The organism is Streptomyces winkii (assembly GCF_032248595.1).
GTDB lineage: Bacteria > Actinomycetota > Actinomycetes > Streptomycetales > Streptomycetaceae > Streptomyces > Streptomyces winkii.
Genome location: NZ_JASTTH010000001.1, coordinates 283,624 through 398,966, shown reverse-complemented (window position 1 = coordinate 398,966; position 115,343 = coordinate 283,624). Strand labels below are relative to the sequence as shown.

Here is a 115,343-nt window from a genome sequence, read left to right as displayed (position 1 = left end):
GTGCCTCGAAAGGTGCCCGCAATCGTGATCCTGCCGACGCCGATTCGGCGGAGACATGTGGCCGATATGCGGAACCTCTTATTCTACGCACGACTAATTCTGCAGCCATTAGGATAACGTCGGCGCTCCGCCAACACTCGGCGGAGCATGACGGTTTGAACGCACCCAGTGCTTGATCCTTCAATCAATTCTTCGACCAGGAATGAGTGGTTCCGAATGCTCCGAAAGCTCGGCGCCGTTGCGGCGGCATGCGTTGCGGTTGCTGCGACAGCCAGCACAGCAGTCGCTATACCCGCAGACGCAGACGCATCACGTGCAGTAGCTGGCCCCCCACCTTCATCTCCGTGTTCAACCGCCTCTGGCGTATTGGTCTGCTTCCAGAAGAAGGGCGACAAGCTCTGGGTGAAGGACACCAAGAAAGACGGTCGTATCGCCGTGGGATATTGGGGCTACATCGGAAAGGGCTGGGCCGACCACACCTGCTCAAACGAACTTGGTTCAGGGCAGTGGGGAATCTGCAACTACAACATGAAGGAGGGAAAGAGCCTCTCGTTCAAATCGGGAGTCGCGAAGAAGGGGTCGCCGAAGAATCCCTACTACATGGGTGGTACTCAGTACGCGAAGGCTTAAGAGCCCGGCCGATGAGCCTTGCACGTGATCGATCGTACGATCTCAGCGAGAGAGTGAGCAGTCGCATGTTCCGCAAGTCCGTTAGCTCAGCTGTGATTTCGGCGGCTTCGCTCGCCGTTGTGGGCGGTATGGCCTTTGCTACGCCCGCATATGCGGCGGGCCCCCCTCCGTATTCGCCATGTTCCATCGGCAAGGGAGGCAAGGCATGCTTCCAGGCCAAGGGAGACAAGATATGGCTCCTGGACAAGAAGAAGGATGGGAACTACGTAAGGGCATTCGTCCGTGGCCAATGGGGAAACCCCAAAGACTGCAAAAGCCACAAGGGGAAGGGCCACTGGAAGGTCTGCAACTACAACTGGCCTGAAAGCGCAACAGTCGGGTTCTCTGTCGCCGCAATAAAGCCCAACGGTTCGCCTCAGTCTGGCGCCTCTGGCCCCGAGCAGACAGCTCCAGTGGGCGGATAGAGTTTCGCTAAAACGACCCTCCGAGTGTGCTCGGTGGGCCGTTCCGGCTGGCCTGGCGTCGATGCACGACGAATGGGTTCGGGAACTCGCGGTGTCCCGAACCCATTCGTCAATGATGCATTGCTACTCGCACACGAGCATTACTTCTTCTTCGGGATCCACTTCTGCCACGTGGACTTGTTCGCCTTGATCCACTTCTCGGCGGCGTCCTCCGGCTTCATCTTCTTGCCAGCGATGTCACCCGCGACCGTGTTCTGGTCCTTGGTGGTCCACCGGAAGTTCTTGATGAACTTGGCTGCGTCGCTGTTCTCCTTCGCGAAGTCCGCGTTGAGGAACTTCTCCAGCTGGTTGGTCTCGTAGCCGCACTTCGCCTTCGACGGCGGGGTCTCACAGCCCGGCGTGTACTTCGGCAGCTGGATCTCGGTCATGTCGATCTTGTTGTTCATCCACTGCGGCTCCCACCAGTAGGTGAGGAACGGCTTCTTGGCGTCGTACAGCCGCTGGATCTCCTTCAGCTGTGCCGCCTCGGCACCGCTGGGGATGTGCTTGTAGTCGAGCTTGAGGTTCTTGATCAGTTCCTTGTCGTGCTGCGAGTACGACGGGGCGGCACCGATGAAGTGGCCCTTGTCGCCACTCTCGGACGTACGGAAGTCCTTGGCGTACTTGTTGAGGTTCTTCCAGTTCTTGATGTCCGGGTGCTTGTCCGCGTAGTACTTCGGCACGAACCAGCCGATGTGCCCGACGACACCGAGGTCGCCGCCGGAGACCACCGTCTTCTTCTCGTCGACGTACTTCTTCTGCTTCTTCGGTACGCCGTGCCAGTCCTCGAGGATGGCGCTGGCCTTGCCGCTGTCGAGCGCGTCGAAGGCGACGGGCTCGTCCATCTGCTTGGCCTCGACCTTGACGTCGAGCTCGTCCTCGAGGAGCTTCTTCACGACGGCGGCGTTCGCCTGCGCGCCGACCCAGGACGGTTCGGCGAGGACGACTTTGTCGCCGCTGCCTCCCCCGCCGCTCGTGTCGGCCTTGCCGCACCCGGCGGTGAGGGTGAGCGCGCCGAGGATGCCGATTCCGGCGATGACCGTGTTGCGTATCTGCTTGTTCTGCATGGTTGCGACCTGTTTTCTCTTCTCGGGGTAGGGAGTTCCGTCAGGGGTGGGGGTGGCGTTCTGTGGGCGCCTACTCACGGGGGCGCTCTCCGGCCGGCTGGGAGATCCGGTCGAGCATGATGCCCAGGCAGACGATGGCGATGCCGGCGGGCAGCCCTTGAGAGAGGTTGCCCTTGGACAGGCCCTGCACGACGTTGTAGCCGAGCGCGCCGCCGCCGATGAGGCCCGCGATGACGACCATCGACAGCACCAGCACGACGCCCTGATTGATGCCGACCAGCAGCGACTTGCGGGCCAACGGCAGCTGCACGCCGAGGAGTTGCTGCCTGCTGGTCGCACCGAGCGAGCGCGACGCTTCCATCGCAGCCGGGTCGACGTAGCGCAGGCCCTGTGCCGTGATGCGGATCACGGCGGGGCACGCGTAGATGACGGCCGCGATGATGCCCGCGCTGCGGCTGAGGCCGACGAGGGCGATGACCGGGATCAAGTACACGAACTGCGGCATCGTCTGCATCGTGTCGAGCACGGGGCGCAGCATCCGCTCCACCCGCTCGATCCGCGCGGTGAGGATGCCGAGCACGACGCCGATGGCCACGGTCACCACCAGACCGGCGATCACCTGCGAGAACGTGTCCATCGACAGCTCCCAAAGGTCCATCACGCCGACCAGGCCCAGGCAGATGACCGCGGTCATCGCGGCCCGCCAGGTCCCGACGATCCAGCCGACGACGGCGACCAGCAGCACCAGCGCCCACCACGGGGTGGTCTCCAGGCCGGAGCGGAGCGGATTGAGCACGTAGACCGTGAAGCCCTTCGCCCAGACCTCCGTTCCGCCCAGTAGCGGGACGCCGTGGCCGATCGTGGCGGTGAGCCAGTCGACGGCGTCCTGCAGGGGACGAGTGACGTCCACTGTCCAGGCGTCCGGCCACTCACGCTCGCCGAGTGAGGAGCCGATCGCGGAGAAGACGCCGATCAGGACGACAATCAGCCCCCACACCGCCATCCGCACCCGCCTCATCAGCCGGGTCGCGCCGACCGTCACGGTGGCGTCCAGTCGCTCGCCCGCCGCAGCCGTCGTACGGTCCAGCAGCACGGCGATCAGGACGACCGCAGAGCCAGCGGTGAGCGCAGTGCCGACGTCGAGGCTGCCGAGCGCCTTGTAGACATCGGCACCCAATCCATCCGAGCCGATGAGGGAGGCCAGCACAACCATGGACAGACACATCATGATCGTCTGATTGAGCCCCAACATCATCTGCCTACGTGCCAGCGGCAACCGGGCGGTGCGGAACTGCTGGTTGGCGCTGGCGCCCAACGAGGCGGAGGCCTCCATCGCGGCCGGATCGGCCTGACGCAGGCCAAGCGAGGTCAGCCGGGCCATCGGCGGAGCCGCGTAAATCACCGTCGCTATGAGCGCGGAGGGAACACCGACATCGAACAGCAGCAGCAACGGCAGCAAGTACGCAAACGCCGGCAAGACCTGCATCGTGTCGAAGACAGGGCGCAGCATCTTCTCGAACCGGTCAGAAAGGCCGGCGGCCACTCCCAACAGGAACCCGACCATGGTGGAGAGGATGACGGCGACCACCATCAGTGAGAGCGTCTCCATCGTCGACTCCCACATGCGCAGCACGCCGCAGACAGCGAAGACGGCGAGACCGGTCGCACCTGTGCGCAGTGCACGGCGGGACAGATCCGCGCCGCCGGCCGACCATGCGATCAGCGTCCCCACAACCGTGACACCGACGTAGCCCATCGAATCGAAAAGGCTGAGCAACGCGTCGTACGACCCCTGGGCGAAGTTGCTGATGTGCAGCAGGAAGTAGAGGAAGATCCAGTGTGTATCGCGGTTGTCGACGAGCCAGTCGTCCAGGTCGTTCAGCGGCGTCTTGATGTCGACGACCCAGCCCGAGGGCCAGACGCCGGAGCCGGAGACCGCGGCGCTGACGATGACGACGAGGACGGCGAAGGCGAGCGCCAGCACCTTGGGGTCGCGCGCGAGCACCGCGAGTCCGCCCGGGGCCTGCTGCTCCTCGGGCCGCCCGTTCAGCTGCTGCGGCGGCGGACCGGGCGCCTTCTCGTCCTGCTCGGAGATGGTGGGGGTGCTCATGCCGGCCTCACCGTCCCGGTCTCGTCCCCGAAGCGGCACCGCCGTGCGGCGGGCGCTGCGAAGCGGATGCTCATACGGCGGCCACCTCCTTGTCCTTGCCCGCGTCGCCCTCGCCGTTCTCGCCGTTCTCGCCGTCGATGCCGGCGACGACGTTGAGCAGGCAGGCGTGGTCGATGACGCCTATGGTCCGCCCGTCGTCGACGACGCGGAGGTTCTCGCCGCTGCGGGCGACGGCCTCTATCGCGTCGGAGACCAGCGTGTCCGGGGAGAGTTCGGCGCCGCTGTCCGCCTCCGCCTTCTCGGCGGGGCGCATCGCGAGCCGCACAGATATGACCTGCTCGCGGGGGACGTCGCGGACGAAGTCGCGGACGTAGTCGTCGGCGGGGTTGGCGACGATCTCCTCGGGAGTGCCGAGCTGCACGATCTCGCCGTCCCGCATCAGCAGAATCCGGTCGCCCAGCCGCAGCGCCTCGGACAGGTCGTGCGTGATGAAGATCATCGTCCGGCCCTCCTCGCGGTGCAGGCGGATGACCTCCTCCTGCATGTCCCGGCGGATCAGCGGGTCGAGGGCGCTGAACGGCTCGTCGAACAGCAGGACTTCGGGGTCGACGGCGAGTGCGCGCGCCAGCCCGACGCGCTGCTGCTGACCGCCGGAGAGCTGTACGGGACGGCGGTCGCCGAGGCCCTGGAGCCCGACCTTCTCCACCATCTCCAGGCCCTTGGCGCGGCGCTCCTGCTTGGACATCCCCTGGATCTCCAGGCCGTAGGCGACGTTGTCGGTCACCGTGCGGTGCGGCAGCAGGCCGAAGTTCTGGAAGACCATGGCGGTGCGGTGGCGGCGCAGCTCGCGCAGCCGGTGCTTGTCCATGGCGCGTACGTCCTCACCGTCCATCTCCAGCACGCCGGCGGTCGGTTCGATGAGGCGGGTGAGGCAGCGTACGAGCGTGGACTTGCCGGAGCCCGAGAGGCCCATGACGACGAAGACCTCGCCCTTCTGTACGTCGAACGAGACGTCGCGCACGGCGGCGGTGCAGCCGGTGCGCTGGGTCAGTTCGGCGGCGGAGAGCCCGGCGAGTTCCTCGTCGCCGGGCACCCGATGCGCCTTGGGGCCGAAGACCTTCCACAGATTGCGTACGGAGAACACCGGGTTGACCGGGGCGGACTCGTGGGTCTCGGACATCACGCAACACCTCCCGGTGCCGTAGTCGTCGTGGTCGTCGTTGTCGTAGGGGTCGCAGTGGTCTTGCTCTTGGTCGAGCTGGTCGAGTTGGTCGAGTTGGTCGACGGGGACGCGGCGGCGGCCGTGGTCGCAGCGGACCGGCCGGGCCGGACGAGGTCGGCGGCCTTCTCTCCGACCATCAGCACGCCGATCATCGGGTTCACCGAGGGCATCGTCGGGAAGACGGAGGCGTCCGCGATGCGGATGCCCTCCAGGCCGCGGATCCGCAACTGGGGGTCGACGACGGCGAGGGCGTCGTCCGCGCCGCCCATCCGGCAGGTCCCGGCCGGGTGGTAGACGGTGTGCGCGACCTTGCGCGCGTACTCGCTGATGTCCTCGTCGGACGTGATGTCGGGCCCGGGGCAGACCTCGCGCTTGAGCCAGCGGGCGAAGGGCTCGGTGCGCGCGACCTGCCGGGCGGCCTTGACGCCGTCGACGAGGGTGCGGCCGTCGTAGTCCTCATCGTCCGTGAAGTACCGGAAGTCCAGGGCCGGTTTGACGGACGGGTCGGACGAGGTGAGGTAAAGGCGCCCGCGGCTGCGGGGCTTGGGGATGTTGGGCGTCAACGACACGCCGTGCGGGGGCCGTTCGTAGCCCAGCCGCTCCGGATTGTCGGTGAAGGGGATCTGGTAGAAGTGGAACATCAGGTCGGGCCCGGCCGACTCCGGGTCGCGCCGCAGGAAGAGCCCGGCGTCGGAGTCCATCGCGGAGTTGTCGGGGATGGGCCCGTCCGTCTCCCAGACGATCACCGACTCGGGGTGGTCGAGCAGGTTCTCGCCGACGCCCGGCAGGTCGTGTGCGACGGGCAGTCCCAGCGCCTCCAGGTCCTCCCCCGGGCCGATGCCGGAGTGCATCAGCAGCCTCGGGGTGTCCACGGCGCCCGCGCAGACCAGCACTTCGTGGTCCGCGGCGATCAGCCGCTCGGCGCCGTCCTTGCCGCGCACGTGAACGCCGGTCGCCCTGTCGTCCTCCAGCTGGAGGCGGTAGGCCCAGGTCTCCAGCAGGATGTCGAGGTTCGGGCGGTCGCCTGCCTCGATGTGCGGGTGGAGGTAGGCGACGGAAGCAGAGGAGCGCTTGTTCGTCTCCGGGTGGTAGGAGAGGTCGAAGAAGCCGACGCCCTCGTGGAACGGCTGCTCGTTGAAGCCGTCGATCTCGGGGACGCCGAGGGCGTCCTTGGCCGCGGCGATGAAGTCGCGCGCGATGGCGTTACGGTCCTGCTCGCCGACCGGCACGATGTTGTTCCGCAGCCTGCCGAAGTACGGGTCCATCGCGGCGGCGCCCCAGCCCTCGGCGCCGGCCGCCTCCCACTCGTCCCAGTCGGACGGCAGCGGCTTGAACGAGATCAGTGTGTTGTGCGACGAGCAGCCGCCGAGCACCTTCGCGCGGCTGTGCCGGATGTGGGAGTTGCCACGGGGCTGTTCGGTCGTGGGGTAGTCGTAGTCGAGCTCACCGCCGAGCAGACCGAGCCAGCGGCGCAGGGTGAGGACCTCGGGGCGGTCGATGTCCGAGGGGCCGCCCTCGATGAGGGCGACGGTGACGTCCGGGTCCTCGGTGAGCCGTGAGGCGATCACCGACCCTGCCGTACCGCCGCCGACTATGACGTAGTCGTAGGTGGATATGTCATGGCTGGACATTTCCGTGGTGTGCTCCTTGGGGTTCACGTGTTCGCGCGAAGAAGGCGACGAGGGCATGATGCGCTTCCTCCGTCAGCCAGAGAACCAGCGGACCGGTGCGGGACGCAGGTTCTCGTACACGTGCTTGGTCTCGCGGTACTCGGCCAGCCCGTGCGGACCCAGCTCACGGCCCACTCCCGACTTGCCGAAACCACCCCACTCGGCCTGTGGCAGATAGGGGTGGAAGTCGTTGATCCACACGGTGCCGTGCCGCAGACGCGCCGCGACGCGGCGGGCGCGGGCCGTGTCCGCGGAGAAGACCCCGCCGGCGAGACCGTACTCGGTGTCGTTCGCCAGAGACACCGCTTCGTCCTCGGTCCGGAAGGTTTCGACGGTGAGGATGGGCCCGAAGGTCTCCTCCCGGATCACCTTCATGCGCCGGAGACAGTTGTCGAGGACTGTCGGCGAGTAGAAGTAGCCGTCGGCGGGCCGCACGTCGGAGGGCTCGGGACGCTCCCCGCCGCTGCGCAGCACCGCGCCCTCAGCCAGCGCGGACGCGACGTACGCCTCGGTCTTGGCCAGCTGCTGCGCGGAGACCAGCGGCCCGCACTCGACGCCGTCCTCGGTGCCGCGGCCGAGCCGGATGCGCTGGGCGCGGGCGGCCACCTCGGCGACGAAGCGCTCACGCACGGACTCCTCGACGATGAGGCGGGCGCCGGCGGAGCAGACCTGGCCGCTGTGGATGAAGGCGGCGTTGAGGGCCTGGTCGACGGCCGTGTCGAAGCCCTCCTCGGTGGCGCAGGCGTCGGCGAAGACGACGTTGGGGTTCTTGCCGCCCAGCTCCAGGGCGACCTTCTTCACGCCGGGGGCGGCGGCCTGGGCGACCTTCGTACCGGAGACCAGGCCGCCGGTGAAGGAGACCAGATCCACGCCGGGGTGCTCGGACAGGCGCGCGCCCACGGGGTCGCCGGCACCGGTCACCAGGTTCGCGACGCCGGCGGGGAGGCCGGCCTCGGCGAGCAGCTTGATCAGGTGGAGCGTGGTCATGGGAGTGATCTCGCTGGGCTTGATCACGAAGGTGTTACCCGCCGCCAGCGCCGGGGCGATCTTCCAACTCGCCTGGAGGAGCGGGTAGTTCCACGGCGTGATCATCGCGCAGACGCCCACGGGCTCGTGCACGACGACGCTGTGCACGTCCGGGTCGCCCGCGTCCACGACCCGGCCGCCGGACTCCCCGGCGACGAGGTCGGCGAAGTAGCGGAAGGCGGCGGTGACGTCGTCGACGTCCACCCGGCCCTCCTCCCATGTCTTGCCCGCGTCCCGCGACTCGATGAGGCCTATCTCCTCGCGGTCGCGCTGAAGCAGGTCCGCGACCCTGCGCAGGAGCGCGGCGCGCTCGGCGACAGGTGTACGGGGCCACTCGCCCTCGTCGAAGGCGCGACGGGCGGCGGTGACGGCGGCGTCGGCGTCCGGGGCGCCGCCCTCAGCGACGACGGCGAGCGTGGTGGCGTCAGCGGGGTCGAGGATCTCCCGCGTCCCGCCGGCCTGCGCAGCGCGCCAGTCGCCGTCGATGTAGATGCTTTCGATTTCGGACACCTTCTGAACTGCCTTCCGAGCTGTATTGACGCATCGTGTCACGAAGAAATCACATCGCGATCACGGTGAAATAAGGCCATGCGCTGGTCACATGACAAGAGCGAACCCTGCCCCGTCTCGGCGTTTGCATGTCCGTCCGGGGCAGATAAGTGGGTTTCCTCACGGGCCGAAGTGCGCCGGAGGAAGGAGAAGGCCCTGGTTGGCGTCACATGTGAGCGTTTCCGGCAATTTCTGAGCGCCGACTTGGCCGGTTCTGTCGCCCTACGGGCGGAGAGGTCTTGACGCGGAGGATCGAAGCGATCAAGGACGTGTCCGGGTTTGCGTTCGTATCGTTGGACGATGCGGCTGCAGGCGTGGACCGACGCGGCAGCGCGGAGGAGCACAGGGTCAAGGCCTACGCCACGGCCGCGGTGCCTGCGTATGTGATCGCCGACCCCTACGCGGGCGAGTGCCACCTCTTCACTCAGCCCGAGAAGGGCGAATACGAGAGCAGGCTGACGGTCGCATTCGGCAGGACTCTCGACATGACCGGGACGGTCGTCGGGCTGAAACTGGAGACGGCGGAATTTCCCGGGGAGTGAGCCGCGGCCGCGGCCCCGCCGGGATGATGGGCCGCTTCTAACCGATTCCGTCGTCCCCGTCCCCCTGCCCGTTCCTCGCCCCGCAGTCCACGCCCGTCGGGCAGAAGAAGGTCAGGGCCGTGTCCAGCAGTTCCTTTTCGTCCGCCGAGGCTCCGTCCTCGTCCGGGCCGTAGGCGATCAGCGCGTACAGCTCGCCGTCCTCGGCCTCGAAGCGGTGGTCGATGACGTGGCGCTTCGCGCCGTGCTCGTCGGAGATGTACGTGTACTCGAGACGGGCCGCCGGACCGTCTCCGCCGTCGAGGCGGTCGAGGGACTCGCGCTGGTAGCTCTCGTTCTTCTCGGAGTTCGCCTCCGCGAGCTTCAGCGACTCGTAAGGGTCCGAGTCCTCCACGTAGAAGACCTGGAGCTGCTTGGAACGGTCGGAGTTCTCGTAGAAGACGGCCTGGGCGCCGTCCCTGTCCTCCGCGCGGCGCTCCCAGCCCTCGGGGACGGCGAGGCTGAAGCCCTCGGGGTCCTCCGCTATCTCGTACCCCTTCGGGGGGTCGGCGGCGGCGGCCCCGGCCGGGTCCGTGGAGTCGGACGGCTCCTCGCCGAGGCCGGAGCGTTCGCTCTTGTCGGGCCTCGACGTCGCCGCCGGGTCGGGAACGACCACCGACGGCTGGCCGGCGGCCTGCCCCGGTTCGTCCTTCCAGCCGAGCGCCCAGGTGCCGAAGGCGAGCCCGCACACGGCCAGCAGCGCCAACCCGCCCTTGGCCACGTGCCGTTGCTGCCGCGCGGACTCCGTGTGCCGCTGCCCGCGCGCGCTGTCGGCATCGTTGTCCACCCAGCGCTGCTGGTCGGGGTCGAAGCGGATCACCGGCCCTCACCTCTCACGTGTCTCACCCCAGCACCTGCGCGGCGGCCTGCACGACCGCGGTCGCCGACGCGAGCAGGCCGACGGCGCTCGCGCCCGTCTCCAGCCGGTCGCGGAGCCGGGCGACGCGGCCGGGCCCGGCGTGGCCCGTGCGCGTGATCTCGCCCTCGATCTCGCCCAGTTCGCCCTGGACGGCGGCGGTCTCGTCGGTGGCGGCGAGGACGCGGATGTCCGCGCGCAGCGCCCGCACCGCGTCCAGGAGCGCGAGCGTCGCCTCGTCCGTCTGTGCCGGCGGCGCGGCGCTGCCGTAGGAGACGGCCCGGCCCTGGGCGCCGGTGGCGATCGCGCCGCCCGACATGGTGCCGACGTGCACGGCACCGCCACAGCCGCCCGCGCGCGAACGGTCTGAATCCCACGCCGGGTTCGGACTCTGGTCCTGCCTCTGGTCCGCTGCCGCCTCGCCGGAGAGGCCCTCGCCGGAGGCGTTCTCACGGGAGAACTCCTCGCCGGAGCGCATCACGCCGGGCTCCTCTCCACATGCTGCGCCGTGCCCCGCTCGCCGGTGGCCACGGCCCCGCCGCTCATGTCCTCGATGTAGACGCCGCCGTCGCGTACGTTCACGATCTGCTGCTCGAAGCGGTCCGTATGGAAGCCGCGCTGCTCCAGCGCGTCCCGCACGCCGCTGGCGATCCTGTCCTGGACGGTCTTGATGTACCGGCTGACGTCCATCTCCTGGAACAGCGACAGTTCGCTCGTGCTCGCCAACTCCCGTACGGAGACGAGCGGGGCGTCCGGCGCCGCCGACTCGGGAGAGCTGAGCCAGACGCGGAAGACGGAGAGCATGGTGCGCGCGGCGGCGATCCCGGCGGCGGCCGTCGCCGCGGGCGCCGTGAGGAACGCGAGCACCCCTTCGCGCAGCGGCCCGGACGCGTGGCGCTCGATGATCGCGTCTATCTCCCTGAACTCCTGGGCGACGGGCCCCAGAACGTGCGGCACGACCTCCAGGACCAGCATCCCGCCCTGCGTGTGCACGCGGACGAGCAGCGAGACGACCACCTGCTCGTGCCAGGAGCCGACGCGGACGCGGAGGAAGTGCCGGCGCGCCTCCCCGCCGTCGTCGGCCGCCTCCGCGAGATGCTGCTGCACGGTCTCCGGCTCGTAGACACCGCTGTCGCGGCGCACTCCCGAGGGCAGATAGACGAACTCCTCGATCTCCAGGCCGCGCAGGCTGTCGCGGCTGGTGCGCGCCGTCGACTCGCGCAGGGCGACGAGCCGCGGCGTGATCATGTCGAGGACGTGGCGGCTGGAGAGATGGTTCGACGGCGGCAGGTGCGGTTCCGCATGCGCCTGCGCCGCCTGTGCGGCATGCGCGTAGGCGGCCTGTTCGTGTGCCGCCTGCGCTGCCTGCGCCTGGAGCTCCGCCTCTGCCGGATCCTGTGGCGTGAAGCCCTCGGGCAACTGCGCGGAGGGCAGGCCTCCCGGGTGCGGGGGCTGGACGGGGTTGATCTGCCCCGCCGGCATCGGCACCGGCGGCATCTCCTCGTCCGGCTGCATTCCGGGGTGCTGCGTGCCCGGGTGCGGCATCTCGACGGGCGGCATCCCCGCGGGGGGCGCCTCGGTGTACGGCAACTCCACGTGGTGCACCGGGGCTTGGGCCGCCGCCACCGCGCCGTGCACGGCCTGCGACGGCACGCCGTTCGACGGCGCTTCCGCGTGCGGCGTCTCCTTCCTGCGGCGCAACTCCAGCGCGAAGGACCACGGTTTGTGCGGGACGCCGGCTCCGACGAACGGACGGTTCGCGTCGTACAGCGTCGCCTGAGCGTGCTGTTCGGCGTCGATCGCTTCGCCGATGCGCCGGTAGCGCTCCGAGTGCGGGAGCTCCGGCTGCTCCGCCGTGCCGAAGTTCTCGCGGCTGAGGCGCTCGCGCAGCACGGCGGTCACCCTGATCCGGTGCAGCCAGACGACGGCGACCATCAGCAGCGGAAAGATCACCGGATAGGGGTTGTCGCGGACGCCCGCCACAGCGGCGATCCAGTACACGACGGCGAGCGCGCGGGCGGCGTACGTGACGGCCAGGCCCAGCCTGCGCCGTATCGCGGAGCGCAGCGACCTGCGCGGCGTCCTCGTGCCCGCGTAGAGCAGCGTCTCGCGGCCGGAGATGGCGCGGCCCGCCCACAGCGCGAGGACGACACCGGCGTAGAAGAGCACCCAGGCGGTGGGCTGGTCCGCCATGGACGTGAGCCGGTCGCCGCCCAGGAAGACGGCCAGGGAGAGGAGTTCGTCGACGGAGAGGTCGAAGTTGCCGCCGAAACGGTCGTCCAGGGCGTCCCACGTCAGAAGGACGGAGACGACGACGAAGCCGACCCACACGGCCAGCAGCGCGACGGCCGTCTGCACTTCCTGCCGCCGCGCCCGGAGGGCGTGGGCGAGCACCGGACGCACGTCCACACCCAGCGAAGGCGGGACGGGGCGCTCGGCGTGACCCACCAGCTCGTCGATGACGCGCTGACGGAAACCGGCGTTCAACCGCGCACCGGCGCACAGCAGACGCGTCGCCTCACTGTGAGCATGTGTGCGCATTGAGTAACCCATGACTAGCCCCGACTTCCCCAAGGTCCTTTCAGGGATCGGCCCTGAACATACCCGAGGGGACATCACCCCGACCACGACGGGAAATCCCCTGTGGATAACGCTTCGGGAACGCCGCGGAGTTACCGCCCCGAGTGCGCGGAATGCGCGAACTGCCCCTGGGAGACGGTGCGTTGCGGAGCCGTCACCCGACGTCCGCTGTCCGGCGAGACGGCGGCGGCGGTCGCCTCACGCGGCCTGTCTACGGAGCCGGCGCACTCGGCGGGCGCCGCGGAAGCAGAACGGGCCCGTTCGGCCCGGGAGGCGGACTCCCGGACCGCACGGGCCCGTTCGGGGTGCGGCGTGCCGCCGCGCGCTTCAGGCCTCAGAGGCGGCTTCAGAGCAGGCCGAGACCGCTGACCGCCTCGCGCTCGTCCGACAGCTCCTGCACGGACGCGTCGATGCGCGGACGCGAGAAGTCGTTGATCTCCAGACCCTGGACGATCTTGTACGAGCCGCCGTCGCAGGTGACGGGGAACGACGAGATCAGCCCCTCCGGGACCCCGTAGGAGCCGTCCGACGGGATGCCCATGGACGTCCAGTCGCCCGCGGGCGTGCCGTTGACCCACGTGTGGACGTGGTCGATGGCGGCGTTGGCGGCCGACGCCGCGGAAGAGGCGCCGCGCGCCTCGATGATGGCGGCTCCGCGCTTGGCCACGGTCGGGATGAACTCCTCGGCCAGCCACTTCTCGTCGTTCACGGCCTCGGCGGCGTTCTTGCCGGCGACCTCGGCGTGGAAGACGTCCGGGTACTGCGTGGCCGAGTGGTTGCCCCAGATCGTCAGCTTCTTGATGTCGGAGACCTGGGTGCCGGTCTTCTTCGCGAGCTGCGTGAGCGCGCGGTTGTGGTCGAGGCGCGTCATCGCGGTGAAGCGCTCGGCGGGCACGTCCGGTGCCGCGGCCTGGGCGATGAGGGCATTGGTGTTCGCGGGGTTGCCGACGACGAGAACCTTGACGTCGTCCGCCGCGTGGTCGTTGATGGCCTTGCCCTGCGGCTTGAAGATGCCGCCGTTGGCCTCCAGCAGATCGCCGCGCTCCATGCCCTTCGTACGCGGACGGGCGCCCACGAGGAGGCCCACGTTGGCGCCGTCGAAGGCCACGTTCGGGTCGTCGGTGATGTCGATGCCGTGCAGCAGGGGGAAGGCCGAGTCGTCGAGTTCCATCGCGGTGCCCTCGGCCGCCTTCAGTGCCGGGGTGATCTCCAGCAGCCGCAGCCTGACGGGCACATCGGCACCCAGCAGCTGGCCGGAGGCGATACGGAAGAGCAGCGCGTAGCCGATCTGGCCCGCCGCTCCGGTGACGGTGACATTGACAGGGGTGCGGGTCATGGCGGTCTCCGTAGTACCTGGCGGTGGCAGTTTCGAAGGCGGGGTCCTTCCCCTGGGGCACCTCCCTGGGGGTCCCTTCCCGCGGAGCGAGGAGGAGCAGCCAGGGGAAGAAGCCAGAGGGAACGCGCCCTGCCCTGTGCGGAGGTCTCTCGGGATGTCTCTCTACATCAAGAGACCCCGCGCCAGGCTATCCGACGTCTCGTACGCGTCGGCAGCCGCCCGCGCAAGGAGGGATGACGCGGGCGGCTGCCGGTGCGGCCAGCCCGTGGGGGGTTGCTGCAATGGCGCATTCCCGGGATCCGACCAGCCATGCATGCGCATTCATCCGAACACCAACGAGATTCGGACAGCTTCAACCGAGCCTGAAAGGCGGGGAGTTGACGTTTCAACGCCGCACGGCCACCCCGGCGGCCCGGCGCGCCGGACGGCTCAGCGGACGGCGTCGCCGATGCCGCCCCGCTCGCCCGCGCCCGTGCCTGCAGTGCTGCCTGTGCCTGCGGTGCCATCGGTGCCGTCGTCGCCGGACGTGTCACCGGTGCCAGCCGTGTCGCCCGTGTCTGCCGGATCCCCGGTGCTCGCCGTGCCGGCCGTGTCCGCCTGCCCGGCGGTGTCGAGCTTCGTACAACCCGTCGTGCCGGCAACGAGAGTGGCGCAGGCACGCGCTTCGGTCGCGGAGCCCACGGAGACCATCTCGGTGTACGCGTCGTTCGTCGCGTCGACCTTGTCGCTCTCGGCCTGGCCGCCGGCGCTGATCTTCAGGCTGTCGCCCTGCGCCGCACCCGTTATGCGGCCCCACGCGGCCTTGCAGACCTTGCTGTAGCGCACCTCGACCATGCTCGGGCCCACGAAGGCGGACCGGCTGCTCTTGACGTTCTGCCCGCCGCAGCCCATCTTCTCCGGGTCCTTGCCCGAGCAGTCCTTGCCCTGGCACTTCACGCCGGCGGGAAGGTCACGGGCCGAGCTCGTCGCCGAAGGCGTGGGCGACGCGGCGGAGTTGCCGGTCTGCCCGGGAAGGCCGAAGACCAGCACACCGACGCCGAGGACCGCGAAGACGCTCAGCGCTCCCCCGAGAAGCGCCGCGACGCGGCGCCCGCGCGACGAACGGCCGTCAGCGTTCGGGCCGTCGGGGAAGTCGGGGTCACCGGCCGCACCGGCGGCACCCGCTGCACCCACCGCACCCGCGCCGTCCGGACTCGCCATGCCCGCCTGCTCGTTGCCCGGATACGCCGGAGGCCCGGACCCCGGACCGGACGGCTGCTCCGCGGACGCCGCAGCCGCGTTCCCGCGGCCTGCGCGGTGCGCGCCCGGGCCGCGGCCCTCGCCGGCGGCGCCCCACGAGGCCACGTCGACCCGCTGCTGCGGCACACGGCCACCGGCCGAGCCTTCGCCGCGGCCGGGATAGGGACGGGGCCGCAGCACGGCCGTCTCGTCGTCCACGGGCGGCCTGTTCGTCTCCGGCGGGGCGGCGGAAGCGGCGGCGCTGTTGCGGGCGCCGGGGATCGCGGAGGCGGAGGGCGGCGCGAAGACGTCGGGGAAGTCGTCGGCGATGTCCTTGTCGCCGGGGGACCCGGAGGAAGCGGAGAAGTCAGAGCGACCGGAGAAGTCGGCGGAGGAAGGGGCCCAGGGGTGCCAACTGTCCGCGCTCACCACGGGGATCTCGCCCGTCTTCTCCTTCCACTCCTCCTCCTTGCCGGGGGCGGCCTCCTGGACGCCGGGCTCCTCGTCCCTGCCGCGGTCCTTGCCCTTGTCGCGGTTCTTGTTCCGGTCCTTGTCCTTGTCCTTGTTACGGCCCCACTTGCGGCCCTTGGCCGGCTCGTCGTCCCAGAACTCCCCCAGCGCCTCGCGCGCTTGGGCGACGCGGATGGCCTCCATCGTCACGTCGTGCCGCATCTCGTCGCGGCTCCACGCCCGTTCGGCCAGCTCCCACATCGTCTCCAGGTGGCGGATGTCGATCCCGGTGACCTCGCCGAGCGCGTGCGCGGCTCCGCGGGGCGGCAGCAGGCGTCCGCCCAGGTACCTCTCCCAGGACGACTTGCTGTAGCCCGTACGGTCCGCGATGGTCGCGACGCTCAGCCCGCTGCGGTCGACCAGCCGCCGCAGCTGGCTGGTGAACTCCCGGATCTGCGGGTCCAGTTCCTCCGGTAGCGGCCTCCACCGAGGCATGAGCCTCCCCCTAGTCCCCCGAGTTCATCGACAATTCCCGCGCCAGATCGTCACCTAGTCTGCCACCCCGTCCGGCGACTGGGCCCACGGCTGCGGCCCGCACTTCCGCAAGGAGCGCGGGCCGTCTTCACACGTCACACCACGTGTCGGGACATATGCACCGCGGTGGCGCGGGGGTGGTGACGGCGGCGTCCGGAGCGGGCCCGGCCCCGCCGTCTCCCCCTCATCCGCCGTTACCCGCCGTTCCGTCCGACCACGAAGTGCACGATCTTCTCCAGGACCGGGAGGTGCAGCCAGGGATCGGGCTGCGCCATCATCGCGAGCAGAATCACCGACAGGCCGAGCGCTCCGTACGTCGCCATGTCCGTGAAGGCGGACCGGACGGCCAGCATCCCCACGGACGGCATCACCCACCGCATCACGGCACCGCCGACCAGCGAGGCGCCGATGATCAGCGTCCCGGCGCGGAACTCGGCGACGGTCACCAGCAGTCCGATCAGCACCCCGCAGCAGACCGCGAGCAGCGGCCACTGCCGGTACGGCGCCGCGTGCCCGGCGCCCATCGCACGGTTGCCGCCCTCCGGCCGAGCCGTGTCCCTTGTCACCGCGGGGAAGCGGCGCGAGGTCCCTCCCACACGCACGATGGTCACTCCCCCGCTGCGCGCTCGGCCGCCTCGACGACGTTGACGAGGAGCTGCGCGCGGGTCATCGGACCGACACCGCCCGGGTTCGGGGAAATCCACGCGGCGACCTCGGCGACACCGGGGTGCACGTCTCCGACGATCTTGCCGTTCTCGTCGCGGCTCACGCCCACGTCGAGGACGGCGGCGCCCGGCCGTACGTCCTCGGGCTTGACCAGGTGCGGCACACCGGCCGCGGCCACGATGACGTCGGCCTGCCGCAGGAGCGCGGGCAGATCGCGCGTGCCGGTGTGGCACTGCGTCACCGTGGCGTTGACGTCGCGCCGCGTCAGCAGCAGCGGGATGGAACGGCCGACGGTGATGCCGCGGCCGACGACGACCACATGGGCGCCGTTCAGCTCGACTTCGTGCTTCCGGAGCAGCTCGATGATGCCGCGCGGGGTGCAGGGCAGCGGGCCGGGCTCGTTCAGCACGAGACGGCCCAGGCTGGTCGGGTGCAGCCCGTCCGCGTCCTTGTCCGGGTCCATCAGCCCGAGGACGCGGTTGGTGTCGATGCCCTTGGGGAGCGGCAACTGGACGATGTAACCGGTGCACTCCGGATCCTCGTTCAGCTCGCGCACGACCGCCTCGATCTCTTCCTGCGTGGCGGTGGCGGGCAGTTCGCGCCGGATGGAGCGGACGCCGATCTGATCGCTGTCGCGGTGCTTGCCCGCGACGTACTTCTGGCTGCCGACGTCGTCGCCGACGAGCAGGGTGCCGAGGCCTGGCGTGACGCCTCGCGCGCGCAGCGCGTCGACGCGCTCCCTGAGACCGGTCTTGATCGCTGCTGCGGTGGCCTTGCCATCGAGAATCTGGGCCGTCATGTGTCCATACTCGCGGATCCGGTCGCCGGGCCGAAATCCGTATCGGTCCGCAGGACGGCGGCGGGCCGCGGCAGGGTTTGCGGGCGTCGGCCGTGCCCACGGCACGTGGCGGGCGCGGCCCCTTGAGACGGCTCCCTCTCACACGCCTCCCCGGACCGCGCGCCGGCTCGCCCCCGGCTCGCTCTCCGGCGGCTCCCCGCCCGCTCCCGGCCTCCGGACCGGGAAGGACCACCGGGAACGACCGCGGGCACGGCGGCGGTTGGGCGCCGAGTTTCGGATTCGCCACATTCCCAGATCTAGCTGGACAGCACCGCCATTCGGCTACCAACATGAAGCGCCGGCGCCGCGCCCACCGACAAGGGCCGACGGCACGGCGCCGCACAATCGGGGGAGGCACATCGTGCAAACCGCACAGCTCACGCAGTCCACTCACGGCCGCTGCGGGGGCGGAACTGTCGTTCCCCCGAGAACCTCGGCCCATTCCGTCCCCTGTCGAACGCCCGGAGGAAGGCACTCGTGAGCTACCCACCACCGCCCGGCCAGGACCCGAACAACCCGTACGCGCAGCCGCCGCCGCAGCAGCCCCAGCAGCCGCCGCAGCAGCAGCAGGCGTATGGCTACCCGCAGCAGCAGGGCCAGCCCGGCCAGCCCGGATACGGCTACCCGCAGCAGCCTCAGTACGGACAGCAGCCGCAGGCCGGCGGCGTCCCCGGTCAGCCCGGTTACGGATATCCGCAGGCGCCCGGCACCGTCCAGGGCAGCAGCGGCTACATAAACATCAACTACGTCGGCACCGTGCAACTGGCCACCATGGGCCAGCGGTTCCTGGCGCGCCTCATCGACGGCCTGATCCTGGGCACGGTCTACACGATCGTCATGATCGCCGGGCTCGGCAGCGCGATCGGCATCACCAGCAACGCCGCCGACGACTGCGGCACGAACTACGCGGACCCCGGGTACAGCCAGTGCGTCCAGGACGCGCAGGAGGCGGGCATGGGCGCCTTCGGCATCGCGATGGTGATGTTCCTGAGCATCGCCGTCCTGATGGCGCTCTACGAGTGGCTGATGATCGCCTTCAAGGGCGCGACGTTCGGCAAGATGGCCATGGGCCTGCGCGTCATCCGCGAAGCCGACGGTCAACTGCCGGGCGCCGGGGGCGGTTTCATCCGCTACATCATCCCGGTCGCGGGTGCCATCGCCTGCTACATCGGCGCGATCCTCGTCTTCCTCTCGCCGTTCTTCGACAACACCGGGAAGCTTCAGGGCTGGCACGACCGCGCGGCCGGGACCGTGGTCATCAAGAAGTAGCCGCCCACGGACGACGGTGCGCCGGTACAGCCGGTGCAACAGGGGCATTTCGCCTCCCCGTCGCTGCGTCATCGTTACGAAGGGCCGCGCCGCGAGACGATCGGGCGCGGCCCTTCGTACGCTCTGTCGAACAGGCCCATCCCCGGATGTGAAGGATCGCAGCGATGAGTTATCCGCCGCAGCCTCCGAACAACCCCTACGGAGGGCGCCGGTATCCGCCGCCCCAGCAGGGGTACGGCTACCCGCCGCAGCCGCCGGGCGGTCAGCCGGGTTACGGCTTCCAGCAGCCGGTGCAGGGCGGCTATCCGCAGCAGCCCGGCTTCAACTACCCGAACGCGCCGGAGACGATGCCGGGCACGGTCAACACCGTCCGCGTCATCATGCTGGTCTTCGCGGGCCTGGGAATCCTCGCCGCGATCGGCGTCTTCGTCCGCGCGGCGGCGTTCAACCAGCTCTCCGGCGGCTTCGCGGGCATCGGCACCGGCGTCCTCATGGGCTTCGCGGTGTTCTGGCTGCTCGTGAACGTGGGGGCGATCTATCTGGCCTCGCAGTTCGGGAACGCCCGCAGCAGCGTGCGGATATGGAGCATCCTCTACGGGGTGCTGCTCGTCCTGGTCGGGTTGCTCACCCTCATCGGCGTCGTCGGCATGGTCCCGCTCGCGCTCGGCATCCTGATCATCGTCTTCCTGGCGAAGCAGGAGGGCTCGCAGTGGTTCACCCGCGGACGCTACTGATACGTCGTGCTCCCCGGCGACGAGGGCCGTGCACGCCGCGGCGGAGGACCGCGGCGAACGGCCCTCGCGCCGTCTCGTGAGGCCCGCGGCTCAGATGCTCACGGAACGGCAGTAGTTGACCTGCTGCATGATGTGGTGCACGGCCATCGGGTCGTAGACCGGGATCATCGTCGAGTGGAACTTGCCCCCGCTGTTCACGGTCACCTGCACGTGCCCGGCCGTGGTCCGCTCCTTCATCAGCAGGAAGAGCAGCCCGAGGAAGCAGATGACGAGGAAGACGACCGCGAGCACGATCGCGTGCGTCGGTATCTTCTCCTCCGTGCGGGACATGTCCGTGACGGTCCAAGTGGCGCCCTTCAGCGGCATGTTGCCCGCCGGCGTGATGATCCCGTCGGCCGTCACCGTGATGTCCCCGATGACGACCAGCGGCTGCGCGTAGCCCCCGGCCTGACCGTGGTTCCCCGCGGGCGCGGCGCCGGACGGATATCCGTAGCCCCCCTGAGGGCCGGGATACCCGTATGCTGCCCCTCCCCCTTGCGGGGGCGGCGGCTCCGCGGGCCCGAACCCGCCCTGCTCTGGCGTCGATCCGTCTTTCATGACAACCGAGTATGTCGTACGGACCCCGGCACGTCAGGGCCGCGGCCGGTGCCGGGACGGGATGCCGAGACCGAGGGGACGACGGGGCGGCGTGGGCAGGAAAGCCGCGGCGCGAGACAATCAGAACAAACACATCCGGCACAGTCGGCGAACGCACAACGAAACGAGGGGAACCCGCGATGAGTTATCCGCAAGAGCCTCCCAACAATCCGTACGCGGGCGGCAATCCGTACGCACAGCAGCAGCAGCCGTACGGCTATCCCCAGCAGCCGGGCCAGCCCGGCCAGCCCGGCCAGCCCGGATACGCCTACCCCCAGTCGCCCCAGCCGGGCTACGGCTACCCGCAGCAGCCGCAGGGCGCGTTCCAGCAGCCGGTGCCGGCGGGACAGGAAGGCAAGGTCAACGCCACCCGCATCATGATGTTCATCGCGGGCGGGCTCCAAGCGGCCGTCTCCATATTCGGCATGGTGATGCTCGGGATCGCGGCGAACAGCGTGACCGACATCGAGGACGTCGCGAACGTCACGGTCGGGATCGGCGTCGCCTACGCCTTCTGCGGCGTCTTCCTGCTGCACGCAGTCGTCGGCATCATGCTGGGCGTCTGGATCTCCAAGGGCGGCAACGGAATCCGGGTCGGAAACATCGTCTGGGCCTCCTTCCTCACCCTCTTCGGCCTCTTCGCGCTGCCCTTCGGCATCCTCTGGATGGGGCTCGGGATCACGTGCATCGTGCTGATGGCGCAGTCCGGGGCGTGGTTCGCCAGGCCGCGCTACTGACCGCCGGCCCGCCGGGAGCGGCGGGCCGGCCAGTGAACGACGCGGCCAGTGAACGACGCGGTCAGTGGAAGAAGTGCCTCGTGCCGGTCAGATACATCGTGACGCCGGCCGCTCTCGCCGCCTCCGCCACGGCCTCGTCGCGCACCGAACCGCCCGGCTGCGCCACGGCCTTGACGCCCGCGTGCGCCAGCACTTCGAGCCCGTCCGGGAAGGGGAAGAAGGCGTCGGAGGCCGCATACGACCCCCGCGCACGCTCCTCGCCCGCGCGCTGCACGGCGAGCCTGGCCGCGTCCACGCGGTTGACCTGACCCATGCCGACGCCGACCGTCGCACCGTCCTGGGCGAGCAGGATCGCGTTGGACTTCACCGCACGGCAGGAGCGCCAGGCGAAGGCGAGTTCGTCGAGCTCGGAGGGGGACAGAGCCTCGCCGGTCGCCAGCGTCCAGCCGGCGGGGTCGTCGCCCGCGGCCTGGAGGCGGTCCTTGACCTGGAGGAGCGCTCCGCCCTCGATGGGCCTCAACTCGACGGACGCGGAAGGCTCTTCGGGACAGCGCAGCACCCGGATGTTCTTCTTGCGGGAGAGCACCTCGACCGCGCCCTCCTCGTATCCGGGCGCGACGACGACCTCCGTGAAGATCTCCGCGACCTGCTCGGCCATCGCGAGCGACACGGGCCGGTTGACGGCGATGACCCCGCCGAACGCCGAGAGCGGGTCGCAGGCGTGGGCCTTGCGATGGGCCTCGGCGACGTCCGAACCGACGGCGATTCCGCAGGGGTTGGCGTGCTTGACGACCGCCACGCAGGGACGGTTCCCGTGCTCGTACGCGGCGCGCCGGGCCGCCTCGGTGTCGACGTAGTTGTTGTACGACATCTCCTTGCCGTGCAGCTGCTCGGCGCCCGGAAGCCCCGTGCCGCTGCCGTCGGTGTAGAGGGCCGCGGGCTGGTGCGGGTTCTCGCCGTAGCGCAGCACGCTGCTCCGGGTGAGCGCCGCACCGGCGAAGGCGGGGAGGGGCCTGGCGTCGGCGCCGGCGCCGCCTTCCGTGCCGGCGTCGCCGTCCGCGTCGGCGTCCGTGCCGGCGTCGGGCGCGTACCCTCCGGCGAACCACCCGGCCACGGCCACGTCGTACGCCGCGGTGTGCTGGAACGCCTCACCCGCGAGCCGCTTGCGCTCGGCGAGCGCGAACCCCTGGCCGGATGCGGCCTTCAGTACGTCGCCGTAGCGGCCCGGATCGACGACGACCGCGACCGAGGGGTGGTTCTTGGCCGCCGCCCGGACCATCGAGGGGCCGCCGATGTCGATCTGCTCGACGCACTCGTCGGGGGTGGCGCCCGAGGCGACGGTCTCCCGGAACGGATAGAGGTTGACGACGACCAGGTCGAAGGGCTCGATCCCCAGCTCGTCCAGCTGCTCGCGGTGCGAGGCGAGACGGCGGTCGGCGAGGATGCCGGCGTGCACACGCGGGTGGAGCGTCTTGACCCGCCCGTCGAGGCACTCGGGGAAGCCCGTCAGCTCCTCGACCGGGGTCACCGGGACTCCGGCCGCGGCGATCCGCTTCGCGGTCGAGCCCGTCGATACGAGCTCGACGCCCGCCGCGTGCAGGCCCTGAGCCAGCTCGTCCAGGCCCGTCTTGTCGTAGACGCTGACCAGCGCCCTGCGGATCGGCCGCTTCGACTCCGCGTCCGGGCCCTGGCCGCCGGCCTCGTTCATGCCCTCGCCCTTGCCCTCGTTCGTGCCCTGACCCTGGCTCCGGCTCATGCCACCTTCACCCATCGTGCAGCCGTACCTTTCGTCCTTCGATGCGATAGCCGCCGCGGGATAGACGTCCCACGACGTCGACGAGCAGCCGTCGCTCGACTTCTTTGATCCGCTCGTGCAGAGCGGCGCCCCCGTCGGCGTCGTCCTCGTCCAGGACCTCCACCACGCCCTGCGCGATGATCGGTCCCGTGTCGACACCGTCGTCGACGAAGTGGACGGTGCACCCGGTCACCTTGGCCCCGTACGCGAGCGCGTCGCGCACGCCGTCGGTCCCGGGAAAACTGGGAAGGAGCGCGGGGTGGGTGTTGACCACCCGCCCTCCGAAGCGGGCGAGGAACTCCTTGCCCACGATCTTCATGAAGCCTGCGGAGACGACGAGATCCGGCTCGTGTGCCGCGGTCGCCGCCGTCAGCGCCGCGTCCCACTCGTCCCGCGAGGCGTGGTCGCGGAGCCGGCAGACGTACGTGGGGATGCCCGCACGCTCGGCACGCTCCAGCCCCTCGATCCCGTAGCGGTCGGCGCCGACGGCCACGATCCGGGCCCCGTACGAGGCGGGGCCCTCGGCCTCGATCGCGTCGAGCAGCGCCTGGAGGTTGGTGCCGGAGCCGGAGACGAGGACCACGAGACGGGCGGGACCCGTACGGGAGGGAGAAGTGAATCCGGCGCCGTCTCCGGCGCGGGTCGCGGGATCGCTTCCGGGGTCGCTTCCGTTGTCGGGGCCGGTGCGGCTCGGGCTCTGGTGCGCAGCCACGGCGAAGCTCTCTCTCACGGGGTCGCCCCGGCGCGAAGCGGCGCCGGGCAAGGGGAGCAGCGGATTGTGTGGTCGTACGAACTCATGGAGCGGCGGATTCCGGGGAACTCTACGAAGCGTCCGACCGTCGGCAACGATACCGGCCCCTCACGCGGCCCCCTCGGGACGGGGGCCGATGTGCCAGGTAGCGTCAGGAGGTACGGGCCCGTCCCGGATCGGCCGCGGAGTGCCCACGACGGCGCACCCCACGGCGCCTGCGAGGGCGGTGCGGCACGACTGCGCGACGACGGCAACGACGACTCGGCAAGACGACAGGGCAAGGGGAAGACACACTCCACATGACCGACCGACGCCGCCGCCGTGCGGCCCCATCCGAGGACGCCCCCCGCGAGGAGAACCCCTTCGCGGCACCACCGGAGGGGCGGCCCGACCAGCCCTGGCAGCCCCGCCGCGGAGCGGGCGCCCAGGGCGGACCGGGCACGGACACGGGCCACGGGCAGGGCGGGGGCCAGGACAGCCCCAGCGGCTCCGAGGGCCCTGGCGGCTCCGGCGACGGGAACGGCGACGGCTCCGGCAACGGAGACGGCGAGCACGGTTCCGGCTCCGAGTCCGGCCGTGACCGCTCCGCGTGGGGCAGCCAGTGGAGCAGGAAGCAGCCGGGCCGGCAGAGCGGAGGCTTCGGCGGCCAGGGCGTGGGCGGCGGCCCGGAGGGCGGCGACAACGGGGCCGGCGGTCCCGGCGGCGGGCTCGCCCGCGGCATGCGCTGGGACCCGACGGACCCCTCGCAGCGGCACGCGCGCTACTCCCTGCACACCGGCGTCTGGGCGCTGTTCTTCTCTCTCTTCAGCCTCCCCGAGGTCGCGCTGCTCCTCGGCGCGCTGTCGCTGTACTGGGGCATCAGCGCGCTCCGCAGCGGCAAGTCCTCGTCGAAGTCCGGGACTTCGGGCAAGCGCGACCGCTCCCGGGTGGCGGCGACGGCGGAGGACGTGGCGGGCACGGACCGTACGAAGACGGGCGAGGCGCCGAAGCAGGTGTCGCAGATCCCGGTCGCGGTCAGCCCGGCGCAGGCCGCCAAGTCGCGTACGACGGCGGCGGTCAGCGGCCTGATCACGGCGGCGCTCGCGCTCGCGGTCGTGGCGGCGACCTTCACGTTCCAGCAGGTCTACAGCGAGTACTTCACGTGCACGGAGGACGCGCTGACGCAGTCCTCCCGCGAGGACTGCAAGGACCTGCTCCCGAGCGAGCTGCGGCCCCTTCTGGAGAACCGGTCGTCGTCGGCGGCGGGTCTCCAGATGCGCTGAGCCGGGCGATTCCGCCGGGCCCTGCCGCGTGCCACGGCTGTGGCCACACGGGCCCTGCACATCCGGGACGTCAGTCGCGCCGCGGTTCGAAGTCCGGCATCAGGCCGCCCGACGCCGTCTTCAGCTCCGTCCAGCGGGCCTGCCGCGCGGCCGTCGCGTGCCAGTCGTCGTCCGGCCCGTCCTCCTCGCGGAGCCGCCACGCCCGGACCGCGAGGGCGACGGGCGTCCCGATCAGCACGGCCCACGCGAACGCCGCCACGCCGGTGAGCCACCAGCTCGGCCCGAGATACGCCATGGCCTCGTTGCCGAGGGCGCCGCCCGAGAGCGACGCGAGCGCCGCGACGCCCGCCCCGCACTCGCACGCCACGAGGACGACGACGCAGACCGTGCCCTGCCGGCCCACCGCCCCCTCGCTCGCGCTCCGGCCCCGCTCCGGCACCGCGGCGCGCGCCACGTACCAGCCGATCAGCACTCCCGCCGCGAGCGGTACGGCGGCCGCCGCGACGCCGGAGAGCAGCCCGTAGCCGCCGTCCGCCGAAGGCAGCGCCTCCAGCAGCGGGAACGGCGGAAGCCGCGTACCGCCGCCCTGCGTCAGCGGGCCCACCGCGGCGCCCGCGCCCAGCGCGAAGCCGGGTCCCAGTCCGTACGCCGCCGCCCACACCGCCGCGTTCGGCAGCAGGGCCACGACGAGGAGCAGCACCGCGAACTGCCCCGTCCACGAGCCTCCGGCGAGGCGTGGGAACGCGGACTGCACGTCGTCCACGTGCCACAGCACCGCGCCGAGCGTGATGACGAGGCCGCCGCCGCACAGCACGGCGATCGCCGTCAGGGCCGTGTGCAGCGGGCTCAGCCGCCGGGCGAGGGTCCGCGCCTGATGCAGGGCGGGCGAGTTGAGGCGCCGCTTCCGCGACGTCGCGGTCGCGGCCCCGGGCGATCCCGTGCCTTCACCGGTCCCGGTCGCCTCGTCTGGTGCCGAACGCGCGGGCGTTTCCCCTCCGTTGGGCGCGCCGGACGTCGTCGTACGTCCCCAGCCGGGCAGCATCGCGGCCCCCGCGACGCACACGACGAACAGCGGCAGCCGCACCAGCGCGCTGAGCACGTCGGCGTGTACGGGCCCGGCGGAGGCGAAGAGCACGGTGACGGCGCCGGTCGCCAGATAGCCGCCCACGACGCAGCCGAGCGGGGTCAGCGCACCCGGCGGCCCCCCGGAATCGCCCCCGCTCCCCTCGTCCCCGTGGTTCTTCGCCCCGTCGGCGCCGCCCGTCCCGTCCCCCTCGGAGAGCGCGTGCGCACACGCCCGGTACAGCAGCCACGCGGGCGGGATCACCAGCAGCAGGGGCGTCAGCGCGATCGGCGCGGGGACACCGGAGAGCGTCCCGGTGCGTACGAGACTGCTGCCGTGCCCGAGCAGCCACAGATCGGCGGCGATGTGCAAGGCACCGCCCGCGCCGCTCTCCGGGTACGGCGAGATGATCCACAGGAGCAGTACGAGGACCGTGAGCGCTCCGAGCCCCAGCCCCGCGGCGAGCACCCCTTCGAAGAACCAGCCCGCCCTCGACGGCAGCGGCCCCGACGAGCTCCTGGCGTACGGGGACAACGTCGGGCTGCGGTGCGTCACTTGGCTCACGGCGACATGCTGTCAACAACACACGTTCTGTACGGGTAACGCGCTTGTTGTCGATGTGTCGCCCAATATGTCCGCATGCACCTTGTCAGACAAAGCGAACTCGGACGGCAGTGGACATGAGCGGACGGCAGCACGACCGGGCCCCAGCCGACGCCGAGGATGCCGAGTCCCCGTCCCACGCCGCGGGCGCGGCCGGCGCCTTCGACCTGCTCCACGAGCGGCACGCGCCCGCCCTGATCCGTCAGACGTTCCTGCTCTGCGGCGGCCGGGCGCTCGCACGCCGCTCCGTCGCCCACGCGTTCCGGCTCGCCTGGCGCCGCTGGCCGCTCGTCGCCGTCGATCCCGACCCCGCGGGCTGGGTGCGGGCGGCCGCGTACCGGCACGCGCTCGCTCCGTGGCGCCACCTCCGTCCCGTCCATCTCCTGCGCCGCACAAGGGCGATGCGTCATGTGCCGCCGGGCGACCGCGCGCTGCTCGACGCGGTGCTGCGGCTGCCCCGCCCGTACCGTGCCGCGCTGCTGCTCCACGACGGGCTCGGGCTGAGCCTCGGCGACACGGCGGCCGAGTCGGAGGCCGGCACGGCGGCGACCGAGGGGCGGCTGCGCCACGCACGCGCCGCCCTGGCCGACGGCGTTCCCGGACTGCGCGAGGCGACTCCGGAGGAGCTGCCGCGCGTAACGGCCCTGCTCGTACGGCAGTTGGCGGCGCCGCAGCCCGCACGGCTGCCCACGGCCGGGCGCGTACGCAGGGGCAGCGAGGCCCGTGGCTGGTGCGCGACGGCCGCGTCGCTCGGGCTCACGGCGGCCGTGGCAGCGGCGGCGATCGCGCTCGTCGCGTCCGACGGCGTACGGAACGTGCCGACGCTGCCGGTGCCGAAGGGGGTGCCGTCCGCGACGGCGGCTCCCGAGCGTCAGCCGGGCCGGCTGCGGCCGACGGTCGGAGCGGGCGCGCCCCATGCGGTGCCGTTCCCGGCGGCGGGCGGCGGAGCGGCGAACGGCGTCGCGGCGGACGGGAGCGTGTGCGGGAAGAGCGACGGGCCCGCTCCCCGTGAATGCCGCCGGGGAGCGGGCCCGTTCGCCGTACGAGCGTGAACGCGCGTGAGTGTGCGTGAGTGCGCGGATTCCGCTGATTCTGCTGGTTCCGCGGCTACCGCGGAGGTAGCGGCGGGTGCGGCACTCAGCCGACCAGCAGTTCGCGTGCCAGTCGCGCAGTCTCGGACGGCGTCTTGCCGACCTTCACACCCGCGGCCTCAAGGGCCTCCTTCTTCGCCTGCGCCGTGCCCGACGAGCCGGAGACGATCGCGCCCGCGTGCCCCATGGTCTTGCCCTCGGGAGCGGTGAAGCCAGCGACGTAGCCGACGACGGGCTTGGAGACGCTCTCCTTGATGAAGTCCGCGGCACGCTCCTCGGCGTCGCCGCCGATCTCGCCGATCATCACGATCAGATCGGTGTCGGGGTCCGCCTCGAACGCCCTGAGCGCGTCGATGTGCGTGGTGCCGATGACGGGGTCGCCGCCGATGCCGACGCAGGTCGAGAAGCCGATGTCACGCAGCTCGTACATCATCTGGTACGTGAGCGTCCCGGACTTCGAGACCAGACCGATGCGGCCCGGCTTGGTGATGTCGGACGGGATGATGCCCGCGTTGGACTGGCCCGGTGTGATCAGACCCGGGCAGTTGGGGCCGACGATGCGGGTCTTGTTGCCCTTCTGGGAGGCGTAGTCCCAGAAGTAGGCCGTGTCGTGCACCGCGATGCCCTCGGTGATGACGACGGCCAGGCCGATCCCGGCGTCGACGGCCTCGACGACCGCGTCCTTCGCGAACTTCGGCGGTACGAAGATGACGGTGGTGTCGGCGCCGGTGGCCTCGATGGCCTCCTTCACGCCGCCGAAGACGGGGACTTCGGTGCCGTCGAAGTCGACGTTCGTGCCCGCCTTGCGCGGGTTGACGCCGCCGACGATGTTGGTGCCGGAGGCCAGCATCCGCTTGGTGTGCTTCTGGCCCTCCGAGCCGGTCATCCCCTGGACGATGACCTTGCTCTCCTTGTTGAGGAAGATAGCCATGGTGTGTCGATGTCCTCGCAGATCTCGGTCTCGTCCGCTTACTTCGCGGCCAGCTCGGCAGCGCGGTCGGCCGCACCGTCCATGGTGTCCACCTGCTGCACGAGCGGGTGGTCCGCGTCCGTGAGGATCTTGCGGCCCAACTCGGCGTTGTTGCCGTCCAGTCGCACGACCAGCGGCTTGGTCACGTCCTCGCCCTTGCTCTTGAGCAGTTCGAGGGCCTGGACGATGCCGTTGGCGACCGCGTCGCACGCGGTGATCCCGCCGAAGACGTTGACGAACACCGACTTCACGTCGGGGTCGCCGAGGATGATCTCCAGGCCGTTCGCCATGACTTCGGCGGAGGCGCCGCCGCCGATGTCCAGGAAGTTGGCGGGCTTGACGTTGTCGTGCGCCTCGCCCGCGTACGCGACGACGTCGAGGGTCGACATGACCAGGCCCGCGCCGTTGCCGATGATGCCGACCTGGCCGTCGAGCTTGACGTAATTGAGGTCCTTCGCCTTGGCGGCGGCCTCCAGCGGGTCGGCCGCGGCCTTGTCCTCCAGCGCCGCGTGGTCCGGCTGCCGGAACTCGGCGTTGGCGTCGAGCGAGACCTTGCCGTCCAGCGCGATGACCTTGCCCTCGCCCGTCTTCACGAGGGGGTTGACCTCGACGAGCAGCGCGTCCTCACGTACGAAGACGTCCCACAGCTTCTTGAGGACCTCGGCGACCTGGTCGACGAGGTCGGCGGGGAACTTCGCGGCCTCGGCGATCTCGCGGGCCTTGGTGTCGGTAACGCCCTCGATGGCGTCGACGGGGATCTTCGCGAGAGCCTCGGGCTTCGTCGCGGCGACCTCCTCGATCTCGACACCGCCCTCGACGGAGGCCATGGCGAGGAAGGTGCGGTTGGTGCGGTCGAGCAGGAAGGAGACGTAGTACTCCTCCGCGATGTCCGCGGTCTCGGCCAGCATGACCTTCTGGACCGTGTGGCCCTTGATGTCCATGCCGAGGATGGCCCTGGCCTTCTCGACTGCTTCCGCGGGGTCGGAGGCGAGCTTCACACCGCCCGCCTTGCCCCGGCCACCGGTCTTCACCTGCGCCTTGACGACCGCGCGACCGCCGAGTCGCTCGGTCACCTCGCGCGCCGCCTCGGGCGTATCGATGACTTCGCCGGCCAGTACCGGTACGTCATGCTTGGCGAAGATGTCCCTCGCCTGGTACTCGAACAGGTCCACGCGCGTACGTCCCCTTAATCAGTGGTTCGCGGTTGTCAGCGTGTCAGCGTGATCGTGGGCGTGCCGCGTGGCCGCGGCGTCACGACGAGGCGCGGCATGTCCGCCTTGCAGGTTAGCCCTGCACGTGAGTGGCGCCTAAATTCCAGCTCACACCTGTGCGGTGACAACGGTCACAGCGGCACGTACATGCTGTGCGGACGGAATCCCCGCGTACGGGCAGCCGATCCGCACGCCCGCGGGCGTGTGCTGCGCGGACCCGGCGGACGGGTGCGAGCGGATACCCCGCGGTCCGTCGCCGGTCGTACGGGATCAGGGGTGCGCCCTTGGCTCCGAACCGGGCGTCGCGGAGGGGCACTTGGGCCCTGGCAGCCGGGTCGTACCTGCGAACTGACGGTCGTGGAGGCGGACTTGGGGTCCAGGAGGGGCAGGGTCTCCGGGGTTCACTGGGACTGGGGTTACGGACCGGCTCGGGTGCCGGCCCGGCTCGTGTCACGCGTGAGTCCTCGTCACCTCGGCGACGAGGACTCACCGCGACCGCGTGTCCGGTCCCGTCATCGGAACCGGATGGGGCGGGTGGACCGGATGGAATCCGGTCCGGACCCGTCTTCAGATGATGGGGACGGTCGGGGTGACCGGGAGGGCGGGGATCGAGGACGGGATGATGCCGATGCTGGGGACCCCCGGGATCACCTCCGGAACCTCGATCACGAGATCTTCCGGCAACCCCGGCGTGGACGATGGGGCTGCCTGAGCCGGGATGCGGGACACAGCGCCCACGTCCTTATTCGCGGCAGCCGACGGCGCCTGGGACACGGCCTGACCGGCCTCCTGCGTGACATGCCTGATCGCCTTCCCTGCGTCTCGCCGTGCGCCGTCCCCCGTCTTCCTCGTGTTCTTCGCGATGCTCCCGGCCTTCTCGAGGCCGTGCTGTGCGCGGTGCGTGACGTCCGTGACCTCGGTGACGCCCGTGCCGTGAGCGATGCTCGTGACGTCGTCGACGCTGCTGCCGACGGCCGTATCCCCCGGGGCCTCGTTCGCCGACGCGCTGCCGGCGCCGAGCGCCAGCAGCCCGGACGCCGCCGCCGCGACGAAGAATCCGCGGCGAACACTCCTGCTCAGGTTCATGGTTACCTCGATTGCGTAGTCCGGTGGTGGTGAAGCGATGAGCGACGGGTGGAGATGCGGGGTGGCCCGGCCGTTTCGCGGGCCACCCCGCATCCCCTCACCGCCGGCTCACAGGCCGGCCGGCACCTGGGAGGCGACGGGCAGCCCGGGGACGTTGGCCGGGTCGGTCAGGTCGCGCTGCGTCGACGAGGTGAGCAGGAGCCGTACGTCGGTGACGGCGTGGGAGGCCAGCTCGGTCGCGTTGCCGTGGGCGCCGGTGCCCAGCGCGTGCGCGTAGGGCACGGCGTCGGAGGCCACGCCGCCGCCGAAGTCGCTCAGGTCGCCGGTCACGTCGCCCGCGAGCGCGTGGGTGCGGTGGTAGGTGCTCTCGGCGAAGGGAGCGGTCGTGGTGGAGGCGTCGTCGACGGTGACGGCCGCGTCCGTGGCGATCTGGTAGGCGACGGGACGCACCTGGATCGCGACGGCCCGGGCGGCGGGCGGCAGTGCGGCGCCGTACGCCCTGTCGATGATCGGGTGCGCCGTGGAGACGGTCTGGCGGACCTTGCTGACGCCGTCCTGCGCGTGCTCGCCCCTGAGCTCGTGAACCAGCTGCTCGGGGCGCAGACCCGCGGCGGTCAGACCGCCGGCGAGGTCGCCCGTGGAGGGGGCGGCCGGGGCGGAGGGCACGGCCGGGACGGCGGGCACCGCCGGGGCGGGCAGGGTGTGGGCCGGGAGCGTGTGGGCCGGGAGCTGTCCGGCGACGCTGCCGGCACCCGGAACGGCGGGCACGCCCGGCACCGCGGGCACGCGCGGCTTCGCAGGCAGGCTCACGGCGGCCGAACGGACGTCCTTCTGGGCCTCCTTGACGGCCTTGCTCGCGTGTCCCGTCCGGTCGAGCGCCGCCGCCGCGGCGCCCTTCGCACCCTCGACCACGCCGTCGGCGTCGGTGCCGCGCAGCTTCCCGGCCGCACCGTCCGCGGCGCCGGTGGGCAGACCGCCGGTCGGCAGGGTGTTGCCGGGCAGGCCGTTCTCCCGGATGCCCTTGCTCGGCAGTTTGCCCGTGACGCCGCGGGTCACGTCCTCGGCGGTTCCGGTGGTCTTCTTCACGGTGCCGGTCGCGCCGCGGACGGCACCGGCCACGGTGCCCTCGCCCGCGTCGGCGGCCTTCTCGGCCTTCTCGACGGTGCCGCTGACGGTGCTGCCCGCGTCGGACGGCACGGGAAGTTCGGCGGCGGACGCACCGGCGGTGCTCAGCGCCCAGATGCCGGAGGCGGCGGCAGCGACCATGAGTGAACGTCGGATGTTCTTGCGCATGATGACGGAAGTCCTTCGATTTCAGAGGTTCTCGGCCCTCGGAGGCCTGGTGGCGGATCTCGCTGACGGGATCCGGAACGGCGCTCCGGGGATCGGGCTCGGGCAGACCTGTCCACCCCCGCGTGGCAGGTCGCGCGCACGCGCCATGGATCGCGCGTCACGCGGGCGGAGGGAAGGTCTGCCCTAGCCGGGGAAATCGAGGACGTCGCCTGCGCGTTCACGCGTCGGCGTACTGTCCGCGGCGCGCACGGCGCCGGACTGAAGCGGCCCGAAGTGCCCACTGCCGGCGATGACCGCGGCGGACTGGTGCGGGCCTCCGCGCTTGTCCTGGCTGCCGTCGCCGGCGTGCTGGGACGTGCTCGGGGCGGGCACCGCTGGCGTGCGGTGGAACGGGAGCCGGTCGGCCGGATCGCCGTCGCCGCCTGCGGTGCCGTCGCCGGCCACTGTGTGGGCGGCCGTGCCGGAGAAGGAGAACGCGGGCCCGAGGCCCCGCTCGCCGTGGAAGTACTGCGCGTCGGCGCAGTCGTGCGCGCCGTACGTACGGTCGCCGGACGCGCCGTCCGTACCGCTGCCGGGAGCGTGACCGGCGCCGGAGTCCGAGCCGCCGCCGACGACGCCGGCGCCGAGCTGTCCGAGGCCGAGACGGCCGGGCAGCTCGCGCAACCCGTCGCGGTCCACGACGCCTTGGACGGCCTCGCCGACCGGGGCGGTGACCTGCCGGGCGCCGTCGGCGCTCTCCGCCACCGGCCCCTCGACCTGGTCGGCGGCACCGGCGGCGGCGCGCTCGGCCGCGCTCCGCTGCCGCTCCGCGAGTTGGGCCTTGGTGAGGTGGCGCCCCGGCTTCGCCTCGTCGGCGGTGCCGGTGCCGTCGGCCTGCGCCTGCCCGTCCTGGGAGTCCGTGCGGGAGCCGTTCGCGGAGCCCGCCGGCTCGTCGGAGTTCAGCAGCCCGGCCGCCTTGCCCGGGGGCTTCGGTCCGCCGTGATCCGTACCGGAGTCGGCCTGCGCACTGCCGCCGAAGACGAAGGCGAGAGCGAGGAAGCCGCCGAGGAAGAGCAACGTCAGCAGGCCCCGCCGCGCGGCGGCCGAGCGCGGCTCGCGCGCTGCGGCAGGCACGGCTGCGGCTGCTGACAAGGCGGGACCTTCCAGATGGACGGAGAAGCACGGGCGCACGCTGCTCAGGGGGCTCGACCGCCCGCCGGGCGCGCTGCGTTCCGGACAACGGAGATCTTTGCACGGCCGCGGGTCACCGCCGCAACTGCCGTCACAACTTGTTCACTTCGTGGTCACGGTGCTCCTCGCGGGGACCGGTGGCCGCCGGTTCACTCGTCGGGGACCGGGAGCGGCCGCTTCTCGACGGCCGCCGCCATCACCTCGGGGAAGTGGTCCGGTGTGCAGGCGAAGGCCGGAACTCCGAGGGCTGCGAGGGCGCTTGCGTGCGAGCGGTCGTACGCCGGCGCCCCCTCGTCCGACAGGGCCAGCAGCGAGACGAACTGCACGCCCGCCGCCTTCATCTGCGCGACCCGCTTGAGCATCTCGTCGCGTATGCCGCCCTCGTAGAGGTCGCTGATGAGGACGACGACGGTCTCGGCGGGGCGGCTGATCTGCGACTGGCAGTACGCCAGGGCCCTGTTGATGTCGGTGCCGCCGCCGAGCTGCGTGCCGAAGAGCACGTCGACGGGGTCGTCGAGTTCGTCGGTGAGGTCGACGACGCTGGTGTCGAAGACGACGAGCCGGGTGTCGAGCGAACGGATCGACGCGAGCACCGCTCCGAAGACCGACGCGTGCACGACGGACGCCGCCATCGATCCCGACTGGTCGATGCAGAGGATCACGTCCTTCTTCACACTCTGCGACGCGCGCCCGTAGCCGACGAGCCGTTCCGGGACGACCGTCCGGTGCTCGGGCAGATAGTTCTTGAGATTGGCCCGGATGGTGCGGTTCCAGTCGATGTCGCGGTGGCGGGGTCGGTGCACCTTGGCGGAGCGGTCGAGCGCGCCGGTCAGCGTCGAACGCGTGCGGGCGGAGAGCCTCTTCTCCAGCTCCGCGACGACCTTGCGCACCACCGCGCGCGCCGTCTCCCTGCTCGTCTCCGGCAGGGCCGCCTTCAGCGAGAGGAGCGTGCCCACGAGGTGCACGTCCGGCTCCACGGCCTCCAGCATCTCCGGCTCCAGCAGCAGGGCGGAGAGGTTGAGCCGCTCGATGGCGTCGCGCTGCATCACCTGCACGACCGAGCTGGGGAAGTACGTCCTGATGTCCCCCAGCCATCGCGCCACTTGGGGGGCCGAACCGGCGAGACCTCCGGTGCGCTCGCTGCCGCGGCCGCGTGCCGTCTCGTCCTCAGGTCCGCTGCCGTAGAGCGCCTGGAGCGTGCGGTCCATGGCCGCGTCCGTGCCGCCCGGCTCGTATCCGGTGCCGTCGGAGGTGCCGTCGCCGCCGAGCACCAGGCGCCAGCGGCGCAGTCGTTCGACGGCGGGGGTGAGCTCCTCCGCGCCGCCGGCCGGACCGTGGCCGGCGGGAGCCGTTCCGGTCATACGGGTGCCTCCTCGTGCCTTGCCCCACGGTCATCGTTGGCCGCGCCATGTACATGCGCTGGGGTGTCCGCCTGTCTGTCCGCGGCTTCGTCCGCTTCCACGCCCGCCTCTTCTTGGGCGTCCAGGCTCTCCGCGTCCTGGAGCAGCAGCCGCAGCGTCGGCAGCACCGCGTCCGCGCGGGACGCGTCCAGGCCGTGCCCGAATCCCGGACGTACCGGCCGCATCGGCGGCATCGAACCGCCCGCGCCCGGCCCGCCCTCGTGCGCCCCGGAGTCGTCCGCCGCGAACAGGCCGCCACGCCGCACCAGTTCGCCCACGGCGCGCCGCACGCCGGACTCGAACTCGGCGAACGTGCGGCGCAGCAGCGGCAGTACGTCCGTGAAGGCGTCGGGCGGCACGGACGACAGCCAGCCGTCCACGAGAGCCAGCAGCCGCTCGTCGTGGACGAGCAGCATTCCGCCGCCCGCCAGGAAACCCTCGATCCACGCCGCCGCCTCGGGCGGTGCGGTGCCGGGCGAGAGCGCCAGCCGCATCAGCCGCGCCGCCTCCCGCTGCGTCAACTGCGCGTCGTCCAGCAGCAGTCGGACGCAGCGGCCGCGGATCAGGCCCGGTATCCGGTCGCGCACGGCGAGCTTGCGCAGTGCCGTGCGCCAGCGCGACCGCACGCCGGTGTCCTCGGCGGCAGGCGCATCCCCTGGTCCGCTCGCGGCGGGCGCCCGCTCCTCGCGTGCCTGTGCCAGGAGCGCCATGGCCCCGTGGACGGCGTCGATATGGCCGCGCATGCGCCGCGCACCGTCCGCGTCGAGCCCGGCGCACGCCGGCGGCAGGCCCACGCACACCCGCTCCGCCAGCCCCACGGCGACCTCGGTGAGAGCCGCCGAGTCGGTGCCGCGCACATTGCCGTACCGCACCGAACGCACCAGCGCCGGAAGGGCGTCGGCGAGCCGGCCGACGTCGGCGTCCAGCGCGGCGCGGTCGGCCAGCGCCCGCATGACCACCTTCAGCGCCTCGGACAGCTCCGCCAGCAGGCAGTGCTCCGCGAGGGCCGTGACCTCCGACAGGGCCGTGGCGCCGACGGCCTGCGACACGGCCTTGGCCGTGGCCGCGCTCTCCACCGTCGTGCCCCACACGCCCGCTTCGGCCGTACGCACCGACAGCTCCGGCTCCCAGCACAGCCGCCAGCTCTCCCGGAACGTGCCGGTGGAGCCGCTGCGGGAGTGCGCGGGCACCGCCCAGTCGATGCCCAGCAGGCGCAGCCGGTGCAGGAGACGGCTGCGCGCGGCGTCCGTGTCCTTGCGCAGATCCAGCTCCAACTCCCGTGCGGAGGCCTCCGGTTTGAGCCGGAGTGTGCGCTGCTGCCGGGCCAGATCCCGCTGGAGCGGCACGGCGGGCGCCCCCTCGGGCACCTCGCCGAGGACGTCCCCGACGACGAGCTTGTCGCGTACGAGCGCGAGCGGCACGTCGGAGCCCTCGCACATCACCGCCCGCACCGCGTCGATCGTCTCGGTCAGCCCCGCCAGGGGCCTGCCGCGCATGGCCGCCAGCGCGTCGGCCATCCGGACGGCCTCGATGACGTGCGCCGACGAGACGCCGTGGTCCTCGTCGCGCAGCAGGCGGGCCGCCTTCGTCATCCAGCGCTCGACGACGCGGTCGGGCGAGGCGAAGAGATGGCCGTACCAGCCGGGAGAGGTGATGCCCGCGCCGTAACCGCTGTGGCGCGCGAGCCTGCGGTGCGTCCAGGGAACCCAGGTGATCTCCGCCCTCACCCTCGGCAGGCCCGTGAGCAGGCGCCTGTCGTCGGTGACCTTCGCCTTCGCGGCGAGCGCCGGGACATGCCACGCGCCGCACACGACGGCGACGCCGCCCGCCCCGAACTCCCGGACTGCGTCGCGCAGACGGAGCCGCATATGGGCCTCGCGGAGCTCGTCCCGCCGGTGGGTGCCGTGTGTGCTCCCGGACCCGTCGGCATTCGCGGTGCCGTGCTGCTCGCGCAGGGCGGCCATGGCCTCGCCGAGCACGGCGAAGGGCGCGTACGGGTCGGAGCCGGTCCGCTCCTCGCGGCGGTGCTCCACCACGTCCTCCCACCAGCGTTCGGCGTCGTCGTACCCCGCGGCCTCCGCGAGCACGGCGAGCGGATCGAGCCGCACCGACTCGGCGGCGACCGGCTCGCCGTCTTCGCCCGAACCGCCGCTCCCGCCCGAACTACCGCCCTCCGGGCCGTCCTTGCCCGGGCCGGGATCGGGCGTGCCGTCGGGTGCGGCTCCCGGTCCCGCCCCTCCGTCGTCGCCGGCGAGAGCGAGCGCGTGCGCCGCCGGGAGGTCGATGAAGCGGACCGGAACTCCGGCCTCCAGCGCCCAGCGGATCGCGACCCACTCCGGGGAGAACCCGGCGAGCGGCCAGAACGCCGCCCTGCCCGGCTCGTCCGCGGCGTGCGCGAGCAGCGCCACGGGCGGACGCATGGCCTCGTCCCCGGCGAGCGGCACGATGCCGTCCGCCTCGGGCGGCCCCTCGATGAGCAGCACCCGCGGCCGCCGCGCCTCCAGGGCGGCGCGCACCGCGCGCGCCGAGCCCGGCCCGTGGTGCCGCACGCCCAACAGCAGGGGCGCGCCGCCGACTTCACCGGCGGAGCCGCCGGTCTGCGCACCCGCAGCCGTCACGCGGAGACCTCTCGGCAGGCGCGGTAGAAGTCCTTCCAGCCGTCACGTTCCCGTACGACCGCCTCCAGGTACTCCTGCCACACGACGCGGTCCGAGGACGGGTCGCGCACGACGGCGCCGAGGACCCCGGCGGCCACGTCGCCCGCCCGCAGCACGCCGTCGCCGAAGTGGGCCGCGAGCGCCATGCCGCCGGTGACGACGGAGATCGCCTCCGCCGTGGAGAGCGTGCCCGACGGGGACTTGATCTTCGTACGCCCGTCGGCCGTCACACCGTCGCGCAGCTCGCGGAAGACCGTCACGACCCGCCGTATCTCGGCCGCGCCGTCGGCCGCTGACGGCAGGTCGAGGGAGCGGCCGAGCTGGTCGACGCGGCGCGCGACGATGTCGACCTCCGCCTCCGCCGTCTCGGGCAGGGGCAGCACCACCGTGTTGAACCGGCGGCGCAGGGCGCTGGAGAGCTCGTTCACCCCGCGGTCGCGGTCGTTGGCCGTCGCGATGAGGTTGAAGCCCCGCACCGCCTGGACCTCCTCGCCCAGCTCCGGTATCGGCAGCGTCTTCTCCGACAGCACGGTGATCAGGCTGTCCTGGACGTCGGCGGGGATGCGCGTGAGCTCCTCGACCCGCGCCGTCATCCCCTCCGCCATCGCGCGCATCACGGGACTGGGCACCAGGGCCGCGCGGCTCGGCCCGTCGGCGAGCAGCTGCGCGTAGTTCCATCCGTAGCGCACCGCCTCCTCCGCGGTGCCCGCCGTGCCCTGCACCAGGAGTGTCGAATCTCCGCTGACGGCCGCCGCGAGGTGCTCCGACACCCAGGTCTTGGCCGTGCCGGGCACGCCGAGGAGGAGCAGCGCCCGGTCGGTGGCCAGCGTGCTGACGGCGACCTCGACGAGGCGGCGCGGCCCCACGTACTTCGGCGTGATCACCGTGCCGTCGGGCAGCTCACCGCCGAGCAGATAGGTGGAGACGGCCCACGGCGAGAGGCGCCACCGCTCGGGGCGCGGCCTGTCGTCCGCCGCGGCCAGGGCCCGCAGCTCGCCGGCGAAGGCGTCCTCGGCGTGCGGCCGCAGTGCGGGCTGGTCGACGGTGCTCGTCGCACCCGTGGCGCTCGCGGCGCGGGAATCGGTCACGGGTCCCCCTCCACACATGGCGATCGGTACATGCGGTCGATGTGCCTGCCAGCGTGCACCCCGCCACTGACAGTCACCCCTCATATCCGCTCTGACCTGCAACGACGTCCGTCTCGTCGCGCTGCGGAGCCTGAATGTCAGTGGCTGCTCGTACGGTCGGAGCCATGACTGGACAGGGGGTCCGCTGGACGGCGGAAGAGGTGCTGGCACTCGCTCCTGACGACGCGTCGCGCAGGGCCGGAAGCCGGCTCTCCGCACCGGGCCAGTGGTCGGAGGCGGGGTCGGGGGCGGGCGCCGTGTGGGGCCTGTGCGAGGGCAGCGGAAGCAGGCCGTACCGGACAGTCGTGGATCTCGGCGGCGGCGGGGCCGCGGCCGGCACAGGAGGCGCGGGCGGATCCGGCGGCGCCCTGAACGGGCCGGGCTACAAGTGCAGTTGCCCCAGCCGGAAGCTGCCCTGCAAGCACGCGCTCGGGCTGCTGCTGCTCTGGGCCGGCGAGGAGGCGCAGCCCGGCGGGGAGCCGCCGGACTGGGCCGGCGAGTGGCTGAGCGGGCGCCGCGAGCGCGCCGCCCGTGCCGCCGGCCGCGTGGAGGCCGAGGGAGACGGCGACTCCGCCGGGACCGGCGGGATCAGGGAGGGCGGCAGCGGCGGGCGCCAGGCGGACCCGGAGGCCGCCCGCCGCCGTGCGGAGCGCCGGATGCGCCGCGTCAGGGCGGGCGCCACCGAACTCGAGGAGCGCCTGGCCGACATGCTCCGCGGCGGGCTCGCGGGCACGGAGCAGGGCGACCGTGCGCAGTGGGAGGAGACGGCCTCGCGCATGGTCGACGCCCAGGCTCCCGGACTGGCCGCGCGCATACGGGAGTTCGGCGCGATCCCCGTCCCCGGCCAGGCGTCCGCGCAGCCCGAGGACGCCTACGGTGGCTGGCCCGCACGGCTGCTGTCGGAGATCGCGCTTCTCCATCTGCTGGACCGGGGCGTCCTCGCCCTGGACGCCCTCCCGGAGCCGCTCGCCGCGACAGTGCGCGCACGGGTGGGCTTCACCGTCGGCTCCGCGGAGCTGCTGTCGGGCGACGGAGAGAAGGTCGGCGACGAGTGGTTGGTGCTCGCGCAGCGGGACACGGAGGAGGGGCGCCTGACAGCCCGGCGCATATGGCTCCGCGGCCGGGAGTCGGGCCGCTTCGCGCTGCTGCTGTCGTACGCGGCGGGGAATCGCGCGCCCGAACAGGCCCTCCCCGTCGGCTCGTCGATAGGGGCGGAGCTGGCCTACCACCCGGGGGCGCGCCCGCTGCGCGCGGTGTTGGGCGAGACGCGCACGGCATCGCCGGACGGTCCGGTGCCGGAAGGGGGCACGGTGACCGACGCCCTGGCCTCGTACGGGCGGGCACTGTGCGACGACCCCTGGCTGGAGGCCTGGCCGGCAGTGCTCGGCGGCGTCGTGCCGACGTTCGGCGAACACGAAGGGAGCGGTGGAGTGGCCGGCGGTGGCGCGGTCGCCGGGGGTGGCGCCGGTGCGACCGGCGGCGGGATGCGGCAACTGGCCGATGCGGACGGCGAGTTCGCCGTCCCGATAGCGCCCGGGATCTCGTCCGCCGCGCTGTGGAGGCTCACGGCGATATCGGGCGGCAGGCCCGTCACCGTCTTCGGCGAGTGCGGGCACAAGGGGTTCTCCCCGTACACGGCCTGGAGCGAGGGAGAGGCGGTGCCGCTGTGACTCCGATCCTGCGGGTACGGGGCCGCGCCGTCCCCGCCACCGGCCGGCCGGGAGGTGACCGATGACCGCCGCATCGCTGCTCACCGACGATCAGGGCGCCGCGAGCGCGACGTGGGGCGAGCTCGTCACGGCCGCTCTTCTCGGGAGCACCCGGCGTACGCCACCGGGCGGAACGCCCGCGGCGCTGCTGGACGCGGCAGCCGTGGAGACCGTCCGTCACCGCGCGGGGCTGCTGCCCGCGCCCGCCGCGGCCCGGCTCGCGCCGGCCCCCGAGGACTCGCGGCCCCCGCTGCCCGCCGCGGCCGCGCGGCGGCTGACGCTGCTGCTCGCCGGCCGTTCGGGAGGCGCGGGCGCGGGAGGCGGACGGCGGGGCACGACACCGGATCTGGCCGAGCTGCTGCCGCAGTGGCTCGCCGCCGCCAACGAGTACGGCTACCGCGCCCCCGACGCACAGCTGCCGGATCTGCTGGACGCGGCTCGCGCGCGCACCGATCTCCGCGCGGAGACACTGGAGTTCGCGGGTCCGCGAGCGCTGTGGCTCGCCCGGCTCAACCCCGAGTGGAAGTTCGCCCTGCGCAACGGCCAGCCGCGGCAGCGTGCCGCCGGCGCGGCGGAGCAACCGGCCGCGGCGCAGCCCGGGTTCGCCCCCGAGGCGGCCCGTCGCCTGTGGGACGAGGGCCTGTTCTCGGAGCGCGTCGCTCTGCTCGCCTCGCTCCGCCGCCGTGACCCCGCGGCGGGCATCGCCCTGCTCGCCGGCACGTGGTCCGCGGAACGGGCCGAGGACCGGCTGATGTTCCTCGACTCGCTGCGCGAGTCTCTCCGCCCGTCCGACGAGGAGTTCCTCGAACAGGCGCTGAGCGACCGCTCCCGTACGGTGCGCGCCACCGCGGCGGAACTGCTGGGCACCCTGCCCGGCTCCGCGTTCGCCGCGCGCATGGCGGCCCGGGCGCGTACGTACGTCACGCAGGACCCTCTGTCCACGACGCCGCGCATCGCGGTCGAGGCACCGCACGAGTGCGACGCGGACATGCAGCGGGACGGCGTGGCGCCCAAGCCGCCCGCCGGCCGGGGTGAACGTGCCTGGTGGCTGGGGCAGTTGGTGGAGGCGGCGCCGCTGTCGGCATGGCGGGAGCAGTTCGGCGGGCGCGGCGCGCGGGAGATCGTCGCTCTCCCCGTCGCCGACGACTGGAGAGAGGACCTGCACGGGGCGTGGTGCCGCGCCGCGGTGCGCCAGCGGGACGTGGAGTGGGCCCGGGCGCTGGTCGGGCATCCCACCGCCCCGCCCGCGGAGGGCCCGGGGGATGCGGCCAGGCTCCTCGCGGTGCTTCCCGAGGAAGAGCGCGCCGCGTGGGCGGCTGGCTTCATCGAGGCGCACGGGCTGTCGGACGCGTTCCGCCTGCTCGGGGTGTGCGCGGTGCCGTGGTCGGAGCGGCTGGGGCGGGCCGTGGTCGACGCCCTGGAGATCGCACGGGACGCGGGCAGCTATCCCTGGAGCTTCAGCGGCGTCCTCGGCCTGGCCGAGCGCTGCCTCGCGCCCGTCGACGCGGCGCGGCTGGAGCCGCTGGCGGCGGTGCCGGACGAGCCGGAAGGCGGGTCACCGGGCGCGGGAGCGTACTGGGCGGAGGCGTTCCAGCGCCTCGTGGCCACGCTGCGGCTGCGCGCGGAGATACGGGCGGAGTTGAGCGGAGAGGCGGAACGGGCCGGAGAGGCGGAACGGACCCGAGAGCAGACGCCGAGCGGAGACCGTACGGACCGGGGCGAGAGCGAGCACGGGCCCAGCGGGCAGTAGGGGTCAGGCGGCCAGCCGTCCGACGTTCGCCCGGATCCATTCGACGACCTCGGTGGTCGTCGCGCCCGGCGTGAAGATCTCCGCGACACCGCTCTCCTTGAGAGGGGCGATGTCGTCCTCGGGGATGATGCCGCCGCCGAAGACCTTGATGTCCTCCGCGTCCCGCTCGCGCAGCAGCTCCAGCACCTTCGCGAAGAGCGTGTTGTGAGCGCCGGAGAGGATGGACAGGCCGATGGCCTCCGCGTCCTCCTGGATCGCGGTGTCCACGATCTGCTCCGGCGTCTGGTGCAGCCCCGTGTAGATGACCTCCATGCCCGCGTCGCGCAGCGCGCGTGCGATGACCTTGGCCCCGCGGTCATGACCGTCGAGCCCCGGCTTGGCGACCACCACGCGGATCGGACCCGACACACTCATGACTGCCTCCATCTCGACGGCTCTCCGGTCTCCGGGATTCGGTTCTGCGACGGTGCTGCGCATCCGCGGAGGGCATCCGCGACCGCCCAAGTGAACGAACGTTATCCCCAGCATCCCGCACCGGGGCGCTTCCGGTCCGTAAGCGAGGGGGAAATCACACGAGGCTGCGGCCCCTCCGGCCCCGCCCGCCCCGTCTCACGTCACCGCGAGGTCTCACGTCACCGCGAGCCCCGACACCCCCGGCACACCGTGCGAGCCCCGGGGCCGCCGCCACCTCGCTCCGGCTGCGGCTCGGCCGCCCTGCTCGCCCGCCCGGCCCCCCTCGCTCATCCGCTTCGGCCTGAGCCCGGGCCCCAACACCCCGCGTTCATGGACCAGTCGGAGACCTCCGAACCCACGACGCCCGCCCGCCAACGGATTTCGCCCGCGCCTCCCGACAGCCCGCCAAGACAACGAAGTTCGTCGAACAGTCATCGAACGCAAGGCCAAATAAGCGTTCGCAGAGCCCCGAAAGGCGACCGAATGCCCGTTTCTGCGGGCCATGAAACCTGTGGAAGATTGTCGTCCTCACGTACCGCCGGGTACAGTCACCGCACTGCTCCGCCCCTTGCTGTCGAGGCGAAAGAGAAGTTGGTGGTGAACGACAGTCACCCGTCGGGAACTCTGTTCCCGGCCGACACCTCTCCCGGCTTCTCGTACGCGGCTTCCGGCGCCGGACAGTACGAGCAGGCGGCGCACGGCATCTACGCACAGCAGGGCTACGACCAATCCGCCGCGTACGGCGGGTACTCCACGGGCGGATACGACACCCACGGCTACTCCTACGACGCGGATCCGCTCTTCGGCTCGATCCCCGACGGGAGCACCGGCGGCACTGACGGCGGCGGCTGGACGTCGGGCACGGGCACCTACGACGCCTACTCCGGCCACTCCGCGTACGACACAGGCACGTACGACAGCGGCGCGTACAGCACGGGCGCGTACGACACGGGCACGTACAACACCGGTGCGTACAGCACCGAGTCGTACGACACCGGCACATACGACTCGTACGAGACGGGCTCCGGCTTCGGCGGCTACGACACCGGGACGTACGACACGAACGCGACCTGGGCGAGCGCCGGCTTCCCGCAGACCGCCGACGTGCCCGTCCAACCCGACGCCGGCCAGGCCGACTTCGGCTACAGCGGCGGTCAGTGGGACGCGGGGCAGTGGGAGCAGGGCGGGCAGTGGGACTTCTCCGACGCCACCGGCAGCTGGGACGCCTACGGTTACGACCAGTCCGCCGCCCAGGGCCACGACGGCGCCGCAGCAGACTCCTACGAGTCCCATGGACCCTTCGAGACTCATGAGACGTACGAGTCCTACGACAGCTACGAACCCGGGGCCGCTGACGGCTACGGCACCCATGCACAGCAGCAACCCTCGTACGACGACGAGGCGTTCGCGCACGCTGCCGACGCCGACCACACAGCGGCCCTTCCCGCGTTCGACGCCTACGACGGACTCGACGCCCACGGTGCGGACTCCCCCGCACGATTCGACGAGCCCGGCGGGGCCGGCGGGCATCTCGACGACGCCTACGAGGCCTTCGAGTCGTACGAGGTTCCCGACCATCCCGGGGATCTCGACACCCCGGCCGCCCGCCCCGGTCCCGACCGGGACCTGACCGTCGCGCACCTCCCCGGTCGCCGCCGGTCCCCCAGGCCCAGGCGTTCCGCGCTCCTCACCGTGGCCGTGCCGTCCGTCGCCGTGATGGGCGTGGCCGCAGCGGCGGCGGCGTCCGTCGCGGGCAACGCCCCGCAGGACGACCAGACGACGCAGGCCTCGGCCGACGTGCCCGTCAAGCCCGCCAACAAGAAGCTCGACACCCAGCTCGCCGGACTCTCCGCCGACGCCGACGACTTCGCGGACCGCGCCAGCCGTGCACAGGAGCGCCTCGACCTCCAGGCACGCCAGGAGGCGGAGCGCAAACGCAAGGCGAAGGAAGCCGCCCGCAAGGAGGCCCTGCGGCCGAAGTTCGCACTCCCCGTCAAGGAGCACGGCCTCAGCGCGACTTACGGGCAGGCAGGGCTCAACTGGATGTCCGTCCACACGGGGATCGACTTCCCCGTCAGCGAGGGCACTCCCGTGATGGCCGCCACGGACGGCACCGTCACCACCAAGTACGACGTGTCCTTCGGCAATATGGCCGTCGTGACCGCGCCCGACGGCACCGAGACCTGGTACTGCCACCTCAGCAGCACCAAGATCCGCTCCGGTCAGGTCAAGGCCGGAGACACCATCGGCTACTCCGGCACCTCGGGCAACTCCACGGGCCCGCACCTGCACTTCGAGGTGCATCCGGGCGGCGGCGACGCCATCGACCCGCTTCCGTGGCTGCGCGGCAAGGGCCTCGACCCCGAGTAACTCACGCTCCCCGGGCGGCGGTTCGCACGGGCGCGCGTGCGAGCCGTGCCCACCGGCACCCGCGAGCGAACCGCGAACCCCGCGCTACAGCTTCTCCACCGGCGCGTACCGCAGCAGCAGCCGCTTGGGCTTCTCGCCGCCGAAGTCGATCGTCGCCTCCGAGTTGTCACCGCTGCCCTTCACGGCGACGACCGTGCCGAGACCGAAGCTGTCGTGCGTGACACGGTCACCGATCGACAGCGAGACGACAGGACGGTCCGACGTACGCCGCGTCGCGAAGCCGCTCGGCCCGCCTCGACGCTGCCCCGCGCCCGCACCGCCCGCCAGGGACGCTGCCGCACCGAGCCCGGCGCCGATGCCGGAGCCGATGCCCCCGCCGCCGCTCGCACCGCCTCCCGCTGCCGCTCCGGTGCGCTTCCAGTCCACGTAGTGGTCCGGGATCTCCTCCAGGAACCGGGACGGCGGGTTGTACGACGGCTGCCCCCACACGCTCCGCAGCACCGACCGCGTCAGATAGAGCCGCCTGCGGGCCCGCGTGATGCCCACGTACGCCAGCCGCCGTTCCTCCTCCAGCTCCTTCGTCTGCCCCAGGGCGCGCATATGCGGGAAGACGCCGTCCTCCATGCCGGTGAGGAAGACCACCGGGAACTCGAGGCCCTTGGCGGTGTGCAGGGTCATGAGCGTGATGACGCCGGTCTCCTCGCCCGCCTCTTCGTCGGGGATCTGGTCGGAGTCCGCGACGAGGGCCACCTGCTCCAGGAAGTCGGCGAGCGTGCCCGGCTCCTCCTCGCCGCGCTCCTGCTCGAACTCCAGGGCCACGGCGGCCAGTTCCTGGAGGTTCTCGATGCGCGTCTCGTCCTGCGGATCGGTCGACGACTGCAACTCGGCGAGATAGCCGGTCTGTTCGAGCACGGCCTCCAGCACCGTCGCGGGTCCGGCGCCCGACTCGACGACCGTGCGCAGCTCCTCCATCAGTACGTTGAAACGCCGCACCGCGTTGGCCGAGCGGGCGGCCATCCCGTACGCCTCGTCCACGCGCGCGAGCGCCTGCGGAAACGTGATCTTCTCGCGGAGCGCGAGCGCCTCGATCATCGCCTCGGCCCGGTCACCGATGCCGCGCTTGGGCACGTTCAGGATGCGGCGCAGCGGCACCGCGTCCTCCGGGTTGGCCAGCACCCGCAGATAGGCCAGTACGTCGCGCACCTCACGGCGCTCGTAGAAGCGGACGCCGCCGACGACCTTGTACGGCAGCCCGACGCGGATGAAGACCTCTTCGAAGACACGTGACTGCGCATTGGTGCGGTAGAAGACGGCGACGTCGCCGGCGCGCGCCTCGCCCTCGTCGGTGAGCCGGTCGATCTCGTCCGCGACGAACTGCGCCTCGTCGTGCTCGGTGTCCGAGACGTAGCCGGTGATGCGGGCGCCGGCGCCCGACTCCGTCCACAGGTTCTTCGGGCGGCGGTTCTCGTTCCGCTCGATGACGGCGTTGGCGGCGCTGAGGATCGTCTGCGTGGAGCGGTAGTTCTGTTCGAGGAGGATCGTCGTGGCGTCTGGATAGTCCTCCTCGAATTGGAGGATGTTGCGGATGGTGGCGCCGCGGAAGGCGTAGATCGACTGGTCCGCGTCGCCTACGACACACAGCTCGGCGCGCTTCGGCGCCGGGCGCGGCCGCTCGCCTTCCTCACCCCCGCCGGTGCCCTCGCCCTGGACGGCACTCTCAGCGGCTCCCTCACCCGCGACCTCACCGCCGCCCTCACTCGGGGCCTCGCCGGTGCCGACCAGCTCCCGCACCAGCATGTACTGGGCGTGGTTGGTGTCCTGGTACTCGTCGACGAGCACGTGGCGGAAGCGGCGCCGGTAGTGGTCAGCGACGTCGGGGAACGCCTGGAGCAGATGGACGGTCGTCATGATGATGTCGTCGAAGTCGAGGGCGTTGGCCTCGCGCAGCCGCGCCTGGTACATCGTGTACGCCTCGGCGAGAGTTTTCTCATACGCCCCCGACGCCTGCCCCGCGAAGTCCTCCTCGTCGATCAGTTCGTTCTTGAGGTTGGAGATCTTGGCGCTGAACGCCTTGGGCGGATACCGCTTCGGATCGAGGTCGAGATCCCGGCAGACCAGCGCCATCAGACGCTTCGAGTCCGCCGCGTCGTAGATCGAGAAGGACGAGGTGAAGCCGAGCTTCTTGCTCTCGCGGCGCAGGATGCGTACGCACGCGCTGTGGAAGGTGGACACCCACATCGACTGGGCGCGGGGCCCGATGAGTTCCTCCACCCGCTCCTTCATCTCGCCCGCCGCCTTGTTCGTGAAGGTGATGGCGAGAATCTGCCCGGGATGCACATGTCGTGCCGCCAGGAGGTAGGCGATCCGGTGCGTGAGGACCCGGGTCTTGCCGGAGCCGGCGCCCGCGACGATCAGCAGCGGCGAGCCGGTGTGCTCGACGGCCGCGCGCTGCGCCTCGTTCATCTCCGCCAGCAGCGCGTCCGCGTCGACGACGACCCGCGGCGAACCGCCCCTGTGATACGAGCCCGTGCCGCCCGGACCGGCCCCCGCAGGGCCGCCCGCTGGGCCTCCGGCCTGGATGGGGGGCTCTCCGGCCGCCCCCTCGGGGCCACTTGGCCCCTCCTGCCCGTCCTGCCCGGGAGTGGCGCTGCCCTCCGCGCGCACGGGTGCGAGGTCCGCCAGGAAGCTGTCGTCGAAGAGGCTGCTCATCGTCGGAGAAGTCTAGATTGCCGCGCCGACACCGCGCCGCCACCTCCCGCACGGGATAACGAACAGATATCGGACGTATCACCTAACGGCCTTCACAGACGCCCCACATCTCGCTACGGTGCCGTGCCAGGCGGTCCGCACCAATGTCCGGCGAAAGCGTCGGCACGGGCCGCCTCCGCCGAATCCGACGGGCATCCGACGGTCGTACGACAGACGCTGCCGACGGAGCCGGGGACCCACCGCGTGCGCCGACAACCGGCGCAGGCACCCGGGGTGAATCGGGAAGTCGCACCACGGAAGCACCGTGCACGACCCGTAGGGCCGCCTTCCGAGAGCCCGAACCCGTCAGCTAACCCGGTAGGCGGTTCACGGAAGGAGTTGCGGGTCTTGGCGTCCCACCGCAAGCCGCGCACCCGGATACTGAAGTCCGCCTCGACGAAGCGGGGGGTGCTCGGCGTCACCACGGCCGCGCTCGCCTCCGTCTCCCTGCTCTCGCAGAGCGCCCAGGCCGCCCCGGACGACAAGCCGTCGATCTCGGAGGTCAAGAAGAAGGTCGACAAGCTGTACCAGCAGGCCGAGACCTCCACGCAGAAGTACAACGAGGCCAAAGAGAAGACGGACGCACAGCGCAAGAAGGCCGACAGATCCCTCGACGAGGCGGCCGAGCGCACAGCGAAACTCAACGACGCCCGCCGCACCCTCGGCAACTACGCGACCGCGCAGTACCGCACGGGCGGCATGTCGCAGACCGCGACCCTCCTGCTCACCGAGGACCCTCAGCAGTTCTTCCAGCAGACGCACATGCTCGACCGGATGACCGGCCGTCAGAAGGAGGCGGTCACCGACTTCGAGAAGCAGCGGAAGGCGGCCCAGAGCAAGCGCGAACACGCCACCGAGGAGCTGGCGTCGCTCAGCGCGTCCCAGAAGGCGCTGAAGAAGAACAAGCAGGAAGTGCAGGACAAGCTCGCCGAGGCGCGGAAGCTGCTGTCGAAGCTGACGGCGGAGGAGAAGGCCCGTCTGGCGGCGATCGAGAAGAAGAAGCAGGAAGCGGCGCGCAAGGCGGCCGAGCGCGCCGAGGAGGCCCGCCGCGAGGCCGAGAAGGGCGACGGCTCCCAGACGGGCGGCGGTTCGCACTCGTCACAGGTCGAGAAGGTTCTCGCCTACGCGAAGGCGCAGTTGGGCAAGCCGTACGTGTGGGGCGCCACGGGCCCGAGCTCCTTCGACTGCTCGGGACTCACCCAGGGCGCGTGGAAGGCCGCCGGCATCTCTCTGCCCCGTACGACGTGGGACCAGGTGAAGGTCGGCACGAAGGTCGCCAAGTCCGACATGAAGGCGGGCGATCTGGTCTTCTTCTACGACGACATCAGCCACGTCGGCATCTACGTCGGCGGCGGGCAGATGATCCACGCGCCGAAGCCGGGTGCGGACGTGACCTACGAGGACGTCAGCTACATGCCCTTCCACTCGGCGGTGCGCCCCGGCTGACGCCCGGAGGCGACCCCGGTCCGCACACCCGCGGGCAGGGGCGAGCCGCGGGCCGTCATGGCGAGTTCGCCGGCGGGCCCGTCAACGCCGCGGGGAGGGCGCCGCTTTCACAGCGCGGCAAGGCTCACAGGACGGACGTCAGGTCCACAGCACGGCGATGAAGATGTTCGCCACCGTCAGGGCGCCGACCGTGCCGAAGAGGGACGAGGGCACTTTGTCCTCGTCCCTCTTCACGTACACCAGCCCGAGAATCACCACGAGCAGCGCGAGCTTGACGCCGATCTTGACGTTGTTCACGGGATCGCCGTTGGCCTCGTCGAGCCCGACGAGGACCATTCCGGTCAGCAGCATGGTGAACGCGCCGTGCAGCATGCCGGGCACGAAGCGGGCCTCGTCCGCACGCATCGCCTTCATCTGGAAGAAGAAGCCGCCCAGCAGGGCCGCGATGCCGATGATGTGGAGGCCGACGAAAACGTGTATGAGTACGTCCATGGCTCGGGAGCCTATGGCCCGTCCCGTCTCCGGCCGGACGCGGCCTCCCCCTGGGGGCCGGGCGCGGGCCGGCTCACCAGCGCACCGGCAGCTGCTTCACTCCACGCATCAGCATCCCGGGCACCCACTGGAGCGCCGACTCGTCCGCGTCCGCCGTGATGCCGGGGCAGCGCTCCAGCAGTGAACGGATCGCGACCCGCCCCTCCAGCCGGGCCAGCGGGGCCCCGAGGCAGTAGTGCAGCCCGTGCCCGAAGGCGATGTGGCCGCGGGCGTCGCGCCGGATGTCGAAGCGGTCCGGTTCCTTGAAACGCTCCGGGTCGCGGTCCGCGTCGGCCATGGCGATCAGCACGGTCGAGCCCGCCGGCACGGTCACGCCGCCCATCTCCACGTCCTCGACCGCGAGACGCTCCGTGCACGTCTCGACGGGGCCGTCGTAGCGGAGCATCTCCTCCACGGCTCCGTCGATCAGGCTCAAGTCCGAGCGCAGCTCGGCGAGTTGGCCGGGGTGGTCGAAGAGCGCGCGCATGCCGTTGCCGATGAGGTTGACGGTCGTCTCATGGCCGGCGATGAGCAACAGCACCGACATGCCGATGAGTTCGTCGGGCGAGAGCCGGTCGCCGCCGTCGTCGACGGCGTGGATCATCTTGCTGAGCACGTCCTCGCCCGGATCGGCTCGCTTGGACTCGATGAGCCCCGCGAGATACGCGGGCATCTCCTCGTACGCGCGCTGCTCCGCCTCGGGGCTGGTGCGGGCGACCATCTCGTTGGACCAGCCGCGGAAGGCCTCGCGGTCCAGCTCCGGGACGCCGAGCAGTTCGCAGATGACGGTCATCGGCAGCGGGAAGGCGAGGGAGGCGATCAGGTCGGCGCGCCGCTCGTCCCCGGTGAGCATCGCGTCGAGCAGATCGTCGGTGATCTCCTGGATGCGGGGCTCCAGCCGCGCGATGCGGCGCGGCGTGAACTCCCCGGCCACCAGCCGCCGCAGCCGCGTGTGGTCGGGCGGCTCCGCCATCAGCATGTGCGCCATCGCGGGCTGGGCTTCCGCGGTGTTGTCGATCCGGTCGAAGCCGCCGTGTCCCAGCCAGTCGCGGCTCAGCCGCGGGTCGGTGAAAGCGGCGCGGCACGCCTCGTGACCGACGACGAGCCAGAACTCCTCGCCGCCGGGGGCGCGCACGTGGTGCACGGGGGCCTCGGCTCGCAGTGCGGCGTAGACGGGGTAGGGATCGCGGACGAAGTCGGGGCTGAGCTGGGACAGTTCGGCGATGCCGTCCGCCGCCATGTGTTCCCCCAAGGGTGGTCGAGTCGGTGCTGCTCCGGGTCCCCCGGCACGCTAGCCGCCGCAGCTGCCCTGGAAGAACCTCGATTTCGGACAATTGAGCGCATCCTCGCAACGCCCGGACGGGCCCCCTCGGGCCTCCAGCCCGGGCGGTGCCCCCTGCCGTCGTCCTGCCGGGAGGCGCCGCGTCGACCGGCGAAGCCCCGTCTCACACGGCCGGGTGACGAACGGCGCCCTGCCGCCGTCGTCCCTCTGCCCGTAAGGCACAATGCGCCTTTCACGCACGTGTTGAGAGGCGGGGTTGCACAGTGGCCGTGGACACGGCACGGGACGGAACGAGCGGCGGTGGCGGCGAAGGCGACGAGGCCGTCCCGCTCCAGAAGTCCGTCTCCTCGGGCGCCTCTTCGGGCAGCGCATCAGGGACCGCTTCGGGAACCTCGTCAGGCGGCTCGCCGCGTGCCCACTCCACCTCCTGCACCTGCGGCGACTGCCCGCACGGCGCCCGGGAGGGACACCGGAAGGCCCTGGCGGACTTCCGCCGCCGCCGCGACGAACTCGCCGCCGGGAAGGGCCTTCCCGCCGCCCTCGCCCACTCGCCCGGCGCCTCGCGCCAGTGGGTCTCCGACGAGTTGACGCGTGCCGCCCGTACGGTCGCCGACCGGGCGCGCGAAGAGGGCGCGGTGCGGCTGGGCTCCGTGTGGCGGCACACCGTCATCGGCGTCTGGGCCGCCGTCGGGGCGCTGCTCGTCGCGCAGTTGCTCACCGCACTGGTGGTGGGATGGACGGCCGGGCGCACCGCTTCACTGATCGCCGCCGTGCTCGCGGCGGGCGCGGTCTCGCTGGCCGCGCATCTGCACAGGGCGCGCGGCGGAGCACTGGCCCCGCTCATCGGCGAGGACAACAGGCTCTCCACGTCGCGCACGGTGGCGGCGTCCTGGGTGCTCCTCGCGGTGTACGACATCCTCGTCCTCGCGCTCGAACTCGCGGGCCGCTCCGGTCCGTCCGAGCGTCAGGCTCTGATCGAGGGGCTTGAACTCTCCCGTGGCGCGGGGCTGTTGACCGTCCTCGCCCTGAGCTGTGCCGTGGCCGTCTTCGTACGCCGCACCGTCGCGGTGCGCGTGCAGCACCAGCGCCTCCAGAAGGTGCGCGCCGACCGTCCCCGCGCCTCCGACCTGCTCACCGACGACTCGGGGCGCGGCTCGTTCTGCGACGTGCAGTACGTCCTGGTCAGCGGCGTCGCCGTGGTCTTCGCCGCCGTCCGTCTCGCACGCCAGCCCGACCAACTGCCCGACCTGCCATGGGGCCTGGCTCTGCTGGTGATCGTCTCCGCGGCGACGTATCTCACCGGCAAGTACGCGGAGGGCGGCCGTCCCGTGGTGCTCTCGGTCGTACGGGCCCGCGAGATCGGCGACCTGCACGCGCCGATCCGTACCGGTGACGACATCGAGATCCGCGGCGCGGGCTTCGTGCCGCCGGGCGCGGGCGAACCGGAGCGGCTGTCCCGGATGGTGGTCAGGGTCGGCGCGGTGCATGTGCCGGTCCCGCTGATCCCCGTCGGCGGCGGCTTCTCCAACCCCGCGGACGCGACGCTCACCGTGCCGGTGCCGGTGGAGGTCGAGCCGGGCCGGGTCGAGGTCCAAGTGGTCACCGCCGCGGGAGTCGAGACCAACCGCTACCCGATCGACGTCGCCGACTGACGCGTCGCCGACTGACGCGACGGAGCGGGGCGACGGCGCGGAGTCGGGCGACGAGCCGGGACCCCGGGCGGTCCGGATGCGGATGTCCGGAACCGATTGATCCCCTTCTGTCGCGAATGCGCCCTCACCAGCAGAGTGTTCATCCGCGGATGGTGCCTGAGATCGTTCAGAGAGGGTGTGTGCGGGGCCACGTCCGCGTACCGTAGCGACTCGACTCCAGCCCAAGCCGAACGTGCATGCGGCAGAGGCGGCAACTACGGAAGGTGGGACGTGTCATGTCTCTGGCGGATCAAACCAGGACAGTCGGCGGCGACGTGCCGGTCAGCGGCCCCCCGGGCAGCCTGCGGGCCAGAATGTCCAAGTACGCGCTGCTGCCGCTCCGTCTCTTCCTCGGCGCGACGTTCATTTACGCGGGTCTCGACAAGCTCGTCCTCAACAAGGAGTTCCTCTCCGGCAAGGGCGGGGACTCGCTCACCACCGTGCTGGAGTCCTCGCACGACGCCGCCGCGATCCCGGCGATGATCGATCTCGCGCAGCAGAACCCCAAGGCCTTCGGCATCGCCATAGCCGCGGGTGAAATCGCCGCGGGGCTGGGCGCGTTGGTGGGTCTGTGGACGAGGCTGGCCGCCATCGGCGGCATGCTGATCTCTTTGAGCCTGTGGCTGACGGTCAGCTGGCAGAGCGACCCTTACTACTACGGCAACGATCTTCCGTACATGATGGCCTGGGTGCCGTTGATCTTCGCGGGCGCCTCGGCGTTCTCGCTCGACATGGCCTTCTCGCGACGGCGTCGCCGAAAGGGCAGGCACATCTTCGGCTGAGGGCCCGGGAGTTCAGGCCCGGCCGATCGTGGAGCAGCGATACGTCAACTGAGGCGGGGTGACCGTGGGCGCGGTCACCCCGCCTCAGTCGTCCCCGTCGCGGTCCGGTGCGCCCGGAGCGGAGTCGCCCCGCTGCCCACTGCCCTCGCCCGGTCTCTCGTAGCCGCCGCGCAGTTCGTCCATCGGCATCGCGCCCAGCGGGCCGGGCGCCTCCTTCCTCAGCCCCCGCACCAGGCGCCGTACGGCCGCGGTCGCCACCGCGGTGAACGCCGCCGCCAGCAGCGCCAGGGGAACCGATGCGATCAGCGCCCACGCCGGGAGCCGCCACTCCCCGAACGCATCCATCGCGTATGTCACCGCCGCGCCGATGAGCAGCAGGCCCAGCAGCAGCCGGGCGGGTTCGAAACGGTGGCGGTTCATCGGCCGTCCTCACCCCGCTCGTCGCGGGGCACGGTGTGTACCGGCACATGGTCGGTCCGTTCGCCGGAGGGCAGCAGCCGCACGATCTCCACCTGCCCCGCGGTCATGTCCACCGACAACTTCAGCGTGCCCTTCTCCTTGCGGGTGCCGGACGGCGGGAGCGACAGCCGCTCGTGCCTGGCGAGGCCGCCGAAGCTCTCGACGACGAAGTGGTCGCCCTCGCGGTCGGTCTGGGTGGGCAGCCGGATCTCGCCCGCCGCCACGTCCGCGTCGAGTTCGACGCGGGTACCGCGCGGCACGACGACCTTGAGTGCTCCGGCCCCGACCTGCACACGCGTCCGCACGGACTTGCCGTCGCCGGTGAACCGCACGCCGGTGAGGTCGAGTTCGCCGGAGCCGCCGTCCAGGTCGTACGTCCTCGCGACGTCGGACGCGGAGGAGGGTGCCCACGTGACGTCACGCCAGTCCGTGCCGATGCTCTTCGGAAGCAGCGAGGCGCCCGCCAGCAAGGCCGCCGTCACGACGGTGAGGAAGACGCTGCCGAAACCGATCCGCCCGGCGAACGCGCTGACCGCGAACCCGATCCCGTAGACCGCGAGGGCGCAGGCCAGCCCCACGGTGAGGCTCGTGCCGATCGGCCGCGACTCCCAGAGCGGCGCGGCTCCGGCGACCGCCGCGGCCGAGGCCGTCATCGCGACCAGCCCGCCGAACGTACGATCGCGCCGCCTGCCGTCGCGCCCGCGCCGGCGGGGGCGTCCGCCGCCCCACGGGACTCCGGTCGCGTAGGGGTCGCCCCAGCCCGCTCCCGTCCTGGCGTCCTCCGGGCCCCACAGATAGCCGGTGTCGCCGTGGCCGCCGACGCCGTCCTTCGTCAGGGGTTCGCGCCACCACGACGGCGTCGCCGGTACGGGCGGAGCCTGCGTCTCCGGAGGCGCGTCGGCGACCGCGTGCGCGGTGGCCGGGTCCACCGGAGCGCCGACGGCCTCTGCGGCCTCGGCCTCCCGGCGGTGGTGCGACCAGTACGCGGCGCCCGCGACGGCGGCGACGAGCAGCAGCGAGAAGGGCGTGCTGCGGTTGCCGAGCGAGGCGAGGAAGAGTCCGCAGCCGACGAGGGCGACGAGGATCGCGGAGAGCGTCGTGCCCTCGACGCGGCCCGAGAGCAGCCACCGCGCCTCGTTCTGCCGCTCCCCCTCGGCGGGGATCAGCAGCCAGGCGGCGCCGTAGAAGACGAGGCCGAGGCCGCCGACGACGGAGAGCACGACGAGCGGCACCCGGAAGATGACGGGGTCGAGGTCGAAGTAGCGGCCGAGGCCCGAGCACACGCCGGCGACGGTCTTGGGGCGGCGGCTCCGTGTGAGGCGGCGGGCGGGCTGCGCGGCGCCGGGGTCGTCGACGCCGCCGGGGCAGCCACCGGGGCCGGAGCCGGGGCCGGGGCCGGGGCCGGGGCCACGACCGTGACCGTGGCCGCCGGCGCCCCCGCCGTGAGCCTCGCCGTGGTTGCCGCCCTGTGCGTTGCCGTCCCCGCCGTCCCCGCCCTGGTCGCCGCCCTCGACGCCGTCCTTCTCCGCGTGCGCGCGCGTACGGCCGTCCCCGCCTTTGCCCCCGTCGGCCGGCTCCCGTGGCGACGAGTGCCGCGACGGCGCCTGCTCGTCGTCCTCCGTCATGCGCCCATGGTGTCTCCTCCGCCCCGCCCGGCACATCGGGGCCGTCCCCTACAGGACCCTGATTCGGGCTCGGGCCCCGAACAGCGTCCGCGCGGCGCCCGGCACCGCTCTCTCCCGCCCGCATACGGGGAGGGATCAGGGTCCACCCTGATGCCCCGCTCCATCCGAACGTGTGACGATCGGTGCATGACCCCCGCCCCGCAGGCCGCCGCCGCACACGCGGCAGGCAGCGGTATGCCCTCCGGCGACGACGCGGAGCACGACGAGCGGCCCCCGCTGCGCAAGCTCTACCGCAGCGCCGAGGGCCGCATGCTCGGCGGCGTCGCGCGGGGCCTGGCCGGGCACTTGGGGCTGCCGGTCGCCTGGGTCCGCATCGTCTTCATCGCCCTCACCGTGACTGACGGCCTGGGCGTGCTGCTCTACCTGGCGTTCTGGTTCGTGGTACCGCTCGGCACCGGAGGCGTCGGCTCCGGCCGGAGGGGCGGCGCACCCGGCACGACCGCGCCCGGCACCACCGCACCCGGCGGCGAGCGGCACGGCACCGACGGCTGGACGCGGCTGCGCGTGCGCAAGCCCGACAAGGGCCAGGTCTTCGCCGTGCTGGCCCTGCTCGTGGGCGCGGCGGTGATCGCCGACAACATGCAGTTCGGGCGGGTCAACACGTATCTGTGGCCGGTGCTGCTGATCGGTCTCGGCGTCGTGCTGGTCTGGCGCCAGGCCGACGACGCCCGCCGCGCGCACTGGGCCGAAGTCACCCGCCGGCGCGGGCTCGTGCCGATCGCCCGCAGCGCGGCGGGTGTGGTGCTGGTGGCGGTCGGCGTGAGCGGAATCGTCGTCGTACAGGGCTCGGCGCGGCATCTCGGCCCGGTGCTGCAAGCCGCGCTCGCGGTCCTCGTCGGTGTCGCGCTGCTCGCGGGCCCGTACCTCGTACGGATGATGCAGGACCTCTCCGAGGAGCGCCTGATGCGGATCCGCGCACAGGAGAGGGCCGAAGTCGCCGCGCACGTACACGACTCCGTGCTGCACACGCTCACCCTGATCCAGCGCAGCGCGGACGACCCGCGCGAAGTGGCCCGCCTCGCCCGCGCGCAGGAGCGCGAGCTGCGCGAGTGGCTGTACAAGCCGCGCGGGAAGGGCGAGGACGAGGAGCAGAAGCCGCAGACCCTCTCCGCGGCGGTCAAGGCGACGGCGGCCGAGGTCGAGGACCACCACGGCGTCCCGATCGAGGTCGTCTGCGTCGGCGACTGCCCGCTCGACGACGGCCTGAACGCACAGATTCAGGCCGCGCGCGAGGCGATGGTGAACGCCGCCAAGTACGGTGCTGGGGGCACCACCCATGCCGGAGGCCATGGGGGAGGGGGCGCCGTCCAGGTCTTCGCGGAGGTGGAGGGCCGCACGGTCTTCGTCTCGGTGCGCGACCGCGGTCCGGGCTTCGACCCCGACGCGGTCCCGGAGGACCGGATGGGCGTGCGCGAGTCCATCATCGGCCGCATGGCGCGGCACGGGGGCACGGCGCGGCTGCGGTCGGCGCCCGGAGAGGGGACAGAGGTGGAGCTGGAGATGGAGAGGGCGGCTCAGTCGTGACGGACGAGACACCAGGCGGCGCGGGCGACAGCACCGGCGCGGGCACAGGCGAGGGCGCCGCGTCCACGGGCGACGCGGCAGGCGCGGCAGGCGCGGCTTCGAGCGGGTCCCGCCAGGTCAAGGTGGTCCTCGTCGACGACCACCGGATGTTCCGCGCGGGCGTCCAAGCGGAGATCGGGCGCACGGATGAGACGGGGGTCGACGTCGTCGGCGAGGCCGGAGACGTGGAACAGGCCGTCTCCGTCATCACCGCCACCCGCCCCGACGTCGTCCTGCTGGACGTCCACCTCCCGGGCGGAGGCGGCGTCGAGGTCCTGCGCCGCAGCGCCTCGCTGATGGGCGCCGCGGACTCCCCCGTCCGCTTCCTGGCGCTCTCCGTGTCGGACGCGGCGGAGGACGTCATCGGCGTCATCCGCGGTGGAGCCCGCGGCTACGTCACCAAGACCATCACCGGCGCCGACCTCGTCGACGCGATCTTCCGCGTCTCCGACGGCGACGCCGTCTTCTCTCCGCGCCTCGCGGGCTTCGTCCTGGACGCCTTCGCCTCCACCGACGCCCCGCCGATCGACGAGGACCTCGACCGCCTTACCCAGCGCGAGCGCGAGGTGCTGCGGCTGATCGCCCGGGGCTACGCGTACAAGGAAGTGGGCAAGCAGCTCTTCATCTCCGTGAAGACGGTCGAGTCCCACGTCTCCGCTGTGCTGCGCAAGCTCCAGCTCTCCAACCGCCACGAACTCACCCGCTGGGCCGCCGCCCGGCGCCTGGTCTGACCTCGCCGCCATGTCCGGCAGGGGGTTCGGCGGCGGTCCCCGGCCGGGCCGGATGTACCGCACACAGGCTCTGGTTTCGCCTGCGGGCAAACGTCACAATGACGGAAGATAGGTCGCGTGGCCCGCTCACTTGTCGTGTAGGAGCGGCGGGCTCGTAACCGACTGAGGCCGACCCGGGGGGATTTCGGGCCACCTGGTGAGCTGGGGCTCTTGGCGGCTGCGGGCACGTGCGCAGAGGTGTGTTCGCTATGACTCAGCCACCGCAGGACGGTTACGGCAGTCCTCGCTACGGGGGCCGGCGGCCTCCCCCGCCGCCGGTGCCGCAGCAGCCGCCGCCCAGGCAGTTGCAGCCGCGGCAGCAGCCTCCGCCGCAGCCGCCGACCGCCGGGTTCGGGTACTGGGACACGGCGACGCAGCGACTCCCCCCGGCGCCGCCGCCCGAGCCTCCGCTCCCCCCGCAGCAGCCCTCCTGGCAGGAAGCGCCCGCGCCGCCGTACGGATACGAGGGTGCGTACTGGGACGACGGCCAGCCCACCGCGTACGACTACGCGCCGATGGGACCGCAGCGGGCCCACCGTTCGAAGACGAAGCTCATGGTGCTCCTGGCGGGCACGATCCTCGCGATGCTCCTCGCGGCCGGCGGTGTCTACTACATGTCCGCTGGGCAGGGCGGCGGCGGTGCGAGCGGCGCGGCGCAGCCGGAGAACGGCGCCCCGCCGAAGGCCGGTTCGGAGCCGGGTTCGGAGCCCGGTTCGGAGCAGCAGCAGGACAAGGGCCCGGAGGGCGGTGGCGGGCGGCAGTCCGGCGAGGGGGCGGCGGAGAAGACCGGCTTCGAAGGGCGCTGGCTGGCCGGCGGCGGGAAGAAGCTGACGATAGGCGGGAAGCTCCGCTCGGGCCGGGCCGAGGGCAAGAACTCCGTCTCGTACACCGATCCCGGCGGCGAGGGCTCCTGCTTCGGGATCGGCGACGAGCGCCGGGCCGGAGCGGTCTTCCGCATGGCGCTCCAGTGCGGCGAACCGCACGAGAAGAACTACATCGCGGGCGATTCCACCCGCACCGACGACGAACTCACCGTCGAATGGGACGAGGGCAGCCGCGAAACCCTCACCTGGCAGGGCGACTAGAGATCCTTCGCTCAGACCCAGCAGGCCCAGCAGGCCCAGCAGACCCAGCAGGGCCGGGCCGGAGCCGGGCCCTGCGTCAGGAACCGCCCGCGAGGGCGCGTGCCTCACGGCCCGAGAGCGCGCGGTCGAAGGCCCGCACATCGTCGACCGTTCCCCTGAACCCCTGGAAGGGTCCCCCGGCCAGCAGCCCGCGGCCGACCGTGAAGTCGCCGTCCGCCGGCCAGTCGCCGTCGTGCGTGACCGTGTCCTGGAGCTTGCCGTCGACGTAAAGGCGGATCTGATTGCCCGGGTCGTCGTAGACCCCGGTCAGGGATGTCCAAGCGCCGGGCTGGGGAGGGGAGTCGGAGAGCGCGACGTCCGTCCCGACGTCCTGCGCGTCGTCGTCGCGGATGCCCATCGACCAGCGGTCCTCTTCCGCGTCGTACTGGAGCGCGAACCCGCTGACCTCGTAGCCGTCCTGGCTGATCACGGTCTGGGTGCCGCCCTTGTCCAGCAGCTTCACGCGGGCGGAGACGGAGAAGCTGCGCTCCGTGTCGAGCACATGGCCCTCCGAGGAGACGTCCTGCGACCCGTTGAACTCCAGCGCTCCGTTCACGAGCCTCGGCAGCGGGTCGCCGAAGAGGTTGCCGATGATGTTGTTGGCCGAACTGTCCGCCGCCGTCGCACCGTCGACCCTGTCGAAGAGCCACTCCAGCGCGGCGTCCACGGGCGGGACGCCGCTCGGCTCGGCAGAGCCGCCCGGACGGCCGCCGCCCCTCGGGGGCGGAGCGGTCTCCGTCGCCGTGACGGTCGAGGTGGCGGTGGCGGTCGCCGTGGTCGGTGAGGAGCGCGGCGGCGGCACGGGCGCCTGCGACGCGCCCTGCGCCGGGGGCGATTCGCTGCTCTGCGGCGAGCCGAATCCGAAGCCTCCGGAGTACGCGGCGGCCACGACGAGCGAGCACGCGGCGACGACGGCCGCGCTCTGCACGGCGCGCTTGGTCTGATGCCGTCTCTTCCCGTCCCCGGGCCGCGGACCGTCGGCGCCGGTACCCGGTGACAGCCCGCGGAGCCTGCCGGGGAGCCCGGCCATGAACCCGCCGGCCGCGAGTCCGTCCACCCTGCGGCGCGTCAACTCCCGGAGCCTGTCGGTCAGTCGGCCCTCGTACGAGCGCTCACCGCGGGCACCGGCGGACGCCGCGGCGGCAGCGGACCCGTCACGCGTCTCCTCCTCGGCCCCGTGCGCCGCCCGCGCCGCGCCCCCGGCGGGCGACGGCAGCGTGGACGCGGCGTACTCGGGCCCGCCCCACGGCAGCAGCGCCTCCGCCAGCAGCGCCCCGCAGTGCACATGCATCAGCCCGAGGTCGTCGACCGCCTGCGAGCAGTGCCGGCACCGCTCCAGGTGCGGCATCAGGTCCGCGGCGGTCTCGATCGACTTCTGGTCGGCGTACGCGAGCAGCGTGCGCTGGTGGCGACGGCAGTCCTCGTCCCTGAGCTCTTCCTCGTGGATGCGGACGTAGGCGTTGTAGAACTCCCTGCGCGCACGCCTGTTGAGCACCGAGACCTCGTCGGTCCCGCCGCCGAGCAGCTGGTCGATCCTCGCGACGCCGTCGTACTCGACCGCGTAGTGCCACAGCACCGTCTGGCTGTGGTCCGGAAGGGAGCCGAAGGCCCGCGCCGCCATGGACGTACGGGGGAAGTCGTCCGCCGAGGAGTCGCCCCGTCCCTCCGAGACATAGCTCTGGATCCAGCCGACCAACTCGTCGTGCAGCTCTTCACGTTTGGCCGTGCCGGCCCAGTCGGCGGTCGTGCGCAGCACCGAGCACAGGGCATGCGGGCGCATCGCGCCGACGCGCGTGCCCTCCCGTAACGTCGTCGCCCGCACCCACGCGTTGTCGGCCAGCTCGCGGGCGGCCTCCTCGCTGACGGTGCACACCGCCGCGAAGTCCCTCACGGCATGGAAGTGGCGGCGCTCCAGCTCGCGCAGCGCGTCACGGCGCGGTTCGCCCTCCTCCCGCAGCAGCGGGAGGAGTTCCGCGTCTGACAGTCGCGCACATTCCATCCGTTCGTTCATTCCCCAGATTCGACGGCGTCTCTGTCACGAGACGGATGCTCAGAGTGCATAGCCGATAACAGTACGAGGATACGACGTGCCGGAGGCCGAATCGGCTCCATCGCCCAGCCCGACGGAAGAGGCCGGAAAAGGCCGCTGCGATTGCGAACATTTACGAACAACCATGAACAAGGCGGGAGTTCGGCGCCGTCAGCGTGCACGCCCCCGTGCGCCGTAGTTCTTTCGCTTCTGTGACGGCCGCCGGCAGGCCTCCCGCGGAGGGCATGGCCGCCCTACCATCACGACCATGCCCGCCCGGAGCCGGAAGATCCTCGTCCGCGACATCGCGCTCGTCGCCGTCGCGCCCCTCGTGCTGGCCGGGTTCGGGCTCGGGCACCCCGGCGGGCTGCGTCCGCACAACGCGGCAATGTGGGCCGAGATGCACATCTGGCTGCTGCCCGTCTGGCCGCTGCTGGCGCTGGGTGTGCTGGTCCCGCTGTGGGGGCGGCCACGGCGGGACGTGACGGGCGTGGCCACGGTCGTCGCATGGGCCGGAGCGTTGGGCTACGCGGTCTTCTACACCGGGCTCGACGCCGTCGCCGGCATCGGGGCGGGCATCGCCGAGCAGCACGGCGGCGCGGACCGGCGCAGAGTCGTCAACCCGATCTTCGACACCGGCGACGCGCTCGGGCAGGCGGGCGTGTGGTGCCTGACCGCCGCGGTGATCGCGGCCTCCGTCGCGCTGTTCGTCCGGTACGGGGCGCGCGTGCTGCCGGGAACGGCGGTTCTGCTGGTGTGCTGCTGGTCCTTCCTCGACAGCCACATCTTCTTTCCCCGCGGGGTGGTGACGATGCTGGGCTTCGCGCTCGGCTTCGCTCTGCTGACGTGGGCGGCGGCGCGGCCGACGCGGCCGGCGGGGCCGCCGGCCGGCCGGGCCACCGCCTGATCACGCCGTCGTCCCGTCGCCGTCTACCGGCCGGCACCGGAACTCATCGGGACGAGAGCGGACGAGAGCGGACGGGAGCGGGGGCCGGGAGCCGCACCCGGGCTGCCGGAAAAGGCCGACGCGTCGACGGCCCGAAGGGCCGTGCAAGGCTGGGTCCATGACCACCACGACACCGGACGGGCGCCCCATCCCCGCCGCGCACGCGGACGAACGGACCATGCTGGAGGGCTGGTTGGACTTCCACCGCGCCACCCTCACCCTCAAGTGCGCCGACCTGGACGACGGTCAGCTGCGCGAGAAGGCCGCGGAGCCGTCCGAGATGACGCTGCTGGGTCTCGTGCAGCACATGGCGGAAGTCGAACGCAACTGGTTCCAGCGGATCTTCGCGGGTCAGGACGTGCCGCGGCTGTACGGGGAGGGCCGGGACGGATTCACGCTCGATCCCGAGAACGGCATGGCCGAGGCGATGGCCGCATGGCACGGTGAGGTCGAGCGGGGCCGCGAGCTGATCGCCAACGCCTCCCTCGACGACTCCGGGCCGCTCCCGGAGGAGGCCGTCGCGATCATGGGCGCCGACAGTGTGTCGCTGCGCTGGATTCTGGTGCACCTGATCGAGGAGTACGCGCGGCACAACGGCCATGCGGACCTGCTCCGCGAGCGCATCGACGGCACCACGGGCAGCTGAACGAGCGTGCCGGGCACGCGAAGTGCCCGGCACACGCCGCCCCGCCCCCGTACGTCACTCATCCGTCCGGCCACGCCGGGCGGCCCTATGCCGCAGGGCAGCCCGGCGCCCTCTCACACCATCGGCCGCCGCTGCCCGGGAAGCCGCACCCGCCGCGCGGAGGCGCCTCCCCCGCCGGGCTTCGCACTCCCCGGACTCCGGCCCGTACCACCGCCGTTGCCGCGGGCGTCACGCCCGCCCGCGCCCGCGCGCAGCACCGTGCGCGCCGCCTGCCGCAGCGCCGCCACGCCCCGGTACTCGCTCCGCGCGGGCAGCCAGGCGAGCGCGGCCGTGACCGGTGCGAGGCCGGGGATGTCGGCGTACGCGAGCCCCCGGCGCGGATACAACTCGCGGGCGGCGGCGGGCAGCAGAGCGATTCCCTCACCCTGCGCCACCGCGAGGAGCAGCGGCTCCAGATCCGTCACGACCGGGCCGAAGCGCACAGGGGTGCCGTCGGGCCGCGGGTTGACCGTCCAGTGATCCCACCACTCGCGCACCGACTCGCCCGCCACGTCGACGAACACGCGGCCCGCGAGATCGCACAGGCTCAGCGGGCGCGGCAGCGACAGCAGCGGATCACCGGCCGGCAGGCACACCACCCGCGGCTCGGCGGCCAGTTGGAGCGTGCGAATGCCCGCGGGCAGCGGCGGGCGCAGGAACGCCGCGTCCACCTCGCCGCCCGTCAGCGCCTCGACCTGGCCGGCGAAGTCCAGGCCGCACATCTCCACGGCGCACTCGGGATTCCGCGCGCGGAACTCCGCGAGGATCTCCTGCGTGTACGGCATCGCCGCCTCCGCCCCGATGAACCCCACGCGCAACCGCCCGCTCACGCGCCGCGCCTGGAGCTCGGCGGCCCGCCGCAGCCGGTCCGCCGCCTCGACGGCCGCACGGGCCGCCGGCAGCAGTGCGCGGCCCTCCGGCGTCAGCTCGACCCGGCGCGTGGAGCGGTCCAACAGGCCGAGTCCCATGCGCCGTTCGAGCGCGGTGATCTGTCTGCTGAACGCGGGCTGGCTGATGAACATCCGTCTGGCCGCCTGGCCGAAGTGGAGCTCCTCCGCCAGCGCCAGGAACAGGCGCAGTTGATGAACACTCGGATCGTTCCCCCCAGTTGATGTCTTACGGTCCCCACTGCCGCTCGACTGTTCCACCCCGTATGCCCCCCATACCGAATCCTGTATCAATTTGCGCTACAACGGCCTGAGTTTTCCCTTTCATCAGCACCTGCCATACAAGCACGATGAGTGACGTCTCCGGGACGGTCCGCCATCAAGTGGGCGGCGCCGGAGAGCCCACTCGAAGGGGGAACACAGTGAAGAAGTCACCGCGCAAGGCCCTGGCGGTCATGACCGCGGCGGCCGCCCTAGCCGGCGGCACGGTCCTGGCCGGAACCGCGTCCGCGGCGCCGCAGCAGGACTCCGGCAGCCAGGCGCAGCAGCTCCAGCGGCAGGTGGACAGCTACCTGGCCAAGGACGCGGGAGCACGCCAAGTCTCCGCGGACAAGGTCGCGTTCAACGGGGGAACCGTCACCTTCCCCGCCCGCGGCCAGGGGAACTCCTCCGCCGTCCGCGCCCCGTCGTGCGCTCACGGCCATCTGTGCATCGTCGACGGACGCGGCCAGAGGTACGACTACTACCGCTGCGGCACGTACAACTTCTACGGAATCGGCGACGGCACGTTCAACAACAACCAGACCACGGGCACCGTCGCACGCTTCTACAACCGGAACGGGAGCCTGCGCTGGACGAACAGGGCCAAGGACACCGGCACGGCGTCCTGGACCCCGGTCTGGAAGATCAAGCCCTGCTGAGCCGACTCTGCCTGTCCGAGCAGACCGAGGTGAACCGAACCGGTCCGGGCCGGGCTGAACCGAGCTGAACGGTCCCGGAGCGGTGTGCACGACCGTGTCCCCGTCCCGCAACCCGGGCCGGGGACACGGCACTTGGGGGCAGGCCGCACCGGCAGGAGCGCCGGCAGAGGCACGGCAGGAACGCCTGACGGCACACCGTCAGCCCGCGGGCCGCTCGGCCGTCACCCGCGACGGTACGTGCGGCTCCGAGCACCCCCGGCGGGCGGCCTGCTGCTCGGCGAACCCGGCGAGCAGAGACCGCATCTTCCCGGCGCTCAGCACCGGCGCCTCGCCGTCACCGCCCAGCGCGCGGATGCGGAAGGCGGCGTCCGTACCGTGGCAGCGCGCGGTGGCCCAGCCCTGCGAGCCGCTCACCCACGGCTTCTCCCGGCCGCCGGCCCTCCACAGGCCGTCGGCGAACTCGCCGTGGAACGCCGTGAGATCGAGCGCTTCCGTCCCCTCCGCGACCTGGCCGGATCCGGTGCCGTGGCCGTTGCGCTCCACCAGGCAGCTTCCGACGGGCGCACTCCTCGACATCCGTACCTCCGCGCTCCACGCGCGCTCCGGCCTGAGCGGCGCACGGGCGAGCACCGCGCAGGGAGTTCCGGCGGTCTGCCGCAGCGGCACCGGCTCCGGCCTGGCCACCTTCTCGGGAACGGACAGCGGCTCGGCACCGCAACGCAGGTTCTGCGAGGCCTTGTTGGCGAAGGCGACCGCGGCGCGCGCACCCGCGTCATAGGACGCGCCCGCGCCGGGCTCGTCCCCGGACTCGTCGTCGCCGAAGTAGCCCGGGACATGAGCCCTCGTGTGGAGCTTCCGCGATCTCCCGTCCGCGCCCTTGCCGAGCTGGGGGCAGTCGAGCGTCAGGACGAGGTCGCCGCGCTGCGACTCGTATCCGGGGAGCCCCTCGGGCAGCGCCAGCCGGGCCGGCTCGTGGCCGGAGAAGTCGCGGGAGAGGTGCCGCCGCACGTCCTCCTGCGCGGTGTAGGCCGAGGCACGGAAGCGGTAGCCGCGGCCGGAGTCCCCGTCGTTCACCTCGCACCGGTAGCGGCCGAGCTGCCCGTCGACCTCGTCCTCGTGCCGGTACAGATGCCTGTCGTCGTCCATGGGCTTCGCGCCCATGTCCTCGAGGACGCCCTCGGGCAGGGCACCGCCGCACGCGTTGCGGGCGACCCACCAGTCGTTGGCGTACGGCTCGATGATCGCCGCGACGACGCCGAGCACCACGAGTCCGGCGGCCACGGCCCCGATGATCCGCTTCCGCCCGTCGCGGCGGCGAGGCCGCCCCCCGATATCCGTCACCCAGGCAAACTACCGCCGTGGGCGACTCTCGCCTGAGATCGTCGGCGCTGCGTCAGAGGAATGTGCGAGCGCACCACGTAGACAGGCGACGGCCCGCGGCCCGCGCCTCGCTCACTCCCACTCGATCGTCCCCGGCGGCTTGCTCGTGATGTCGAGGGCGACGCGATTGACGCCCGGGACCTCGTTGGTGATGCGGGTGGAGATGCGGGCCAGCACGTCGTACGGCAGGCGCGACCAGTCCGCGGTCATGGCGTCCTCGGAGGAGACGGGGCGCAGCACCACGGGATGTCCGTACGTGCGCCCGTCGCCCTGCACGCCCACCGAGCGGATGTCGGCCAGCAGCACGACCGGGCACTGCCAGATCTCCCTGTCCAGGCCGGCGGCCGTCAGCTCCTCGCGGGCGATGGCGTCGGCCTCACGCAGCACGTCGAGGCGCTCGCGCGTGACCTCGCCGATGATGCGGATGCCCAGGCCGGGGCCGGGGAACGGCTGACGCTGGACGATCTCCTCCGGGAGGCCCAGCTCCTGGCCGACCATGCGCACCTCGTCCTTGAAGAGCTTGCGCAGCGGCTCGACCAGCTCGAAGTCCAGGTCCTCGGGGAGCCCGCCCACGTTGTGGTGCGACTTGATGTTGGCGGCGCCGGTGCCGCCGCCGGACTCGACGACGTCGGGGTAGAGGGTGCCCTGCACGAGGAAGGCGACGTCCTCCCCCGCCGCGCCCGCCTCGGCGACGAGCTCGGCCTGCGCCTGCTCGAAGACCCGGATGAACTCACGCCCGATGATCTTCCGCTTCTGCTCCGGGTCGGAGGCACCGGCCAGCGCGGAGATGAAGCGGTCGGCGGCGTCGACGACCTTCAGCCGCACTCCCGTGGCCGCGACGAAGTCCTTCTCCACCTGCTCCGTCTCGCCCTTGCGCATCAGCCCGTGGTCCACGTACACACACGTCAGCTGCGTGCCGACGGCCTTGTGGACGAGGGCGGCCGCGACCGCGGAGTCCACGCCTCCCGACAGCCCGCAGATGGCGCGCTTGCCGCCGACGCGCTCCCGGATCGCGGCGACCTGCTCGTCGACGATGCTCGCTGTCGTCCAGGTCGGGGAGAGGCCCGCGCCCCGGTAGAGAAAGTGCTCCAGTACCTGCTGTCCGTGCGTGGAGTGCATCACCTCGGGGTGGTACTGGACGCCGTAGAGCCTGCGCTCGTCGTTCTCGAACGCGGCGACGGGGACCGTGTCCGTGGACGCGGTCACGGTGAAGCCCTCGGGAGCGGCCGAGCAGGCGTCGCCGTGCGACATCCACACCTGCTGATGCGCGGGGGTGCCCTCGAAGAGGGTGGAGGCGCTCTTGGAGACGGACAGATCCGTGCGCCCGTACTCACGGCTGCCGGTGTTGTCGACCGTGCCGCCCAGCGACTGCGCCATCAGCTGGAAGCCGTAGCACAGGCCGAGTACGGGGACTCCGGCGTCGAAGAGCGAGGCGTCGAGGGACGGTGCGTCCTCCTCGTACACGGACGAGGGGCCGCCGGAGAGGATGACCGCCTTCGGCTTGCGGGCGAGCATCTCCGCCACCGGCATCGTGGACGGGACGACCTCGCTGTAGATGCGCGCCTCGCGCACGCGGCGCGCGATGAGCTGCGCGTACTGGGCGCCGAAGTCGACCACGAGGACCGTCTCCGGAGCGTCCTGTGCGGCGGAGGCGGATTCCGGGGAGCCTGTGCCCCGGGGGGCGGGCGCTGATGCCACGGAGCTGCTGCCTTTCGGCCTTACGGCGGGTGGTGCGGGAGTCGTACGGGAGCGTGGGGGCGGCGCGCGGACGCCGCACTGAGCGCAGAGCACGTGCTCGCTTCGTACGGCCGATTCTAACGGGCACCGGCGGGCCCCCGGCTTGGCCTCGGTGCGGGGCCCGTGCATACTGTCCAGCATGTTCGAGCAGCACGTCACGACCAGCTTCTGGTTTACCTATGGCACCGGCCCGTCCGGCTGCCATGGTCGAGCTGCTTGATCCACTGACGAGCGACTTGCCGGGCGCCCCGGGCCGATCGAGGCCCGGGGCGCTCTGCCGTTTCCGCTCCCGCGGGCCGCGAGGTCCAGGGCTCCGTACGTACGAGAACCACACGAGCCCCCAGGACGGAGACAAGAAGATCATGAGCACCGAAGCAGCCGGCACCACGACCGGCCCGGCGAAGCCGGGCGCCCCAGCACAGCGCGGTGAGGACGGCGGCGACGACGCGGCCGCCGGCGCCCGCTCCCGCGTCGACGAGCTGGACGCCCGCATCATCGCGCTCGTCCAGGAGCGCAGAACGGTCTCGGCGGGAATCCAGCGTGCGCGCATCGAAGCGGGCGGCCGGCGCGTGCATCTCGCCCGCGAGATGGAGATCCTCGACCGCTACCGCGCCGAGCTCGGCCGCCCCGGCACACAGCTCGCGATGACCCTTCTGGCGCTGTGCCGCGGGCAGTTGTGAGCACGCGGCGTGCGCGATGCGTTCGCACCGCACGGCAAGTCCGCAGCGCAGCGGTCACCCGTACGGTGCGTGACCGCCCCGTGAGGAGCTTCGTTGGTCCCGGTGACCCCGAAAACCCGCCGGACGTCCGGTGGTTCGGGGCCGCGCCATCGCAGCGATGAGACGCCCGTTCCTCCCGTGGGCGGAGGCGGAAGTGTCGTGGGACCTCGCTCCGGCGCGCGTGACCGGTCAGCAGGGGACAGCAGCCCGGTCACAACTCTCCCCGCTCGGGGAGAGAGTGGCCGGTCCCGGGGACGCCCTGGACCGGCCGCTCCGCGGAAGGGTCACCGGATCCGGGAAACCCGATCCAGGAAGATTCTCGGGAGATTTTCGGCCGACGGTAAAAGTTCCGGCCAGCCGGTACGGATGCCGTGACCGTGTGCGCGCGACGCCTTGCGCACCACGTGCGCATCCACCACGATGCACACGAACTCCCTTTCACGACCCGACCGTTGACGGGCTGCGGCGTGCTGCCGCAGTTCCGGACGCGGCCAGGCGGCACTACCCCCCGGTGCCGCTCCTTCAGCCCGGGCGCTGCCCTGACGCCCGTGCTGACGCAAAGGGCCCCGCGGCGCCGCCCACCACCCGGCCGGCACCACGGGGCCCTTCGCACGTCTCGCTCGTCGGCGGCTACTCCGCGTCCGCGCCCTCCCGGGCCGCCTCGCGCCTCCTGGACGGCACCTCCGGCACGGGCAGCACCGTCAGCCGCAGGGCACCGAACGCGCTCTCCGGCACCACCGGCCGCCGGGGCGCCACCGGAGCCATGCGCACGTACTCCGAACCCTGTTCGGGCCGTGCGTCCTCGTCACCCTTGTTGGGCCAGAGCGACATCGCGCGCTCGGCCTGCGCCGTGATGGTGAGCGCGGGATTGACGCCCAGGTTGGCCGAGACGGCGGCCCCGTCCACGACGGAGATGCCCGGGTGCCCGTACAGCCGGTGGTACGGGTCGATGACGCCGCTGTCCGCGTCCGCGCCGATCGGGCAGCCGCCGAGGAAGTGCGCCGTGAGCGGCATGCCCATCAGCTCACCGAGATTGGTGCCGGGGAAGCCGTTGATGTCGTCCGCGAGATGCCGCGCGGCCTCCGCGCCCTCGGGTATGTAGGCCGGGTTGGGCGCACCGTGGCCCTGACGGGCCGTGAGCAGCCCCTTCCCGAGACCCTTCGTCTTCCTGTACGTGGTCAGGGAGTTGTCGTGCGTCTGCATCACCAGGCCGATGATGATCCGCTCCGACCACTTGCGCCCGGAGAGCGAGCGCAGGAAGAGGTTCGGATGGCGCAGGCACGTGACCAGGTGCCCCAGCAGCTTGGGCAGCTTGGTGTCGTGGTTGACCTGGAGGGTGGTCAGCGCGCTCATCGCGTTGGAGCCCCTGCCGTAGCGGACGGGCTCGATGTGCGTGTGCTCGTTCGGGTGGATCGAGGAGGTGATGGCCACGCCGCGTGTGAAGTCGAGCTTCCGGCCGTCCTTCCACTGCTTGCGGTAGCGCCGCTCGATGGTCTGAGCGCCCACCAGAGCCTCGGAGTTGGTGCGGGTCAGCTCGCCGAGGCGTTCGGAGAGCCGGGGCAGCGTTCCGGTGTCGCGCATGCGGTGCAGCAGGGTCTGCGTGCCGTACGTGCCGGCCGCGATCACGACCTTGCGGGCGCGCAGCACCGTACGGGGGCCCTTGCGCTTGTCCGTCGCGACGCAGGTGACGGCGAACCCCTCGCCGTCCGGCAGCTCCTCCACCTCGCGGACCGTCGTCATCGGGCGGACGGCGGCGCCCGCCTTCTCGGCCAGGTAGAGGTAGTTCTCGTTGAGGGTGTTCTTCGCGCCGTGGCGGCAGCCCGTCATGCACTCGCCGCACTCCGAGCACGCCCTGCGCGACGGGCCCGCTCCGCCGAAGTACGGGTCCTCCACCTCGCCGCCCGGCTCGGCCGTGGCCGTGCCGTCGGCGTCCTTGCCGTCGCCGAAGAAGACGCCGACCGGGGCGAGATGGAACGTGTCGCCGACGCCCATCCGCTCGGCGGTCGTCTTCAGATGCTCGTCCGACGGCGTCATCGTCGGATTGAGGCGTACCCCGAGCATCCGCTGCGCCTGGTCGTAGAAGGGCTTCAACTCCTCCTGCCAGTCGGTGATATGGCCCCACTGGCGGTCCTTGAAGAACGCGGGGGGCGGCACGTAGAGGGTGTTGGCGTAGTTCAGCGAACCACCGCCCACGCCGGCACCGGCGAGGATCATGACGTTGCTGAGCACGTGGATGCGCTGGATGCCGTAGAGGCCCAGGGCGGGGGCCCAGATGTAGTTCTTCGTGTCCCAGGAGTTCCTCGGCAGGGTCTCGCGCGTGAAGCGGCGTCCCGCCTCCAGCACTCCGACGCTGTACCCCTTCTCCGTCAGGCGCAGCGCCGAGACCGACCCTCCAAAGCCGGAACCGATGACAATCACGTCGTAGTCGTACGAACCGCCCTCGTTCTGGGCGGAGTTCTCCTCGGACACGGTGAACCTCCGGTGCGGGTGGTGCGGTTCGGGGATCGGTTGTACAGGGCGGGTCACGAAGCGGGGACGGAGTGGGGCGGGAACGGGACGGCCGGGACGGACGGCCCGGCCGCACCGCCCGGTCAGCGGAAGCGCAGGGCCTTCAGCGCCTTGAGCGAAAGGCTCATGAACTTGGCGTACTTCGCGTCGTTCATGCCGAAGGACGGCGCCATGGGCAGCACGCGCTGGTGCGCGACGGTCTGCGACTCGGTGTACTTGAGGATGCCCTCGCTGCCGTGCCGCCTGCCGAGGCCGGAGTCGCCCATGCCGCCCATCGGGGACTGCACGCTGCCGTACGCCGCCGCGTAGCCCTCGTTGACGTTGACGGTTCCGCTGCGCAGCCGTGCCGCGACCTCGCGCGCCCGGCGGCCGTCGCGGCCCCAGACGCTCGAATTCAGGCCGTACGCCGTGGAGTTGGCGAGCTCGACCGCCTCGTCCACGTCCTCGTAGCGGTAGACGGAGACGACGGGCCCGAAGGTCTCCTCCGTGCACACGGCCATCGGCGACTCGACGCCGTCGAGGATCGTCGGCTCGTGGAAGAGCGGACCGACGTCCGGCCGGGCGCGCCCGCCCGCGAGCACCTTCGCGCCCTTGGCGACCGCCTCCTCGATGTGCCGGCAGACGTTGTCGAGTTGCTTCTGCGAGACGAGCGAGCCCATGTCGGCGCCGTACGCGAGCGCCGAGCCCAGCCGCATTCGCTCCGTACGGGCGACGAAGCGCTCGACGAACGCGTCCGCCACGGACTCGTGCACGTACAGCCGCTCGATCGAGATGCACAACTGGCCCGCGGACGAGAACGATCCGCGCACCGCGCCCGCCGCTGCCTTGTCCAGGTCGGCGTCCGGCAGCACGATCATGGCGTTCTTGCCGCCGAGTTCGAGCGAGGCGCCGACCAGCCGCTCGGCGGCCTTCTGCGCGACGCCGCGCCCCGTCCTGGTGGAGCCGGTGAAGGAGACGTAGTCGCCGCGCTCGACGACCGCGGGCCCGATGATGTGGCCCTCGCCGATGACGATCTGCCACACGTCCTTCGGCAGCCCCGACTCGATGAGCAGGCGGCGCGCCCACATCGCGGTCAGCGCGGTCTCGGTGTCCGGCTTCATCACCACGGCGTTGCCCGCGACGAAGGCGGGCAGCGCGTCGCCGACGGAGAGCTCCAACGGGTAGTTCCACGGCGCGATCTGGCCGACGACGCCGCGTGGATGACGGTGCTCGGTCACCTTCGTGAGCACGGGGATCGCCCCGGTGTGCCGCTTGGGACGCAGATAGGCGGCGGCGCGGCGCCCGTAGTGGCGGGCGGCGACGGCGACCGCCTGCACCTCCTCGTGCGCGTGCAGCCGCGTCTTGCCCGTCTCCAGCTGGATCAGGTCCAGCACCTCGTCCTGCCGGCGCAGCACCAGGTCGTGGAAGCGCAGCAGGACCGCGGCCCGCTCGCCCACGGGCGTCGCGGCCCACGCGCGCTGCGCCTCGCGCGCGCGGTGGAAGGCGAACGCGACGTCCTCGGGCGTGGACTCGGGCAGTTCGGCCAGCTTCTCTCCCGTGAAGGGGGTGTGACTGGACGTACGGCCGCTGCCGATCACCCCTTCCGTGAGCTGGGAGACGAGCTCTTCGGTGACGACGTCCGCGGCTGTGCGCACTCCCGCGGGGGCGGGGGCCACGGGATTGCCCGCGGGAGTGCCGTCACCGGTCGCGATGCCGCTGCTGACGCGGTCGTCGCCGCTGCCCTGGGGGCCTCGGGTGTCCTGCGTGTCCGTCATGCGAGAGAGACTACGACCACGGAAACACGCTGCATACCCGGCGGTAACCACTTTCACCGAATCTGCCAGTGAACGCTGGCGCGGCGGCCGCCGACGGCCCGTCCGTCACTGCTCGTTGATCTCCAGTGACTCCACCGCGTCCGCGTAGATCTCCTCACCCGCGTCGCGGTTCTCGCCCTTCGCGGGCATCTCGACGACGAGCCGCCAGCGGACGTTGTCCGCGTTGACGTAGATCAGCTCGTGCCGCCGGTGCAGGCTGTGGTCGACGTCGGGGCCGCCGTTGTCGTAGTCCCGGTAGGTGGTGACCATGTCCGCGGCCTCCTTGCCCTGCTGAGTCGCCTCGTTCACCGCGGACTCGGCGTCCTGCATGGTCGTGGAGTAGTTCTCAGGGGCGCCGTCCTCGTAGTGCTTCTTCCAGCTGTTCGCCTCCTGGAGGGAGTTGTCCTTGACGTCCTTGCTGGAGCGCGAGAGTTCGATGCTGAAGACGTCACCCGGGTCTTTGTAGGTCACCGCGCTCTCGTCCACGCTGCGCACGTAGTCGTCGGGCGCCGCGATCGAGGCGCGGACGCGCTTGTCCTCGTCGTGCGTGGTCCAGCCGGACGGAGCCCCGTCCGCCGTCAGCACGAACACCAGCGCCAGCGCCGCCGCGGCGGCGACCACCGCGCCTCCCGTCCCGTACCGCCAGCCGCGGCTGGTCCGCAGCCTGCGCCCGAACTCGCGCAGCACACCGCGGAGTCCGCCGCCCGCCGCAGCACCGGACGGCTTCGGCTGGCTCAGGGCCGGGCGGGCCACGTCGGCGAGCGTGGCCCGCACCTCGCCGGCGTCGGGACGCGCCGCGGGCTGCTTGTTCAGCATCCTGATGAGCAGCATCGCCAGGGGGCCGGAGGCGCTGCGGGCGCGCTCCGGGCGCTGCGGCTCCGTCGAGAGGACGGCCTGAAGCGTGGCCGGGGTGTTGGAGCGGCGGAACGGCGAGACGCCCTCCGTCGCCGAGTACAGCACCACGCCCAGCGACCACAGGTCCGACTCGGGGCCGGGCCGCTGGCCCAGCACGCGCTCCGGTGCGACGTACTCGGGCGAGCCGACGAACGCGCCGGTCTCCGTCAGGCTCTGCTCGCCCTCGACCTGCGCGATGCCGAAGTCCGTGAGGACGACGCGGTCATGGCGCCCGAGCAGCACGTTGTCGGGCTTCACATCGCGGTGCAGCACTCCCATGGCGTGGGCCGCGTCCAGCGCGCCGGCCACGGCCAGGCCGATGCGCGCGGCCTCGCGGGCGCTCAGCGTGCCCTCGTCCAGTACGGATCCGAGCGACTGGCCCTGCACCAGCTCCATGACGATCCACGGCTGGTCGTCCTCGACGACGACGTCGTGGATCGTGACGACGGACGGATGGTCGATGCGGGCGGCCGTGCGTGCCTCGCGGCGCATCCGCTCGTACATGGTCTGCCGCTGCTGATGCGGTACGTGGTCGGGGACGCGGGGCTCCTTCACCGCCACGTCGCGGTCCACGACCCGGTCGTGCGCGCGCCATACGGTGCCCATGCCGCCGTGACCGAGGCGGTTCTCCAGGCGGTAGCGCCCGCCGATGACGCGGCCCGCGCCGGGCTCGCCGCCGCTCTCGCCGCCCTGGGCGGCGCCCGGACCGGGGGCGTGCAGGCGCTGCGTCGACTTGTCCCCGGTGCCGGCTGCGGGGGTGCCGTCCCGGCCTTGCTGCTCCGGCAGTTGCGGTGGTTGCAGTCCGTAACTGGTCGGCTCGTTCACCGGTCCCCCCTTGTCGGTCATGACCAACCTTCTACCGTGCACGGCACGAAGTCACCAGCGGTGTCATCCACCTGTGACGTCGGATTCCGTGCACACGGCGCGCGACGGATCGCAGTCGCGTGGATCAGTGCGACGTGCAGCCGTCGCGTACGTCAGCCAGCGCCACCGTCGCCCAAGTCGCGTACGTCAGCGCCCCGTTGAGCGGTATGTGTCGGCGACCGCCTCGAAGTGCCGGTCGATCTCCTGCTTCTTGCCCTCCGAGCCCATCACCATCAGCACGTGGTAGCGGCCGTCGAGGATCATCGCCCGGTTGCGCGCGTACACGTCCCGGCCGCCGTCCTTCCAGCTGAACGTGCCTTCGGCCATGGCGGTTTCGCCCACGTCGATGCGGCGCAGGCCGGACGTCGACGCCCAGTCCGAGGCCCGGTAGGCCTTCAACTCCGGTTCGTCGTCGCTCTGGTAGGCCATCGGGTCGGTGCCGTACTTCCGTACGCTGTCGCGGCCGTTGACGATGACCATCTCGACCTGGCCGCCGTTGTAGCGGACTTGGCCGCGGCCCGGCGTCGAGCGGCGGTTCCACTCGTCGGGCACGGCGACCTGGAAGCCCGCCGGGTCCTGGCTGAGCTTGTAGCCCTTCGGCACCTCGCCCGCGGGCGCCGAGGGCTGCGGCTTCTGCGCGTCGCCTTCGCCGTCGCCCTTGCCGCTGCCCGTGCCGCCGTCGCCGGGGTGCGGGCTGCTCTCGCCGACCGAGCCGCGCTGCTGGTCGGCGGCGCCGTCCGGGTCGCCCTCCGGCATGAACCACACCGCGTACATCAGTGCCGCGACCAGCCCGGCGAGTACCAGCCCGACCAGCATGCCGCCGAGCCTGCGCGGGCCGCCGCCCTGACGCCTCGTCTTCTCCCGTACGGGCCGGGCGTGTTCGCGAACCGTCCACTCGGGCTCGGGCTCCGGCGCCCGCTGCGGCTCGGGGGGCCGGTGCGGCATCGGCGGTACGGGGCCGGGGGCGGGGCCGGGCTGTTGCTGCTGCTGAGCGTGGGGCTGCCGCGGTTGACGCAGCGGATCGGGGTACTGCGTCTGCTCAAGCTTGTGCTGACGCTTCCGGCGCTGCTTCTGCTGCTGTTTCTGCTGAAGCTTCTGCTGCTGTTTCTGTTCGGCGCGCGCCGCGCGTCTCGCGGCTCGCCGTCTGCGTACGAGTTCGCCGCGCCGGCGCAGTATCGGCAGCCGCCGCGGGTCCGCCGTACCACCCGGGTCCAGTGAGGGCGCGTACACGGTGTGCCAGCCGACGTCCGGCTCGGGCGCGGCGCGCACCAGCGACCGCAGCCATCCGCGCAGCTCCTCGAAGTCGGGGCGCTCCGTGGGGTCTTGACGCAGCAGCGACTCGACGACGGGACGCAGCGCACCGCACTCCTCCGCGAACGCCGGAGGCTCACCGCACACCATCTGCACCAGCTCGGCGACATCGTCCTCTGGGTAGGGGGCATGGCCCTGCACCGCGCGGAAGAGCAGCACACCCAGCGCCCACAGGTCGGCGGACGGGCCGACGGGAGGGGCGAGCCGCCAGTTCCGGTGGACCGGCCCGGCCTGCTCGGGAGCCCACCGCTCGCCGACGGGCCCGACGACCGTCATCCGCGCCTGCCGGGCGCGCTCGGCGGCGAGGGCGGTGGTGGGGCCGTGGAACCCCTCTGCCGTGCCGGGGTCATCGGCCCCCTCACCGCCCCAGGGGCGGTCCTCGGGGGTGTCGCCGTAACCGTCGTCGGTGTACCCGTCGTCGGTGTACCCGTCGTCGGGATAGGTGCCCTCGGTGTAGCTGCCTTCGGCGTCGGCGTCGCCGGTGTAGGGGACGTCGGTATACGGGGACTCGGCGTGCCCGGCGGCCTCCGGCCCGGCGTCGCGGGTCTCGGGACCCGCTGACTGCTCGGGCTCGGCGGAGCGCCAAGTCGCCCTCACCGGAAGGCTGTTGGGAGGCCGCGAACCCGGCAGGTCGCTCGGGGTGACCTCGTCCTCCCCCGCGGGAAGCCAGCGCACGAAGTCGTCCGGCGTGGTGTGCGGACCGGTTCCGGGCGGCGTCGACGCGGCGCGGTTCCACCAGTCGTCCCGAGCCGTGCGCTCGTCCTCCTGCCCCTGGTCGGGCGTTCGCCGGTGCTCCTGTCCGTCCTGCTCCGTGCCGTGCACACGGGCCTCGGCGCCGCGCCGCGCGCCCGCCTGGTACGCGGCGATCGCGGAGCCGCGCCCGCCGTGCCCCTCGGTCTCGTAGCCGTGGCGCACGGGCCGGTTCTGCTGCTCCGCCGCCCCGTCGTCGTGATCCAGTCCGTGAAGCCCGAAGATGCCGCGCGCCTCACCGCCCGAACTCGCAGGCCCGGAGCCGGAGTCGGGACCTCCGCCGTAACCGGAGTCCCTCTCGCCGGCCCCGCCGTAGAGGTCGCGGCCGTACAACTCCTCGCCGTACGGCTCCTGTTCGTACTGCTGCTCGCGGCCGTACGGGCCCTCTCCCTGCCGTGCGTCGAACCCGTCGGGCAGCGGAATGCCCGGAAGCGAACCGGGAGCGGAACCTTCCTGCGCGCCGCCCGTCGGCCCGTCGCCACCGCTCTCCACGGCTTCGGCGCCCGCGCCTCCGCCCTGCCTCGGCTCGCCCGGGATGTTCCCGCTGGGCGGCAGGGCGACCCTGCCGGAGTCCGGGAGCGGGTTGTATCCGCACAGCGCCTCCTGCGCCGCGCCCACCGCCAGGCCCGTCAGCAGCGCACGCCCGTCGTCGCAGATGAGGACCGTACGGGGGGTGACGTTCCGGTGCGTCCAGCCGTGCGCGTGCACCACGCGCAGCGCGGTCAGCAGGTCCGCGGCGATCTCCGCCGCCCTGTGCGCCGTCAGCGTCTGATGCGACAGCAGCGTCTCCAGCGGCGTGGCGGGCAGCAATTCGCTGACTATCCACAGGCCGTCGCCCTCGACGAAGACGTCGAAGACCTGGTCGAGCCGCGGATGGTCCGGCACGCGCGCGGCGGCGATGGCCGCCTCGACGGCCCGCCGTACGACTGGGTCCGCCGGTGTGCGGGTCGCCCGCCCTATCGAGCCGCGGAAGGCGCCGCGCTGCGCCGCTCCGGCTCCCTCACCGCTCGCACCGCCGTCGCCGCCCAGCACCTCCGCCTCGACGACCTCCGGCAACGGCACCTGACGTACGAGCACTTCCTGGCCGCTGGCCGTGTCGTAGGCCACGGACTCCGTCAACTGGTAGGAGTCCGCGAGGGTTCGGGGCAGGCGGTAGCGGTCGGCGAGCAGCCGCCCGGCCATTTCCGCGTAGTCGTCCACGACGCCTCCCCACAGCGCGCGAGACCGTCGATTCCACACCGCATCCGCATCTTTACGGACGGATACCGGTCTGCGGCCATTCACGATACGTGCCTGAGCTGTCCGGCGCGGGCGGAGTCGATTACTGTCCGGCCCCTGCCGGGCCGGAAGCAGTCCAATTCACCTGAAACGCTTGCCAGTTCAGGCCTCAACCCCAACGTCCCCCGGAACGGGGGCGGGGAACCACGCTCAGTCGAGCGGCTTGAAGGTCCTGAACGCGGTCTCGCGCAGCGTCCGGCACTCGTCGTCGTTCCACTTGCCGGCCTTGCAGGTGATCATGATCGCGAAGCCGTGTGAATCGTCCACCCGGAAGCCGCGGTTGAGCACCCTGACCCTCTCGCCCCCTTCGTCGCGCTCGAACTGCCAGTCGCCGACGGTGGGATAGCCCCGCCAGTCCACCTTCTTGATGCTGATGCGGTGGTAGCCCGGGCTGTTGCCCTTCACGGAGGGCTCCAGGTCGCGCCAGCCCGCGGCCGCGTCCTTCAGCGGGTCGGGGCTGAAGTCCACCTGGAGCTTGGGCAGTCCGCCGTCGGAGTACTTGGCGCCGGAGTTCTGCCCGGCGACTCCCGAGCGCTTGAAGTCCTCCGGCATCGCCATGCTGAAGTGGAAGCGCTTGTCGGTGACCCGGGTGTAGTCCTCGGGCAGCGAAGCGCCGCCGCCGGGCTCCTCCTCGTCGCCGTCGCCGCCGGACGAGGCGCTCGCCGACGGGGAGGCGCTCCCCTTCTTCGCGTCGCCGCCCTTGTCCTTCTTCGCGGTGCCCGAGCCGTTCTTCTCCTTGCCGCGCTCGGCGCCGCCCGCGCCCGAACTCGCGGCGTCTTTCCCCGACTTGCCGCCCTTACCGCCGCCGTCACCCGCGCCGTCGAGCGCGAAGGCGGCCAGCAGCACCAGTACGGCCGCCGCGGCGACCGCCACGATGGTCAACGTGCGGCGCGAGAAGCGCCCGGCCAGCCCGGAGAGCGCGGTCGTCACTCCTCCCCCATGGCCTCCGGCATGGGTGGCCCCCCCGCCGCCACCGGACGGGGACGGGCGGCGTGCCGTTCCCTCACCGCCGCGCGTCACGGCACCGGACGCGGCGGGTGCCGGGGTCTCCTCGGCGTCACGGCCCTCTGCGGCCGGGCCCTCCGAGGCCGTGCCCGCGGCTGCCGCACCGGCCGCCGGGACCGAGCCCGCACCCGATGCCGAGCCCGGACCCGATGCCGCGGCGCTCGAAGTCCCGGCCGCTGACGCCGACTTGGCAGATGCTCCCTTGCCCCGCTGACGGCTGCTCCGCTGACGGTGCTGCTTGCCTCCGGTGGCCGGGGCGGCATCGCGGCCCTCGCTCTTCGGCGCTGCGCCGCCCTCGCCGGTGCCGCCGGAGCCGCGGGAGCCGGCCTCTCCGGAGGCTCCGTTTCCCCCGGCCTCGCGGCCTTCGCCGCCCTCGCCCGCGCCGTCGTCCCCGGCCGAGCCCGGCTCCGGCCGCAGCACGGCCGTCGTCCCGCCGTCCCGTACGGGAGCGGCGGCCGCGGTCGCCACGCCTCCCCTTCCGGACGCCACGGGTTCCAGCAGCGCCCGCGCACCGGCCACATCGAGCCGCTTCTCCGGGTCCTTCAACAGCAGCCCGAAGATCACCTCTTCGAGCTCGCCCGCCTGCTTCGGCGGCGGCACGGGCTCCGTCATCACCGCCGTCAGCGTCGTTATGGCCGACCCCTTGTCGTACGGGGGACGGCCCTCGACCGCCGCGTACAGCAGGGCGCCCAGCGACCACAGGTCGGCGGGCGGCCCGGGCGGCTTCCCGCGTGCGCGCTCGGGCGAGATGTACGAGGGGGCGCCCACCAGCATGCCGGTCGACGTCACGGACGGGTCGCCCTCGACCTTCGCGATGCCGAAGTCGGTCAGCACGACGCGACCCGTGACGTCCTCCAACAGCACGTTGGACGGCTTCACATCGCGGTGCAGGACCCCTTCACGGTGCGCCGCACGCAGCACGTCGAGCACCGCCAGGCCGACCTCCGCCGCGCGCTGCGCGGTGAGCGGCCCCTCGTCGCGGATGTGGTCGGCGAGCGACTTCCCCTCGACGAGCTCCATCACGATCCACGGGCGGTCGTCCTCGTCGACGACGTCGAAGACCGTCACCGCACTGCCGCTGCGGATGCGCGCGATCGCCTTGGCCTCGCGCAGAGTTCGGGTGATGAGCCGCTGCTTCTCGTCCTCCTCGACGCTGGAGGGGAAGCGCAACTCCTTCACGGCGACAGCACGGCCCAGGACCTCGTCCTCGCCGCGCCACACGGTGCCCATGCCACCACGGCCGAGGACTCCCCCGAGCCGATAGCGACCTCCTACCAGCCGACCCTCGTGCTCGCTCATGAATCCCCTTGTGTCCCCTCAGCGATGGCCCCACCCCAGCCCTCCCTCATTGTGGACCATCACGCCGTCACACCGCGTACGGGGGCGGCGGTGCCGGCTTCCGCGGGAGCCCTCGCGCGGACCGCCTCACACCGGTGCGATGTCCGGTGCGCCCAACCGGGCCGCGTCCGCCGTCAGATCGTCCGGCTGGAGCTGCGACTCGCGCTCCGCCTCGATCCGCTTCTCGTAGTGCACGACCTCGCGGTCGACCTGGTCGGCGTCCCAGCCGAGCACCGTCGCCATCAGCTCCGCGACCTCGCGCGCGCTGCGCGTGCCGCGGTCGAAGGTCTCGATCGAGATGCGCGTACGGCGCGTGAGCACGTCGTCGATGTGGCGCGCGCCCTCGTGCGTGCAGGCATAGACGATCTCGGCCTTGAGGTAGTCGTCGGCGGCGGGCAGCGGCTCGCCCAACTTCGGGTCGTCGGCGATGAGTTCGAGCACCTCTTCCGTCAACGTGCCGTAGCGGTTGAGGAGATGCTCCACGCGGGCCACGTGCAGCCCCGTGCTGGCTGCGATGCGCTCCCGTGCGTTCCACAGCGCGTGGTAGCCCTCCGCTCCGACCAGCGGCACCTCCTCGGTGACGCAGTCCGCCACCCGGCGGTCCAGGCCGTGTACCGCCTCGTCCACGGCGTCCTTCGCCATCACGCGGTACGTCGTGTACTTGCCGCCCGCGACGACGACCATCCCCGGCACCGGGTGCGCGACGGTGTGCTCGCGGGACAGCTTGCTCGTCGCCTCCGACTCGCCGGCCAGCAGCGGGCGCAGCCCGGCGTACACGCCCTCGACGTCGTTGCGCGTAAGCGGCACCGCCAGCACGGAGTTGACGTGGTCCAGCAGATAGTCGATGTCGGCGCTCGACGCGGCCGGATGCCTCTTGTCCAGGTCCCAGCCGGTGTCGGTGGTGCCGACGATCCAGTGACGCCCCCACGGGATGACGAACAGGACGCTCTTCTCCGTACGGAGGATCAGCCCCGTCGTCGAGTTGATCCGGTCCTTCGGCACGACGAGGTGGATGCCCTTCGAGGCCCGCACATGGAACTGGCCGCGCTCCGCGATCAGCCCCTGGGTGTCGTCCGTCCACACTCCGGTGGAGTTGACGACCTGCCGCGCGCGCACCTCGTACTCGCCGCCCAACTCCAGGTCCCGCACGCGCGCCCCCACGACACGCTCGCCTTCGCGCAGGAAGCCGACGATGCGCGCGCGATTCGCGGCGTGTGCTCCGTAAGCGGCGGCGGTGCGGACCACGGTGGCCACATAGCGCGCGTCGTCCATCTGCGCGTCGTAGTACTGGAGCGCGCCGACCAGAGCGTCCTTCCGCAACGCCGGTGCCACACGCAGCGCGTGACGGCGGCTGAGGTGCCGGTGCCGGGGCAGGCCGCGCCCGTGCCCGGAGGAGAGCGACATGATGTCGTACATCGCCACGCCCGAGCCGGCGTAGAGCCGCTCCCACCCCTTGTGCTGCAACGGGTAGAGGAACGGGACCGGCTTCACCAGGTGCGGCGCGATCCGCTGGAGCAGCAGCCCGCGCTCCTTGAGCGCCTCCCGTACGAGCGCGAAGTCCAGCATCTCCAGATAGCGCAGCCCGCCGTGGATCAGCTTGCTGGAGCGGCTGGAGGTGCCCGACGCCCAGTCGTTCGACTCGACGATGCCCGTGGACAGCCCTCGCGTGACGGCGTCCAGCGCGGTGCCCGCACCGACGATGCCCCCGCCGACGACCAGCACGTCGAGTTCGCGTTCGGACATCTGCGCCAGCGCCCTCACACGCTGCTCCGGTCCCAGTGTCGCCGTCCTCACCGCTGCCTCCCGCGTGGTCGTGCGTCCGTCGGTGGTGTCTGTCGTCGCTCTTGCCGGAACGTAGGCAGTGTTCCCCTGCCGATGGTCCTCCAATTCCCTGACTTCGGCCGCACTGCGGGCGTCGCGAAGCCGGTAATCCCCGATATCCGTCATATTGCCGATTAACTTGCTATAGCGCCGCGCAGCTCCGGGCCGCGCAGCGCGGGGCGATCTCCGGATGCCGTTCCCGGGAACGGCGCGCACCGGGCCTCGCCACCCCAGCGAGGGAACCGAGGGGAAGGATGTCCGCCGCAATGCCCGCAGATCTCGCCGTCCTCGGACTGGGCCATTCGGGTCTTCCGGTCGCACAGGCGGCCGTCGCCGCCGGGATCGAGACCGTCGGCTACGACGCGGACGAGGAGACCGTCGCCGGACTCAACGCGGGCAGGCCGCCCTCCGACGGCACGCTCACCGCCGCCGGGATCCGCCGCATGATCTCCCGGGGGTTCCGCGCCACGACCGACCCCGAGGTCCTCGCCCATGTCCGTACGGCCTTGATCTGCGCCCCGACCTCCCTCGGGCCCGACCGCGCGCTGAATCTGGACGCGGTGCGCGCCGCCGCCCGCACGCTCGCCTCCCAACTGCGTCCGCGTACCACCGTCGTCCTGGAATCCGCGGTGTACCCGGGCGGCACCGAGGAGTTCCTCAAGCCGCTGCTCGAAGAGGGCTCCGGGCTGCGCGCGGGACACGACTTCCATCTCGCCTACTCGCCCGCCCGGTTCGACCCGGGCAGCCGCCGCTACGGCTACGCGAACACGCCCAAGGTCGTCGGCGGCCTCACGCCCGCGTGTACGGAGCGGGCCGCCGCCTTCTACGGGCGGCTGGCCGCCAAGGTCGTGCGCGCACGCGGGCCGCGCGAGGCGGAGACGGCGAAGCTGCTGGAGACGAACTTCCGCCAGGTCAACATCGCCCTCGTGAACGAGATGGCGGTCTTCTGCCACGACATCGGCGTCGACCTGTGGGACGTCATCCGCTGCGCGGAGACCAAGCCGTTCGGCTTCCAGGCCTTCCGGCCCGGCCCCGGCGTCGGCGGGCACAGCGTCTCCATCGACCCCAACTACCTCGCGTACCGCAGCCGTTCGCTGGGCTATCCGCTCCGCATGGTCGAGCTCGCGCAGGAGGTCAACGGGCGCATGCCGCGCTACGTCTGCCAGCGCGCGGCCGAACTCCTCAACGAGCACGGCAAGTCGGCGCGCGGCGCCCGCGTACTGCTGCTCGGCGTCACCTACAAGCCCGACCTGCCCGACCAGGAGGGCTCGCCCGCGCGCGAGGTCGCGCTCCGGCTCAAGCAGCTCGGCGCGCAGCTGAGCTTCCACGATCCGTACGTCATGCAGTGGCAGGTCGCGGACCAGCCCGTGCCGCGCGCCGACTCCCTCTACGAGGCCGCCGCTGCCGCCGACCTCACCGTGCTCCTCCAGCACCACCGCAGATACGACCTGCAAGGGCTGGCCGCGAAGGCCCGGCTGCTCTTCGACACGAGGGGCGCGAGCCCCACGGGCGCCGCGCACCGGCTCTGACGGCGGCGCCTCCCTCGATGTGCGGTGTGCACCCGGCCCCGGCGGACGCGGGCTCAGACGCAGTCAACAACCAGGCCCTGACGGACAATTCGGGGATGAGCCGCCCCAGAATCCGCGTGGCCGCCTATGTGATCCGGCATCGTGCGGCGGTCCCCGAGCTTCTCGTCTTCGACCACCTCGGAATGCCCGAGGCGGGCACGCAGATCCCCGCGGGAGGCGTCGGGACGAGCGAGGAGCCGGATCGGGCCGTACTGCGCGAGGTCGCCGAGGAGACGGGGCTCACGGCGGTCACCGTCGCGCGGCCGGTCGCCGTGGAGGACAGACCCCATCCCGCCACGGGGCTGCCGCGCCGGACCACGTACTTCCTGCTCGGCGCGCCGGCCGGCGGTCTCCATGCGTGGCATCACACCGTCCGCGGCGACGGAGACGACTCCGGCCTCACCTTCGCCTGCCGCTTCGTGCCGCTCCCCCTGGCGCGGCCGCTCGCGGACGGCCAGGACGCATGGCTGGGCCGTATCGATCCGCTGTGGGCCACTCCCGCGAGCGGCCGCCGGACGCGGTGAGGGACGCTGAGGGCTGCTGAGAGCCGCGGATCGCCGCGAGGGCTACCGCGCGACCGTGACCTCCACCCGCTGGAACTCCTTCAGTTCCGAGTAGCCGGTCGTCGCCATCGCACGGCGCAGCGCGCCGAAGAAGTTCATCGAGCCGTCCGGGGTGTGCGAGGGCCCGAGCAGGATCTCCTCGGTCGTACCGACCGCGCCCAGATCCATGCGCTTGCCGCGCGGCACGTCCGGGTGCACGGCCTCCATGCCCCAGTGGTGCCCGCGCCCCGGCGCGTCCGTGGCCCGGGCCAGAGGCGAGCCCATCATCACGGCGTCCGCCCCGCACGCCACCGCCTTGGGCAGGTCGCCGGACCAGCCGACGCCGCCGTCCGCGATGACGTGGACGTAGCGGCCCCCCGACTCGTCCAGATAGTCACGGCGCGCGGCCGCGACGTCGGCCACGGCGGTCGCCATCGGCACCTGGATGCCCAGCGTGTTCCGCGTCGTGTGCGCGGCCCCGCCGCCGAAGCCCACCAGAACGCCCGCCGCGCCCGTACGCATCAGATGCAGCGCCGCCGTGTACGTGGCGCAACCGCCCACGATGACGGGCACGTCCAGCTCGTAGATGAACTGCTTGAGGTTGAGCGGTTCCGCCGCGCCCGAGACATGCTCGGCGGAGACGGTCGTGCCGCGGATGACGAACAGATCGACGCCCGCGTCGACGACGGCCTTCGAGAACTGCGCCGTCCGCTGCGGGGAGAGCGCCGCGGCCGTCACCACGCCGGCGTCCCGCACCTCCTTGATCCGCTCGCCGATCAGATCCTCCTTGACCGGTTCCGAGTAGATCTCCTGCATCCGGCGGTTCGCCGTGCGCTCGTCCAGCTCGGCGATCTCGGCGAGCAGCGGCTCCGGGTCCTCGTAACGCGTCCAGAGCCCTTCGAGGTTGAGCACCCCGAGGCCGCCCAGCTCGCCGATGCGGATCGCGGTCGCGGGCGAGACGACGGAGTCCATCGGGGCTGCCATGAAGGGCAGTTCGAAGCGGTAGGCGTCGATCTGCCAGGCGATCGAGACCTCCTTGGGGTCGCGCGTGCGGCGGCTGGGCACCACAGCGATGTCGTCGAAGGCGTACGCCCGGCGGCCGCGCTTGCCGCGCCCGATCTCGATCTCAGTCACGTGTCAGCCCTCTCGCCGTGCGCTGTGCTCTGCTGCCGCTCCAGTATCACCGACGTGCGGCGCCGCACGGACCGGTGGGTACCGGGCTCACCGCCGTGAGTAGTTCGGCGCCTCGGTCGTCATCTGGACGTCGTGCGGGTGGCTCTCCTTCAGGCCCGCCGACGTGATCCGTACGAACCGGCCGCGCTCCTTCATCTCCGGCACGGTGCGGCCGCCGACGTAGAACATCGACTGCTTGAGACCGCCCACCAGTTGGTGCACCACCGCGCCCAGCGGGCCCCGGTAGGGCACCTGTCCCTCGACGCCTTCCGGGATCAGCTTGTCGTCGCCGCCGACCTCCTCCTGGAAGTAGCGGTCCTTCGAGTACGACTGCTGCTCGCCGCGCGACTGCATCGCGCCCAGCGAACCCATGCCCCGGTAGGACTTGAACTGCTTGCCGTTGATGAACAGCAGCTCGCCGGGCGACTCCTCGCACCCGGCCAGCAGCGAACCGAGCATCACCGTGTCGGCGCCGGCGACCAGGGCCTTGGCGATGTCGCCGCTGTACTGAAGGCCGCCGTCGCCGATGACCGGAACTCCGGCCTCGCGGGCGGCGAGTGACGCCTCGTAGATCGCGGTCACCTGCGGCACCCCGATGCCGGCGACGACGCGCGTCGTACAGATCGACCCCGGCCCGACGCCGACCTTGATGCCGTCGGCCCCCGCGTCGATCAGCGTCTGCGCGCCCTCGCGGGTGGCGATGTTGCCGCCGACGACGTCGACCGGCGAATTCGACTTGATCTTGGCGACCATGTCGCCGACGAGCCGCGAATGCCCGTGCGCCGTGTCCACCACGACGAAGTCCACGCCCGCCTCGATCAGCGCCTGCGCCCGCTCGTACGCGTCGCCTGCGACCCCGACCGCCGCGCCCACGACGAGCCGGCCCTCGCCGTCCTTCGCGGCCTGCGGATACTGTTCCGCCTTCACGAAGTCCTTGACGGTGATGAGTCCCTTGATCACGCCCGCGTCGTCGACCAGCGGCAGCTTCTCGATCTTGTGGCGGCGCAGCAGCTCCATCGCGTCGTTCCGCGAGATGCCGACCTTGCCGGTGACCAGCGGCATCGGTGTCATGAGCTCCCGCACGGGCCGGTCGCGGTCGGACTCGAAGGCCATGTCCCGGTTGGTGACGATGCCGAGCAGCTTGCCGTTCGAGTCGGTGACGGGCACGCCGCTGATCCGGAAGCGCCCGCACAGCACGTCGGCGTCGCCCAGCGTCGCGTCCGGACGGATCGTGATCGGGTCGGTGACCATCCCCGACTCGGAGCGCTTGACCCTGTCGACCTGAGCCGCCTGGTCCTCGATCGACAGATTGCGGTGCAGCACGCCGACGCCGCCCTGACGGGCCATGGCGATGGCCATCCTCGACTCGGTGACCTTGTCCATCGCGGCGGACAACAGCGGTACGTTCACGCGTACGTTGCGCGAGATCCGCGAGCCCGTGTCGATGTCGCCGGGCGCCATGTCCGACTCACCGGGCAGCAACAGCACGTCGTCGAAGGTCAGCCCGAGCATGGCGAACTTCGCGGGCACTCCGGCCCCGGTCCCGACTTCGTTGGCTGTCATGACACCTTTCCAATGGTTGCCCGGGGTGAAAGTCCATGCTAAACGCCCCGGACCTACTGCTCCGCCAGTGCCCTCAGCCTGCTCAGCGCCCTGTGCTGGGCGACCCTGACCGCGCCTGGCGACATCCCGAGCATCTCTCCGGTCTCCTCCGCGGTGAGCCCGACGGCGACCCGGAGCAGCACGAGCTCCCGCTGGTGCTGGGGAAGGTTCGCGAGCAGCTTCTTGGCCCACGCCGCGTCGCTGCTGAGCAGCGCGCGCTCCTCCGGGCCGAGCGAGTCGTCCGGCTGCTCGGGCATCTCGTCGGAGGGCACCGCCGTGCTGCCGGGACCCCGCATGGCGGCCCGTTGCAGATCGGCGACCTTGTGCTGGGCGATGGCCACGACGAAGGCCTCGAAGGGCTTCCCGGTGTCGCGGTACCGCGGCAGTGCGCAGAGCACCGCGATGCAGACCTCCTGCGCGAGGTCGTCCACGAAGTGCCGTGCGTCGCCCGGCAGTCGGGTCAGCCGCCGGCGGCAGTACCGCAGCGCCAGCGGGTGCACGTGGGCGAGAAGGTCGTGAGTGGCCTGCTCGTCGCCTTCCCTGGCTCGTCGTACGAGTGCGCTCACGACCGCTGTGTCGTTCTGCCCGTCGTTGCGCATCGGTCCATGGTGCACCGGCGCCGAACCATCCGCCGCACCGCGTCCGTGGTTGTGCACCGAAGCGTTATGAGCAGGGGCAGTGGCTGCCATCTCCCGCGCCCTCCCCTCACGCCTGACCGACCGGTCCCCGAGGAACTCCATACAACAAGCATGCGGCACTCGCGGGATTACTGGGCCGCATACGCCACCCCGCCCTCCCCCCGGGCCGGCCCCGCGCACCGCGGGCAACGGAACTTCGCAGGCGGGGACGGGCGGGCAGTCGGCGAACGTGAGCTATCTATCGGACGAGGCCCCAACGGAAGCCGAGAGCCACGGCATGCGCCCGGTCCGAAGCGCCGAGCTTCTTGAACAGCCGCCGCGCGTGGGTCTTCACGGTGTCCTCGGAGAGGAACAGCTCCCGGCCGATCTCGGCGTTGGACCTGCCGTGGCTCATGCCCTCCAGCACCTGGATCTCGCGGGCGGTGAGCGTCGGGGCGGCGCCCATCTCGGCCGACCGCAGCCGCCGCGGCGCGAGCCGCCACGTCGGATCGGCCAGGGCCTGAGTCACCGTCGCCCGCAACTCCGCGCGCGAGGCGTCCTTGTGCAGGTAGCCGCGGGCGCCCGCGGCCACGGCCAGTGCCACTCCGTCGAGATCCTCGGCCACCGTCAGCATGATGATGCGGGCGCCGGGATCGGCCGAGAGCAGCCTTCGCACGGTCTCAACACCACCGAGACCGGGCATCCGGACATCCATGAGGATGAGGTCGGACCGGTCGGCACCCCAGCGGCGGAGGACTTCCTCGCCGTTGGCCGCCGTCGTCACACGCTCGACGCCGGGCACCGTCGCGACCGCGCGGCGGAGCGCCTCTCGGGCAAGCGGGGAATCGTCACAGACGAGGACGGATGTCATGACCGCCCTCCGCAGCTGATGCGCGTCACCTTGAGCCTCCAGGCTGTTACGAATCGTCACCTGTGCGATTGACACCCTCGGACAACAGTGCCCGAGATCATTCCGCCAACCGCCTCCGCACACTCAACGACGGTCACCCGAAAGAGTTACGGGTTTCGGCCACCGCCATCAGCACTCTACGTGATCGCGCGTACACAGATCAGCCCGCATCGCACTGAAGGGTTTCCCCGAGTGGCGTCTTTTGCCTTTTGCCCTATTTAGCAGACTTAGTTCTGCTTCTCGCTTTCTTTCGGCTAGGTTCGCAATGAGTCATATTTGTCTATAAATGGACGGAGCGAGAGCGAGCCTCAAGTACGCCGACGAGAGGACACGCAATGGCAGACTTCTCCCGCCTCCCGGGCCCCAACGCCGACCTGTGGGACTGGCAGCTGCTCGCCGCCTGTCGGGGAGTCGACAGCTCGCTCTTCTTCCACCCCGAGGGCGAGCGCGGCGCGGCCCGCAGCGCCCGCGAGGCCTCCGCGAAGGAGGTCTGCATGAGGTGCCCCGTCCGCTCGGAGTGCGCGGCGCACGCGCTGGCGGTGCGTGAGCCGTACGGCGTGTGGGGCGGCCTGACCGAGGACGAGCGCGAGGAGCTGATGGGGCGGGCCCGCAGCAGGCTCGTCGCCGTGCCGGACAGCCAGAGTTGAGCAGAAACGTTCGTACTTCCGCACCGTGGTCACGGACTTCCGCACCCCGTCCGCAGTCGCCGACCGCTCGTCGATCTCCTCGCACTCGCCGCACTCGCTCGCGGCCCGGACAGATACCGATCGTCCGCCGATGTTCACCCGCCTAGCCTGACGGCCATGGAACTGCTGTCTGTCAACATCGCCAGGCCGCTGCACGCCCCCTCGTACACCAGCGCTCCCGGTGGCATGACCGGCATCGACAAGCACCCGGTCTCCGGTCCCGTCGACGTGGCCGCGCCCGGCCCGAAGGGCACCGGCGGAAGCGCGCTCGACCAGGACGTCATCGGCGACATGCGCCATCACGGCGGCGACGACCAGGCCGTGTACGCCTTCGCCCGCGAAGACCTCGACAGCTGGGGCGGCGAACTCGGACGCGGTCTCGCCAACGGCGCCTTCGGCGAGAACCTCACCACCCTCGGGCTCGATGTGAACGGTGCGCGGATCGGCGAGCGGTGGCTCGTGGGAGACCGGGTGGTACTGGAGGTGACCGCTCCGCGCATCCCGTGCCGTACGTTCGCGCGCTGGCTCGACGAGCGGGGATGGGTGAAGCGCTTCACGGACAGGGCGCTGCCCGGCGCGTATCTGCGGGTGATCGAGCCGGGGAGCATCCGCGGCGGGGACCCGATCAGCGTCGTTCACCGGCCGGAGCACGAGGTGAGCGTGAGCTTCCTCTTCCGCGCGCTGACCCGGGAGCCCGAGCTGCTGCCACGTGTGCTCGCAGCCGGCGAGGCTCTCCACCCGGAGGCCCGTCGCAACGCCCTGCGGCGTACGGCCCGTCGAAGCGCCGATAGCGTGCCCCCATGACGACTGCGTTGATCACGGGAGCGACCGCCGGCCTCGGGGCCGCCTTCGCGCGGCGGCTCGCACGGGACGGACACCACCTCGTGCTGGTCGCCCGCGACAAGGAACGCCTAGCGGAGCAGGCGACGCTGCTGCACGACCGGCACGGCGTCGAGGCGTCCGTGCTCGCGGCGGACCTCGCGACCGACGAGGGCATCTCCGCCGTCGAGGCCCGGCTGGAGGACGCGGAGCGCCCCGTGGACCTGCTGATCAACAACGCGGGCTTCGGCAACAAGGGCACGTTCCTGAACGTCCCCGTCGAGGACGAGCTGACGATGCTCAAGGTCCACTGCGAGGCGGTGCTGCGGCTCACGTCGGCTGCGGCGAAGGGCATGCGGGAGCGGGGCCGCGGCGGCGTGGTCAACGTGGCGTCGGTCGCCGCGTTCGTGCCGCGGGGGACGTACGGGGCGAGCAAGGCGTGGGTCGTGCAGTTCACGCAGGGGGTGGCCAAGGACCTCGCGGGCTCGGGGGTGCGGCTGATGGCGCTGTGCCCGGGTTTCGTACGTACGGAGTTCCACGAGCGGGCCGGGATGGACGCGGGGAACGTCCCGGGGTGGATGTGGCTGGACGCGGACGCGGTCGCCGCCGCCGCGATGAAGGACCTGGCCCGGGGCAGGGCGCTCTCCATTCCGGATGCGCGCTACAAGGCGCTCATGGGTGCGACGCGGCTCCTGCCCAGGGAGCTGCTGGCCAAGGCGTCGACGACGACGGGCCGAAGGTTCGGGCCGCGCTGAGGAGTTCGGCCCGGCCGTGCCGACGGCCGATGCGCGCACAGGGCGGAGAGCACCGAGGCCCGGTGCCCCAACGAAGGGGCACCGGGCCTCGGTTCGGGCTCGGCCGAACTGAACGCGTCAGTGGGAGTGACCGTGGCCGTGGCCCGCGGCGGCCGGCTCTTCCTCCTCCGGCTTCTCGACGACCAGCGTCTCGGTCGTGAGCAGCAGCGAGGCGATCGACGCCGCGTTCTCCAGCGCGGAGCGCGTGACCTTGACCGGGTCGATGACGCCGGCCTTGATCAGGTCGCCGTAGTCGCCGGTGGCCGCGTTGAAGCCCTGGTTGCGGTCGAGTTCGGCGACCTTCGAGGTGATGACGTACCCCTCCAGGCCGGCGTTCTCGGCGATCCAGCGCAGCGGCTCGACCACGGCGCGGCGCACGACGGCGACACCGGTGGCCTCGTCGTCCGTCTTGCCGAGCGAGCCCTCCAGGACCTTCGCGGAGTGCACGAGGCTGGCGCCGCCGCCCGCGACGATGCCCTCCTCGACAGCCGCGCGGGTCGCGGAGATCGCGTCCTCAAGGCGGTGCTTCTTCTCCTTGAGCTCGACCTCGGTCGCCGCCCCGACGCGGATCACGCAGACGCCGCCGGCCAGCTTGGCGAGGCGCTCCTGGAGCTTCTCGCGGTCCCAGTCGGAGTCGGTGGCCTCGATCTCGCCCTTGATCTGGGCGACTCGGGCCTCGACGTCCTCACGCTTGCCCGCACCGTCGACGATCGTCGTGTCGTCCTTGGTGACGGTGACGCGGCGCGCGGTGCCGAGCACGTCCAGCCCGGCCTGGTCGAGCTTGAGGCCGACCTCCTCGGCGATGACGGTGGCGCCGGTGAGGGTCGCCATGTCGCCGAGCATCGCCTTCCGGCGGTCGCCGAAGCCGGGCGCCTTGACGGCGACGGCGTTGAACGTGCCGCGGATCTTGTTCACGACGAGGGTGGAGAGCGCCTCGCCCTCGACGTCCTCGGCGATGATCAGCAGCGGCTTGGAGCTGCCCGCCTGCATGATCTTCTCCAGCAGCGGCAGCATGTCCTGGATGGAGCTGATCTTGCCCTGGTGGATCAGGATGTACGGGTCGTCGAGGACGGCCTCCATACGCTCCTGGTCGCTGACCATGTACGGCGAGAGGTAGCCCTTGTCGAAGGCCATGCCCTCGGTGAAGTCGAGCTCCAGGCCGAAGGTCTGGGACTCCTCGACGGTGATGACGCCGTCCTTGCCGACCTTGTCCATCGCCTCGGCGATGAGCTCGCCGACCTGCTTGTCCTGGGCGGACAGTCCGGCGACGGAGGCGATGTCCGACTTCGAGTCGATCGGCTGGGCGTTGGCGATCAGGTCGTCGGAGACGGCCTTGACCGCGGCGTCGATGCCCTTCTTCAGGGCGGCGGGCGAGGCGCCGGCCGCCACGTTGCGCAGGCCCTCGCGGACCAGGGCCTGGGCGAGCACGGTGGCGGTGGTGGTGCCGTCGCCGGCGATGTCGTTGGTCTTGGTCGCCACCTCCTTCACCAGCTGCGCGCCGAGGTTCTCGTAGGGGTCCTCGACCTCGACCTCACGCGCGATGGTGACGCCGTCGTTGGTGATGGTGGGTGCGCCGAACTTCTTGTCGATGACGACGTTGCGGCCCTTGGGGCCGATCGTCACCTTCACGGTGTCGGCCAGCTTGTCGACGCCGCGCTCGAGGGCGCGGCGCGCGTCCTCGTCGAACTTCAGGATCTTGGCCATGGGAGCTGTTGAGTCCTCTCGAACGAACCGCGCCCCGGCCCCGGTACATCTCGAGCGATGCGGGAGGGACCGGGGCGCGGATCAGAAGTGTCTTCCGGCTTCGGTGACTTACTTCTCGACGATCGCGAGAACGTCGCGAGCCGAGAGGACGAGGTACTCCTCGCCGCTGTACTTCACCTCGGTGCCGCCGTACTTGCTGTACAGCACGATGTCGCCGACGCTCACGTCGAGCGGCAGACGGTTGCCGTCCTCGAAGCGGCCCGGGCCGACGGCCAGGACCGTGCCCTCCTGGGGCTTCTCCTTGGCGGTGTCCGGGATGACCAGGCCTGAGGCCGTGGTCTCTTCAGCGTCGAGCGGCTGGACCACGATGCGGTCCTCAAGCGGCTTGATGGCAACCTTGCTGGCGGTCGTCACGATCCGACCTCCCCCTTCGGAGATCTCATAACGGGGTCTTATGTCTGGGGTGGCGACCTGGCAGATCCGTCGTCGCGGGTGCCGGATCTTCCTGTCGCTGTGTCTGGCACTCGCCTTGGGAGAGTGCCAGGGTCGACATTATGCCGCGGTTAGCACTCCGTCAACTAGAGTGCCAGGCGAGCGAGCCGTGCACCCCGGACCCGGGCGGCCGGCTCTCCGCCCGGACGGGAGAATGCGGGTGTGGACCGTGAGGCGTTCGCCGCGCTGCTCGGCGATGAAGGACAGGCGCTGCTGGGCTCGTTGGAGCGGTACGAGCCGGACAGCGAACTGGCCGTGGCGACGCGGCTGCGCCGTACACACGAACCCGGACTCGTGTCGGCGGCGCTCGGCCAGGCGCGGCTGCGGCAGCGGGCGGCGGCGAAGTTCGGCGCGGACGCGGAACGGATGTACTTCACGCCGAACGGTCTGGAGCAGTCGACGCGGGCGAGCGTCGCCGCGTACCGGGCGGGACGCTTCTCGCGGCTCGGCGTGCCGCGGCTGGCCGATCTGTGCTGCGGCATCGGGGGCGACGCGATCGCGCTGGCGCGCGCCGGGATGGACGTACTGGCCGTCGACGGCGACGCGTTGACGTGCGACGTCATACGGGCCAACGCGGCGGCGCTCGGGCTGGGCGACCGCATCGAGGTGCGCTGCCAGGACGTGCGCGACGCCGACGTCTCCGGCTGCGACGCCGTCTTCGTGGACCCCGCGCGCCGCGGCGGCAGGGGGCGCATCTTCGACCCCGAGGCGTACTCGCCGCCGCTGTCGTGGGCGGTCGAAGTGGCCCGGCGCGTCTCGTACTCGGCGCTGAAGGTGGCACCGGGCATTCCCCACGACGCGGTCCCGGAGGACGCCGAGGCCGAGTGGATCTCGGACTCGGGGGACGTGAAGGAGGCCGTGCTCTGGTTCGGTACGGGCGGCGCCGTTGAGAGTTCGCCCGTACGAGCGACGCTGCTGCCGGGCGGACATTCACTCTCGTCACGCGGGCTTCCCGATCCGCCCGCCGGGCCGGTCGGCCGTTTTCTGTACGAGCCGGACGGCGCGGTCGTACGGGCCCATCTGGTGGCCGAGGTCGCGGAGGAGCTGGGAGGCCGGCTCGTCGACCCGGCGATCGCCTATGTGACGTGCGACGAGGCGCGCCCGACCGCGTACGCGACGGGCTACGAGATCACCGATGTGCTGCCCTTCCAGCTGAAGCGGCTGCGGGCGCTGCTGCGCGAGCGCGGCATCGGCGTGGCCACCATCAAGAAGCGCGGCTCGGCCGTGGAGCCGGCGGAGCTGCGCAAGAAGCTCAGGCTCGAAGGCCCGGGCGAGTGCACGGTGTTCCTCACGCGGGTCGCGGGCGCGCCGACGGTGCTGCTCGGGCGGCCCCTGGGACCGCCCACGTCGCCGGCGGCAGCCCTGATCTGACCAGGCGTCAACCAGGCGCCGGCCGCAGTCCGTACGGCGGTCAGACCTGCTCGAAACGCCAGCGGTGCACGGGGCGTGCCCTCAACTCCTCGGGCGGCTCGGGGAGTTCGGGAAGCTCCGCGGAGAGGTCCGCGGACCACCACGTGATGACGAGCACGCGGTCGCCGGGAGCCGTGAAGGTCTCGCGGCGCTGCGGCGGGCTCTCCAACTCCTGGGCGCGGGCCCAGGAGAGCAGCTCACCGCCGCGGCCGCCGGCCGCCTTCGCCTCCCACATGAGGGCGACGGTCATGAGTAGAGGTTCTCCCGGCTGAGTTCGTGCACATGGTCGTGCGTGTGGCCGTGGTCGTGGGCGCCGTCCTGCGCGTGCGTGAGCGAGGGAGCGTGCGAACGGCCCGGCATGTGCGGCTCGGTGACGGGAAAGGACGAGTCCGCGGGGATGTCCCAGTCGGACGCGGCGCGGCGCCGCGCGACCAGCTCGGCACCGAGGGCCGCGACCATCGCGCCGTTGTCCGTGCACAACTTCGGCCGGGGCACGCGCAGTTCGATGCCCGCGTCGGCACAGCGCTCCTCGGCCATGGCGCGCAGCCGCGAGTTGGCGGCGACTCCCCCGCCGATCATCAGGTGGTCCACGCCCTCGTCCTTGCAGGCGCGGACGGCCTTGCGCGTCAGCACGTCCGTGACCGCCTCCTGGAAGGACGCGCTCACATCCCGTACGGGCACCTCCTCGCCGGCGTTGCGCTTGGCCTCGATCCAGCGCGCGACGGCCGTCTTGAGGCCGGAGAAGGAGAAGTCGTACGGGGCGTCGCGCGGCCCCGTCAGCCCGCGCGGGAAGGCGATCGCCTCGGGGTCGCCCTCGCGTGCGTACCGGTCGATGACGGGGCCGCCCGGGAAGCCGAGGTCGAGGACGCGGGCCACCTTGTCGAAGGCCTCCCCCGCCGCGTCGTCGATGGTCGAGCCGAGCGGGCGGACGTCCGCGGTGATGTCGGGGGCGAGCAGCAGCGAGGAGTGGCCCCCGGAGACGAGCAGGGCCATGGTCGGCTCGGGCAGCGCGCCGTGTTCGAGCTGGTCGACGCAGATGTGGGAGGCGAGGTGGTTGACGCCGTAGAGCGGCTTGCCCAGCGCGTACGCATACGCCTTGGCCGCACTGACCCCGACGAGCAGCGCGCCCGCGAGCCCCGGCCCGGCAGTGACCGCCACGGCGTCGAGGTCGGAGGCGGAGACGCGGGCCTCGCGCAGGGCGCGTTCGACGGTGGGGACCATCGCCTCCAGATGGGCGCGGCTGGCGACCTCGGGCACGACGCCGCCGAAGCGGGCGTGCTCGTCCACGCTGGAGGCGACGGCGTCGGCGAGCAGGGTGTGGCCGCGGACGATGCCGACACCGGTCTCGTCGCATGAGGTCTCGATGCCGAGGACGAGGGGTTCGTCAGCCATGGGTCTTCGTTCCTTGGGAGGGGTTCGTCGAGGGGATGGGGGTCTCCAGGCGCATGACGAGTGCGTCCACGTTGCCTGGCTGGTAGTAGCCGCGGCGGAGGCCGATGCGGGTGAATCCGAAGCGCTCGTAGAGGCGTTGGGCTGGCGCGTTGTCGACGCGGACCTCCAGCATCACCTCGTGGCACGCGAACTCGGCGGCCGCGGCGAGGAGCCGGCGCAGGAGGCGCGCGCCGAGGCCGGTGCCGCGGTGGGACGGGAGCACTCCGATGGTCTGGATGTCGCCGGTGCCGCCGACGGCGGCGAGGCCGCCGTAACCGACGAGGCTGTGCCCGGTGCCCTCGGCTCCGCCCGGGCCTTGAGCACCGCCGATCCAGCTGTCCCGGGCCTCGGCGACGACGTAGCGGCGGGTGGCGCCGGGGCCGCGCGCGTGCGCGAGCTCCGACCAGAACAGGCCGACCGACCAGGCGTCCTCGGGAAAGAGGATCCGTTCGAGGTCGAGGACGCGCTCGATGTCCCACCAGCGCATCTCGCGGAGCACGACGTCGGCGCTCCCGGGGCGGCCGTCCTCCGCGGCGGTACGGGTCACCTGGGCGTGACCACCTTGTAGTTGGCGGGCACACGGGCGTCGGGGCGCCGGAGGTAGAGGGGCCGCGGCGGCGGGAACTCCTCGCCCTTGGCGAGCTTCTCCGCGGCAAGGCAGGCCAGCGCGGCGGCGGACTGTTCGAGGGGGAGGTCCGTGCGCAGCCCCGTGAAGGTCTCCTCGTACAGCCGCGCCCCCGCGCCGACGGCGGGCATCGCGGTCACCTCGGCCGGCAGCTCGCCGGGGCGGTCGACGGCGGGGCCGCCGATGCGCGTACGGGCGTCGGCGTACCGCGCCCAGTAGACCTCCTTGCGGCGGGCGTCCGTCGCGACCACGAAGGGGACGTCCAGGCCGGAGGCGTACGCGATCCCGTCGAGCGTGCACAGACCGAGCACCGGGATGCCGAGCGCGGCACCGAAGGACTCAGCGGTGGCCAGCCCCACCCGCAGCCCGGTGTAGGGGCCGGGGCCCGTGCCCACGACGATGCGGTCGACGTCGGGCAGGGGGCGGCCGGCCTCGCGCAGCACCCGGTCGACCGACGGCAGCAGCAGTTCGCCGTGGCGGCGGGCGTCGATCTGGTCGGAGGCCGCGAGGAGGCGGTCGCCGTCGGTGTCGTACAGCGCGACGGTGACGGCCGGCGTGGCGGTGTCAAGAGCGAGCAACAGCACGGTAGCCAGCCTACGGCGGATCGGAGGCGGCCGGTTCCGGGGTCCCGCACGGGACGCTTTCGGGTGACCTGCACCCGGGAGGCCGGAGCGGGGCCTCAGCGCTCCCCGCCGGCCCCCCGCTGCATGCGCTTCTGCTGCATGTGCTGCGCGGCGTCGCCGAAGGGCATGTCCGCGCCCGTCAGCTTCGCGCGTATCCCGTGCTTCTCCACGGTGATCCCGCGAAGGCGCACGTCGCCGGGTATCTCCGGCAGCCGCACCGACAGCGAGAGCTTCTCCGCGAGCTTCGGCTCCTCGATCCTCTTCAGGCCCTCGATCAGCGCGGGGTCGATGCCGATCCGCTTCAGCAGCCAGGGGTGCTCGACCACGACGTCGAGCATGTTGATCTTCATGAGCCTGTCGACGAAGCGCGGGGCTCCGGTCGTGCGGCGCAGCTCCGTCTCGCTCCGCCGCACCTGCGCGGCCCGCTCCGGCGAGAGCCCGAACCGCTCGGCGACGGCTCCGATGCGGAAGAGGGCCTTCGCCTCCGCGGCGTCACGCTTGATGCGGTCGGCGACGGGACGGGCCAGCCGCAGGCCGCCGTCCTCGCCAGGGGTGTACGAGAAGAGGCCGGGCACCCTCAGCCGCATGCGGTCCACGGTCGTGCCGACTCCGTGGTCGCCGGTCCGGCGCAGATGGGCCCGCGCGCCCACCTCGACCCGCTTCCCGGCCACGGGCAACTCGCCGCGCGCCAGGACGGAGTCGCGCGAGCCGGCGGTGAAGTCGACCTGGGATGTGCCCAGTTCACGGTCCAGATCGTCGAAGTCGAGCAGTACGTCGCCCCTCATCCTGCCGAGCACCGCGCCCTTGACGGAGGACGGGGCGTCGCCCACGATCCGGACGTCGTCGACGGAGCCCTTCACCTGCGCGACCGATATCCGGCCCGCGGGCATGTCCGGGACGGTGACCTCGACATGGTCGAGCCGCTCGCGCGCGACCTGGGTCAGGAACGGGAACCCGCCGATGTGCACCTCGGGTTGGGCGTGCAGCTTCAGCGCTCTCTGCACCTTCCCGGCGGCCTCGTTCTCCGCGTACAGGGCGGCCCAGCGGTCGCCGACCGCGAGGAAGGCGAGGAGCACGGCGAGGGCGACGGCGGCCTTCACCGTGCCGACCGTCCTGGAACGGCGGCGCCTGCGCACGGCGCGCAGATAGGGCATCCGGTCCTCGGGACGCTCCCCGGGATGCTCGTCGGCCAGGTCGTGGTCGGAGCGCAGCAGGAACCCGCCGGGGATGCGGGACGTGCCCGAGTGCCGTGCGGGAAGGTCCTGTTCGGCACTCGGATCCGCGTGCCCGTGCGCGCGGACGTCCACGTTCACGTCGCCGCAGGTGTCGCTGTGCCCGTCGCCGTACGCGTCGCTGTGTCCATCGCCGTACACCTCGCCGCGGAAACCGTCGTACGGGCTGCCGTAGAGGCCGCTCCCGGCCGGCGGCCCTCCGTCGTGGACGGGGTCGGGGCCCGGTCCGAGCGCGTCGTACGGGCTGGGTCTCTGCCCCGCGACCGGTGGCGCGTCGGGCGACGCCAACTCCTCGTAAGGATTCGGTGCCTTGCGTGGCCACCCTGTGGATCTTGTCGGGGGTCGGTGCGCGCTCATCGCCACATGCGAACACAAGACCGACGCGATCTCCAACTCCCGCCCGTGGAACGGGGAATGGCGCATCGGAGCGGTCACACGCGCCCTGCGCGGGAACGGCCGCCGCGGACCGCTGCGGCTCTCGGCAGCCCTCCGGGCCGCTTCACCTGCTGCTACCGTCGACGCCGGAACGAGGACTCTGAGAGGGGCGGCGCACGGTGGCACGTGGCAGCGGCGCGGGAGCGGTGGTGGCGGCGCTTACGGCGGCAGCCCTGGCCGTCATCGGATTCTTCACCTACCAGGCGAGCGCCGCGCAGGACCGCGAGAAGGCGGGCTCGTCGGACTCCCGGGGCCCCGGCGAGGGGCCTTCGGAGCGCGAGAAGAAGGAGCGGGAGACCAACCTTCCCGCGTTCTCGGGCGCGGGCGAGCGCGTGGTGTACGACCTGGACCGCGACCGGGTCTGGCTGATGGGCGAGAACCAGGAGGTCAAGCGCACCTTCCGGGTGGCCCCCAGCTCCGTCGACCCGAAGCCCGGTACGTACAAGGTCGAATCCCGCGCTCCGCACGTCACGGGCTCGGACGGGGTGCCCGTCGAGAACGTGGTGCGCTTCGCGACCAGCCAGGGCACGACCATAGGCTTCAGCGCCGCGCTCGACGGTTCGATGCCGGACGCCGACCCCGTGGAGCAGACCGGCGGGATCCGGGAGCACCGCGCGGACGGCGAGGCGATGTGGCTGTTCGCCACGATCGGCACGAGGGTCGTGGTGGTCCGCTAGGACCGGTGCTCCAGCGGGGCTCGGCTGCGACAGGGAGGCGGCCGGAGCGCTTCGACCGGTACGGCATCGAGGCCGACCGATGCCTGGTCGCACTGGACGAGAACCCGGAAGGCACGAATCGCGCAGGCGCCGAGCCGCGACGAGTACGCCTGCGTGGTCATCGGGGGCGGCATCCGCAAGCACGAGCCGCTGCCCGAATTCTTCGAGAAGGCGGTCAACCTTGTCCGGCGGCACGCACCGGACGCGGCCATCGCCTTCGACAGCCGCCCCGAGGACTGCGCCGACGCGGCGCTGCGTTGGCTGCGGTGGCTGCGTTAGGGCGTCTCCGCCCTAACGCAGGTTGCTGTGTGCCGCGAACGGGCGGCGGCCGAGGGCGAGTTGACGCCTCGGGCTCAGGCGGCGTCCCGGCCCCGCCGGGCGCGCGGTCGGCCGGGCGCCGAGGAGGCGCCGCCGTCCTCCGGCTCCACGTGCTCCTTGTCGGGCACGCGCCCGCGCCGTTGGCCGCCGGCGTCCGCGCCCGCATCCGAAGGCGGCGTCGAGACCGCGTCGGCGGCCGCACACGACGCCAGCAGCGCCCGCATCGAAACGCCCGTCTCCTTCGGAGCCGACGGCTGCGCGCCCGGCTTCCGCACTCGGTCTTCGGCGGGCATGGGTCCTCCCGTGGCTCCTGGGCGGGCGGGTCAAGTGAGGCAGACCTAACCCCGCACTCCCGACCATCTGACCACGCGCGCCACCGCCCGTGCAACATCTTGCCGACAACCTGTCGGGACGTACGGGCCGCGCGGCCTGCCCGGCCGGAGCGTCAGCCGAGAACGGAGAGATCCACTCCGCGCCACCGCTCTCCGACGCCGGTCACCGTCACGGTCCGTACGTCGTCCGCGGCGTCCACGGCATCCACGGCGTCCTCGCCCGCGCCCTCGCCGGAACCTCCCGCGCCTCGGCCGCCTTCCGGGCGTGCCCCCGTCTCGCGCTCGATCAGGACGTGGAAACGGTCCTCCGAGAGCTCCTCGACCCTGCCCTCGCCCCACTCCACGACCACGACCGACTCGGGCAGCGAGACGTCGAGGTCGAGGTCGTCCATCTCCTCCAGCCCGCGCCCGCCCAGCCGGTACGCGTCGACGTGAACCAGCGGCGGTCCGTCGCCGAGCGGCGGATGCACGCGCGCGATGACGAACGTCGGCGACGTCACCGAGCCACGCACTCCGAGCCCGGCGCCCAGCCCGCGCGCGAGCGTGGTCTTGCCCGCGCCAAGCTCGCCGGTGAGCAGTACGAGGTCGCCGGGGCCGAGCAGGCCCGCGATGCGCCGTCCCACCTCCTGCATCCGCTCGGGATCCGGAACGAGGGCGGTGCGCTGGACGGCGAGCGGTTCGGCCGCCGTCGGGGACTGTGGTGCTTCCATGCGTCCGGATGGTACGCGCGCGAACAGGGGCGCTGCGCCGCGCTCCCGACGGGCCTGCTCACGGCGGCTCCGGCCGGGCCCGCGCGCTCAGGTTCCCGTGACGGCCCGGGTGATCAGCTGCGCCAGGGCCTCGTTGACCTCGTGCGGGCGCTCCAGCATCGACAGATGACCGGTCTTCTCCAGGATCCGCAGCCGGGCCGAGGGCAGCGCGGCGGCGATCGCCTCGCTGTGCGCGTACGGAGTGAGCAGGTCGCGGTCCCCCGCGAGTACGAGCGCCGGGCGCCCGTCGAACGCCGCCAGCGCGGCCGTCTTCTCGTGCGCCTCGAAGGCGGGGTAGAACTCCGCGACCACGTCGATCGGCACGGCCTCGATCAGCCGCTCCGCGAAGCGCGCGACGCCCGGATCGACGTTCCGCGCATCACCGAAGGAGTAGCGCTTGACCAGCCCGGCGAAGAGGTCCGCCGTCGCACGGCGCCCCCGCTCCACCAGCGCGCTCTGGGCGACCATCGCCTTCAGCACGCCGGGCACCACGCGCCGTACCGCCTTCAGGCCGAGGTTCGGGAGCGGCAGCCCGTATGTCACCTCGCCGAGCCCGCCCGCGCTGGTGTCGATGAACGCGACTCCGGTGACGCGCTCGGCGACGTAGTCGGGGTACTGGTCGGCGAGCGCCATCAGCGTCATGCCACCCATCGAGTGGCCGACGAGCACGATCGGGCCGTCCGGCACGACCTCGTCGAGCACGGCCTTGAGGTCGCGGCCCAGCTGGTCGATCGTCACGGGCTCGCCGACGGGCGCGCGCCCGGATCGTCCGTGGCTGCGCTGGTCCCAGTAGACGGTCCGTACGGCGCCGCGCAGGGCGGCCCGCTGGAAGTGCCATACGTCCTGGCCGAGGCAGTAGCCGTGGGTGAAGACGACGGTCGGGGGCGGGGCGGCGGCACCGCGACGCGCCCCCTCGCGTCCAGCGGACCCGCGTTCCTTGCCTGCCGGACCGTTCCGGGCGTCCGCGGTGGCGGAGCGCCGCCTCAGCAGCCGCATCAGGCGGTTGCGGTGCGGGGTGGGCGGACCCGCGGGCTGCTCGCCCCCGGCCGTTCCGTCCCCGGCCTGCCCGTCGGCGTCCTGTCCGTCGGAGCCGCTTCCGGTGCCGATGCGTACGGGCTCCACGGTCGGGCCACCGACGCCGTCGCCCGCCGCCGCGGCGGCAGCGGTACGGGCCGCCGCGGACCGGGCGCCGTTCGCTGCGCGGCGGCGGCGCGCCGGCTGCCCGGCGCCGTCCCCGTACGCCTCCGGCTCGTCCGTCTCGAAGTACAGCTCCGTGCCGTCCTCCGCGTACGCGGTGCCCGCGGTCCCGCGCAGCGAGCCGTACGGCCCCGCCGCGTCCAGCGCGAGCCGGGCCCTGCGCCGCACCGCCCGGTTGACCGTCAGCCGCTCCACCGCGACGCCCGCCGCCACGAGCCCCAGCGTCGCCCCGGCGAGCCCGGCCCGACGGCCCCACGCGCCCCCGCCTCCACCGCCCGGGACCTCTGCGGCGGCCGAGGCCGCGGCGTCCACGAGCTCCCCCGCCGGGCCCGACGGCCCGGCGACCGCTCTCGAATGCACCCCGGGACTCATCCGCTCAACCCCCCGTATTCGCCCGTTCGTTCGTATGGATCCGTGATACCCGGGCGCCGATGCGCGTAACGATCTCGTACGAGATGGTGCCCGCCGCGCGCGCCCAGTCCTCCGCCGTCGGCTCGCCCCGGTCGCCGGGGCCGAAGAGCACGACCTCGTCGCCCGCGGAGGCCGGGTCGCCGCCGAGGTCGACGACGAACTGGTCCATGGCCACGCGCCCGGCCACCGTCCGCCACTTGCCACCGGCCAGCACCGGCGCCGTACCGGAGGCGTGCCTCGGCACCCCGTCCGCGTAGCCGAGCGGCACGAGCCCGAGCGTGGTCGCGCCCGGGGTGCGGTAGGTGTGCCCGTAGCTGACGCCGTGCCCCGCGGGCACCTCCTTGACCAGCGCGAGCGAGGCGCTCAGCGTCATCGCCGGACGCAGCCCCAGCTCCGCCGCGACGCCGACCTCGGGGGACGGTGAGAGCCCGTAGACCGAGACCCCCGGCCGTACGAGGTCGAAGTGGGACTCCGGAAGCGTCAGCGTCGCGGGCGAGTTGGCGTGGTGCCGCACCTCCGGGTCGAGACCGGCCCGCTCGGCGACCGCGAGCGCATCGCGGAATGCGCCGAGCTGTTCGGCGTTCGCGGGGTGCCCCGGCTCGTCGGCGCGGGCGAAGTGGGACCAGATTCCGGTGACCCGCACCGAGCCCTCCGCCTCCGCGGCACGGGCCGCGGCGACGAGGTCCGGCCAGTCGGCGGGCTGGCAGCCGCCGCGGCCCAGCCCCGTGTCGGCCTTCAGCTGGACCCGAGCCGTACGGCCGCTGACGCGGGCCGCCGCGACGATCTCCTCCAGCGCCCACAGCGCGCTCGCCGAGACGTCGATGTCCGCCTCGATCGCCTCCCGCCACGGCCCGCCCGGCGTCCACAGCCAGCTCATCAGCCGTCCCGTGTCACCGGCCGCCCGCAGGGCCAGCGCCTCGTGCGGGGTGGCGGTGCCCAGCCACGACGCCCCGGCCTCGCGCGCGGCGCGGGCGCAGGGCACCGCTCCGTGCCCGTATCCGTCCGCCTTCACCACGGCCATCAGCTCCGCGCGGGGTGCGCGGGCGCGCAGCGCGCGTACGTTGGCGCGCACCGCGTCGAGGTCGATCTCGGCGCGGGCACGGCGGGCCTCGGAGCCGGGCGGCGCGGTGCCGGGAGGCGCGGGGGAAGCGGCGGGGCCTGAGCGGTCGTTCACGGTGTCAGTGTCTCAGGTGGGGGTGGTACGGCTTTCTCCGTACTGTCCCAGTTCCGTCACCCCGTGCCGTACGCACGCGGGAAAACCGCTTGCGGGGCTGGGGCCGACGGGCCCGTGGCCCAGCCCGTACGCATCAGCCCGCCGCAGGCCCGCCGTCCCCGTCCCGCAGCACGTCACGCCACGCCTCCGTCAGCGCCTCCGCCACATCCGACGCACCCGCGGGCCGCCGCGCGAAGCGGCCCGCCAACCCGTGCAGATACGCACCCGCCGACGCGGCATCCAGCACATCGAGGCCGCCCGCCAGCAGCGAACCGATGAGCCCGGAGAGCACGTCCCCCGTCCCGGCGGTGGCAAGCCAGCCGCTTCCTGTCGCGTTGACGCGCATGCCGCCGGGACCGGCGACGACCGTCGTCGAACCCTTCAGCAGCACCGTCGCGCCCGTGCGCTCGGCGAGTTCGCGTACGGCCGCGAGCCGCCGCGCCTCGACCTCCGTGCGCTCCCAGCCGAGCAGTGCGGCGGCCTCCCCGGCGTGCGGCGTCAGCAGAGTCGGTGCCGTACGGGCGCGCAGTGCGGCCGGGTCCGCGAGGCGCAGCCCGTCCGCGTCGATGAGCACGGGCACCTGCGCGGCCAGTACGTCCTCCAGCCGCTCGCGGTCCTCGCCGAGGCCCGAGCCGACCGCCCACGCCTGCACGCGGCCCGCCTTGCTCGGCGGCCCCCCGGACACCAGGGTCTCGGGGTGGCGCGCGATCACGGCGTCCGCCGCCGGTCCCACGTACCGCACGGCGCCCGCTCCGCCGCGCAGCGCGCCCGACACGGCGAGCACGGCCGCACCGGGATAGCGGGCCGACCCCGCGACGACGCCCACGACGCCGCGCCGGTACTTGTCGCTCTCCGCCTCCGGCCGGGGCAGCAGCCCGTTCACGTCGGCGTGCTGAAGCGCCTCCGCCGCCGGGCCGGCATCGAGGTACGGCCCGAGTCCGATGTCGATCAGGCGCAGGGCGCCCGCGTGCTCGTGCCCCGGAACGAGCAGCAGCCCCGGCTTGTACGCGCCGAACGTCACCGTCGCATCGGCCCGTACGGCCACCCCGGGCACCTCGCCCGTGTCCGCGTCGACACCGCTGGGCAGGTCCACGCTCACGACGGCCGGGCCGGCACGCTGCACGAGCTCCACCAACTCGACGGCGGCCGGCCGCAGTCCGCCCTTTCCGCCGATGCCCACGATCCCGTCCACGACGAGATCGGCCCGCGCGATGACCTGCTCCACGGGCACCGGCGCGCCCTCCACGACGGCACCCGGTGCGGTCAGCACCCGCCCGCCGGCGGCCCGCAGCGCGGCCAGGCCGCCCTCGTGGACGCGCTCCGGGGCGAGCAGCACGGCGCTGACGCCGGCTCCGCGCCTGGCGAGGCGTGCCCCCGCGAAGAGCGCGTCGCCGCCGTTGTCGCCGCTGCCGACGAGGAGCACGACGCGGCTGCCGTACGTCCGTCCCAGCAGCCCCGCGCACGCGGAGGCGAGCCCGGCCGCGGCGCGCTGCATCAGCGCTCCGGAGGGCAGGCGGTCCATCAGCCGCCGCTCGGCGGCCCGTACGGTCTCGACGCTGTACGCAGTCCTCATCCCACCAGTCTGACGGCGCACCCGCGGCACGGACCACACGAACGTGACGAGGGCTCACCGCGCCGACGGGACGCCGCGGCCCGATGCCGCCGACCGCGGCTCATCCCTCGGCGATCACCACGGCCGAGGCGATGCCCGCGTCGTGCGAGAGCGACAGATGCCAGCCCCGGACGCCCAGCGACGCCGCGCACGCGGCCACCGTCCCCCGTACGGTCAGCGAGGGCCGGCCCGAGTCGGCCTGGACGACTTCCGCGTCGGTCCAGTTCAGACCGCCGGGCGCCCCCAGCGCCTTGGCCAGCGCCTCCTTCGCGGCGAAGCGGGCGGCCAGGGAGGCCACGCCCCGCCGCTCGCCGCTCGGCAGGAACAACTCGGCGTCCACGAAGAGCCGTTCGGCCAGCGTCGGAGTGCGCTCCAGCGCCTGTCCGAACCTGTCGATCTCGGCCACGTCGATGCCGACCCCGACGATCACCTCGTACCCCCGACGGTTTCGTCCTCGCCGCGCCCGCCGCGGGCGTCGCCCTCGCTCCGGGCGGCGCCCGGCCTCGCCTCGTACGTACGCGGCTCCACCGGCACCCCCTCCAGATCCGTGATCCACGCGCCGTCCGGCCGCACCGTCACCACCTGCCCGTCGCCGACGTCGGCGGCCTCCCGGGTGTGCGGTGCGAAGGCCGCGGTGTCCGAGGCCAGGAACGTCTCGCCGTCGCCGATCCCCACGGTCAGCGGCAGCCCGCGGCAGCCGCCCACGATCACGTCCGGTTCGTCGGCGTACGCGGCGACCAGCGCGAACGTGCCGGTCAGGCGGCGGCAGACCTGGCGCATGGCCTCGGCCGGGTCGCCGCAGGAGGAGAAGTGCTCGGCGAGCAGATGGGCGGCGGCCTCGGTGTCCGTCTCCGACACCAACTCGTGGCCGCGGCCGGAGAGTTCGGCCCGCAGCCGCCCGTGGTCGCCGATGTCGCCGTTCTGTACGACCGCGACGTGCCCCGAATCGTCCAGGTGCGGGTGTGCGTTGAGGTCCGTGGGCGGACCGTGCGTCGCGTGCCGGATGTGTCCGATCCCCGCCGTCGCGGCCGGAAGCGGGCGCACCCTCAGCTCCTCGCGCACGTCGTCGAACGTCCCCGCCTTCTTCGCCGCCGCCAGTCCCCCGTCGACGAGCAGGGCGATCCCGGCGGAGTCGTAGTCCGGGCGCTCCAGCCGGCGCAGCCCGTCGAGGAGGACACCGAGGGCGGACCGCCCTCCCGCGTACGCAACGATTCCGCACATGCGAGCACCCTAGAGCGTGTGCGCCCGCACCGGCGCCGGGGCCGAGGTGCGGGCGGGCTTCTCGCGGGGCGCGGAGCGGGCTCAGCGGCCCCGGGCTATGCGCTCTATGGCGTCCTCCATCAGCTCCAGGTACTCCGCTTCCTCACACCGCGGCTTGCTGCCCGGGACGTACAAGTCGAGGCTCTCGGAGAGATCCTCCGCCAGGTCCTCGTCGGGCAGGTCGTCGAGCGCCAGATCGCTCTGTATGCGGGCCGCGAAGTCCCGGTCCAGGGGTGACGCGGGCAGGGCGGGTCGTCTTCGTATGTGGTACTTGAGGCTCAAGCGGCCGATGCGGAGGGACATGCCGGGAACGTAGCGGCAAAACCAACCGCGCGTACACCGTCTGCACATCCCGTTTTCACGGAGGGTTCGTGCGGGGCGCGCGAGCCCTCCACGTCCCGGGCCGCCGGGGCCCGTCAGGCAGGCCGGGCGCAGAATGGCCGGGTGCCCACCACCCCCTATGTGGATCTCTCACGCGAGGAGTGGAGCGCGCTGCGCGAGCGCACGCCGCTGCCCCTGACCGCCGACGAGGTCGAGCAGCTGCGCGGCCTCGGCGACGTCGTCGACCTCGACGAGGTGCGCGAGGTCTTCCTCCCGCTCTCCCGGCTGCTCAACCTGTACGTCGGAGCCACGCACGGCCTCCGCGACGCGGTGAACACCTTTCTCGGGGAGGCCGCTGGAGACGCGGACGGCGAGTCCCGCGGCACCCCGTTCGTGATCGGCGTCGCGGGCAGCGTCGCGGTGGGCAAGTCCACGGTCTCCCGGCTGCTGCGTGCGCTGCTCGCCCGCTGGCCGGAGCACCCGCGCGTCGAACTCGTCACCACCGACGGCTTCCTGCTGCCCACGGCGGAGCTGCGGGAGCGCGGGCTGATGTCGCGCAAGGGCTTCCCCGAGTCGTACGACCGCAGGGCCCTCATCCGGTTCGTCGCCGACGTCAAGGCGGGCAGGCCCGAGGTGAGCGCGCCCGTCTACTCGCACCTGCTCTACGACCGGGTCCCGGACGAGCGGCTGACGGTGCGGCGTCCCGACATCCTGATCGTCGAAGGGCTGAACGTACTCCAGCCCGCGCTGCCGGGCAGGGACGGGCGCACCAGGCTCGCCCTCGCCGACCACTTCGACTTCTCCGTCTACGTGGACGCCCGCACCAGCGACATCGAGGCCTGGTATCTGAACCGCTTCCGCGCGCTGCGGGACACGGCCTTCCAGGACCCGCGCTCGTACTTCCACCGCTACACGCAGGTGACGGAGGAGGAGGCGCTCGAATACGCGCGGCGCACCTGGCGCACGGTCAATGAGCCCAATCTGCGGGAGAACATCGCGCCCACGCGCGGCCGCGCGACGCTGCAACTGCACAAGGGCCCGGACCACAAGGTCCGCCGGCTCTCGCTGCGGAAGCTGTGAGGACGCCGGTCCGTCGGCCGGTCCGTCGGCCGGTCTGTCGGCCGGTCCGCAGGCCCGTACGACTCCGGTACGACGACCGTACGTACGCGAGGCGGCCCGTCCTCAGCCGAGCGAGCTCTTCACCACATCGGCAAGGCGGCCCGCGACGGACTCGGCCTGCTCGCTGTCGGCGGCCTCCACCATGACCCGTACCAGCGGCTCGGTCCCGGACGAACGCAGCAGGACCCTGCCCGTGGCGCCCAGCTCGCGCTCCGCGTCGTTGACCGCGGCGGCCAGCTCGGCGGAGGTGTCCACGCGGCTCTTGTCCACGTCCCGCACGTTGATCAGCACCTGCGGCAGCCGCTCCATGACGCTCGCCAGCTCCGCGAGGGGCTTGCCGGTCGCGGCGGCGCGGGCGGCCAGCATCAGGCCGGTCAGCGTGCCGTCCCCGGTGGTGGCGTGGTCGAGCACGATCACGTGCCCGGACTGCTCGCCGCCCAGCGCGTACCCGCCGCGCTTCATCTCCTCCAGTACGTAGCGGTCGCCGACCGCCGTCTGGAGCACCTCGATGCCCTCGCGGGCCATCGCCAGCCGGAAGCCGAGGTTCGACATGACCGTGGCGACGACGGTGTCCTTGCGCAGCCGGCTCGCGTCCCGCATGGCCACCGCCAGTACGGCGAGGATCTGGTCGCCGTCGACGACCTCTCCCTGGGCGTCGACCGCGAGGCAGCGGTCCGCGTCGCCGTCGTGGGCGACGCCGAGGTCGGCCTCGTGCTCCACGACGGCGGCACGCAGTACGTCGAGGTGGGTCGAGCCGCAGTTGTCGTTGATGTTGAGCCCGTCGGGGTCCGCGCCGACGGTGACCACCTCGGCACCGGCGCGAGCGAAGGCCTCGGGGGAGACGCGTGAGGCGGCTCCGTTCGCCCCGTCGATGACGATCTTCAGCCCGTCGAGGCGGTTCGGCAGTACGCCCACGAGGTGGGCCACGTAGTTGTCGAAGCCCTCGTCGTAGTCGCGGACGCGGCCGACCGCCGCCCCCGTCGGGCGTTCCCACGGCTGGCCGGTGCCGTGCTCGCGGTAGAGCGCCTCGATGCGGTCCTCCAGCTCGTCGGCGAGCTTGTGGCCGCCCTGCGCGAAGAACTTGATGCCGTTGTCGGGCATGGGGTTGTGGCTCGCGGAGAGCATCACGCCGAGGTCCGCACCGAGCGATCCGGTCAGATAGGCGACGGCCGGCGTGGGCAGCACGCCCACGCGCAGCACGTCGACTCCGGCGCCCGCCAGGCCCGCGACGACGGCGGCCTCCAGGAACTCCCCGGACGCCCGTGGGTCCCGTCCGACGACGGCCACCGGCCGGTGTCCCTCGAACGAGCCCACTTCAGCGAGCACGTGAGCCGCCGCGACCGACAGGCCGAGCGCCAGCTCGGCGGTCAGGCCCTCGTTGGCGACACCGCGCACACCGTCCGTACCGAAGAGTCGTCCCACTTGTGGTTCCTCCGAGTCCGAGTCGAGCCCGCTCTCCGGGCCGAGGACGGGGTCCCGACCGGATACGAGCTGTATACGAGCCGCATATGGGGCGAACGCGAACCGGACACCACCCGGTCCGTACGGAAGATCGGAGCTCGCCCCGTCCGTGCAAGGTATCCGTCATACCCCGGTCTGCTGTCGCTCCCCCGTGCCCGGCACGCTCTCGCGCCGCCCGCGCTCATCAACGGTGCCCGTCGCGACACGTTGTATACCGAGTGCACGCGAGCGGCATGCCGGGGCCCGACCGCTCGTGTGCGTACGCCCGCTCCCGCGGGCCGGGACGCCGCCTCACCGTCCGGTTCGCCGTCATCCTCATAGACGAACGCCCCGGGGGTACGGTTTCGCACCCCCGGGGCGGTTCGATCGCTGCTGTGCGGCAGCGCAGCCAGACCGGCGCGTCAGCGCTTGCTGTACTGCGTGCCCTTGCGGGCCTTCTTCAGACCGGCCTTCTTGCGCTCGACCGCGCGAGCGTCACGCGTGAGGAAGCCGGCCTTCTTCAGCGGGCCGCGGTTGTTGTCCGCGTCCGCCTCGTTCAGCGCGCGGGCCACACCGAGGCGCAGAGCGCCGGCCTGACCCGAGATGCCGCCGCCGTTGATACGGGCGACGACGTCGTAGCGGTCGTCCAGTTCGAGCACCTTGAAGGGCTCGTTGACTTCCTGCTGGTGCACCTTGTTGGGGAAGTATCCCTCCAGGGTGCGACCGTTGATCTTCCACTTGCCGCTGCCCGGGACGATACGAACGCGGGCGACGGCGTTCTTGCGGCGCCCCGTGCCGGCGGCCGGCTGCGGGTCGCCGAAGCGGGACGCGAGCGACTCGGAGGTGAACTCCTCGGGCGCCTCGGGGGTTTCGGTCGTGTACTCCTCGACGCCCTCTACGGGGGTCTCAGCAGTGGTCTCGGCCACGGTTCTCCTCAACTTCTCTCTGTATCGGGTGGGTGGCCGGACTTACTGCGCGACCTGGCTGATCTCGAACGGCACGGGCTGCTGGGCGGCGTGCGGGTGCTGGTCTCCCGCGTAGACCTTCAGCTTCGAGAGCATCTGGCGGCCCAGGGTGTTCTTCGGGAGCATCCCCTTGACGGCCTTCTCCACGGCCTTCGCGGGGTTCTTCTCCAGCAGCTCGTCGTAGCGGACGGACCGCAGGCCACCCGGGTATCCGGAGTGGCGGTAGGCCATCTTCTGGGTCCGCTTGTTGCCGGACAGGTGCACCTTGTCGGCGTTGATGATGATGACGAAGTCACCGGTGTCGACGTGAGGCGCGTACACCGGCTTGTGCTTGCCCCGGAGAAGGGTGGCGGCCTGCGTGGCCAGACGGCCCAGGACAACGTCCTGCGCGTCGATGACATGCCACTGGCGCTGGACATCGCCGGGCTTGGGGCTGTACGTACGCACTGTCGTAGCCTTCGCTTCTGCTAGTGGGGTCTCCCCAGGCCCGCAAGGGCTAGGGGACGGGTCTCCCCAGCCCGTAGGGCCAAGGGACGGGTCGCCCCGGCCCGCGAGGGGCTGGGGGACATCTCCCTTGAGCCCCGGAGGGCAACGGGAAAGGTCCTGACAAGGCCACCTGGCAGATCACTTCAGCCTTGACCGCACCGCGGTGACGCGGGCCGCGTGTGCTGATCGCTGGTCATCGGCCGGTGGGCCGGGTGTAAGGCCCTCCCACGTGAGAATGAGCAAGCCAATACACACAACGAACGGGCAGCTTACCGGGGCGCACCCGTACGGGTCAAAACGGGCCGGGCACGACCCATGACCGGCCGACGGGCTCTGTCCACCGGTCTTTCGACGGCCCCCGGCGACCAGCACGAGGCGACGTTGCGCTGCCTCGACGCTCGCTTTCCAGCCGAGGGATCGCGCGCGTGGTCGCTCGTGCGTGGACCTCGTACGTCTCCGGCCGCTGCTGCTGCCGCACGGAACGGACGAGGTCACGCCATCCCCATCGCCTCTCCGTGCGGGGCGAGTTCACCGAGACGGGACGCAACCGCCCCCTATCGCCAGCCCGTTCGGCGCGACGAGAGCGACCGGCGCGGAACGTCATCGGACGCGCGACCTCCGTTACCTCCGTGACCTCAAGGGGAGCTCAAGAACGGCCACTTGTAGCGGTTCACGCGGTGGCATTCCCCCGGTTCCAACCGAATATGATGCGCCCCATGAGCTTTGGGCAGGATGGACCCGGCCAGGGTCCGGGCGGTTCCTCCACTCCCGACTGGGCGGCGCTCGCCGACGAGTCGGAACGGGAACGCACACGGAAGCGCCGCTGGATGATCGCCGGCGCCGGTGCGCTCGCCACCGTCGTCGTCGCCGGGATAGTCGCCTTCGCCGTGATGAGCGAGGGCGGCGGCGGAGGCAGTGCCTCGGACAAGCCGTCGGAGACCCTGCCCACCCCGAAGGACCTGCCGTCGAGCAGCGGTGAACCGACGTTCGAGGACGAACCGCCGCCGCCCCCGCCGCCGCGCGACTTCGTCTCCGACGCCAAGCGCGACAAGGCCCCGCTCAGCGTCGGCACGCTCTACCCGTCGTCGAGCGTCAAGGTCAACGGCCGCCCGTACAAGCGCACTTCGACCGATACGAGCAAGGACTGCGCCGACGCCGCGCACGCCGGGCTCGGCCCCGTCCTCAGCAAGAACGGCTGCGAGAGTCTCTTCCGGGCCACCTACACCCACCGAGGGCTCGCCGTCACGGTGGGCATCGCCGTCTTCGACGACGCGAAGACCGCTGCCAAGGTGAAGCAGCAGTACAAGCCGAACCTCGTCGCCCTGAAGGGCGGCGGCGTCCCGGACTTCTGCCGCACCGTCACCTGCCGTACGACCGCCAACTCCTTTGGCCGGTATGCCTACTTCACCATCGCGGGCCGCACCAACGGCAAGCCCTCCACCTCCGCCGATGCGAAGGCCGAGCAGGCGGGGCGCGACGGTTCGACGTACGCGTACGCCCGCATCCTGAAGCGCGGCAAGGACCAGGCGGCCAAGGCCGTGGGCGCCTCCCCCGAGTAGCAGCGCCACGCGCGCCGGCGCGAGCGGTCAGCAACAGCCAGTAGCCGCCGCCCCGCCTGCCGCGGGCAGTGAACGCCTGTTGCGTGCCGCCAAGTTGCGCGCCGCCAGCTCATCGTCCGGTGGATAGCCGACCTCCTCCAGGGTCAGCCCGTGCGGCCGTACGACGTGGACCGCGGAGTCCCGCACCCGCCCTGCCAGCACCTGCCCTGGCCACTCCGGCGGCCTGTGCCCGTCGCCGACGAAGAGCATCGCCCCCACCAGCGAGCGCACCATGTTGTGGCAGAAGGCGTCCGCCGTCACGGTCGCCTCCAGCACGCCGTCCGCGTGCCGCTCCCAGCGCAGCTCGCGCAGGGTCCGGACGGTGGTCGCGCCGTCGCGCTTCTTGCAGTACGCGGCGAAGTCGTGCTCGCCCAGCAGATGCCGGGCCGCGGCGTTCATCGCGTCCATGTCCAACGGCCAGTTGTGCCACAGCACATGGGAGCGCAGCAGCGGGTCGACGCCGCCGGGATGGTCGGTCACCCGGTACGAGTAGCGGCGCCAGACCGCGGAGAAGCGGGCGTTGAAGTGCTCGGGTGCCGCGCCGACGCGCCACACCCGTACGTCCATGGGCAGCCGCCCCGCCAGACGGCGCAGCAGCTGACCGCCGTGCTCGGCCCACACCTCCTCAGGCAGGTCGACGTGGGCGACCTGGCCCCGCGCGTGGACCCCGGCGTCCGTGCGCCCCGCGACCGTCAGATCCACCGGCGCGGCGGGCTCCCGCTGCCCGAGCCGCAGCACGACGCGGATCGCGTCCTCCAGCTCCTGCTGTACGGTCCGCCGGCCGCGCTGCCGGGCCCAGCCGGAGAAGTCCTTGCCGTCGTAGCTCAGGTCGAGCCGGACGCGTACGTTGCCGGGCCCGACGGCGTCCGGCCCGCCTGCCGCGGCAGGCGCGGCGCCCGTCGCCCGCGTCATGTCCATCGCGTCGGTCACGACGCCGATCCTTCCGTTCCTCTCACGGTGAAGAACGAACAGGCCCGCCCCCCGAAGGGAACGGGCCCGTTCACGAGCTCCACGAGCGTCAGGCGTCCTTGGACTCCTCGGTCCCGGACTCCTCGGCGGCGGTCTCCTTGACGGCGGTCTCGTCGGCCGCAGCCTCGTCGGCGGCCTCGGCCTCTTCGGCCTTGGCCTCGTCCGCCTTGGTGGCCTTCGCCTTGGCAGTCGCCGCCTTGGTGGCCTTCTTCTGGCCGGACCCCGACGCGGGCTTGTCGCCTGCCGCCTTCTTGGCCGTCCGCTTGGTGGCGGCCTCGGCCTCGCCGACAGCCTGCTGCTGCACGGTCAGGGCCTCCACCAGCTCGATGACCGCCATGGGGGCGTTGTCCCCGCGCCGGTTACCGATCTTGGTGATGCGGGTGTAGCCACCCGGCCTGTTCTCGTAGCGGGGACCGATCTCGGTGAAGAGGGTGTGGACCACGCTCTTGTCCGTGACCGTGCGCATGACCTGACGGCGATTGTGCAGGTCGCCCTTCTTCGCCTTCGTGATCAGACGCTCCGCGACGGGACGCAGCCGACGGGCCCGCGCCTCCGTGGTGGTGATGCGCCCGTACTCGAAGAGATCCGTGGCGAGGTTCGCCAGCATCGCCTTCTGGTGCGCGGCGCTGCCGCCCATGCGGGCACCCTTGGTGGGCTTCGGCATCGTGCTTCTCCTTCTATGTCCCTGCACCGGCCGTATCAGGTACCGGTGGCAGTTCCGGCCGTATCAGGTACCGGATGCGGGGGTATCCCCAAGCCCGTCAGGGGCCGAGGGAGAGCCTGACCGGGCGGATTCCCGGCCGGGCGACGGGGCCGTACGCGTACGTACGGCCCCGCGAGATCAGAACCGCTGAGCGCGGATCAGATCAGTACTGCTCGGTCTCGACGAACCCGGCGTCCGTGTCGTCCTCCGCGCCGAAGGCGTCGGCGGCGGCCGTCGGGTCGAATCCGGGCGGGCTGTCCTTCAGGGCCAGGCCCATGCCCGCGAGCTTCGCCTTGACCTCGTCGATCGACTTGGCGCCGAAGTTACGGATGTCGAGCAGGTCCGCCTCGGAACGCGCCACGAGTTCGCCCACGGAGTGGATGCCCTCACGCTTCAGGCAGTTGTACGAGCGGACGGTGAGCTCCAACTCCTCGATCGGCAGCGCCAGATCGGCGGCGAGCGCGGCGTCCGTCGGGGACGGACCCATGTCGATGCCCTCGGCGTCGACGTTCAGCTCGCGTGCCAGGCCGAAGAGCTCGACCAGGGTCTTGCCGGCCGAGGCCATGGCGTCGCGCGGCCGCATGGCCTGCTTGGTCTCGACGTCGACGATGAGCTTGTCGAAGTCGGTGCGCTGCTCGACACGGGTCGCCTCGACCTTGTACGTGACCTTGAGCACCGGCGAGTAGATGGAGTCGACCGGAATGCGCCCGATCTCCTGGCCCATCTGCTTGTTCTGCACGGCGGAGACGTAACCGCGGCCGCGCTCGACCGTCAGCTCCATCTCCAGCTTGCCCTTGCCGTTGAGCGTGGCGAGGACCAGGTCGGGGTTGTGCACCTCGACACCGGCCGGCGGCGCGATGTCCGCGGCGGTGACCAGGCCGGGACCCTGCTTGCGCAGGTACATCACGACCGGCTCGTCGTGCTCCGAGGAGACCACGAGGGACTTGATGTTGAGGATGAGGTCGGTGACGTCCTCCTTGACGCCCGGCACGGTCGAGAACTCGTGCAGGACACCGTCGATCCGGATGCTGGTGACAGCCGCTCCGGGAATCGAGGAGAGGAGCGTACGACGCAGGGAGTTACCGAGGGTGTAGCCGAACCCGGGCTCCAGCGGCTCGATCACGAACCGTGAGCGGAATTCGTCGACGACCTCTTCGGTCAGGGACGGGCGCTGAGCGATCAGCATGTGGTGATGCCTCCAGTCTTCGGCAACCGCTATTTGATGCCGTACTGACAGGGTACGGGTGGCACGGCGCTTTCCGAGTGCCGTGCCACCCACCCCGGTTGGACCGCTGCCGTCGAGCGGGGCTCGACGGCAGCAGCCGGGCGTACCCGAACTACTTCGAGTACAGCTC

The 115,343-nt window shown here is 71.9% G+C and carries 93 protein-coding genes, 2 pseudogenes and 1 riboswitch; of the genes and pseudogenes, 30 read left to right on the top strand and 65 right to left on the bottom strand.

Annotated elements, in window-relative coordinates:
* Positions 1-402: 402 nt before the first annotated feature.
* Positions 403-630: a hypothetical protein gene (locus QQM67_RS01845; RefSeq protein ID WP_314171728.1), complete on the top strand. Its 228-nt coding sequence runs from the start codon at positions 403-405 to the stop codon at positions 628-630.
* 604 nt (positions 631-1,234) lie between these two features.
* On the opposite strand, the gene QQM67_RS01840 is transcribed toward QQM67_RS01845, so the two are convergent.
* From QQM67_RS01840 to QQM67_RS01820, 5 genes and pseudogenes are all read right to left on the bottom strand, one after another.
* Complete coding sequence (locus QQM67_RS01840; RefSeq protein WP_314171727.1) at positions 1,235-2,200, bottom strand: ABC transporter substrate-binding protein; 966 nt, start codon at positions 2,198-2,200, stop codon at positions 1,235-1,237.
* A gap of 70 nt (positions 2,201-2,270) precedes the next feature.
* Entirely contained in the window at positions 2,271-4,310 is a 2,040-nt protein-coding gene (locus QQM67_RS01835; RefSeq protein WP_314171726.1) for an ABC transporter permease, read from the bottom strand.
* A 70-nt stretch (positions 4,311-4,380) separates the two neighbouring features.
* Complete coding sequence (locus QQM67_RS01830) at positions 4,381-5,490, bottom strand: quaternary amine ABC transporter ATP-binding protein (protein ID WP_314171725.1); 1,110 nt, start codon at positions 5,488-5,490, stop codon at positions 4,381-4,383.
* Between the two features lie 98 nt (positions 5,491-5,588).
* Positions 5,589-7,163: pseudogene (locus QQM67_RS01825) on the bottom strand (GMC family oxidoreductase); the annotation flags it as partial.
* A 72-nt stretch (positions 7,164-7,235) separates the two neighbouring features.
* Positions 7,236-8,738, bottom strand: coding sequence for an aldehyde dehydrogenase family protein (locus tag QQM67_RS01820; protein WP_314171724.1), 1,503 nt, complete (start codon positions 8,736-8,738; stop codon positions 7,236-7,238).
* 353 nt (positions 8,739-9,091) lie between these two features.
* On the opposite strand from QQM67_RS01820, the gene QQM67_RS01815 reads away from it, so the two are divergent.
* Positions 9,092-9,319: a Uma2 family endonuclease gene (locus tag QQM67_RS01815; RefSeq protein WP_314171723.1), complete on the top strand. Its 228-nt coding sequence runs from the start codon at positions 9,092-9,094 to the stop codon at positions 9,317-9,319.
* Positions 9,320-9,356: 37 nt separating this feature from the next.
* On the opposite strand, the gene QQM67_RS01810 is transcribed toward QQM67_RS01815, so the two are convergent.
* From QQM67_RS01810 to QQM67_RS01780, 7 genes are all read right to left on the bottom strand, one after another.
* A complete protein-coding gene (locus QQM67_RS01810) occupies positions 9,357-10,175 on the bottom strand; it encodes a hypothetical protein (protein ID WP_314171722.1) in 819 nt (272 codons plus the stop codon).
* A 22-nt stretch (positions 10,176-10,197) separates the two neighbouring features.
* The gene (locus QQM67_RS01805) at positions 10,198-10,692 is read right to left on the bottom strand and encodes a hypothetical protein (RefSeq protein ID WP_314171721.1); all 495 of its coding nucleotides are present in this window, start codon (positions 10,690-10,692) and stop codon (positions 10,198-10,200) included.
* Entirely contained in the window at positions 10,689-12,752 is a 2,064-nt protein-coding gene (locus QQM67_RS01800; protein WP_314171720.1) for a hypothetical protein, read from the bottom strand. The genes QQM67_RS01805 and QQM67_RS01800 overlap by 4 nt, the downstream gene beginning before the upstream one ends.
* A gap of 385 nt (positions 12,753-13,137) precedes the next feature.
* Complete coding sequence (locus QQM67_RS01795) at positions 13,138-14,127, bottom strand: malate dehydrogenase (protein ID WP_314171719.1); 990 nt, start codon at positions 14,125-14,127, stop codon at positions 13,138-13,140.
* Between the two features lie 429 nt (positions 14,128-14,556).
* Positions 14,557-16,290, bottom strand: a complete 1,734-nt coding sequence (locus tag QQM67_RS01790) for a DUF2690 domain-containing protein (protein WP_314171717.1) — start codon at positions 16,288-16,290, stop codon at positions 14,557-14,559.
* A gap of 233 nt (positions 16,291-16,523) precedes the next feature.
* Positions 16,524-16,940, bottom strand: a complete 417-nt coding sequence (locus tag QQM67_RS01785; RefSeq protein WP_399064857.1) for a DUF3017 domain-containing protein — start codon at positions 16,938-16,940, stop codon at positions 16,524-16,526.
* Positions 16,937-17,794: a bifunctional methylenetetrahydrofolate dehydrogenase/methenyltetrahydrofolate cyclohydrolase gene (locus QQM67_RS01780; RefSeq protein ID WP_314171713.1), complete on the bottom strand. Its 858-nt coding sequence runs from the start codon at positions 17,792-17,794 to the stop codon at positions 16,937-16,939. Before QQM67_RS01780 ends, QQM67_RS01785 begins: the two co-directional genes overlap by 4 nt.
* Before the next feature lie 516 nt (positions 17,795-18,310).
* Here QQM67_RS01780 and QQM67_RS01775 point away from each other — a divergent pair.
* Together QQM67_RS01775 and QQM67_RS01770 are read left to right on the top strand one after the other, a co-directional pair.
* Entirely contained in the window at positions 18,311-19,102 is a 792-nt protein-coding gene (locus QQM67_RS01775) for an RDD family protein (RefSeq protein ID WP_314171712.1), read from the top strand.
* Between the two features lie 164 nt (positions 19,103-19,266).
* Positions 19,267-19,836 carry a hypothetical protein gene (locus tag QQM67_RS01770; RefSeq protein ID WP_314171710.1) on the top strand — a complete coding sequence of 190 codons (570 nt, stop codon included), beginning with the start codon at positions 19,267-19,269 and terminating at the stop codon, positions 19,834-19,836.
* A 90-nt stretch (positions 19,837-19,926) separates the two neighbouring features.
* Here the strand turns inward: QQM67_RS01770 and QQM67_RS01765 are convergent, their stop codons facing one another.
* Positions 19,927-20,433 (bottom strand): hypothetical protein, encoded by a 507-nt coding sequence (locus QQM67_RS01765; protein WP_314171708.1) that lies wholly within the window; start codon positions 20,431-20,433, stop codon positions 19,927-19,929.
* A gap of 179 nt (positions 20,434-20,612) precedes the next feature.
* Here QQM67_RS01765 and QQM67_RS01760 point away from each other — a divergent pair, with 179 nt between their 5' ends.
* Positions 20,613-21,209, top strand: a complete 597-nt coding sequence (locus tag QQM67_RS01760; RefSeq protein ID WP_314171706.1) for a hypothetical protein — start codon at positions 20,613-20,615, stop codon at positions 21,207-21,209.
* Between the two features lie 61 nt (positions 21,210-21,270).
* Here the strand turns inward: QQM67_RS01760 and purH are convergent, their stop codons facing one another.
* Positions 21,271-22,917, bottom strand: a complete 1,647-nt coding sequence (gene purH / locus QQM67_RS01755; RefSeq protein ID WP_314172210.1) for a bifunctional phosphoribosylaminoimidazolecarboxamide formyltransferase/IMP cyclohydrolase — start codon at positions 22,915-22,917, stop codon at positions 21,271-21,273.
* A gap of 55 nt (positions 22,918-22,972) precedes the next feature.
* Positions 22,973-23,587, bottom strand: a complete 615-nt coding sequence (gene purN, locus QQM67_RS01750; protein WP_314172209.1) for a phosphoribosylglycinamide formyltransferase — start codon at positions 23,585-23,587, stop codon at positions 22,973-22,975.
* 467 nt (positions 23,588-24,054) lie between these two features.
* On the opposite strand from purN, the gene QQM67_RS01745 reads away from it, so the two are divergent.
* Positions 24,055-25,017, top strand: coding sequence for a hypothetical protein (locus QQM67_RS01745; protein ID WP_314171705.1), 963 nt, complete (start codon positions 24,055-24,057; stop codon positions 25,015-25,017).
* Positions 25,018-25,087: 70 nt separating this feature from the next.
* Here the strand turns inward: QQM67_RS01745 and QQM67_RS01740 are convergent, their stop codons facing one another.
* Positions 25,088-26,644, bottom strand: coding sequence for a cell division protein PerM (locus tag QQM67_RS01740; protein WP_314171704.1), 1,557 nt, complete (start codon positions 26,642-26,644; stop codon positions 25,088-25,090).
* Positions 26,645-26,760: 116 nt separating this feature from the next.
* Between QQM67_RS01740 and QQM67_RS01735 the strand changes: the two genes are divergently transcribed.
* A complete protein-coding gene (locus QQM67_RS01735; protein ID WP_314171702.1) occupies positions 26,761-27,735 on the top strand; it encodes an RNA polymerase sigma factor in 975 nt (324 codons plus the stop codon).
* Positions 27,736-27,820: 85 nt separating this feature from the next.
* On the opposite strand, the gene sucD is transcribed toward QQM67_RS01735, so the two are convergent.
* The 8 genes from sucD to QQM67_RS01695 all read right to left on the bottom strand — a co-directional run bounded on the left by sucD (position 27,821) and on the right by QQM67_RS01695 (position 38,667).
* Positions 27,821-28,705 carry a succinate--CoA ligase subunit alpha gene (gene sucD / locus QQM67_RS01730; RefSeq protein WP_314171700.1) on the bottom strand — a complete coding sequence of 295 codons (885 nt, stop codon included), beginning with the start codon at positions 28,703-28,705 and terminating at the stop codon, positions 27,821-27,823.
* A gap of 38 nt (positions 28,706-28,743) precedes the next feature.
* Entirely contained in the window at positions 28,744-29,916 is a 1,173-nt protein-coding gene (sucC, locus tag QQM67_RS01725; RefSeq protein ID WP_314171699.1) for an ADP-forming succinate--CoA ligase subunit beta, read from the bottom strand.
* Positions 29,917-30,522: 606 nt separating this feature from the next.
* Positions 30,523-31,041 carry a hypothetical protein gene (locus QQM67_RS01720; protein WP_314171698.1) on the bottom strand — a complete coding sequence of 173 codons (519 nt, stop codon included), beginning with the start codon at positions 31,039-31,041 and terminating at the stop codon, positions 30,523-30,525.
* Positions 31,042-31,149: 108 nt separating this feature from the next.
* On the bottom strand, positions 31,150-32,334 hold the full coding sequence (locus QQM67_RS01715; RefSeq protein ID WP_314171697.1) for a hypothetical protein: 1,185 nt from the start codon (positions 32,332-32,334) through the stop codon (positions 31,150-31,152).
* Between the two features lie 183 nt (positions 32,335-32,517).
* Entirely contained in the window at positions 32,518-33,465 is a 948-nt protein-coding gene (locus tag QQM67_RS01710) for a hypothetical protein (RefSeq protein ID WP_314171696.1), read from the bottom strand.
* A gap of 188 nt (positions 33,466-33,653) precedes the next feature.
* Complete coding sequence (locus tag QQM67_RS01705) at positions 33,654-34,865, bottom strand: VWA domain-containing protein (protein ID WP_314171695.1); 1,212 nt, start codon at positions 34,863-34,865, stop codon at positions 33,654-33,656.
* Positions 34,862-37,522, bottom strand: coding sequence for a DUF5682 family protein (locus QQM67_RS01700; protein ID WP_314171694.1), 2,661 nt, complete (start codon positions 37,520-37,522; stop codon positions 34,862-34,864). Before QQM67_RS01700 ends, QQM67_RS01705 begins: the two co-directional genes overlap by 4 nt.
* Positions 37,519-38,667, bottom strand: a complete 1,149-nt coding sequence (locus QQM67_RS01695; protein ID WP_399064845.1) for an AAA family ATPase — start codon at positions 38,665-38,667, stop codon at positions 37,519-37,521. Before QQM67_RS01695 ends, QQM67_RS01700 begins: the two co-directional genes overlap by 4 nt.
* Positions 38,668-38,813: 146 nt before the next feature.
* Between QQM67_RS01695 and QQM67_RS01690 the strand changes: the two genes are divergently transcribed.
* Together QQM67_RS01690 and QQM67_RS01685 are read left to right on the top strand one after the other, a co-directional pair.
* Complete coding sequence (locus QQM67_RS01690; protein ID WP_314171691.1) at positions 38,814-40,358, top strand: SWIM zinc finger family protein; 1,545 nt, start codon at positions 38,814-38,816, stop codon at positions 40,356-40,358.
* 61 nt (positions 40,359-40,419) lie between these two features.
* The gene (locus QQM67_RS01685; RefSeq protein WP_314171690.1) at positions 40,420-42,147 is read left to right on the top strand and encodes a DUF5691 domain-containing protein; all 1,728 of its coding nucleotides are present in this window, start codon (positions 40,420-40,422) and stop codon (positions 42,145-42,147) included.
* Between the two features lie 3 nt (positions 42,148-42,150).
* Here QQM67_RS01685 and QQM67_RS01680 read toward each other — a convergent pair whose 3' ends face one another.
* Positions 42,151-42,561, bottom strand: a complete 411-nt coding sequence (locus QQM67_RS01680; RefSeq protein ID WP_314171689.1) for a cobalamin B12-binding domain-containing protein — start codon at positions 42,559-42,561, stop codon at positions 42,151-42,153.
* Between the two features lie 636 nt (positions 42,562-43,197).
* Here QQM67_RS01680 and QQM67_RS01675 point away from each other — a divergent pair.
* Complete coding sequence (locus QQM67_RS01675) at positions 43,198-44,970, top strand: M23 family metallopeptidase (RefSeq protein ID WP_314171688.1); 1,773 nt, start codon at positions 43,198-43,200, stop codon at positions 44,968-44,970.
* An 84-nt stretch (positions 44,971-45,054) separates the two neighbouring features.
* Here the strand turns inward: QQM67_RS01675 and pcrA are convergent, their stop codons facing one another.
* Entirely contained in the window at positions 45,055-47,679 is a 2,625-nt protein-coding gene (gene pcrA, locus QQM67_RS01670; RefSeq protein ID WP_314171686.1) for a DNA helicase PcrA, read from the bottom strand.
* 204 nt (positions 47,680-47,883) lie between these two features.
* Positions 47,884-48,059, top strand: a riboswitch (cyclic di-AMP (ydaO/yuaA leader).
* A gap of 7 nt (positions 48,060-48,066) precedes the next feature.
* Here pcrA and QQM67_RS01665 point away from each other — a divergent pair.
* Positions 48,067-49,164 carry a C40 family peptidase gene (locus tag QQM67_RS01665; protein ID WP_314171684.1) on the top strand — a complete coding sequence of 366 codons (1,098 nt, stop codon included), beginning with the start codon at positions 48,067-48,069 and terminating at the stop codon, positions 49,162-49,164.
* 138 nt (positions 49,165-49,302) lie between these two features.
* Here QQM67_RS01665 and QQM67_RS01660 read toward each other — a convergent pair whose 3' ends face one another.
* Together QQM67_RS01660 and QQM67_RS01655 are read right to left on the bottom strand one after the other, a co-directional pair.
* Positions 49,303-49,656 (bottom strand): hypothetical protein, encoded by a 354-nt coding sequence (locus tag QQM67_RS01660; RefSeq protein ID WP_314171682.1) that lies wholly within the window; start codon positions 49,654-49,656, stop codon positions 49,303-49,305.
* Positions 49,657-49,729: 73 nt separating this feature from the next.
* Complete coding sequence (locus tag QQM67_RS01655) at positions 49,730-50,935, bottom strand: cytochrome P450 family protein (RefSeq protein ID WP_314171680.1); 1,206 nt, start codon at positions 50,933-50,935, stop codon at positions 49,730-49,732.
* A 311-nt stretch (positions 50,936-51,246) separates the two neighbouring features.
* Between QQM67_RS01655 and QQM67_RS01650 the strand changes: the two genes are divergently transcribed.
* Positions 51,247-52,629 (top strand): hypothetical protein, encoded by a 1,383-nt coding sequence (locus QQM67_RS01650; protein ID WP_314171679.1) that lies wholly within the window; start codon positions 51,247-51,249, stop codon positions 52,627-52,629.
* A gap of 275 nt (positions 52,630-52,904) precedes the next feature.
* Positions 52,905-53,450, top strand: a complete 546-nt coding sequence (locus QQM67_RS01645; protein WP_399064837.1) for a DoxX family membrane protein — start codon at positions 52,905-52,907, stop codon at positions 53,448-53,450.
* Between the two features lie 84 nt (positions 53,451-53,534).
* Here QQM67_RS01645 and QQM67_RS01640 read toward each other — a convergent pair whose 3' ends face one another.
* Both QQM67_RS01640 and QQM67_RS01635 read right to left on the bottom strand, forming a co-directional pair.
* On the bottom strand, positions 53,535-53,870 hold the full coding sequence (locus QQM67_RS01640) for a hypothetical protein (protein ID WP_314171677.1): 336 nt from the start codon (positions 53,868-53,870) through the stop codon (positions 53,535-53,537).
* On the bottom strand, positions 53,867-55,534 hold the full coding sequence (locus tag QQM67_RS01635; protein ID WP_314171675.1) for a PspC domain-containing protein: 1,668 nt from the start codon (positions 55,532-55,534) through the stop codon (positions 53,867-53,869). The genes QQM67_RS01640 and QQM67_RS01635 overlap by 4 nt, the downstream gene beginning before the upstream one ends.
* A 186-nt stretch (positions 55,535-55,720) precedes the next feature.
* On the opposite strand from QQM67_RS01635, the gene QQM67_RS01630 reads away from it, so the two are divergent.
* From QQM67_RS01630 to QQM67_RS01620, 3 genes are all read left to right on the top strand, one after another.
* The gene (locus QQM67_RS01630) at positions 55,721-57,118 is read left to right on the top strand and encodes a PspC domain-containing protein (RefSeq protein WP_399064833.1); all 1,398 of its coding nucleotides are present in this window, start codon (positions 55,721-55,723) and stop codon (positions 57,116-57,118) included.
* Complete coding sequence (locus QQM67_RS01625) at positions 57,115-57,888, top strand: response regulator transcription factor (protein WP_314171673.1); 774 nt, start codon at positions 57,115-57,117, stop codon at positions 57,886-57,888. Before QQM67_RS01630 ends, QQM67_RS01625 begins: the two co-directional genes overlap by 4 nt.
* A gap of 248 nt (positions 57,889-58,136) precedes the next feature.
* Entirely contained in the window at positions 58,137-59,012 is an 876-nt protein-coding gene (locus QQM67_RS01620; protein WP_314171671.1) for a hypothetical protein, read from the top strand.
* A gap of 76 nt (positions 59,013-59,088) precedes the next feature.
* On the opposite strand, the gene QQM67_RS01615 is transcribed toward QQM67_RS01620, so the two are convergent.
* Positions 59,089-61,050 (bottom strand): LamG domain-containing protein, encoded by a 1,962-nt coding sequence (locus QQM67_RS01615; RefSeq protein ID WP_314171669.1) that lies wholly within the window; start codon positions 61,048-61,050, stop codon positions 59,089-59,091.
* Between the two features lie 298 nt (positions 61,051-61,348).
* Between QQM67_RS01615 and QQM67_RS01610 the strand changes: the two genes are divergently transcribed.
* Both QQM67_RS01610 and QQM67_RS01605 read left to right on the top strand, forming a co-directional pair.
* Positions 61,349-61,987 carry a hypothetical protein gene (locus tag QQM67_RS01610; protein WP_314171668.1) on the top strand — a complete coding sequence of 213 codons (639 nt, stop codon included), beginning with the start codon at positions 61,349-61,351 and terminating at the stop codon, positions 61,985-61,987.
* Between the two features lie 157 nt (positions 61,988-62,144).
* Complete coding sequence (locus QQM67_RS01605) at positions 62,145-62,672, top strand: DinB family protein (protein WP_314171667.1); 528 nt, start codon at positions 62,145-62,147, stop codon at positions 62,670-62,672.
* A gap of 113 nt (positions 62,673-62,785) precedes the next feature.
* On the opposite strand, the gene QQM67_RS01600 is transcribed toward QQM67_RS01605, so the two are convergent.
* The gene (locus QQM67_RS01600; RefSeq protein WP_314171666.1) at positions 62,786-63,859 is read right to left on the bottom strand and encodes a LysR family transcriptional regulator; all 1,074 of its coding nucleotides are present in this window, start codon (positions 63,857-63,859) and stop codon (positions 62,786-62,788) included.
* 161 nt (positions 63,860-64,020) lie between these two features.
* Here QQM67_RS01600 and QQM67_RS01595 point away from each other — a divergent pair, with 161 nt between their 5' ends.
* Positions 64,021-64,518 (top strand): hypothetical protein, encoded by a 498-nt coding sequence (locus tag QQM67_RS01595; protein ID WP_314171664.1) that lies wholly within the window; start codon positions 64,021-64,023, stop codon positions 64,516-64,518.
* Between the two features lie 198 nt (positions 64,519-64,716).
* On the opposite strand, the gene QQM67_RS01590 is transcribed toward QQM67_RS01595, so the two are convergent.
* Positions 64,717-65,859, bottom strand: coding sequence for a hypothetical protein (locus QQM67_RS01590; protein ID WP_314171662.1), 1,143 nt, complete (start codon positions 65,857-65,859; stop codon positions 64,717-64,719).
* Between the two features lie 111 nt (positions 65,860-65,970).
* Positions 65,971-67,515, bottom strand: a complete 1,545-nt coding sequence (guaA, locus tag QQM67_RS01585) for a glutamine-hydrolyzing GMP synthase (RefSeq protein ID WP_314172206.1) — start codon at positions 67,513-67,515, stop codon at positions 65,971-65,973.
* Positions 67,516-67,997: 482 nt separating this feature from the next.
* Here guaA and QQM67_RS01580 point away from each other — a divergent pair, with 482 nt between their 5' ends.
* Entirely contained in the window at positions 67,998-68,315 is a 318-nt protein-coding gene (locus tag QQM67_RS01580; protein WP_314171660.1) for a chorismate mutase, read from the top strand.
* A gap of 669 nt (positions 68,316-68,984) precedes the next feature.
* Here the strand turns inward: QQM67_RS01580 and QQM67_RS01575 are convergent.
* The 6 genes from QQM67_RS01575 to QQM67_RS01550 all read right to left on the bottom strand — a co-directional run bounded on the left by QQM67_RS01575 (position 68,985) and on the right by QQM67_RS01550 (position 81,889).
* Entirely contained in the window at positions 68,985-70,823 is a 1,839-nt protein-coding gene (locus QQM67_RS01575) for a GMC family oxidoreductase (RefSeq protein WP_314171658.1), read from the bottom strand.
* 122 nt (positions 70,824-70,945) lie between these two features.
* Positions 70,946-72,616 carry a succinic semialdehyde dehydrogenase gene (locus tag QQM67_RS01570; RefSeq protein WP_314171656.1) on the bottom strand — a complete coding sequence of 557 codons (1,671 nt, stop codon included), beginning with the start codon at positions 72,614-72,616 and terminating at the stop codon, positions 70,946-70,948.
* 105 nt (positions 72,617-72,721) lie between these two features.
* The gene (locus tag QQM67_RS01565) at positions 72,722-74,395 is read right to left on the bottom strand and encodes a serine/threonine-protein kinase (RefSeq protein ID WP_314171655.1); all 1,674 of its coding nucleotides are present in this window, start codon (positions 74,393-74,395) and stop codon (positions 72,722-72,724) included.
* A 165-nt stretch (positions 74,396-74,560) separates the two neighbouring features.
* Positions 74,561-77,656, bottom strand: coding sequence for a protein kinase (locus tag QQM67_RS01560; protein WP_449657448.1), 3,096 nt, complete (start codon positions 77,654-77,656; stop codon positions 74,561-74,563).
* Between the two features lie 246 nt (positions 77,657-77,902).
* On the bottom strand, positions 77,903-80,056 hold the full coding sequence (locus QQM67_RS01555; protein WP_314171652.1) for a serine/threonine-protein kinase: 2,154 nt from the start codon (positions 80,054-80,056) through the stop codon (positions 77,903-77,905).
* A 126-nt stretch (positions 80,057-80,182) separates the two neighbouring features.
* Positions 80,183-81,889 carry a glycerol-3-phosphate dehydrogenase/oxidase gene (locus tag QQM67_RS01550; protein WP_314171651.1) on the bottom strand — a complete coding sequence of 569 codons (1,707 nt, stop codon included), beginning with the start codon at positions 81,887-81,889 and terminating at the stop codon, positions 80,183-80,185.
* Positions 81,890-82,182: 293 nt separating this feature from the next.
* On the opposite strand from QQM67_RS01550, the gene QQM67_RS01545 reads away from it, so the two are divergent.
* A complete protein-coding gene (locus QQM67_RS01545) occupies positions 82,183-83,445 on the top strand; it encodes a nucleotide sugar dehydrogenase (RefSeq protein ID WP_314171649.1) in 1,263 nt (420 codons plus the stop codon).
* 95 nt (positions 83,446-83,540) lie between these two features.
* Positions 83,541-84,008, top strand: coding sequence for an NUDIX hydrolase (locus tag QQM67_RS01540; protein ID WP_314171647.1), 468 nt, complete (start codon positions 83,541-83,543; stop codon positions 84,006-84,008).
* Positions 84,009-84,050: 42 nt separating this feature from the next.
* Here the strand turns inward: QQM67_RS01540 and QQM67_RS01535 are convergent, their stop codons facing one another.
* The 4 genes from QQM67_RS01535 to QQM67_RS01520 form a co-directional block, all read right to left on the bottom strand.
* Entirely contained in the window at positions 84,051-85,160 is a 1,110-nt protein-coding gene (locus QQM67_RS01535) for a GuaB3 family IMP dehydrogenase-related protein (RefSeq protein WP_314171645.1), read from the bottom strand.
* 87 nt (positions 85,161-85,247) lie between these two features.
* Complete coding sequence (gene guaB / locus QQM67_RS01530; RefSeq protein WP_314171644.1) at positions 85,248-86,762, bottom strand: IMP dehydrogenase; 1,515 nt, start codon at positions 86,760-86,762, stop codon at positions 85,248-85,250.
* A gap of 53 nt (positions 86,763-86,815) precedes the next feature.
* On the bottom strand, positions 86,816-87,400 hold the full coding sequence (locus QQM67_RS01525) for a sigma-70 family RNA polymerase sigma factor (protein WP_314171641.1): 585 nt from the start codon (positions 87,398-87,400) through the stop codon (positions 86,816-86,818).
* Between the two features lie 277 nt (positions 87,401-87,677).
* Complete coding sequence (locus tag QQM67_RS01520; RefSeq protein ID WP_003948568.1) at positions 87,678-88,289, bottom strand: response regulator transcription factor; 612 nt, start codon at positions 88,287-88,289, stop codon at positions 87,678-87,680.
* A gap of 374 nt (positions 88,290-88,663) precedes the next feature.
* On the opposite strand from QQM67_RS01520, the gene QQM67_RS01515 reads away from it, so the two are divergent.
* The 3 genes from QQM67_RS01515 (at position 88,664) to QQM67_RS01505 (ending at position 90,588) form a co-directional block, all read left to right on the top strand.
* A complete protein-coding gene (locus QQM67_RS01515; RefSeq protein WP_314171622.1) occupies positions 88,664-88,975 on the top strand; it encodes a WhiB family transcriptional regulator in 312 nt (103 codons plus the stop codon).
* A gap of 156 nt (positions 88,976-89,131) precedes the next feature.
* Entirely contained in the window at positions 89,132-89,818 is a 687-nt protein-coding gene (locus QQM67_RS01510; protein ID WP_314171621.1) for an MOSC domain-containing protein, read from the top strand.
* Positions 89,815-90,588, top strand: coding sequence for an SDR family NAD(P)-dependent oxidoreductase (locus QQM67_RS01505; RefSeq protein ID WP_314171620.1), 774 nt, complete (start codon positions 89,815-89,817; stop codon positions 90,586-90,588). The genes QQM67_RS01510 and QQM67_RS01505 overlap by 4 nt, the downstream gene beginning before the upstream one ends.
* Positions 90,589-90,705: 117 nt before the next feature.
* Here QQM67_RS01505 and groL read toward each other — a convergent pair whose 3' ends face one another.
* On the bottom strand, positions 90,706-92,331 hold the full coding sequence (gene groL / locus QQM67_RS01500; RefSeq protein ID WP_314171618.1) for a chaperonin GroEL: 1,626 nt from the start codon (positions 92,329-92,331) through the stop codon (positions 90,706-90,708).
* Between the two features lie 108 nt (positions 92,332-92,439).
* Complete coding sequence (groES, locus tag QQM67_RS01495) at positions 92,440-92,748, bottom strand: co-chaperone GroES (protein WP_028433901.1); 309 nt, start codon at positions 92,746-92,748, stop codon at positions 92,440-92,442.
* A 237-nt stretch (positions 92,749-92,985) separates the two neighbouring features.
* Here groES and QQM67_RS01490 point away from each other — a divergent pair, with 237 nt between their 5' ends.
* Complete coding sequence (locus QQM67_RS01490) at positions 92,986-94,194, top strand: class I SAM-dependent methyltransferase (protein ID WP_314171616.1); 1,209 nt, start codon at positions 92,986-92,988, stop codon at positions 94,192-94,194.
* 40 nt (positions 94,195-94,234) lie between these two features.
* On the opposite strand, the gene QQM67_RS01485 is transcribed toward QQM67_RS01490, so the two are convergent.
* The 5 genes from QQM67_RS01485 to QQM67_RS01465 form a co-directional block, all read right to left on the bottom strand.
* Positions 94,235-94,483, bottom strand: a complete 249-nt coding sequence (locus QQM67_RS01485; RefSeq protein ID WP_314171615.1) for a hypothetical protein — start codon at positions 94,481-94,483, stop codon at positions 94,235-94,237.
* Positions 94,480-95,625: a tRNA (adenosine(37)-N6)-threonylcarbamoyltransferase complex transferase subunit TsaD gene (tsaD, locus tag QQM67_RS01480; protein WP_314171613.1), complete on the bottom strand. Its 1,146-nt coding sequence runs from the start codon at positions 95,623-95,625 to the stop codon at positions 94,480-94,482. The genes QQM67_RS01485 and tsaD overlap by 4 nt, the downstream gene beginning before the upstream one ends.
* Positions 95,618-96,151, bottom strand: a complete 534-nt coding sequence (rimI, locus tag QQM67_RS01475) for a ribosomal protein S18-alanine N-acetyltransferase (RefSeq protein WP_314172205.1) — start codon at positions 96,149-96,151, stop codon at positions 95,618-95,620. Before rimI ends, tsaD begins: the two co-directional genes overlap by 8 nt.
* Before the next feature lie 56 nt (positions 96,152-96,207).
* Entirely contained in the window at positions 96,208-96,873 is a 666-nt protein-coding gene (tsaB, locus tag QQM67_RS01470) for a tRNA (adenosine(37)-N6)-threonylcarbamoyltransferase complex dimerization subunit type 1 TsaB (RefSeq protein ID WP_314171612.1), read from the bottom strand.
* Positions 96,874-96,968: 95 nt separating this feature from the next.
* Positions 96,969-98,432: an LmeA family phospholipid-binding protein gene (locus QQM67_RS01465; protein ID WP_314171610.1), complete on the bottom strand. Its 1,464-nt coding sequence runs from the start codon at positions 98,430-98,432 to the stop codon at positions 96,969-96,971.
* 266 nt (positions 98,433-98,698) lie between these two features.
* Between QQM67_RS01465 and QQM67_RS01460 the strand changes: the two genes are divergently transcribed.
* Together QQM67_RS01460 and QQM67_RS01455 are read left to right on the top strand one after the other, a co-directional pair.
* Positions 98,699-99,256, top strand: coding sequence for a hypothetical protein (locus tag QQM67_RS01460; protein ID WP_314171609.1), 558 nt, complete (start codon positions 98,699-98,701; stop codon positions 99,254-99,256).
* A gap of 153 nt (positions 99,257-99,409) precedes the next feature.
* Entirely contained in the window at positions 99,410-99,574 is a 165-nt protein-coding gene (locus tag QQM67_RS01455; protein ID WP_314171608.1) for a hypothetical protein, read from the top strand.
* A 74-nt stretch (positions 99,575-99,648) separates the two neighbouring features.
* Here QQM67_RS01455 and QQM67_RS01450 read toward each other — a convergent pair whose 3' ends face one another.
* The 8 genes and pseudogenes from QQM67_RS01450 to QQM67_RS01415 all read right to left on the bottom strand — a co-directional run bounded on the left by QQM67_RS01450 (position 99,649) and on the right by QQM67_RS01415 (position 106,690).
* Positions 99,649-99,906 carry a hypothetical protein gene (locus QQM67_RS01450; protein WP_314171606.1) on the bottom strand — a complete coding sequence of 86 codons (258 nt, stop codon included), beginning with the start codon at positions 99,904-99,906 and terminating at the stop codon, positions 99,649-99,651.
* 152 nt (positions 99,907-100,058) lie between these two features.
* The gene (tsaE, locus tag QQM67_RS01445; protein ID WP_314171604.1) at positions 100,059-100,655 is read right to left on the bottom strand and encodes a tRNA (adenosine(37)-N6)-threonylcarbamoyltransferase complex ATPase subunit type 1 TsaE; all 597 of its coding nucleotides are present in this window, start codon (positions 100,653-100,655) and stop codon (positions 100,059-100,061) included.
* An 87-nt stretch (positions 100,656-100,742) separates the two neighbouring features.
* Positions 100,743-102,251, bottom strand: a complete 1,509-nt coding sequence (locus QQM67_RS01440) for an alpha/beta fold hydrolase (protein ID WP_449657446.1) — start codon at positions 102,249-102,251, stop codon at positions 100,743-100,745.
* 16 nt (positions 102,252-102,267) lie between these two features.
* Positions 102,268-103,476 (bottom strand): alanine racemase, encoded by a 1,209-nt coding sequence (gene alr, locus QQM67_RS01435; protein ID WP_314171602.1) that lies wholly within the window; start codon positions 103,474-103,476, stop codon positions 102,268-102,270.
* Positions 103,477-103,609: 133 nt separating this feature from the next.
* Complete coding sequence (locus QQM67_RS01430; protein ID WP_314171600.1) at positions 103,610-105,088, bottom strand: NAD(P)H-hydrate dehydratase; 1,479 nt, start codon at positions 105,086-105,088, stop codon at positions 103,610-103,612.
* Positions 105,089-105,188: 100 nt separating this feature from the next.
* Entirely contained in the window at positions 105,189-105,557 is a 369-nt protein-coding gene (locus QQM67_RS01425) for a holo-ACP synthase (protein ID WP_314171599.1), read from the bottom strand.
* A gap of 50 nt (positions 105,558-105,607) precedes the next feature.
* Positions 105,608-106,348: pseudogene (locus QQM67_RS01420) on the bottom strand (glutamine--fructose-6-phosphate transaminase (isomerizing)); the annotation flags it as partial.
* Between the two features lie 81 nt (positions 106,349-106,429).
* A complete protein-coding gene (locus QQM67_RS01415; RefSeq protein ID WP_314171597.1) occupies positions 106,430-106,690 on the bottom strand; it encodes a hypothetical protein in 261 nt (86 codons plus the stop codon).
* A gap of 141 nt (positions 106,691-106,831) precedes the next feature.
* Between QQM67_RS01415 and coaA the strand changes: the two genes are divergently transcribed.
* Entirely contained in the window at positions 106,832-107,788 is a 957-nt protein-coding gene (gene coaA, locus QQM67_RS01410; RefSeq protein WP_314171596.1) for a type I pantothenate kinase, read from the top strand.
* A gap of 102 nt (positions 107,789-107,890) precedes the next feature.
* On the opposite strand, the gene glmM is transcribed toward coaA, so the two are convergent.
* The 3 genes from glmM to rplM all read right to left on the bottom strand — a co-directional run bounded on the left by glmM (position 107,891) and on the right by rplM (position 110,679).
* Positions 107,891-109,249, bottom strand: coding sequence for a phosphoglucosamine mutase (gene glmM / locus QQM67_RS01405; protein WP_314171594.1), 1,359 nt, complete (start codon positions 109,247-109,249; stop codon positions 107,891-107,893).
* A gap of 440 nt (positions 109,250-109,689) precedes the next feature.
* Positions 109,690-110,193, bottom strand: a complete 504-nt coding sequence (rpsI, locus tag QQM67_RS01400) for a 30S ribosomal protein S9 (RefSeq protein ID WP_314171592.1) — start codon at positions 110,191-110,193, stop codon at positions 109,690-109,692.
* Positions 110,194-110,235: 42 nt separating this feature from the next.
* Entirely contained in the window at positions 110,236-110,679 is a 444-nt protein-coding gene (gene rplM, locus QQM67_RS01395; RefSeq protein ID WP_314171591.1) for a 50S ribosomal protein L13, read from the bottom strand.
* Between the two features lie 755 nt (positions 110,680-111,434).
* Between rplM and QQM67_RS01390 the strand changes: the two genes are divergently transcribed.
* The gene (locus tag QQM67_RS01390; RefSeq protein ID WP_314171590.1) at positions 111,435-112,277 is read left to right on the top strand and encodes a hypothetical protein; all 843 of its coding nucleotides are present in this window, start codon (positions 111,435-111,437) and stop codon (positions 112,275-112,277) included.
* A gap of 27 nt (positions 112,278-112,304) precedes the next feature.
* Here QQM67_RS01390 and truA read toward each other — a convergent pair whose 3' ends face one another.
* The 3 genes from truA to QQM67_RS01375 all read right to left on the bottom strand — a co-directional run bounded on the left by truA (position 112,305) and on the right by QQM67_RS01375 (position 115,174).
* A complete protein-coding gene (gene truA / locus QQM67_RS01385) occupies positions 112,305-113,228 on the bottom strand; it encodes a tRNA pseudouridine(38-40) synthase TruA (protein WP_314172203.1) in 924 nt (307 codons plus the stop codon).
* A 106-nt stretch (positions 113,229-113,334) separates the two neighbouring features.
* On the bottom strand, positions 113,335-113,949 hold the full coding sequence (gene rplQ / locus QQM67_RS01380; protein ID WP_314171588.1) for a 50S ribosomal protein L17: 615 nt from the start codon (positions 113,947-113,949) through the stop codon (positions 113,335-113,337).
* A gap of 202 nt (positions 113,950-114,151) precedes the next feature.
* Positions 114,152-115,174, bottom strand: a complete 1,023-nt coding sequence (locus QQM67_RS01375) for a DNA-directed RNA polymerase subunit alpha (RefSeq protein ID WP_055485885.1) — start codon at positions 115,172-115,174, stop codon at positions 114,152-114,154.
* Positions 115,175-115,343 lie beyond the last annotated feature (169 nt).

Bases quoted from the DNA above. Each gene is read 5' to 3' on its own strand.
- QQM67_RS01620 (WP_314171671.1), top strand. From the start codon at position 58,137: ATGACTCAGCCACCGCAGGACGGTTACGGCAGTCCTCGCTACGGGGGC.
- QQM67_RS01745 (WP_314171705.1), top strand. From the start codon at position 24,055: ATGACCGACCGACGCCGCCGCCGTGCGGCCCCATCCGAGGACGCCCCC.
- QQM67_RS01695 (WP_399064845.1), bottom strand. From the start codon at position 38,667: ATGTGTGGAGGGGGACCCGTGACCGATTCCCGCGCCGCGAGCGCCACG.
- QQM67_RS01705 (WP_314171695.1), bottom strand. From the start codon at position 34,865: ATGACCGGAACGGCTCCCGCCGGCCACGGTCCGGCCGGCGGCGCGGAG.
- QQM67_RS01660 (WP_314171682.1), bottom strand. From the start codon at position 49,656: ATGGACGTACTCATACACGTTTTCGTCGGCCTCCACATCATCGGCATC.
- tsaE (WP_314171604.1), bottom strand. From the start codon at position 100,655: ATGGAAGCACCACAGTCCCCGACGGCGGCCGAACCGCTCGCCGTCCAG.
- truA (WP_314172203.1), bottom strand. From the start codon at position 113,228: ATGACGCGGGCGACGGGCGCCGCGCCTGCCGCGGCAGGCGGGCCGGAC.
- guaB (WP_314171644.1), bottom strand. From the start codon at position 86,762: ATGACAGCCAACGAAGTCGGGACCGGGGCCGGAGTGCCCGCGAAGTTC.
- QQM67_RS01520 (WP_003948568.1), bottom strand. From the start codon at position 88,289: ATGACATCCGTCCTCGTCTGTGACGATTCCCCGCTTGCCCGAGAGGCG.
- QQM67_RS01680 (WP_314171689.1), bottom strand. From the start codon at position 42,561: ATGAGTGTGTCGGGTCCGATCCGCGTGGTGGTCGCCAAGCCGGGGCTC.
- rplQ (WP_314171588.1), bottom strand. From the start codon at position 113,949: ATGCCGAAGCCCACCAAGGGTGCCCGCATGGGCGGCAGCGCCGCGCAC.
- QQM67_RS01720 (WP_314171698.1), bottom strand. From the start codon at position 31,041: ATGAACCTGAGCAGGAGTGTTCGCCGCGGATTCTTCGTCGCGGCGGCG.
- QQM67_RS01525 (WP_314171641.1), bottom strand. From the start codon at position 87,400: ATGCGCAACGACGGGCAGAACGACACAGCGGTCGTGAGCGCACTCGTA.
- QQM67_RS01685 (WP_314171690.1), top strand. From the start codon at position 40,420: ATGACCGCCGCATCGCTGCTCACCGACGATCAGGGCGCCGCGAGCGCG.
- QQM67_RS01640 (WP_314171677.1), bottom strand. From the start codon at position 53,870: ATGAACCGCCACCGTTTCGAACCCGCCCGGCTGCTGCTGGGCCTGCTG.
- QQM67_RS01560 (WP_449657448.1), bottom strand. From the start codon at position 77,656: ATGGCCGGGCGGCTGCTCGCCGACCGCTACCGCCTGCCCCGAACCCTC.
- QQM67_RS01835 (WP_314171726.1), bottom strand. From the start codon at position 4,310: ATGAGCACCCCCACCATCTCCGAGCAGGACGAGAAGGCGCCCGGTCCG.
- QQM67_RS01655 (WP_314171680.1), bottom strand. From the start codon at position 50,935: ATGGCGGCGGACGGCATCGCCGAACTGTCCCAGCTCAGCCCCGACTTC.
- QQM67_RS01760 (WP_314171706.1), top strand. From the start codon at position 20,613: ATGAGTTATCCGCAAGAGCCTCCCAACAATCCGTACGCGGGCGGCAAT.
- QQM67_RS01635 (WP_314171675.1), bottom strand. From the start codon at position 55,534: ATGACGGAGGACGACGAGCAGGCGCCGTCGCGGCACTCGTCGCCACGG.
- QQM67_RS01390 (WP_314171590.1), top strand. From the start codon at position 111,435: ATGAGCTTTGGGCAGGATGGACCCGGCCAGGGTCCGGGCGGTTCCTCC.
- QQM67_RS01735 (WP_314171702.1), top strand. From the start codon at position 26,761: ATGAGCGGACGGCAGCACGACCGGGCCCCAGCCGACGCCGAGGATGCC.
- QQM67_RS01415 (WP_314171597.1), bottom strand. From the start codon at position 106,690: ATGTCCCTCCGCATCGGCCGCTTGAGCCTCAAGTACCACATACGAAGA.
- QQM67_RS01540 (WP_314171647.1), top strand. From the start codon at position 83,541: ATGAGCCGCCCCAGAATCCGCGTGGCCGCCTATGTGATCCGGCATCGT.
- QQM67_RS01790 (WP_314171717.1), bottom strand. From the start codon at position 16,290: ATGCCTCGGTGGAGGCCGCTACCGGAGGAACTGGACCCGCAGATCCGG.
- sucD (WP_314171700.1), bottom strand. From the start codon at position 28,705: ATGGCTATCTTCCTCAACAAGGAGAGCAAGGTCATCGTCCAGGGGATG.
- QQM67_RS01580 (WP_314171660.1), top strand. From the start codon at position 67,998: ATGAGCACCGAAGCAGCCGGCACCACGACCGGCCCGGCGAAGCCGGGC.
- QQM67_RS01515 (WP_314171622.1), top strand. From the start codon at position 88,664: ATGGCAGACTTCTCCCGCCTCCCGGGCCCCAACGCCGACCTGTGGGAC.
- QQM67_RS01645 (WP_399064837.1), top strand. From the start codon at position 52,905: ATGTCTCTGGCGGATCAAACCAGGACAGTCGGCGGCGACGTGCCGGTC.
- QQM67_RS01565 (WP_314171655.1), bottom strand. From the start codon at position 74,395: ATGACCGACAAGGGGGGACCGGTGAACGAGCCGACCAGTTACGGACTG.
- pcrA (WP_314171686.1), bottom strand. From the start codon at position 47,679: ATGAGCAGCCTCTTCGACGACAGCTTCCTGGCGGACCTCGCACCCGTG.
- QQM67_RS01800 (WP_314171720.1), bottom strand. From the start codon at position 12,752: ATGCGCACACATGCTCACAGTGAGGCGACGCGTCTGCTGTGCGCCGGT.
- QQM67_RS01630 (WP_399064833.1), top strand. From the start codon at position 55,721: ATGACCCCCGCCCCGCAGGCCGCCGCCGCACACGCGGCAGGCAGCGGT.
- QQM67_RS01545 (WP_314171649.1), top strand. From the start codon at position 82,183: ATGCCCGCAGATCTCGCCGTCCTCGGACTGGGCCATTCGGGTCTTCCG.
- QQM67_RS01555 (WP_314171652.1), bottom strand. From the start codon at position 80,056: ATGAGCGAGCACGAGGGTCGGCTGGTAGGAGGTCGCTATCGGCTCGGG.
- QQM67_RS01610 (WP_314171668.1), top strand. From the start codon at position 61,349: ATGCCCGCCCGGAGCCGGAAGATCCTCGTCCGCGACATCGCGCTCGTC.
- QQM67_RS01375 (WP_055485885.1), bottom strand. From the start codon at position 115,174: ATGCTGATCGCTCAGCGCCCGTCCCTGACCGAAGAGGTCGTCGACGAA.
- rimI (WP_314172205.1), bottom strand. From the start codon at position 96,151: ATGCGCTGGTGGGACATCGAGCGCGTCCTCGACCTCGAACGGATCCTC.
- QQM67_RS01765 (WP_314171708.1), bottom strand. From the start codon at position 20,433: ATGAAAGACGGATCGACGCCAGAGCAGGGCGGGTTCGGGCCCGCGGAG.
- QQM67_RS01615 (WP_314171669.1), bottom strand. From the start codon at position 61,050: ATGGAATGTGCGCGACTGTCAGACGCGGAACTCCTCCCGCTGCTGCGG.
- QQM67_RS01450 (WP_314171606.1), bottom strand. From the start codon at position 99,906: ATGCCCGCCGAAGACCGAGTGCGGAAGCCGGGCGCGCAGCCGTCGGCT.
- QQM67_RS01770 (WP_314171710.1), top strand. From the start codon at position 19,267: ATGAGTTATCCGCCGCAGCCTCCGAACAACCCCTACGGAGGGCGCCGG.
- QQM67_RS01505 (WP_314171620.1), top strand. From the start codon at position 89,815: ATGACGACTGCGTTGATCACGGGAGCGACCGCCGGCCTCGGGGCCGCC.
- QQM67_RS01690 (WP_314171691.1), top strand. From the start codon at position 38,814: ATGACTGGACAGGGGGTCCGCTGGACGGCGGAAGAGGTGCTGGCACTC.
- QQM67_RS01485 (WP_314171615.1), bottom strand. From the start codon at position 94,483: ATGACCGTCGCCCTCATGTGGGAGGCGAAGGCGGCCGGCGGCCGCGGC.
- QQM67_RS01840 (WP_314171727.1), bottom strand. From the start codon at position 2,200: ATGCAGAACAAGCAGATACGCAACACGGTCATCGCCGGAATCGGCATC.
- QQM67_RS01830 (WP_314171725.1), bottom strand. From the start codon at position 5,490: ATGTCCGAGACCCACGAGTCCGCCCCGGTCAACCCGGTGTTCTCCGTA.
- QQM67_RS01570 (WP_314171656.1), bottom strand. From the start codon at position 72,616: ATGACGGACACGCAGGACACCCGAGGCCCCCAGGGCAGCGGCGACGAC.
- tsaD (WP_314171613.1), bottom strand. From the start codon at position 95,625: ATGGCTGACGAACCCCTCGTCCTCGGCATCGAGACCTCATGCGACGAG.
- purH (WP_314172210.1), bottom strand. From the start codon at position 22,917: ATGAACGAGGCCGGCGGCCAGGGCCCGGACGCGGAGTCGAAGCGGCCG.
- QQM67_RS01510 (WP_314171621.1), top strand. From the start codon at position 89,132: ATGGAACTGCTGTCTGTCAACATCGCCAGGCCGCTGCACGCCCCCTCG.
- QQM67_RS01780 (WP_314171713.1), bottom strand. From the start codon at position 17,794: ATGACGGCCCAGATTCTCGATGGCAAGGCCACCGCAGCAGCGATCAAG.
- QQM67_RS01605 (WP_314171667.1), top strand. From the start codon at position 62,145: ATGACCACCACGACACCGGACGGGCGCCCCATCCCCGCCGCGCACGCG.
- groL (WP_314171618.1), bottom strand. From the start codon at position 92,331: ATGGCCAAGATCCTGAAGTTCGACGAGGACGCGCGCCGCGCCCTCGAG.
- QQM67_RS01430 (WP_314171600.1), bottom strand. From the start codon at position 105,088: ATGAGGACTGCGTACAGCGTCGAGACCGTACGGGCCGCCGAGCGGCGG.
- QQM67_RS01715 (WP_314171697.1), bottom strand. From the start codon at position 32,334: ATGCGCAAGAACATCCGACGTTCACTCATGGTCGCTGCCGCCGCCTCC.
- QQM67_RS01795 (WP_314171719.1), bottom strand. From the start codon at position 14,127: ATGACCCGCACCCCTGTCAATGTCACCGTCACCGGAGCGGCGGGCCAG.